Source organism: Lentzea waywayandensis (assembly GCF_900115955.1).
GTDB lineage: Bacteria > Actinomycetota > Actinomycetes > Mycobacteriales > Pseudonocardiaceae > Lentzea > Lentzea waywayandensis.
On record NZ_FOYL01000001.1, the window covers coordinates 856,246 to 971,588 of the forward strand.

The 115,343-nt window shown below is 69.7% G+C and carries 81 protein-coding genes (2 of these 81 only partly in view); 34 read left to right on the forward strand and 47 right to left on the reverse strand.

Annotation, left to right across the window (positions count from 1 at the left end; all coding sequences use genetic code 11):
- The 4 genes from BM417_RS48985 to ccrA all read right to left on the reverse strand — a co-directional run.
- A protein-coding gene (locus tag BM417_RS48985; protein WP_143138486.1) for a type I polyketide synthase crosses the window boundary here: on the reverse strand, positions 1-14,184 show its 5' portion. 5,640 nt of this gene lie to the left of the window's left edge; only the first 14,184 of its 19,824 coding nucleotides appear in the window; it begins with the start codon at positions 14,182-14,184; the stop codon falls past the left edge of the window.
- 135 nt (positions 14,185-14,319) lie between these two features.
- Positions 14,320-40,938: a type I polyketide synthase gene (locus BM417_RS03695; RefSeq protein WP_093588263.1), complete on the reverse strand. Its 26,619-nt coding sequence runs from the start codon at positions 40,936-40,938 to the stop codon at positions 14,320-14,322.
- A gap of 119 nt (positions 40,939-41,057) precedes the next feature.
- Positions 41,058-42,272, reverse strand: coding sequence for a cytochrome P450 (locus BM417_RS03700; protein WP_093588264.1), 1,215 nt, complete (start codon positions 42,270-42,272; stop codon positions 41,058-41,060).
- A 14-nt stretch (positions 42,273-42,286) separates the two neighbouring features.
- Positions 42,287-43,606 (reverse strand): crotonyl-CoA carboxylase/reductase, encoded by a 1,320-nt coding sequence (gene ccrA / locus BM417_RS03705; protein WP_093588265.1) that lies wholly within the window; start codon positions 43,604-43,606, stop codon positions 42,287-42,289.
- Positions 43,607-43,707: 101 nt separating this feature from the next.
- Here ccrA and BM417_RS03710 point away from each other — a divergent pair, with 101 nt between their 5' ends.
- Together BM417_RS03710 and BM417_RS03715 are read left to right on the forward strand one after the other, a co-directional pair.
- Positions 43,708-45,435: an ABC transporter ATP-binding protein gene (locus BM417_RS03710; protein WP_093588266.1), complete on the forward strand. Its 1,728-nt coding sequence runs from the start codon at positions 43,708-43,710 to the stop codon at positions 45,433-45,435.
- Positions 45,432-47,318: an ABC transporter ATP-binding protein gene (locus BM417_RS03715; protein ID WP_093588267.1), complete on the forward strand. Its 1,887-nt coding sequence runs from the start codon at positions 45,432-45,434 to the stop codon at positions 47,316-47,318. Before BM417_RS03710 ends, BM417_RS03715 begins: the two co-directional genes overlap by 4 nt.
- 210 nt (positions 47,319-47,528) lie before the next feature.
- On the opposite strand, the gene BM417_RS03720 is transcribed toward BM417_RS03715, so the two are convergent.
- Both BM417_RS03720 and BM417_RS03725 read right to left on the reverse strand, forming a co-directional pair.
- The gene (locus BM417_RS03720; protein WP_093588268.1) at positions 47,529-48,566 is read right to left on the reverse strand and encodes a GDP-mannose 4,6-dehydratase; all 1,038 of its coding nucleotides are present in this window, start codon (positions 48,564-48,566) and stop codon (positions 47,529-47,531) included.
- Positions 48,567-48,638: 72 nt separating this feature from the next.
- Positions 48,639-49,376 carry a thioesterase II family protein gene (locus tag BM417_RS03725; protein WP_093588269.1) on the reverse strand — a complete coding sequence of 246 codons (738 nt, stop codon included), beginning with the start codon at positions 49,374-49,376 and terminating at the stop codon, positions 48,639-48,641.
- Between the two features lie 52 nt (positions 49,377-49,428).
- On the opposite strand from BM417_RS03725, the gene ligD reads away from it, so the two are divergent.
- Positions 49,429-50,373 (forward strand): non-homologous end-joining DNA ligase, encoded by a 945-nt coding sequence (ligD, locus tag BM417_RS03730; protein WP_093588270.1) that lies wholly within the window; start codon positions 49,429-49,431, stop codon positions 50,371-50,373.
- Positions 50,363-51,292 carry a DNA polymerase domain-containing protein gene (locus BM417_RS03735; protein ID WP_093588271.1) on the forward strand — a complete coding sequence of 310 codons (930 nt, stop codon included), beginning with the start codon at positions 50,363-50,365 and terminating at the stop codon, positions 51,290-51,292. The genes ligD and BM417_RS03735 overlap by 11 nt, the downstream gene beginning before the upstream one ends.
- Here the strand turns inward: BM417_RS03735 and BM417_RS03740 are convergent.
- From BM417_RS03740 to BM417_RS03770, 7 genes are all read right to left on the reverse strand, one after another.
- Positions 51,271-53,766, reverse strand: a complete 2,496-nt coding sequence (locus BM417_RS03740) for a caspase family protein (RefSeq protein WP_093588272.1) — start codon at positions 53,764-53,766, stop codon at positions 51,271-51,273. The two genes, BM417_RS03735 and BM417_RS03740, sit on opposite strands and share 22 nt — an antisense overlap.
- A 43-nt stretch (positions 53,767-53,809) precedes the next feature.
- Positions 53,810-54,688 carry a hypothetical protein gene (locus BM417_RS03745; RefSeq protein ID WP_143138487.1) on the reverse strand — a complete coding sequence of 293 codons (879 nt, stop codon included), beginning with the start codon at positions 54,686-54,688 and terminating at the stop codon, positions 53,810-53,812.
- A gap of 71 nt (positions 54,689-54,759) precedes the next feature.
- Entirely contained in the window at positions 54,760-56,451 is a 1,692-nt protein-coding gene (locus BM417_RS03750) for an ABC transporter family substrate-binding protein (RefSeq protein ID WP_245821664.1), read from the reverse strand.
- Between the two features lie 86 nt (positions 56,452-56,537).
- Positions 56,538-58,661 (reverse strand): ABC transporter ATP-binding protein, encoded by a 2,124-nt coding sequence (locus BM417_RS03755; RefSeq protein WP_093588275.1) that lies wholly within the window; start codon positions 58,659-58,661, stop codon positions 56,538-56,540.
- Complete coding sequence (locus tag BM417_RS03760; RefSeq protein ID WP_218164309.1) at positions 58,661-59,638, reverse strand: ABC transporter permease; 978 nt, start codon at positions 59,636-59,638, stop codon at positions 58,661-58,663. Before BM417_RS03760 ends, BM417_RS03755 begins: the two co-directional genes overlap by 1 nt.
- 16 nt (positions 59,639-59,654) lie before the next feature.
- Positions 59,655-60,632: an ABC transporter permease gene (locus BM417_RS03765; RefSeq protein WP_093588276.1), complete on the reverse strand. Its 978-nt coding sequence runs from the start codon at positions 60,630-60,632 to the stop codon at positions 59,655-59,657.
- A 401-nt stretch (positions 60,633-61,033) separates the two neighbouring features.
- Positions 61,034-61,948 (reverse strand): cytochrome P450, encoded by a 915-nt coding sequence (locus tag BM417_RS03770; RefSeq protein ID WP_218164310.1) that lies wholly within the window; start codon positions 61,946-61,948, stop codon positions 61,034-61,036.
- Between the two features lie 280 nt (positions 61,949-62,228).
- On the opposite strand from BM417_RS03770, the gene BM417_RS03775 reads away from it, so the two are divergent.
- Entirely contained in the window at positions 62,229-62,672 is a 444-nt protein-coding gene (locus BM417_RS03775; protein ID WP_093588278.1) for a MarR family winged helix-turn-helix transcriptional regulator, read from the forward strand.
- On the opposite strand, the gene BM417_RS03780 is transcribed toward BM417_RS03775, so the two are convergent.
- Positions 62,665-63,687 carry a hypothetical protein gene (locus BM417_RS03780; RefSeq protein ID WP_093588279.1) on the reverse strand — a complete coding sequence of 341 codons (1,023 nt, stop codon included), beginning with the start codon at positions 63,685-63,687 and terminating at the stop codon, positions 62,665-62,667. The two genes, BM417_RS03775 and BM417_RS03780, sit on opposite strands and share 8 nt — an antisense overlap.
- Before the next feature lie 19 nt (positions 63,688-63,706).
- Between BM417_RS03780 and BM417_RS03785 the strand changes: the two genes are divergently transcribed.
- From BM417_RS03785 to BM417_RS03795, 3 genes are read left to right on the forward strand one after another with little or no spacing between them, the layout of a single operon-like run.
- Complete coding sequence (locus tag BM417_RS03785; RefSeq protein WP_093588592.1) at positions 63,707-64,192, forward strand: DUF6886 family protein; 486 nt, start codon at positions 63,707-63,709, stop codon at positions 64,190-64,192.
- Positions 64,193-64,201: 9 nt separating this feature from the next.
- Positions 64,202-64,852: a response regulator transcription factor gene (locus BM417_RS03790; protein ID WP_093588280.1), complete on the forward strand. Its 651-nt coding sequence runs from the start codon at positions 64,202-64,204 to the stop codon at positions 64,850-64,852.
- The gene (locus BM417_RS03795; protein WP_093588281.1) at positions 64,849-66,117 is read left to right on the forward strand and encodes a sensor histidine kinase; all 1,269 of its coding nucleotides are present in this window, start codon (positions 64,849-64,851) and stop codon (positions 66,115-66,117) included. The genes BM417_RS03790 and BM417_RS03795 overlap by 4 nt, the downstream gene beginning before the upstream one ends.
- On the opposite strand, the gene BM417_RS03800 is transcribed toward BM417_RS03795, so the two are convergent.
- The gene (locus BM417_RS03800) at positions 66,074-66,601 is read right to left on the reverse strand and encodes an SgcJ/EcaC family oxidoreductase (RefSeq protein WP_245821665.1); all 528 of its coding nucleotides are present in this window, start codon (positions 66,599-66,601) and stop codon (positions 66,074-66,076) included. The genes BM417_RS03795 and BM417_RS03800 overlap by 44 nt on opposite strands.
- 83 nt (positions 66,602-66,684) lie before the next feature.
- Here BM417_RS03800 and BM417_RS03805 point away from each other — a divergent pair, with 83 nt between their 5' ends.
- On the forward strand, positions 66,685-67,062 hold the full coding sequence (locus tag BM417_RS03805; RefSeq protein ID WP_093588282.1) for a PH domain-containing protein: 378 nt from the start codon (positions 66,685-66,687) through the stop codon (positions 67,060-67,062).
- A gap of 3 nt (positions 67,063-67,065) precedes the next feature.
- On the opposite strand, the gene BM417_RS03810 is transcribed toward BM417_RS03805, so the two are convergent.
- Together BM417_RS03810 and BM417_RS03815 are read right to left on the reverse strand one after the other, a co-directional pair.
- Complete coding sequence (locus BM417_RS03810; RefSeq protein ID WP_093588594.1) at positions 67,066-67,503, reverse strand: DoxX family membrane protein; 438 nt, start codon at positions 67,501-67,503, stop codon at positions 67,066-67,068.
- A 108-nt stretch (positions 67,504-67,611) separates the two neighbouring features.
- Positions 67,612-68,277 carry a winged helix-turn-helix transcriptional regulator gene (locus BM417_RS03815; RefSeq protein WP_218164311.1) on the reverse strand — a complete coding sequence of 222 codons (666 nt, stop codon included), beginning with the start codon at positions 68,275-68,277 and terminating at the stop codon, positions 67,612-67,614.
- A gap of 94 nt (positions 68,278-68,371) precedes the next feature.
- Between BM417_RS03815 and BM417_RS03820 the strand changes: the two genes are divergently transcribed.
- The 3 genes from BM417_RS03820 (at position 68,372) to BM417_RS03830 (ending at position 70,435) form a co-directional block, all read left to right on the forward strand.
- Positions 68,372-69,517, forward strand: a complete 1,146-nt coding sequence (locus BM417_RS03820; RefSeq protein WP_177320259.1) for an acyl-CoA dehydrogenase family protein — start codon at positions 68,372-68,374, stop codon at positions 69,515-69,517.
- 68 nt (positions 69,518-69,585) lie between these two features.
- Positions 69,586-69,993: a VOC family protein gene (locus tag BM417_RS03825; protein WP_093588285.1), complete on the forward strand. Its 408-nt coding sequence runs from the start codon at positions 69,586-69,588 to the stop codon at positions 69,991-69,993.
- Between the two features lie 61 nt (positions 69,994-70,054).
- The gene (locus tag BM417_RS03830) at positions 70,055-70,435 is read left to right on the forward strand and encodes a class I SAM-dependent methyltransferase (protein WP_177320260.1); all 381 of its coding nucleotides are present in this window, start codon (positions 70,055-70,057) and stop codon (positions 70,433-70,435) included.
- Here BM417_RS03830 and BM417_RS03835 read toward each other — a convergent pair.
- The 7 genes from BM417_RS03835 to BM417_RS03865 all read right to left on the reverse strand — a co-directional run bounded on the left by BM417_RS03835 (position 70,432) and on the right by BM417_RS03865 (position 77,697).
- Entirely contained in the window at positions 70,432-70,914 is a 483-nt protein-coding gene (locus tag BM417_RS03835; RefSeq protein ID WP_093588287.1) for a hypothetical protein, read from the reverse strand. The two genes, BM417_RS03830 and BM417_RS03835, sit on opposite strands and share 4 nt — an antisense overlap.
- A gap of 70 nt (positions 70,915-70,984) precedes the next feature.
- Complete coding sequence (locus BM417_RS03840; RefSeq protein WP_245821666.1) at positions 70,985-72,694, reverse strand: DUF2264 domain-containing protein; 1,710 nt, start codon at positions 72,692-72,694, stop codon at positions 70,985-70,987.
- The gene (locus tag BM417_RS03845; protein WP_245821668.1) at positions 72,691-73,641 is read right to left on the reverse strand and encodes a hydroxyacid dehydrogenase; all 951 of its coding nucleotides are present in this window, start codon (positions 73,639-73,641) and stop codon (positions 72,691-72,693) included. The genes BM417_RS03840 and BM417_RS03845 overlap by 4 nt, the downstream gene beginning before the upstream one ends.
- On the reverse strand, positions 73,638-74,465 hold the full coding sequence (locus tag BM417_RS03850; RefSeq protein ID WP_093588290.1) for a carbohydrate ABC transporter permease: 828 nt from the start codon (positions 74,463-74,465) through the stop codon (positions 73,638-73,640). The genes BM417_RS03845 and BM417_RS03850 overlap by 4 nt, the downstream gene beginning before the upstream one ends.
- Positions 74,465-75,340, reverse strand: coding sequence for a carbohydrate ABC transporter permease (locus tag BM417_RS03855; RefSeq protein WP_245821670.1), 876 nt, complete (start codon positions 75,338-75,340; stop codon positions 74,465-74,467). The genes BM417_RS03850 and BM417_RS03855 overlap by 1 nt, the downstream gene beginning before the upstream one ends.
- Positions 75,337-76,635 (reverse strand): ABC transporter substrate-binding protein, encoded by a 1,299-nt coding sequence (locus tag BM417_RS03860; protein ID WP_093588291.1) that lies wholly within the window; start codon positions 76,633-76,635, stop codon positions 75,337-75,339. The genes BM417_RS03855 and BM417_RS03860 overlap by 4 nt, the downstream gene beginning before the upstream one ends.
- A 33-nt stretch (positions 76,636-76,668) precedes the next feature.
- Positions 76,669-77,697 (reverse strand): substrate-binding domain-containing protein, encoded by a 1,029-nt coding sequence (locus BM417_RS03865; protein WP_093588292.1) that lies wholly within the window; start codon positions 77,695-77,697, stop codon positions 76,669-76,671.
- Between the two features lie 98 nt (positions 77,698-77,795).
- Between BM417_RS03865 and BM417_RS03870 the strand changes: the two genes are divergently transcribed.
- The 4 genes from BM417_RS03870 to BM417_RS03885 are packed head-to-tail and all read left to right on the forward strand — an operon-like array spanning position 77,796 to position 79,811.
- Positions 77,796-78,716: a TIGR01777 family oxidoreductase gene (locus BM417_RS03870; RefSeq protein WP_093588293.1), complete on the forward strand. Its 921-nt coding sequence runs from the start codon at positions 77,796-77,798 to the stop codon at positions 78,714-78,716.
- A gap of 1 nt (position 78,717) precedes the next feature.
- Positions 78,718-78,969, forward strand: coding sequence for an SH3-like domain-containing protein (locus tag BM417_RS50190; RefSeq protein ID WP_093588294.1), 252 nt, complete (start codon positions 78,718-78,720; stop codon positions 78,967-78,969).
- The gene (locus BM417_RS50195; RefSeq protein ID WP_093588295.1) at positions 78,962-79,228 is read left to right on the forward strand and encodes an SH3-like domain-containing protein; all 267 of its coding nucleotides are present in this window, start codon (positions 78,962-78,964) and stop codon (positions 79,226-79,228) included. The genes BM417_RS50190 and BM417_RS50195 overlap by 8 nt, the downstream gene beginning before the upstream one ends.
- A complete protein-coding gene (locus BM417_RS03885) occupies positions 79,221-79,811 on the forward strand; it encodes a nitrile hydratase subunit alpha (RefSeq protein WP_093588296.1) in 591 nt (196 codons plus the stop codon). The genes BM417_RS50195 and BM417_RS03885 overlap by 8 nt, the downstream gene beginning before the upstream one ends.
- Positions 79,812-79,831: 20 nt before the next feature.
- On the opposite strand, the gene BM417_RS03890 is transcribed toward BM417_RS03885, so the two are convergent.
- From BM417_RS03890 to BM417_RS03910, 5 genes are all read right to left on the reverse strand, one after another.
- The gene (locus BM417_RS03890) at positions 79,832-81,211 is read right to left on the reverse strand and encodes a serine hydrolase (protein WP_245821672.1); all 1,380 of its coding nucleotides are present in this window, start codon (positions 81,209-81,211) and stop codon (positions 79,832-79,834) included.
- A gap of 132 nt (positions 81,212-81,343) precedes the next feature.
- Positions 81,344-82,567, reverse strand: coding sequence for an MFS transporter (locus BM417_RS03895; protein WP_093588298.1), 1,224 nt, complete (start codon positions 82,565-82,567; stop codon positions 81,344-81,346).
- A gap of 56 nt (positions 82,568-82,623) precedes the next feature.
- On the reverse strand, positions 82,624-82,983 hold the full coding sequence (locus BM417_RS03900; protein ID WP_093588299.1) for a hypothetical protein: 360 nt from the start codon (positions 82,981-82,983) through the stop codon (positions 82,624-82,626).
- 160 nt (positions 82,984-83,143) lie between these two features.
- Entirely contained in the window at positions 83,144-84,817 is a 1,674-nt protein-coding gene (locus BM417_RS03905) for a peroxidase family protein (RefSeq protein WP_093588300.1), read from the reverse strand.
- A gap of 118 nt (positions 84,818-84,935) precedes the next feature.
- Positions 84,936-85,925, reverse strand: coding sequence for a glycosyltransferase (locus tag BM417_RS03910; RefSeq protein WP_093588301.1), 990 nt, complete (start codon positions 85,923-85,925; stop codon positions 84,936-84,938).
- On the opposite strand from BM417_RS03910, the gene BM417_RS47535 reads away from it, so the two are divergent.
- Entirely contained in the window at positions 85,924-86,292 is a 369-nt protein-coding gene (locus BM417_RS47535) for an STAS domain-containing protein (protein ID WP_177320261.1), read from the forward strand. The genes BM417_RS03910 and BM417_RS47535 overlap by 2 nt on opposite strands.
- A gap of 13 nt (positions 86,293-86,305) precedes the next feature.
- Here the strand turns inward: BM417_RS47535 and aroQ are convergent, their stop codons facing one another.
- On the reverse strand, positions 86,306-86,836 hold the full coding sequence (gene aroQ, locus BM417_RS03920) for a gamma subclass chorismate mutase AroQ (RefSeq protein ID WP_245821674.1): 531 nt from the start codon (positions 86,834-86,836) through the stop codon (positions 86,306-86,308).
- Positions 86,837-86,863: 27 nt separating this feature from the next.
- Between aroQ and BM417_RS03925 the strand changes: the two genes are divergently transcribed.
- Positions 86,864-87,220: an RNA-binding S4 domain-containing protein gene (locus BM417_RS03925; protein WP_093588304.1), complete on the forward strand. Its 357-nt coding sequence runs from the start codon at positions 86,864-86,866 to the stop codon at positions 87,218-87,220.
- Here the strand turns inward: BM417_RS03925 and BM417_RS03930 are convergent.
- The 5 genes from BM417_RS03930 to bla form a co-directional block, all read right to left on the reverse strand.
- Positions 87,209-88,609 carry a DUF4419 domain-containing protein gene (locus tag BM417_RS03930; protein WP_093588305.1) on the reverse strand — a complete coding sequence of 467 codons (1,401 nt, stop codon included), beginning with the start codon at positions 88,607-88,609 and terminating at the stop codon, positions 87,209-87,211. The two genes, BM417_RS03925 and BM417_RS03930, sit on opposite strands and share 12 nt — an antisense overlap.
- Before the next feature lie 64 nt (positions 88,610-88,673).
- On the reverse strand, positions 88,674-90,086 hold the full coding sequence (locus BM417_RS03935) for a DUF4419 domain-containing protein (protein WP_177320262.1): 1,413 nt from the start codon (positions 90,084-90,086) through the stop codon (positions 88,674-88,676).
- Positions 90,087-90,113: 27 nt separating this feature from the next.
- The gene (locus BM417_RS03940; RefSeq protein ID WP_093588307.1) at positions 90,114-90,983 is read right to left on the reverse strand and encodes an NAD-dependent protein deacetylase; all 870 of its coding nucleotides are present in this window, start codon (positions 90,981-90,983) and stop codon (positions 90,114-90,116) included.
- Position 90,984: 1 nt separating this feature from the next.
- Complete coding sequence (locus BM417_RS03945; RefSeq protein ID WP_093588596.1) at positions 90,985-92,682, reverse strand: cellulase family glycosylhydrolase; 1,698 nt, start codon at positions 92,680-92,682, stop codon at positions 90,985-90,987.
- Between the two features lie 166 nt (positions 92,683-92,848).
- Entirely contained in the window at positions 92,849-93,730 is an 882-nt protein-coding gene (gene bla / locus BM417_RS03950) for a class A beta-lactamase (protein ID WP_093588308.1), read from the reverse strand.
- A 158-nt stretch (positions 93,731-93,888) separates the two neighbouring features.
- Here bla and BM417_RS03955 point away from each other — a divergent pair, with 158 nt between their 5' ends.
- Positions 93,889-94,086 (forward strand): hypothetical protein, encoded by a 198-nt coding sequence (locus tag BM417_RS03955; protein ID WP_093588309.1) that lies wholly within the window; start codon positions 93,889-93,891, stop codon positions 94,084-94,086.
- On the opposite strand, the gene BM417_RS03960 is transcribed toward BM417_RS03955, so the two are convergent.
- Complete coding sequence (locus tag BM417_RS03960; RefSeq protein ID WP_093588310.1) at positions 94,059-94,730, reverse strand: TetR/AcrR family transcriptional regulator; 672 nt, start codon at positions 94,728-94,730, stop codon at positions 94,059-94,061. The two genes, BM417_RS03955 and BM417_RS03960, sit on opposite strands and share 28 nt — an antisense overlap.
- Positions 94,731-94,810: 80 nt before the next feature.
- On the opposite strand from BM417_RS03960, the gene BM417_RS03965 reads away from it, so the two are divergent.
- On the forward strand, positions 94,811-95,827 hold the full coding sequence (locus tag BM417_RS03965) for an MBL fold metallo-hydrolase (RefSeq protein WP_218164312.1): 1,017 nt from the start codon (positions 94,811-94,813) through the stop codon (positions 95,825-95,827).
- Positions 95,828-95,837: 10 nt separating this feature from the next.
- Complete coding sequence (locus BM417_RS03970) at positions 95,838-96,401, forward strand: ester cyclase (protein WP_093588312.1); 564 nt, start codon at positions 95,838-95,840, stop codon at positions 96,399-96,401.
- Here the strand turns inward: BM417_RS03970 and BM417_RS03975 are convergent.
- Positions 96,398-97,003, reverse strand: a complete 606-nt coding sequence (locus BM417_RS03975; protein WP_093588313.1) for a response regulator — start codon at positions 97,001-97,003, stop codon at positions 96,398-96,400. The genes BM417_RS03970 and BM417_RS03975 overlap by 4 nt on opposite strands.
- Entirely contained in the window at positions 97,000-97,962 is a 963-nt protein-coding gene (locus BM417_RS03980) for a sensor histidine kinase (RefSeq protein ID WP_245821675.1), read from the reverse strand. The genes BM417_RS03975 and BM417_RS03980 overlap by 4 nt, the downstream gene beginning before the upstream one ends.
- Before the next feature lie 111 nt (positions 97,963-98,073).
- Here BM417_RS03980 and BM417_RS03985 point away from each other — a divergent pair, with 111 nt between their 5' ends.
- The gene (locus tag BM417_RS03985; protein ID WP_093588314.1) at positions 98,074-98,562 is read left to right on the forward strand and encodes a GlcG/HbpS family heme-binding protein; all 489 of its coding nucleotides are present in this window, start codon (positions 98,074-98,076) and stop codon (positions 98,560-98,562) included.
- A 45-nt stretch (positions 98,563-98,607) separates the two neighbouring features.
- Here BM417_RS03985 and BM417_RS03990 read toward each other — a convergent pair whose 3' ends face one another.
- The 4 genes from BM417_RS03990 to BM417_RS04005 form a co-directional block, all read right to left on the reverse strand.
- Entirely contained in the window at positions 98,608-99,033 is a 426-nt protein-coding gene (locus tag BM417_RS03990; protein WP_093588315.1) for a hypothetical protein, read from the reverse strand.
- Between the two features lie 446 nt (positions 99,034-99,479).
- Positions 99,480-100,292 carry a helix-turn-helix domain-containing protein gene (locus tag BM417_RS03995; protein WP_093588316.1) on the reverse strand — a complete coding sequence of 271 codons (813 nt, stop codon included), beginning with the start codon at positions 100,290-100,292 and terminating at the stop codon, positions 99,480-99,482.
- Entirely contained in the window at positions 100,292-100,495 is a 204-nt protein-coding gene (locus BM417_RS04000; protein WP_093588317.1) for a hypothetical protein, read from the reverse strand. Before BM417_RS04000 ends, BM417_RS03995 begins: the two co-directional genes overlap by 1 nt.
- Before the next feature lie 396 nt (positions 100,496-100,891).
- On the reverse strand, positions 100,892-101,275 hold the full coding sequence (locus BM417_RS04005) for a hypothetical protein (protein WP_143138488.1): 384 nt from the start codon (positions 101,273-101,275) through the stop codon (positions 100,892-100,894).
- A gap of 97 nt (positions 101,276-101,372) precedes the next feature.
- Between BM417_RS04005 and BM417_RS04010 the strand changes: the two genes are divergently transcribed.
- Positions 101,373-102,197, forward strand: coding sequence for a class II glutamine amidotransferase (locus BM417_RS04010; RefSeq protein ID WP_093588319.1), 825 nt, complete (start codon positions 101,373-101,375; stop codon positions 102,195-102,197).
- A 95-nt stretch (positions 102,198-102,292) separates the two neighbouring features.
- Positions 102,293-102,874, forward strand: coding sequence for a DUF4360 domain-containing protein (locus BM417_RS04015; protein WP_093588320.1), 582 nt, complete (start codon positions 102,293-102,295; stop codon positions 102,872-102,874).
- Here BM417_RS04015 and BM417_RS04020 read toward each other — a convergent pair.
- Positions 102,819-104,102 (reverse strand): glycosyltransferase 87 family protein, encoded by a 1,284-nt coding sequence (locus BM417_RS04020; protein WP_245821714.1) that lies wholly within the window; start codon positions 104,100-104,102, stop codon positions 102,819-102,821. The two genes, BM417_RS04015 and BM417_RS04020, sit on opposite strands and share 56 nt — an antisense overlap.
- Positions 104,103-104,207: 105 nt before the next feature.
- Here BM417_RS04020 and BM417_RS04025 point away from each other — a divergent pair, with 105 nt between their 5' ends.
- From BM417_RS04025 to BM417_RS04035, 3 genes are read left to right on the forward strand one after another with little or no spacing between them, the layout of a single operon-like run.
- Positions 104,208-105,248, forward strand: a complete 1,041-nt coding sequence (locus tag BM417_RS04025; protein ID WP_093588322.1) for an acyltransferase family protein — start codon at positions 104,208-104,210, stop codon at positions 105,246-105,248.
- A gap of 50 nt (positions 105,249-105,298) precedes the next feature.
- Entirely contained in the window at positions 105,299-105,835 is a 537-nt protein-coding gene (locus BM417_RS04030) for an RNA polymerase sigma factor (RefSeq protein ID WP_177320263.1), read from the forward strand.
- Positions 105,828-106,856 carry a hypothetical protein gene (locus BM417_RS04035; protein WP_143138489.1) on the forward strand — a complete coding sequence of 343 codons (1,029 nt, stop codon included), beginning with the start codon at positions 105,828-105,830 and terminating at the stop codon, positions 106,854-106,856. Before BM417_RS04030 ends, BM417_RS04035 begins: the two co-directional genes overlap by 8 nt.
- A gap of 2 nt (positions 106,857-106,858) precedes the next feature.
- Here the strand turns inward: BM417_RS04035 and BM417_RS04040 are convergent, their stop codons facing one another.
- Complete coding sequence (locus BM417_RS04040; RefSeq protein WP_093588325.1) at positions 106,859-107,683, reverse strand: hypothetical protein; 825 nt, start codon at positions 107,681-107,683, stop codon at positions 106,859-106,861.
- Positions 107,684-107,748: 65 nt separating this feature from the next.
- Between BM417_RS04040 and BM417_RS04045 the strand changes: the two genes are divergently transcribed.
- Genes BM417_RS04045 through BM417_RS04055 form a run of 3 tightly spaced genes read left to right on the forward strand, consistent with a single transcriptional unit; the run spans position 107,749 to position 108,883 of the window.
- The gene (locus BM417_RS04045) at positions 107,749-108,123 is read left to right on the forward strand and encodes a cupin domain-containing protein (RefSeq protein ID WP_093588326.1); all 375 of its coding nucleotides are present in this window, start codon (positions 107,749-107,751) and stop codon (positions 108,121-108,123) included.
- Positions 108,120-108,554 (forward strand): cupin domain-containing protein, encoded by a 435-nt coding sequence (locus BM417_RS04050; RefSeq protein WP_093588327.1) that lies wholly within the window; start codon positions 108,120-108,122, stop codon positions 108,552-108,554. Before BM417_RS04045 ends, BM417_RS04050 begins: the two co-directional genes overlap by 4 nt.
- On the forward strand, positions 108,551-108,883 hold the full coding sequence (locus tag BM417_RS04055) for a cupin domain-containing protein (protein WP_093588328.1): 333 nt from the start codon (positions 108,551-108,553) through the stop codon (positions 108,881-108,883). Before BM417_RS04050 ends, BM417_RS04055 begins: the two co-directional genes overlap by 4 nt.
- Before the next feature lie 39 nt (positions 108,884-108,922).
- On the opposite strand, the gene BM417_RS04060 is transcribed toward BM417_RS04055, so the two are convergent.
- A complete protein-coding gene (locus tag BM417_RS04060; protein WP_093588329.1) occupies positions 108,923-110,647 on the reverse strand; it encodes an L-aspartate oxidase in 1,725 nt (574 codons plus the stop codon).
- A 111-nt stretch (positions 110,648-110,758) separates the two neighbouring features.
- Here BM417_RS04060 and BM417_RS04065 point away from each other — a divergent pair, with 111 nt between their 5' ends.
- The gene (locus tag BM417_RS04065; protein ID WP_093588330.1) at positions 110,759-111,355 is read left to right on the forward strand and encodes a phosphoribosylanthranilate isomerase; all 597 of its coding nucleotides are present in this window, start codon (positions 110,759-110,761) and stop codon (positions 111,353-111,355) included.
- An 85-nt stretch (positions 111,356-111,440) separates the two neighbouring features.
- Here BM417_RS04065 and BM417_RS04070 read toward each other — a convergent pair whose 3' ends face one another.
- Positions 111,441-111,803 (reverse strand): DUF4406 domain-containing protein, encoded by a 363-nt coding sequence (locus tag BM417_RS04070; protein WP_177320264.1) that lies wholly within the window; start codon positions 111,801-111,803, stop codon positions 111,441-111,443.
- Between the two features lie 49 nt (positions 111,804-111,852).
- Here BM417_RS04070 and BM417_RS04075 point away from each other — a divergent pair, with 49 nt between their 5' ends.
- Positions 111,853-112,593: a DeoR/GlpR family DNA-binding transcription regulator gene (locus BM417_RS04075; protein WP_093588331.1), complete on the forward strand. Its 741-nt coding sequence runs from the start codon at positions 111,853-111,855 to the stop codon at positions 112,591-112,593.
- Between the two features lie 2 nt (positions 112,594-112,595).
- Here BM417_RS04075 and BM417_RS04080 read toward each other — a convergent pair whose 3' ends face one another.
- Entirely contained in the window at positions 112,596-113,738 is a 1,143-nt protein-coding gene (locus tag BM417_RS04080) for a HEAT repeat domain-containing protein (protein WP_245821677.1), read from the reverse strand.
- 49 nt (positions 113,739-113,787) lie between these two features.
- Here BM417_RS04080 and BM417_RS04085 point away from each other — a divergent pair, with 49 nt between their 5' ends.
- Positions 113,788-115,140 (forward strand): cytochrome P450, encoded by a 1,353-nt coding sequence (locus BM417_RS04085; RefSeq protein WP_093588600.1) that lies wholly within the window; start codon positions 113,788-113,790, stop codon positions 115,138-115,140.
- 66 nt (positions 115,141-115,206) lie between these two features.
- Positions 115,207-115,343: the beginning of an SRPBCC family protein gene (locus tag BM417_RS04090; protein ID WP_093588332.1), read on the forward strand. The gene runs 211 nt beyond the window's last position; 137 of the gene's 348 nt are visible here — the first part of the coding sequence; the start codon lies at positions 115,207-115,209; the stop codon falls past the right edge of the window.

Below are 115,343 nucleotides of genomic sequence, written 5' to 3' on the forward strand. Positions count from 1 at the left end.
CTCCGGCGTCATCGACGCGATCACGCCGTCGTCCAGAACGCCGGCCGTGTGCACGACAGCGGTCACGTCGTGTCCACTGAGGACATCCGCGAGCGCGTCCCGGTCGGCCACGTCGCAAGCGGCGATCGTGATATCCGCGTCCAGCCCCAGCAGCTCCTCCGCGCCCGGTGAGTCGAGACCACGGCGACTGAGCAGCAACAGTTTCCTCGCGCCCTGTGCGACGAGGTGCCGGGCGAGCTCCGCGCCCAGGCCACCGGTACCGCCGGTGATCACGACGGTGCCGGACGGGTCCCAGCCCGCGGGCACGGTGATCACGATCTTGCCGATGTGCTGGGCACGGCTCATGAAACGGAACGCGTCACGCGCCCGCCGCACGTCCCAGGCCGCGATGGGAAGCGTGGTCAGCACGCCCCGCTCGAACAGTTCCATGAGTGCGACGAGCATGCGCTGAACGTGGTCCGGGTGCGCCTCGCCGAGGTCGAACGGCCGGTAGAAGATGCCCGGCACGTCCTCCCGCAGGTCGGTCTTGCCCATCTCCAGGAACCGCCCGCCCTCGCCGAGCAGCCGCAGCGAGGCGTCGATGAACTCGCCGGTCAACGCGTTCAGCACGACGTCGACCCGCGGGAACTTGCTCTCGAAACCGGTGTCGCGGGAGTTGCCGATGTGGTCGTCGTCGAGGCCGAGGCCGCGCAGCACGTCCTGCTTGCCCTCGCTGGCGGTGGCGAACACCTCCGCACCGAGGTGCCGGGCGACCTGGATCGCCGCCATGCCCACGCCACCGGCGCCGGCGTGGATGAGCACCTTCTCCCCCGGCCGCACGTTCCCGAGCTCGATCAACGCGTAGTAGGCGGTGAGGAACACCAGCGGCACCGACGCGCCCTGCTCGAACGTCCAGCCGTCCGGAAGCCTGATCAGGTAGGGCTCTTCGATGACGCCGACCGGTCCCATGCCGCCGAACAGCATGCCGAACACCGGGTCGCCGACCTTCAGGTCCTCGACGTCGGGCCCGATCTCCGCGACCACACCGGCGGCCTCGGCACCGAACGAGCCCGCCTCGCCCGGATACATGCCGAGCGCGTTCAGCACGTCGCGGAAGTTGAGCCCGGCCGCCCGGATCGCGACGCGAACCTGCTTGCCCTGCAACGGCTCCGGCGTCCACGGCGCCAGGACGAGGTTGTCCAGGCTGCCTTTCGCGGTCGTGTCGAGCCGCCACGGGGTTCCGGTCGGCGGCACCAGTGTCGGCCCGGTCTGCAGGCGCGCCAACCGTCCAGCGTGGACAGTGCCGCGACGCACGATCAGCTGCTGCTCTTCGGTGACGAGCATGCCGGGCGTCAGCTCGCTGTGCTCGTCCAGGTCGACGAGCAGGAACTGGCCGGGGTTCTCCGCCTGGGCGGACCTGACGAGTCCCCAGGCCGCCGCCGCACCGAGCTGGCTGATGGGTTCGTCGCCGATCGCCGCGGCGCCGCGCGTCACGAAGACGACGCGTTCTTCGGCGGTCTGCAGGATCTCCAGTGCGCGCTGGGTCGTCTCGTGCACAGTCGTCGCGTCGCCGCTGATCTCCACGACCCGCGCGTCTATCTCGGTCGCCTCGCCGACCGGCACGGGCACCCAGTCGACGCGGAACAGCGAGTCCTGCACGGGGTTGCTGGGCGCGTTGGCGGCAGGCGTCCTGACCACCAGGGACTTCACCGACAGCACCGGCGCGCCCTCGACGTCGACGGCGGTGACCTCGACCGCGTCGCCGCCCGTGTGCTTCAGCCGCACGCGCAGCCGCGACGGGCCGATGGCGTGCAGGGACACGCCGTTCCACTCGAACGGCAGCCCCTGACCGGCGTCCTCCACGAACGTGATGGCGTGCAGTGCGGAGTCGAGCAGCGCGGGGTGCACGCCGAACGTCGCCGCGTCGTCGACGCTGTCCGGCAGCGCGACCTCGACGAGCACCTCGTCGCCGTTGCGCCAGGCCTGTTGTGCGCCTTGGAAGATCGGACCGTAGCGGAGGCCGCCTTCCGCGAGCGTCTCGTAGAAGCTTTCGAGGTCAAGGCTTTCAGCGTTCTCCGGCGGCCACACGCTCGTGTCGAACTCGGCCTGATGCGGTCCCTCGGCGAGGGTGCCGCCGGCGTGCTGGATCCACTCGTCCGCGCCGGGATGCTGTGAGTGCACGCTGACGGGCCTTCGCCCGTGCTCGTCCGGCGCCCCGACCCGCACCTGGACCGCGACGGCCTCGCGTTCGGGCAGCACCAGCGGAACGACGATCGTGAGCCCGTCGACGCGGTCGCAGCCGACCATGTCGCCCGCGCGGATCGCGAAGTCGAGGAACCCGGTGCCGGGGAAGAGCACCGCTCCACCGACGACATGATCGGCGATCCACGGGTGCGTCGCGAGGCTGAGACGGCCGCTGAGCACGAGCTCGTCGGTGCCCGCGACGGAGATCGCCGCGCCGAGCAACGGGTGCCCGCCGGACCTGAGCCCGTACGCGGCAGGGTCGCCCGCGCGTCCGCCGACGGCGGCCTTGGGCCAGAACCGCTCGTGGTCGAACGGGTAGGTCGGCAGCGCGACGAGCCGGCCGCCTCGCAGCCACGGCGTCCAGTCGACGTCGACTCCGTCGACGTGCAGCTGGCCGAGCGCGGTGGCCAGCGCGGCCTGCTCGGTCCTGTTCTTCCTGAGCGTCGGGATCGCGCCGTCGACGAGCGCCGACAGCACTCCGTCCGGTCCGATCTCCAGGAACTTGGTCGCCGGGATCTTCGCGACGTTGCTGGTGAACCGGACCGCGTCGCGGACGTGGCTGACCCAGTACTCGGGGTCGGTGACGTCGCCGGACGCGCCGATCGGGATCTTCGGTGCGTGGAAGGTGATGGTGCTGATGGCGGCGCGGAAGTCGTCGAGCATCGGTTCCATCAGCGGCGAGTGGAACGCGTGGCTCACCTTGAGCCGCTTGGTCTTCTCGAACCGGCTCGCGATGGCCTCGACCTCGGCCTCGTCGCCCGCGATGACGACACTCGTCGGCCCGTTGACGGCCGCGATCGACACCTTGCTCGTGAGGTGCTTGCTCACCTCTTCCTCGGTCGCCTGCACGGCCACCATCGCGCCGTTGCGCGGCAACGCCTGCATGAGACTCGCGCGCGCACTGACCAGCTTCGCCGCGTCCTCCAGGCTGAGCACGCCCGCGACGTGTGCCGCCGCGATCTCGCCGATCGAGTGCCCGGCGAGGTGGGCGGGCTTGATCCCGAAGGCCTGCATCAGCCGGTAGAGCGCCGTGTGGAACGCGAACAACGCCGGCTGCGTGTAGCCGGTCTGGTCGAGCTTCTCCTCGTCGTCGCCCCAGATCACGTTCTTGAGCTTCGGATCGAGGTGTGCCAGCACGTCGTCGAACGCGTCCGCGAACTGCGGGAACCGCGCGTACAACTCGCGTCCCATACCGAGCCGCTGCGATCCCTGCCCGGAGAACAGCAGGGCCAGCGTGTGCTCCCCCGCCACCCCGCTCGCGATCTCGGCACCGTCCAGCAACACCGCGCGGTGCTCGAACAACGCCCGCGAGTTCACCAGCGAGTACGCGACATCGACCGGTGCCGCCTCGACCGCGCGGACCCGCTCGACCTGCGCCGCCAACGCCGCCGCGGACTTCGCCGACACCGCGAGCGGTACCACGCCGGCCTGCTGAATCGATCCCGGTTGGCTGGCCCCCAGGGGGCTGCGAGCCCCCATCTCAATCATCTCAGGCAGGTCTGACAGTTCTGGGGCGCTCGGCGCTTCCAAGATCACGTGGGCGTTCGTGCCGCTGATCCCGAACGACGACACGCCCGCGCGCCACGGCCGGTCGACCGAAGGCCAGGCGGTGTTCTCGGTCAGCAGTGAGACCGCGCCCGTCGACCAGTCGATGTGCGACGAGGGTGCGGTCACGTGCAGGGTCTGCGGCAGCAGGCCGCGCTGGAACGCCATCACCATCTTGATCACGCCCGCCGCGCCCGCCGCCGCCTGCGTGTGGCCGAGGTTCGACTTCACCGAACCCAGCCGCAGGGGCTCCGCGCGGTCCTGCCCGTACACGGTCAGCAGCGCCTGTGCCTCGATCGGGTCGCCCAGCACGGTTCCGGTGCCGTGCGCTTCTACGGCGTCCACATCGAACGGTGACAGTCCGCCGGACGCAAGCGCTTGCCGGATTACCCGTTGCTGTGATGGGCCGTTCGGCGCGGTCAGGCCGTTGGACGCGCCGTCCTGGTTGAACGCCGAGCCGCGCACGACCGCCAGTACCGGGTGCCCGGCGGCGACAGCGTCGGAGAGTCGTTCCACGACGAGGACGCCGACGCCCTCGGACCAGCCGGTGCCGTCCGCGGACTCGGAGAACGCCTTGCACAGACCGTCCGGCGCGAGCCCGCCCTGCCGGGAGAAGCCGGAGAACGACGTCGGCGTCGCCATCACCGTGACGCCACCGGCCAGCGCCAGCGAACACTCGCCGCCGCGCAACGCCTGTGCCGCGAGGTGCAGCGCCACCAGGGCCGACGAGCACGCCGTGTCGATCGTGACCGCGGGCCCTTCCAGTCCCAGCGCGTAGGAGATGCGGCCGGAGATCACCGATGCCGCGAGTCCGGTGCCGGCGTGGCCTTCGAGGTCTTCGTTGGAGGCCATGACGACGTGCTGGTAGTCCTGCCCGTTCGTGCCGACGAACACGCCGGTCCGCGAGCCGCGCAACGAGGCAGGATCGACGCCGGCGCGTTCGACGGCCTCCCAGGAGGTTTCCAGCAGCAGACGCTGCTGCGGGTCCATCGCCAACGCCTCGCGCGGCGAGATCCCGAAGAACGCCGGGTCGAAGTCCGCGACACCGCTCAGGAAGCCGCCGCGCAACGTCGAGCTCTGCAACGACGACAGGTCCCAGCCGCGGTCGGCCGGGAAGTCCGACATCGCGTCCTCGCCCGCGACCAGCAGCCGCCACAGGTCTTCCGGCGAGTCGATGTCACCGGGGAAGTGGCAGGCCATGCCGACGATCGCGATGTCGTCGGTGGTCTGCACGACCGACACGTCGTCGACGTCGGCACCCTCGCCGAGCAGCGACGCCAGCAGGTGTTCGGCCAGCACGCGCGGCGACGGGTAGTCGAACACCAGGCCGGCGGGCAGTGCGAGTCCGGTGATCTCGGTGAGCTGGTTGCGCAGTTCGACCGCGGTCAGCGAGTCGAAACCGATGTCGCGGAACGCCTTGTCGCTCGCCACCGCCTCCTTGCCGGAGTGGCCGAGGACCTGCGCGGCACGCACCCTGACGAGTTCCAGGACGGGCTCGATCCGTTCCGCGGCAGGCAGTTCACGCAGGCTGCGACGCAACTCAGCCGCAGCCGATTCGCTGTCGCGGCGCGCTGCCGCCAGCTCGTCCAGCACCTCGCGGGCGCCGGGCAGTTCAGCCAGCACGGGCGAGGGACGCAGGCTCAGCAACGCGCCGAGCAGCTGCGGGTGGTGGATGTCCGCGATCACGACGGTGGGCGCGGCCTCCGCCGCCACGCCTCGCATCGCCGCGACCGCGAGCGCCGGGTCCAAAGTGGACGCGCCGACGGACTTGATCGTCCGCACGACGCGTTCCTCGCCCGCCATGCCATCACCGGTCCAGGCGCCCCACGCGATCGACGTCGCTGGCAGACCCTGCTCACGGCGTTGCGTGGCGATGGCGTCGAGAACGGCGTTGGCGGCGGCGTAGTTGGCCTGGCCGGGGTTGCCGATCGCGCCCGCGACCGACGAGAACAGGATGAACGCGTCCATCTCTCGTTCGCGGGTCAGTTCGTCGAGCAGGAACGCCGAGGCGACCTTCGCCTGGAACACGTCGGTGAACCGCTCCGGTGTGAGCCCGTCGAGCACACCGTCGTCCAGCACTCCGGCCGCGTGCACAACGGCTTTGACGTCGTCCGTCAGCACCGCGGCCAGCTCGGCGCGGTTCGCGACGTCGCACTTCACGACCTCGACGCCCAGCTCGGCGACGATCTCCGCCGCGCCCGGAGCGTCCGGGCCGCGCCGGCTCAGCAGCACGACCTTCTCCGCGCCGCGCGCGACGAGGTCCCGTGCGACGTGCTTGCCGAGCGCGCCCGTGCCACCGGTGATCACGACAGTTCCGCGTGGTTGCCACTCGCCCGACGTCCGTGGTGCCACGAGGATCCGCCGGCCGAACACACCCGACGCCCGCACCGCGACCTGGTCCTCGTCGCTGCTCAGCACCGCCGCGACGCGCTGCGCCGCCCGCTCGTCCAGTTCGGCGGGCAGGTCGATCAGGCCGCCCCAGCGGTTCGGGTGCTCCAGCGCGGCGACCCGGCCGAGCCCCCACACACCGGCCTGCCAGGGTTCGGTGACGGCGTCCGCACGCCCGGTCGACACCGCGCCGCGCGTCAGAACCCACAGCGGCGCCATGACTCCGGCGTCGCCGAGCGCCTGGATCAGCGCGGTCGTGGTGATGATCGGTTCGGGTGCCGGCAGCGACACGACGCCGGCGAACGGGACCTGCGCGAACTCCGCCAGCCGCCCGGCCAGGTGCTCCCGGTCCTGCCCGGCGGCGAGCACCGTGACGTCCCCGAGCGCGTTCAGGAGCAGTTCGTCGGCCTCACCGACCACGAGCCATTTGCCCGGCTTCGCGGTGAGGCCGGAGATCGGCTGCCAGCTCTCCCTGTGCAGCCAGGAGTCCACAGTGGACTGCGCCTGGCGTTTGCCCCGCCACGCCGACAACGCCGGCAGCACGCCGGCGAGCGTCTCGGCGTCGAGGTCGAGCGTGGCGGCCAGCGAGGCGACGTCCTCCTGCTCGACGGCCGTCCAGAACGCCGCGTCGGCCGGATCCGAAGCCACTGCCGCGGTAGCCGCTTCGGGCCAGAACCGCTCGCGCTGGAACGGATACGTCGGCAGGCCGATCGCGCGCCCGCCCCGGTAGAAGCCGGACCAGTCGACGTCGGTGCCACTGACGTGCAGCCGCGCGAGTGCCGTCACGAACGCCTTGTGCTCGCCACGGTCCTTGCGCAGCACTGGAATCGCTCCGTCGACGAGCGCGGACAGCACGCCCTCCGGCCCGATCTCCAGGAACGCGCTCGCGCCCTGTTCCCTGAGCTTGCCGACGTTGTCGGCGAAACGAACCGTGTCGCGGACGTGGCCGACCCAGTACTCGGGGTCGGTGAGGTCGCCTGTGGACGCGATCGGGATGCTCGGCTGGTGGAACGTGAGTCCCTGGATCGACTGCCGGAACTCGGCGAGCATCGGTTCCATCAGCGGTGAGTGGAACGCGTGGCTGACTTTCAGCTGTTTGCTCTTGCGGCCCTCGAACCGGGCGACGACCGTGCGGGCTTCGTCCTCGGCTCCCGCGATGACGAGCGAGTCGGCCGCGTTGATCGCCGCGATGGACACACCCGAGGTCAGGTGCGGTGCCACTTCGGCCTCGGTCGCCTGTAGCGCGATCATCACGCCACCCTGCGGCAGCGCCTGCATGAGCCGTGCGCGTGCCCGGACGAGCTTCGCCGCGTCCCCGAGGCTGAACACGCCGGCGACGTGCGCGGCCGCGATCTCGCCGATCGAGTGCCCGGCCAGCAGGCGCGGGACGACTCCGAACGACTCCACCAACCGGTACAGCGCCACCTCGACCGCGAACAGCGCGGGCTGCGTGCTCCCGGTCTGGTTCAGCGCCTCGGCGTCGTCACCCCACATGACGTCGCGAACGTCGTCGAGGTGCTCCAGCACGGCGTCCAGCGCCTCGGCGAACACGGGGAACGCCTCGTACAGCTCACGCCCCATGCCGAGCCGCTGCGCGCCCTGCCCGGAGAACACCATGGCGAGCGTCTTCCCCGACGCCTCACCGCCGGCCAGCACCTCGCCGTCCAGCAGCACGGCCCGATGCTCGAACAACGCGCGCGTGACCGCCAACGAGTACGCGACGTCGACCGGCGCCGCTTGGACCGCGCGGATCCGCTCGACCTGCGCCGCCAACGCCGCCGCGGACTTCGCCGACACCGCGAGCGGCACCGCGCCGTGCTCGCGGTTCGGGATCGATTCGGATTGCCCGGCCCCCAGGGGGCTGCGAGCCCCCATCTCAATCATCTCAGGCAGGTCTGACAGTTCTGGGGCGCTCGGCGCTTCCAAGATCACGTGGGCGTTCGTGCCCGACAGGCCGAACGACGAGACGCCGGCGCGGGCCGGGCGGTCCACGGCGGGCCACGGGGTGTTCGACGTGAGCAGAGAGACGGCGCCCGCGGACCAGTCGACGTGCGAGGACGGCTCGGTGACGTGCAAGGTTCGCGGCAGCAGGCCGTGCTGGAAGGCGAGCACCATCTTGATCACGCCGGCGACGCCCGCGGCGGCCTGGGTGTGGCCGAGGTTCGACTTGATCGCGCCCAGGTGGAGTGGCGCTCCAGCGCGGTCGCGGCCGTAGGTGGCGAGCAGCGCCTGGGCTTCGATCGGGTCGCCCAGGCGTGTGCCGGTGCCGTGGGCCTCGACGGCGTCGACGTCCGCCGTGGACAGACCGGCGTTGGCGAGGGCCTGGCGGATCACACGTTGCTGGGCGGGGCCGTTCGGTGCCGTCAAGCCGTTCGAGGCGCCGTCCTGGTTGACCGCGGAGCCGCGGACCACGGACAGCACGGTGTGGCCGTTGCGCAGAGCGTCCGACTGGCGTTCGACCACCAGCACGCCGACGCCTTCGGCCCAGCCGGTGCCGTCGGCGTTGTCGGAGAAGGCCCGGCAGCGCGCGTCCGCCGCGAGGCCGCCCTGGGCGTTGAAGCCGGCGAAGTTCATCGGCGTGGACATCACCGTCACGCCGCCGACGAGTGCCAGCGACGACTCACCCGAGCGCAGTGACTGCGCGGCCAGGTGCAGTGCCACCAAAGAGGAAGAGCAGGCGGTGTCGATCGTGAGCGCGGGGCCCTCGAAGCCGAACGTGTAGGACAGGCGGCCGGAGATCACCGCGGCGGCGAGGCCGGTCGACGCGTGGCCCTCGATGTCGCCGCGGGCCCGCAGCACGAGGTTCGTGTAGTCCTGACCGTTCGTGCCGACGAAGACGCCGGTCTTCGAGCCGCGCAACGTGGACGCGTTGATGCCCGCGCGTTCGACGGCCTCCCAGGAGACCTCGAGAAGCTGACGTTGCTGCGGGTCCATCGCGAGTGCCTCGCGCGGCGAGATGCCGAAGAACGCCGGGTCGAACTCCGTTGCGCCGTAGAGGAAACCGCCCTCGACGGTGCCACCGGCGGCCAGCGCGTCCTGCTCCCAGCCGCGATCGGCCGGGAAGCTCGCGATCGCGTCGGTGCCGTCGGCCAGCAGCCGCCACAGGTCCTCGGGAGTCGAGACGCCGCCGGGGAACCGGCAGGCCATGCCGACGATCACGATCGGGTCGTCCGCGTCCGCGATCGCCTGCGCGGTGATGTCGAGGTCCGTGCCCTCGCCGGTCAGTTCGGCGAGCAGGTGCTCGGCCAGCACGAGCGGCGTCGGGTAGTCGAAGATCAACGTCGCGGGCAGCGTCAGGCCGGTGGCCGAGGCGAGGGCGTTGCGCAGTTCGATCGCGGTCAGCGAGTCGAACCCGAGCGCGCGGAACTCCTTCTCCGTTCCCACCGCGTCGGCGTTGGCGTAGCCGATGACCTTCGCGGCCTCGGTCCGCACGACGTCCGCGATGGTCCGCACACGCTCGAGACCAGTCAACCCGCCGAGTTTCGCGAGCAGTCCGCCGGCCACGATCTCGCGCGCGGCCGTGCGCCGGCCCGCTCGTACCAGGCCGCGCATGATCGCCGGAACGTCACCCTGCGCCGCGCCACCGGATGCCAGCGGCACGAGCAGCGACTCGCCGGAGGTGACGGCCGCGTCGAAGAGCGCGAGGCCCTGCTCCACCGAGAGCATCGGCATCCGGCGCAGGTCGCCTTCGTCCAAAGTGGACGTCATGCCGGTGTCCCAGGCGCCCCAGGCCAGCGACAGCGCGGGGAGGCCGAGTCCGTGGCGGTGGGCCGCGAGGGCGTCGAGGAACGCGTTGGCGGCGGCGTAGTTGCCTTGCCCTGCCGCGCCCATCACGCCGGACACCGACGAGTACAGGACGAGCCGCGCGTCGCCGGCGAGTTCGTGGAGGTGCCAGGCGGCGTCGACCTTCGGCCCCAGGACAGCGGAAAGCCGTTCGGGCGTCAGCGAACCGATCACGCCGTCGTCCAGCACACCCGCCGTGTGGATGACGGCGGTGAGCCGCTCGCCGTCCAGCAGGTCCGCGACGGCGGCGCGTTCCGTGACGTCGCAGGCCTTCACCTCGACTTCGACACCCAACGCGGTGAGTTCGGCGCGCAGATCGGCGGCGCCGGGGGCGTCCAGGCCGCGGCGGCTGACCAGCAGCAACCGGCGTTGGCCGCGCGTCGCGAGGTGGCGGGCGAGGACGGCGCCGAGGCCGCCCGTTCCGCCGGTGATCAGCACCGTACCGGCGGAATCCCATTCGCCCGCAACGATGTCGGTCGCGCGCGCGAGCCTTCCCGCGAACACCTCGCCGGCGCGGACGACGACCTGGGTCTCCCCCGCGTCGATCAGCCCGCCGAGGCCGGGCAGCAGCGCTTCGGACTCGGGCGCGTCGTCGAGGTCCACGAGCAGGAAGCGGCCGGGGTCCTCGGTCTGCGCGGACCGCACCAGACCCCAGACGGTCGCGGCCGCGACGTCGTCACCGGTCACGGCTCCGCGCGTGACGAAGACCAGCTTTCCGGTCGCCTGCTGAAGTGCGTCGAGCGCGGCCGCGGCCAGGGCGTGCGCGGACTCCGGCGTCTGCTCACCGGTGAAGTGCGCGACGGTGACGTCGGCGGGCGTGTAGGTGACGGGCACCCAGTCGAGGCGGAACAGCGAGTCCACGCCGGTTCGCGCGCTCAGTTCGCCCAACGGCTCGATGCTCACGACGTCCGCGGACAACACCGGGTCTCCGGCCACATCGACGGCGGCGAGCTTCAGACCACCGTCCACAGCGGACAGCTTTACCCGAACGACCTCCGCGCCGTTCGCGTAAAGGGATACGCCCTGCCAGTTCGCGGGAACGCCGTCGAGACCGAGGAACGTGGCGGCGTGCGTGGCGGCGTCGAGCAGCGCCGGATGGACACCGAAACCCTTTGCGTCAACAGGCAAAGCGACCTCGGCGAACACCCCCCGCCCCCGCCTCCAGGCCGCGCGCAGCCCCTGGAACGCTTCCCCGTAAGGCGTCTCGTCGTAGAAGCCGTCGAGGTCGACGACGGTCGCGCCCTTCGGCGGCCACTCGCCTTCCTTGGCCGGTGCCGGAACGCCCGCGCCGAGCAGGCCAGCGGCGTGCTCGACCCACTCCGCGTCGCCGCGCCTCGAATGGAACCGGAACGCGCCGTCGCGTCCGACCTGGAACTGCACCTGAACAGCGCCGTTGTCCGGCAGCACGAGCGGTGCGGCCCGCGTGAGCTGCTCGACGCGCTCGTAGCCCGCGAGGTCGGCGGCGCGGAACGCGAGTTCCAGCACGCCCGCGGTCGGGAACACGACGTGGTCGGCGAGCCAGCCCGTCCTGCTCAGCGTGCCGGTGAGGATCAGCTCGCCGGAGCCCGCGACGGTCATCGCGGCGCCGAGCAGCGGGTGGTCCGCCGGGGACAGGCCGAGTCCGGCGGCGTCGCCCGCGCTCACCGATACCGACGGCCAGTAGCGGTCGTGCTGGAACGCGTAGGTGGGGACGTCGACGCGCTTGCCGTTGGGGTAGAACGGTGTCCAGTCGACTCCGACGCCGGCGACGTGCAGCCGGGCGAGTGCGGTGATGAACGCGGTGCGCTCGTCGCGGTCCTTGCGCTGGGCGGGGATCGCCTCGACGAGCGCGGACAGCACGCCGTCCGGTCCGATCTCCAGCAGCGTCCGGTCGCCCAGGCCGGTCACGGCGTCGTGGAAGCGAACGGTGTCGCGGACGTGGCGGACCCAGTACTCGGGGCCGGCGACATCGCCGGTCATCGGGATCGCCGGGCTGCGGAACGTGATGCCGCCGATGGCTTCGCGGAAGGCGTTGAGCATCGGGTCCATCAGCGGCGAGTGGAACGCGTGGCTGACGGCGAGTTGCTTGCTCTTGCGGCCTTCGAACCGTGCGACGATCGCGCGAACTTCGCTCTCGACGCCCGCGATGACCAGGGAATCCGGTCCGTTGATCGCCGCGATGGAGACGCCGGGGGTGAGGGTGATCTCGTCCTCGGTGGCCTGGAGCGCGATCATCACGCCGCCGGGCGGCAGCTCCTGCATGAGGCTCGCGCGTGCCTGGACGAGGGTGGCGGCGTCTTCGAGGCTGAACACGCCGGCGATGTGCGCGGCGGCGATCTCGCCGATCGAGTGGCCGGTGACGTGCGCGGCGGTGACGCCGAACGACTCCAGCAGCCGGTAGAGGGCGACCTCGAACGCGAACAGCGCGGGCTGCGTGTTGCCTGTCTGGTTCAGCGCCTCCTCGTCGCCCCACATGACGTCGCGCAGCCCTGGGTCGAGGTGCCGCAGCACCTCGTCGAACGCCTCGCGGAAGACCGCGAACTCGGTGTACAGCTCCTTGCCCATGCCGACGCGCTGCGCACCCTGGCCGGAGAACAGGAGTGCCAGTTCGGTCCGCCGCGCCAGGCCGTGCGCGATCTCGGTTCCGTCCAGCAGCACGGCCCGGTGCTCGAACAACGCGCGCGTGGTCGCCAACGAGAACCCGACGTCCACTGGGTCGGCGTCGAGCGCGCGCACCCGTTCGATCTGCGCCGCGAGCGAGGCCTCCGACCTCGCCGACACGAGCCACGGCGGCGCGCTCTTCGGGATCGATTCGGATTGTTCGGCCCCCAGGGGGCTGCGAGCCCCCATCTCAATCATCTCAGGCAGGTCTGACAGTTCTGGAGCACTCGGAGCTTCCAAGATCACGTGGGCGTTGGTGCCGGATACGCCGAACGACGAGACGGCGGCGCGCGGGGCGCGACCGGTGGAAGGCCAGGCCACGGCCGAGGTGGCGAGTTCGACGGAGCCGGCGGTCCAGTCGACGTGCGTGGACGGGCGGGACACGTGCAGGGTGGCGGGCACGACGCCGTGCTGCATCGCTTGGACCATTTTGATGATGCCCGCGACGCCGGCGGCGGCCTGGGTGTGGCCGATGTTCGACTTCACCGAACCCAGCAGCAAAGGCGAAGGCCGATCCGCGCCGTACACCGCCAGCAGGCTGCGGGCCTCGATCGGGTCGCCCAGCGCGGTGCCGGTGCCGTGGGCCTCCACGACGTCCACATCGGACGGACCAAGACCGGCGCGGTCCAGGGCGGCGCGGATGACCCGTTGCTGGGCGCGGCCGTTCGGGGCGGTGAAGCCGTTGGAGGCGCCGTCGGAGTTGACGGCCGAGCCACGCACCACGGCGAGAACCGGGTAACCCAAAGCCTCTGCATCCGACAGGCGGGCCAGTGCCAGCACGCCGACGCCCTCGGACCAGCCCGTGCCGTCCGCGTCGTCGGAGAAGGCCTTGCATCGGCCGTTGGACGCGAGTCCGCCCTGACGCGAGAACTCGACCAACGAGCCTGGCGTGCACATGACGTTGACGCCACCCGCGAGAGCCAGTGAACACTCCCCCGCGCGTAGTGCGTGCACGGCCAGATGCAGTGCGACCAAAGAAGAGGAGCACGCCGTGTCGACGGTCAAAGTCGGGCCTTCGAGGCCCAGGGCGTAGGAGATGCGACCGGACTCGGCGGACGCCGCGATGCCGGTGCCGACGTCGCCGGTGGCGTCGTCGAGGCCGCGGATCAGCAGGTGCTCGTAGTCCTGTCCGTTGGTGCCGACGAAAACACCGGTGCGTGAGCCGCGCAGAGAAGAAGGGTCGATGCCGGAGCGTTCCAGCGCTTCCCAGGACGTCTCCAGCAACAGGCGCTGCTGGGGGTCCATCGTCACGGCCTCGCGCGGCGAGATGCCGAAGAACGCCGGGTCGAAATCCGCGATGCCCTGCAGGAAACCGCCCTGCACGGACACGCTGTGGCCGCGTTCGTCGACACCGCCGCCCAGCAGCGCGTCGATGTCCCAGCCGCGGTCGGCCGGGAAACCGGTGATCGCGTCACGACCGGACGACACCAGCTCCCACAGGTCCTCCGGCGAGCTGATGCCGCCGGGGAAGCGGCAGGCCATCCCGATGATCGCGATCGGTTCGGTGGCGGCGGCGACGAGCTGCCGGTTCTGCTTGCGCAGCCGCTCCGCCTCCTTCATCGCGGCGCGGAGGGCCTCGACCACCTTCTCGCTGGAGGTACTCATTCATCAGCTCCGTCAGTCCAGCCGGACACGGTCATCCCGCCAGCAATTGGAGCAGCAGAAGCGGTAGCGAATTCCTCAGAAAACCCAGCGGCCGGCCACCTCCGGGGAGGTGGCCGGCCACGAGGAAACCGACGATCAGTCGGTTTGGCCGTCCAAAGCGGCCTGAATGAGGTCGTCGACGCTCATCTCGTCGATGTCCTCGTCCGCCTGAGCCGCCGCTCCCTTGCCGATGAGGTGCATCAACGGCTCCAGCACGCCGATCTCACGCAGCTGGGCGAGCGGCACCCGTGCCAGCAGGCCGCGGATCTCCGACTCCTCCGTGTCGACCGCGGCAGCGTCCGGGATCAGCTCGGTCAGCACGTGCGTCGCGAGCTCCTCCGGTGACGGGTGGTCGAACACCAGCGTCGACGCCAGTGCCAGACCTGTGGCGGCGTTGAGCTGGTTGCGCAGCTCCACCACCGCGAGAGAGTCGAACCCGAGGTCGCGGAACGGCCGATCGGGGCGCACGGCATCGACATCGGCCTGTCCGAGCACCTCCGCCGCCCGTGTCCGCACCAGCTCCAGCACCTCGTCGAACCGCTTCGCCGCGGGCAGCGCCAGCAGCTTCTCCCGGAACGCGCCCTCCGCGACCGGAGCCTCGGCGGCGGTTTCGGTGGCGAGCTCGCGCAGCAGCGGGTTCGGACGGAAACCACCGGAGAACCTGCCCTTGTCGACCGCCGCCACGACCGCCGTCGCCAGTCCCTCGCCGACGAGTTGCCGCAGGGCGACACACGCCAGCACCGGGTCCATCGAGGCGATACCGGCACGTTTGGCGTTGGCCAGCGCGTCCTCGGTGTCGGCCATGCCGCCGCCACCCCACGCACCCCACGCGATCGACGTCGCCGCGAGACCCTGGCCCCGCCGGCGATCCGCCAGCGCGTCGAGCATCGCGTTGGCCGCCGCGTAGTTCGACTGGCCGGGGCTGCCGACCGACGACGACGCGGAGGAGAACAACACGAACGCGTCGAGGTTCTCGGTGAGCTCGTCCAGCAGCAGTGCCGAGGTGACCTTGCTGCGGAACACCGCCTCGAACCGTTCCGGCGTCATCTTGTCCAGCACGCCGTCGTCGATGACGCCGGCGGTGTGCACGACGCCCGTCAACGGCTGCGGGATCGCGGAAAGCAACGCCTGCAACGACTTCCGGTCGGCCACGTCGCACGCGGCGATCGTGACGTCGACGCCCAGGCCGACGAGTTCCGAGCGCAGCTCGTCGGCTCCTGGCGCGTTCAGCCCGCTGCGGCTGACCAGGACCAGGTGCTCGGCGCCGTTCTGGGCGAGCATCCGGGCGACGTGGCCGCCGAGCGCGCCGGTGCCGCCGGTGATCAGGACCGTGCCGCGCGGCCGCCACTCCTGTGCCGGCACGGGTGCCGGTGCGGCGACCAGTCGCCGGCCGAACAACCCGTTGGCCCGCACCGCGACCTGGTCCTCGCCGTCGAGTCCGGAAAGGACGGCCGTGAGCCCGTTCGCGACCCTGTCGTCGATGACGGAGGGCAGGTCGATCAGCCCGCCCCAGCGTTCGGGGTGTTCCAGCGTGACGACCCGGCCGAGGCCGTGGATCGCGGCCTGCGTCAGGTCCTCGAGAGCCGTTCCGTTGACGGCGGCTCCGTCCCGGGTCGCGCACCACAGCGGCGCGGTGATGCCCGCGTCGCCGAGCGCCTGGATCAGCGCGGCGGTCAGCAGCACACCGGCGGGCGCGCTGCCCTCACCGGCGTCCGCGCGGCCGAGCAGCGACAGCACTCCGGTGAACGACGTGCCCAGCGAGCGCAGTTCGTCCGCGATGGCCTCGCGGTCCGGGGCGGCGACGTCGATCCGGACCACGCTCACACCGAGCGAGTCGATGACCGCGTCACTCCAGTCGTCGGAACCCGTGGTCACCGCGAGCCACGTGCCGGTCAGCTCACCGGACCTGGTGGTGTCCAACGGCTTCCAGGTGATCCGGTGCCGCCAGCTGTCGACGAGCGCGTGGTCGGTGCGCTGCTTGCGCCAGTCGAGCAGCGCCGGCAGCACCTGCGACAGCGCGTCGGTGTCGACGCTCAGGACGTTCTGCAGCGACCCGAAGTCCTCGCCCTCGACCGCGGCCCAGAACGCCGTGTCGTCGCTGGCCGGTGCGGCGGGTTTCGCGGAGCTGACCATGGTCGACGGCCAGAACCGCTGGTGCTGGAACGCGTAGGTCGGCAGCGTGATCTTGCGGCCTTGGGTGCCGAAGAACCCGGTCCAGTCGACCTTCACGCCGCGGGTGTGCAGGCGGGCGAGCGCGCCGACGATCGACTGCTCTTCGTCGCGGTCCTTGCGCAGCAGCGGGATTCCTTCGACCAGACCGGACAACGTGGCGTCCGGGCCGAGCTCGACGAACGTGGTGACGCCGCGTCCGGTGAGCGTCCGCACGTTGTCCGCGAACCGCACCGCTTCCCGCACGTGCCGCACCCAGTACTCGGGGTCGGTCACATCGCCTTCCGCCACCACGGGGATCCGCGGCTGGTTGAAGGTCAGCGACTCCACAGTGGACCGGAACTCGTCCAGCATCGGGTCCATCAGCGGCGAGTGGAAGGCGTGCGAGACGAGCAACCGCTTGGCCTTCCAGCGTTCCGCGATCGCGACGGTGGCGGCTTCCGGTCCGGCGATCACGACCGACTCGGGGCCGTTGACCGCCGCGATGACCACACCGTCGGTGAGGTGCGGCAGGACGACGTCCTCGCCGGCCTGGACCGCGACCATCGCGCCGCCCTCGGGCAGCGCCTGCATCAGCGCCGACCGCACGGTCACGAGCTTCGCCGCGTCTTCGAGGCTGAGCACCCCGGCGACGTGGGCGGCCGCGATCTCGCCGATCGAGTGGCCCGCCAGGAAGTCCGGCTTGAGGCCCCACGACTCGGCGAGGCGGAACAGCGCGACCTCGACGGCGAACAGCGCGGGCTGCGTGGTGCCGGTGAGGTTGAGCGCGTCCTGGTCGTCGCCCCAGATGATGTCCTTGAGGCCGGGTGCGAGGTGGCTCAGGACCTCCTCGAACGCCGCCGCGAACACCGGGAACCTGGCGTGCAGCTCGCGGCCCATGCCGAGGCGCTGCGACCCCTGCCCGGCGAACAGGAACGCGAGTTTGCCGGAGCGCGCCACCTCGTCGCGGACGACCAGGGGGTTGCGGACGTCGGACGCCAGCGCGGCCAGCGCGCCGGTCAGCTCCTCGCGGCTGCCCGCCAGCACGACCGCGCGCTGGTCGAACGAGGCCCGCGTGGTGGCCGCCGAGCGGGCGATGTCGAGCAGGTCGGCGTCCACGTCGAGCAGGCGCGCGGCCTGGTCACGCAGGGCCGACGGTGTCCGCCCGGACACCAGCACCGGCAGCACGTCGAAGTTGTCCACAGATCGCCCAGCGGCCCCTTGACCAGCACTTTCATCCGGTACGCTGGAAATTGGGGGGATCCCCGGCGCTCCCGGCGCTTCCAAGATCACGTGCGCGTTGGTGCCGCTCGCCCCGAAGGAGGACACGGCAGCGCGCCGTGCGCGGTCGACGGCAGGCCACGCCGTGCGTTCCTGCAGCAGCCGCACCGCGCCGGCGGTCCAGTCGACGTGCGAGGACGGCGTCTCGGCATGCAGGGTGCGAGGCAACTCGCCCGCCCGCATCGCCATCACCATCTTGATCACGCCCGCCACACCGGACGCCGCCTGCGTGTGGCCGATGTTCGACTTGACCGCGCCCAGCAGCAGCGGCGCCGACCGGTCCTGCCCGTAGACGCTGAGCAACGCCTGCGCCTCGATCGGGTCGCCGAGCTTCGTGCCGGTGCCGTGCGCCTCGACCGCGTCCACATCGGACGGACGCAGCCCCGACGCGGCCAGCGCCTGCCGGATGACCCGCTGCTGGGCCGGTCCGGACGGGGCGGTCAGGCCGTTCGACGCGCCGTCGGAGTTGATCGCCGAGCCCCGCACGACCGCGAGCACCTCGTGGCCGTTGCGCTGGGCGTCCGACAGCCGTTCCAGCACCAGCATGCCGACGCCCTCGGCCCAGCCCGTGCCGTCGGCGTTGTCGGAGAACGCCTTGCAGCGGCCGTCCTCCGACAGCGCGCCCTGGGCGCTGAACTCGATGAATCCGACCGGCGTCGACATCACGCACACACCGCCGGCCAGTGCCATCTCGCACTCACCGGTGCGCAGCGCCTGGGCCGCGAGGTGCAGCGAGACCAGCGACGACGAGCACGCGGTGTCGACCGAGACCGTCGGGCCCTGCAGGCCGAACGTGTAGGCGAGGCGGCCGGACAGCAGCGACGCGGACTGCGCGGTCTGCCACTCCAGGCCGGTCTCCTCGGGCGACGGCCGGTACTCGCCGCTGCCGCCACCGACGAACACGCCGGTGACGCTGCCGCGGATCGTGGCCGGGTCGACGCCCGCTCGTTCCAGTGCCTCCCAGGCGGTCTCGAGCACGATGCGCTGCTGCGGGTCCATGACCATCGCTTCCCGCGGCGAGATCGAGAAGAAGTCCGGATCGAAGTTCGGCACGTCGTAGAGGAAACCGCCGCTGCGGGTGACGCTCTGTCCACTGTAGAGGGTGGCGAGGTCCCAGCCGCGGTCGGCGGGGAACTCCCCGATCGCGTCGACGCCGTCGAGCAGCAGCTTCCACAGGTCTTCCGGCGACCGCACGTCACCGGGGTAACGGCAGGCCATGCCGACGATGGCGATCGGGTCGTCGGTCAAGGTCCTGGTGACGAACTCGACTTCCTCCGCGCCGCCCAGGAGTTCGGTGAGCAGGTGCGCGGCGAGCTCGTCGGGTGTCGGGTAGTCGAACACCAGCGCGGCGCTGAGCTGCAGGCCCGACTCGGTCTGAATCTGGTTGCGCAGGTCGACGGCGGTGAGCGAGTCGAAACCGAGGTCGCGGAACGGCACGTCCGGCTCGATCGCGCCGGTTCCGTTGTGGCCGAGGACCAACGCAGCCTTCTCGCGGACGAGGGTCAGCAGCGTGCCGTGACGTTCGTACTCGGGCAGGCGTTCGATCACCTGCTTGAGAACCGGCTCGACGACCGCCTTCTCCTGCACGAACCCGCTGAACAGCCTGCTGGGCTGCTGGAACGTGCTCCAGTCGACGTTCGCGACGACGACGTTCGTCCGTCCACTCGCGACCGCGCTGTGCAGTGCCACGATGGCGTTCGGGGCGTCGAGGACCGGGATGCCGCTCATTCGCAGATGCGCGGTCATGCTCTGGTCGGTCGTGCCCTCCCACGGCGAGTACGCGATGGAAGTCGCCTTGAGGCCACGGGCTTTCCGCTGCCGCGCGAAGTCCTCGACGATCGCGCTGTGGGCGGCCTGCTGGGCCTGGCCGCGGAAACCCCAGGTCCCGGCGACGGAACCGAGGACCACGAACGCTTCCAGGTCACGGTCGCCCAGCTGCTCGTCGAGCTGCCGCAGAGAGTCGGCCCCGCCGAGGTGGATCACCGCGGTGACGTCGTCGGTCAGGGTGTCGGTGGTGTTCTCCAACGCCCTGAGCTGCTCGCCCATCGGACCTTCCGCGCCGACGAGCAGGATCTTGCCGGTCGGCGTCCACGGGGCGGTGGCCTCGATGCGACGCAGGCGTGGCACGAACGCGCCTTCGGCGTGGAACGCGACTTCCTGCTCCTGCACCGGAATCGCCCACGTGTCGGTGTCGACGCGGATCAGGCCACCCCAGCGTTCCGGCTGCTCCAGCGCGGCGACGCGACCTTCGCCCCAGACAGCGGGTTCGTCGCTGACGCACCACAGCGGGGCCGTGATGTCGTTCTCGGCCAGGATGTTCAGGATCTCGAACGGGCTGGTGCCGCCCGCCGCGATCACGCCGGCGTAGTCGCCGGGCACGAGGTCCGTGACGGTGTTGCCCGCGAATCCCGTGGTGTCACCGATCGCGAGCCAGGTGCCGTCGGTCGTGGTCCTGACCTGGTGCTGCTCCCACACGACCTCGTACAGCCAGTCGTCGGTGACGGACTTCGGCGTCGTGGTGGGCCAGAAGCGTTCGCGCTGGAACGCGTACGTGGGCAGCGGGATGCGCTTCGCTTTCGTGCCAGCGAAGTACTGTGACCAGTCGACTTCGGCGCCGCGGACGTGCAGCGTGCCGAGGGCGAGGGCGAACGCGCTGACCTCGTCGCGGTCCTTGCGTTGCGTGGCAACGGCTCCGTCGACCATCGCGGCGAGCACGCCGTCCGGGCCGATCTCGACGAACGTGTCGACGTTGTGGAGGCTCTGGACGTTGTCGTGGAAGCGGACGGTGTCGCGGACGTGGTTCACCCAGTAGTCGACGGTCGTGACGTCGCCGGTGGTGGCCATCGGGATGCGCGGCGGGGTCAGCGTGACGGTGGCGATCGCCGCGCGGAAGTCGTCCAGCATCGGGTCCATCAGCGGCGAGTGGAACGCGTGGCTGACGGTGAGCTGCTTGGTCTTCTCGAACTTCTTGGCGATCTTCTGGACCTGTGCCTTGTCGCCGGCGATGACGACGCTGTTCGGGCCGTTGACCGCGGCGATCGACACCTTCTTCGACTTGCCGAGTTGCTTGCGGACCTCGGCCTCGGTGGCGAGGACGGAGACCATCGCGCCGCCCGCGGGGAGTGCCTGCATGAGTGCGGCGCGGGCGGTGACGAGCTTCGCGGCGTCTTCGAGGGTCAGCACACCGGCGATGTGCGCGGCCGCGATCTCGCCGATCGAGTGGCCGGCGACGTGGTCGGGCAGGACGCCGAGGCTCTGCACGAGCCGGGCGAGAGCGACCTCGATCGCGAACAGCGCGGGCTGCGTGGCGCCGGTCTGGTTGAGCCGCTCCTCGTCCTCGCCCCAGATGACGTCCCTGAGGTTCGGGGCGAGGTGGGCGAGCACCTCGTCGAGGGCCTGCCGGAACGTGTCGAACCGCTCGTAGAGCTCACGCCCCATGCCGAGGCGCTGCGAGCCCTGGCCGGTGAACAGGAACGCCGTCGTGCCCGCCTTGCGCGCCACACCGCTCGTGACCTCGACACCGTCGATCAGCAACGCCCGGTGCGCGAACTGCGATCGCGTCGTCGCCGCCGAGAACGCCAGGTCGAGCTCATCGGCCTCGACCCCGCGCAACCGGTCGATCTGCGCGCGCAGCGCATCGGAGGACTTCGCCGAGACAACGACGGGGGCCCCCTTGGGGGGACGCGAAGTCCCCACTCCAATCATCTCACCGGGGTCTGACAGTTCTTGGGCGCCCGGTCCTGCCTCGATGATCACGTGCGCGTTGGTGCCGGACAGGCCGAACGCCGAGATTCCGGCGCGACGCGGACGGCTGCCGGAAGGCCAGGCCGTGTTCTCCGTGAGGAGCGAGACCGGGCCCGACGTCCAGTCGACGTGCGAGGTCGGCGCGTCGACGTGGAGCGTGCGGGGCAGTACGCCGTGGCGCATCGCCTCGACCATCTTGATGACGCCCGCGACGCCGGCCGCCGCCTGCGAGTGGCCGATGTTCGACTTCACCGAGCCCAGGTAGAGGGGTTCGGAGCGGTCGGCGAACGTCGCGAGGAGCGCCTGCGCCTCGATCGGGTCGCCCAGCGTTGTGCCGGTGCCGTGCGCTTCCACGGCGTCGATGTCGCCCACGGACAGACCAGCGTCCGCGAGTGCGTGGCGGATGACGCGCTGCTGCGAGGGGCCGTTCGGGGCGGTGAGGCCGTTGGAGGCGCCGTCGGAGTTGACGGCCGAGCCGCGCACGATGGCCAGGACCTCGTGACCGGCGGCGATGGCGTCGGACAGGCGTTCCAGCACGAGGATGCCCGCGCCCTCGGACCACGCCGTGCCGTCGGCGCCGTCGGCGAAGGCCTTGCAGCGGCCGTCCGGGGCGAGTCCGCCCTGGGTGGTGAACTCGACGAACGAGTCGGGGCTCGACATGACGCTGACGCCGCCGGCGAGCGCGAGAGAGCACTCACCGGAGCGGAGCGCGCGCATCGCCCAGTGCATGGCGACCAACGACGACGAGCAGGCCGTGTCGATGGTGACGGCCGGTCCTTCGAGTCCGAGGACGTAGGACAGGCGGCCGGACATCACCGACGCCGTGTTGCCGGTGGCGAGGTAGCCCTGGATGTCCGGGTCGACGCAGCGGCGCAGGACGTTCTCGTAGTCCTGGCCGTTCGTGCCGACGAACACGCCGGTCGCGCTGCCCTTCAGCGACAGCGGGTCGATGCCGGTGCGCTCCAGCGCTTCCCAGGCGGTTTCCAGCACCAGACGCTGCTGCGGGTCCATCGCAAGCGCTTCCCGCGGCGAGATGCCGAAGAAGTGCGCGTCGAAGTCCGCGACACCGCTCAGGAAACCGGCTTCCAGCGACGCCGACGCACCGGCGCCGAGTGCGGCCAGGTCCCAGCCGCGGTCGGCCGGGAACGAGCTGATGCCGTCTCCGCCGGAAGAGACCAGGTCCCAGAACGCTTCCGGTGACGTCACGCCGCCGGGGAAACGGCAGCCGATGCCGACGATCGCGATCGGGTCGTCGTCGACCCGCTGCGCGATCACCTCGGCGGGAACGTCGCCGACCTCGCCCAGCAGGAAGTCCGCCAGGTCGTAGGGGGTCGGGTAGTCGTAGAGCAGCGAGGCCGGCAGCGTCAGCTCGGTCGCGACCTGCAGGCGGTTGCGGAGCTCCAGGGTCGTGAGCGAGTCGAAACCGAGGTCGAGGAACGCGCGGTCCGGGTCGACGTCGGAGGCGTTGCCGTGGCCCAGAACCGCGGCGATCTGGCCGCGCACCAGGTCCAGCACGGCGCGGTTGCGCTCGGCCTTCGACAGGCCCGCGAGTGCCCTGCGGAACTGCGGCTGCTCGTTCTCGACGACCTTTTCCGTGGTGTGAAAGCGTTTGACCTCGGGCAGGTCACCAACCAGCGGTGCCGGACGCAGACCGGCGAGCGCGGGCAGGAACCGCTCCCAGTCGATCTCGGCGACGAGCACGGCCGCGTCGCCGTGTTCGATGGCCTGCTGGAGCGCCTGCAACGCGAGTGCGGGCTCCATCGGCGTGAAACCGCCGCGCTTCAGGCGTTCCGCGACGCCGCCCGCGACCGCCATGCCGTCCCCGCCCCACGGTCCCCACGCCACCGAGGTGGCCGGAAGTCCTTGCAGGCGGCGGTGTTCGGCGAAGGTGTCGAGGAAGGCGTTGGCCGCGGCGTAGTTGCCCTGGCCCGCGCCGCCGATGACGCCCGCGGTCGACGCGAAGAGCACGAACGCGTCGAGGTTCTCCGTGAGCTCGTGCAGGTTGCGGGTCGCGTGGACCTTGGCGCGCAGCAGGTTCGTGAACGACGTGGCGTCCATCGACTCGACGAGGCCGTCCTCGACGACTCCCGCCGCGTGGAAGACCGACGTGACCGGGTGTTCGGTGAGCAGTGCCGCCAGGGCGTCGCGGTCGGCGACGTCGCAGGCCTTGACGATCACGCGCGGGTCGTCGAAGTCCGCGGTTCCGGTGCGGCTGACGAGAACGACCTGTTCGGCGTCGCGGTCGAGCAACCACTGCGCTACCTGCTTGCCGATCGCACCCGTGCCACCGGTGACGAGGACGCGGCCCGGCCGGTAGTCGCGGTGCAGCGCGCTCGGGGTGCTGTGGATGAGGCGGCGGCCGTAGACGCCGGACGGCCGCACCGCGACCTGGTCCTCGCCTGTGCCGGCCAGCACGCCGGGGATGCGGCGCGCGGTGTTCCAGTCCAGCTGGGCGGGCAGGTCGATCAGGCCGCCCCAGCGCTTCGGGTGCTCCAGCGCGATGACGCGGCCGAGACCCCAGACCGTCGCGCTGTCCGGGTTCGCGATCTGCTCGCCGCCGCCGGCCGACACCGCACCGCGCGTCGCCACCCACAGCGGGGCGTCCTGTCCGGCGTCGCCGAGTGCCTGCACGACAACGGAAGTGCGGACGAGTGCGTCCTCGGCCTCGGCGTTGATCGCGAGCAGCGACAGCACACCGGTGTAGTCGCCGCGGACCTGCTCAGCGAGTTCGGCACGGGTGGTGGCGTTGACTGTAACGGTCTCGACGCCCAGCGCCTCGATCAGCTCGGACGCGTCGTGGTCGGTGATGACGAGCCACGGGCCGGTGAGGGTCGTCGACGTCGTGATCGGCTTCCAGGTGACCGCGTAGCGCCACGAGTCCACAGTGGATTGATGCTTGCGCGAACGCCACTGCGCCAGTGCGGTGAAGTCCTCGCGTTCGACGGCGGCCCAGAAGTCGTCGTCGACGAAGTCTCCGTCGGTGGCGGTCGCGGTGACGGGCTCCGGCCAGAAACGCTGGTGCTGGAACGGATACGTCGGCAGTTCGACCTCAGCCGTGGTGCCCGCGAAGTACGCGGACCAGTCGACGGTCGTACCGCGCACGTGCAGGCCCGCGAGTGCGGTCAGCAGCGTGACGACCTCGTCGCGGTCGCGGCGCAGCGCGGGGACGAGCACGGCCTCTTCGGTGAGCGACTCCTGCGCCATGCCGGTGAGCACACCGTCCGGGCCGAGCTCCAGGAACGCCCGCACACCCTTGCTTTCGAGCTGTGTGACGACGTCGGCGAACCGGACGGCGTCGCGGACGTGCCGGACCCAATAGTCGGATTGGTGAACAATCCCACCAGTCAACAACGGGATCGTCGGATTGTTGAACGAAAGTCCCTCGACGACGGCGCGGAACTCGTCGAGCATCGGCTCCATCAGCGGCGAGTGGAACGCGTGGCTGACCTTGAGCCGCTTGGTCTTCTCGAACCGGCCCGCGATCGCCTCGGCCTCGGCCTCGTCACCGGCGATCACGATGCTGGTCGGCCCGTTGACGGCGGCGATCGAGACGCGCTCGGTCAGCAGCGGCGTGATGTCACTTTCCGTCGCCTGGACGGCGATCATCGCGCCACCGGCCGGCAACGCCTGCATGAGACGGGCACGGGCCGAGATCAACGCGCACGCGTCGTCCAGGCTCAGGACGCCCGCCACGTGCGCGGCGGCGATCTCGCCGATGGAGTGGCCCGCCAGGTAGTCCGGGGTGACACCCCACGACTCCACGAGCCGGTAGAGGGCGACCTCGACCGCGAAGATCGCGGGCTGGGCGTAGCCGGTCAGGTTGAGCTCGGCTTCGTCCTCGCCCCACATCACGTCCCGCAGCGGACGGTCGAGGTCCGCGTCGAGGTAGGCGCAGACCGCGTCGAGGGCGTCGGCGAACACCGGGTAGCGCTCGTACAGCTCACGGCCCATGCCGAGGCGCTGCGAACCCTGACCGGTGAACAGGAACGCCGTGCGGCCGCGCGTGGTCTGCCCGCGCACGACGGCGCTGGACGGCTGGTCGTCGCGCAACGCCGTCAAGCCGCGCACCAGTTCGTCGCGATCGCTCGCGATGACGACGGCGCGCCGCTCGAACGTGGACCGCTTGGTGGCGAGCGACGCCGCCAGGTCGCCGAGGTCCTCGTCGACGTCGAGGAGGCGACCCGCAACCTGCTTGAGGGCCTCGTCCGCGCGTGCCGACAGCAGCACCGGCACAGGTCCGTTCGACGGAATCGACTCCGGCTCGGTCGACTGAGCTGGGGCTTCTTCGAGAACCACGTGGGCGTTCGTGCCGGAGAGGCCGAACGACGACACGCCGGCGCGGCGCGCGTGGCCGGTTTCGGGCCACTGCTCTTCCGCGGCGAGGAGCTTGATGGCGCCCGAGGACCAGTCGACCTTGGTCGAGGGCTGGTCGACGTGCAGGGTCCGGGGCAGCACACCCGCCCGCAGCGCGAGCACCATCTTGATGATGGACGCGACACCGGAAGCCATCTGGGTGTGGCCGATGTTCGACTTCATGGAGCCGAGCAGCAGCGGTTGCGCGCGGTTCTGGCCGTAGGTGGCGAGCAGCGCCTGGGCCTCGATCGGGTCACCCAGGGCCGTGCCGGTGCCGTGGCCGTCGACGGCGTCCACTTCGGACGGTTCGAGGCGCGCGTTGGCCAGGGCCTGGCGGATGACTCGTTGCTGCGACGGGCCGTTCGGGGCGGTGAGGCCGTTGGAGGCGCCGTCCTGGTTGACCGCGGATCCGCGCACCACCGCCAGGATGCGGTGGCCGTTGCGAACCGCGTCGGACACCCGCTCCAGCAGCACCAGGCCCACGCCCTCGGCGAGGGTCATGCCGTCGGCGGCGTCGGAGTAGGCCTTGCAACGGCCATCGCGAGCCAGCGCGCGCTGCCTGGAGAAGCCGACGAACGCGCCGGGCGTCGCCATGACCGAGACGCCGCCGGCCAGAGCCAAGGAGCTTTCGCCGTCACGCAGTGACTGGCAGGCCAGGTGCAGTGCCACCAAGGACGAGGAGCAGGCCGTGTCGAGGGTGACGGCGGGGCCTTCGAGGCCGAACAGGTAGGAGACGCGGCCGGACAGCACGCTGGAGAGCGTGCCGGTGATCATGTGGCCCTCGTCGCCGGGCTGGTCGGAGCCGCCCGCCGAGTAGTCCTGGTAGGAGGCGCCGATGAAGGCGCCGGTCAGGGTTCCCTTGAGCGACTGCGGGTCGATGCCGGCGCGTTCGATGGACTCCCAGGCGGTTTCGAGCAGGAGACGTTGCTGCGGGTCCATCGACAGGGCCTCGCGCGGGCTGATGCCGAAGAAGCCGGGGTCGAAGTTCGCGACGTCGTGCAGGAAGCCGCCCTGCACCGAGTAGGCGCCGCCGGGGGCGTCCGGGTCGGGGTTGTAGAGGGAGTCGCCGTCCCAGCCTCGGTCGGCGGGGAAGCCGGAGATCGCGTCGACTCCGTTCCTCACGACGTTCCACAGGTCTTCCGGTGTGGCTACGCCTCCGGGGTAGCGGCAGGCCATGCCGATGATCGCGATCGGCTCGTCGGACGCGGCGGAGGCGATCACCGGAGCGGTGGACGGGGTGTCGGCGCCGAGGAGTTCGCCGAGCAGGAACTCGGTGAGCGCGAGCGGGCTCGGGTGGTCGAACACCATCGTCGTCGGCAACGTCAGACCCGTTGCGGCGGCGAGCTTGTTGCGCAGGTCGACCGCGGTGATCGAGTCGAAGCCGACCTCGCGGAACGCCCGGTGCTCGGTCAGCGCGTCGGTCGAGGCCATGCCCAGCACGGACGCGGCTTCGGCGCGGACGAGCTCCAGCAGTTGCTGCTCGCGTTCGGCGGGCGGCAGGGTCCGCAGCTTGGCCGCCAGGTCGCTGTCGGAGGTCGTGGCCTGCTCGGCGGCGACGGCGAGAGCGCGCACCTCCGGCAGCTCCTCGAAGAGCGTGCTCGGCCGCATCGCGGTGAAGACCGGGTGGTAGCGGTCCCACGCGATGTTCGCGATGGCGATCTCGGTCTCGTCGTCCTCGATCGCGCGCTGAAGACCGGCCAGCGCCAGTCGTGCCTTCATGAACTCCAGGCCGCTGCGGCGGATCTGGTCGGTGTCGACGCGGCCGAGGCCGATGTCGTCGGACCAGATGCCCCACGACACCGAGGTGCACCTGAGTCCGCGGGCACGACGGTTGGCGGCCAACGAGTTCAGGTAGGCGTTACCGGCCACATAGGACGCGTGGTTGCCCGAACCCCACATGCCGGAGATGGACGAGAACAGCACGAACGCGTCGAGGTCCTCGGTCAGCAGCGCGTCCAGGTGGGCGGCGCCGTCGACCTTCGCGGCGAGGATCTCACTCAGACCCTCCACAGTGGACCCGTCGATCGAGTGCAGTCCGATCACCGCGGCGGTGTGGACGACCGAGCGGATCTCGCGGCCTTCCGCGCGCAGGTCGTTCAGCATGCGTTCGACGTCGTCGCGTTTCGCGATGTCGCAGGCGACGACCGTGGTGGGGGTGCCGAGTTCTTCCAGTTCCGCGACGAGCTCGCGGGCGCCGGGAGCGTCGAGGCCGCGGCGGCTGGTCAGCACCAGGTGCTCGGCGCCCTTGTGCGCGAAGAACCTCGCGACGTGCGGGCCGAGTGTTCCGGTGCCGCCGGTGATGATCGTGGTGCCGCGCGGGGTCCAGTCCGGGCCGGCGGGGTGTGCGGGAGCGCGGACGACGCGGCGGGCGAGCGTGCCGGACGCGCGGATCGCGAGCTGGTCCTCGTCGCCGGCGTTGACCAGCGCCGAGACGAACCGTTGCGCCGCGCGCTGGTCGAGCTGTTCGGGCAGGTCGACGGAACCGCCCCAGCGCTGCGGGTGCTCCAGCGCGGCGGTCCAGCCGATGCCGATCGCCTGCACCTGCGCCGGGTGGTCGACGGTGTCGGAGCGGCCGGTCGAGAGGGCGTTGCGGGAGATGTTCCAGACCGGGGCGTTGACGCCGGCGTCGCCGAGGGCGTTGATCAGGTGGACGGTCAGCAGCAGACCTGTTGGCAGGCCGAGGGTTCCGGGGCGTTCGTCGGTGGGCAGCAACGAGATGATGCGGTCGGTCTCGCTGAGCTTGGCCGCGATCGAGGCGCGGTCGTCGTCGGCGCCGAGGACGATGCGGTGCACGTCGCCGAGCGCGGCGACCACGTCGGTGTCGTCGATGGCGTCGGTGGTGATGACGGTCGTGGCGCCGGTGAGCTTGCCGTTGTCGAGGCCGCGCAACGGCTTCCACGTCGTGCGGTAGCGCCAGGAGTCCGTTGTGGACTGGTCGCGGCTGCTCTGGCGCCAGGTGTTCAGGGCGGGCAGGACGGCGGCGAGCGTGGCCTCGTCGAGGTGCAGGCTCTGGGTGAGGGTGGCGAGGTCGGACTGTTCGACGGCCTGCCAGAACGCGGTGTCCGCCGGGTCCGAGTCGGGTGCCGCGACAGGGTGCTGCGGCGGGCCGATCCAGAAGCGTTCGTGCTGGAACGGGTAGGTGGGCAGGTCGACGCGGGCGCCGTCGAGGTGCCACTTGACCGGGTAGCCGCGGACCCAGACCTCGGCCAGTGACTGCAGGACGCGCTGAAAGCCGCCGATGTCGCGGCGCAGCGTGCCGGTGACGACGCCGCGCCTGCCTTCGAGCGCGTCCTGGACTCCCGGCGTGAGGACCGGGTGCGAGCTGACCTCCACGAACACCTGGTGTCCTGTGCCGATCAACTGTTCGACGGCTTCGTTGAGGTGCACGGTCTGGCGGAGGTTCGTGAACCAGTACTCGGCGTCGGTGTTCGCGTCGTTCCACTCGCCGGTCACCGTGGAGAGGAACTTCGTGTGCGGGGTGAGCGGGGTGATGGTGGCGAGGTCGCGCAGGACGTCCTCGCGGATGTCCTCGACCTGGGCCGAGTGCGAGGCGTAGTCGACCTCGATGCGACGGACCCGCACGCCCTGCTCGACCAGCTTGCCGCAGAACGCGTCCAGCGCCTCCAGGTCTCCCGAGACGGCGACGCTGCGCGGGCCGTTGGTGGCGGCGAGGCTGAGGCGGTCGCCCCATTCGTCAAGGTGTGGCTGGACTTCTGCTGCCGAGAGGCCGATGGACACGATGCTGCCCCGGCCCGACATGACGCGGCCGATGGCCTGGCTGCGCAGGGCGACGACCTTGGCGGCGTCCTCAAGGCTGAGAGCACCGGAGACGGCCGCGGCGGCGATCTCGCCCTGGGAGTGGCCGATGACGGCGTCCGGGGTGACGCCGTGGTGCTTCCAGACCTCGGCGAGCGACACCATCATCGCCCAGCTCGCGGGCTGGACGACGTCGACGCGGTCGAGGCTGCCCTGGTTTCGGATGACGTCGAGGAGGTTCCAGTCGGTGTGGGGTTGCAGGGCGGCGCCGCACTCGGCCATGCGGGCGGCGAAGATCGGCGACTCGTCGAGCAGTTGCGCGCCCATGCCGACCCACTGCGAGCCCTGGCCGGGGAAGATGAACGCGACCTTGCGCTCCAGATCGGCGATACCCCTGGTGTCGGTGCCGTCGATCAGGGCGGCGCGGTGGTCGAAGCCGGGGCGGAGGGTGAGGCTGTAGGCGACGTCGGCCGGGTCGGCGTCGACGGCGCGGATGCCTTCGAGCTGGGCGCGCAGGGCGGAGTCCGACTTGGCGGACACGAGCCACGGCGTCGCTCCGTTCCGCCACGACGTTGCTCCATCCGGCGGAATCGATTCCGATTGGCCGGCCCCCTGGGGGGATCCACCCCCCATCCCCATCATCTCAGGCAGGTCTGACAATTCCTGCGGGCTCGGCGCTTCCAAGATCACGTGTGCGTTCGTGCCGCTGATGCCGAACGACGAGACGGCGCAACGGCGGGCACGGCCGGTTTCCGGCCACTGGGTGGTGTCCTGAAGCAGCGCGATGGTGCCGGGGCTCCAGTCGACGTGCGTGGACGGCTCGGCGGCGTGCAGCGTGCGAGGCAGGACGCCGTGGTGCAGCGCCATGACCATCTTGATGACGGACGCGACGCCCGCGGCGGACTGGGTGTGGCCGATGTTCGACTTCACCGAGCCCAGGAGCAGCGGGCGGTCGGCGTCGCGGTCGCGGCCGTAGGTGTTGAACAGGGCCTGGGCCTCGATCGGGTCGCCCAAAGACGTGCCGGTGCCGTGTGCGTCCAGGGCGTCGATGTCGGCTGTGGTCACGCCGGAGTTGGCGAGGGCCTGCATGATGACGCGCTGCTGCGACGGGCCGTTCGGGGCGGACAGGCCGTTGGAGGCGCCGTCCTGGTTCACGGCCGAGCCGCGGATCACGGCCAGGACGCGGTGTCCGGCGGCGAGAGCGTCGGACTGGCGCATCAGCAGGAGCATGCCGATGCCCTCGGACAGGGTCATGCCATCCGCGGTGTCGGAGAACGACTTGCAGCGGCCGTCCTTCGCGAGGGCGCGCTGGCGGGAGAACGCGATGAGCGGCTTCGGGTTCGGCATGATCGTCGCGCCACCGGCGACGGCGAACGCCGACTCCCCCGTGCGGAGTGACTGGCACGCCAGGTGCATTGCCACCAAAGAGGAAGAGCAGGCGGTGTCGACCGTGACGGCCGGGCCTTCGAAGCCGAACACGTAGGCGACGCGGCCCGACAGCACGGACGGAGAGGAGCCGGTGACCTGGTAGCCCTCGGAACCGCCGTCACCACCGCCGTACTCGATGTAGGAGGAGCCGATGAACGCGCCGACCTTCTTGCCGCGCAACGCCGCCGGGTCGATGCCCGCGCGTTCGACGGCCTCCCAGGTGGTTTCGAGGAGGAGTCGTTGCTGCGGGTCCATGCCGGTGGCCTCGCGGGGCGAGATGCCGAAGAACGACGGGTCGAAGTCGCCCGCGTCCGGCAGGTAGCCGCCGGCGGTGGTGTAGGTGGTGCCGGGGCGATCGGGGTCCGGGTCGTACATCTGCGCCATGTCGAAGCCGCGGTCCGCCGGGAACTCCGTGATCGCGTCGGTGCCGGCGAGCACCATCTCCCAGAACGCCTCCGGGGTGTTCGCGTCACCGGGGAAGCGGCAGCTCATGCCGACGATCGCGATCGGCTCGTCCGAGTCGGCGTTCGCCGTGTAGGTCAGCGCCTCCTCCGCCGAGCCGAGAAGTTCGGCCAGCAGGTGGTCGGCGAGCACGACCGGGGTCGGGTAGTCGAAGACCAGGGTCGCGGGCAACGGCAGACCGGTGGCGTCGGACAGCTTCTTGCGCAGCTCGACGGCGGTCAGCGAGTCGAACCCGATGTCGCGGAACGCCCGGTTCTCCCCCACCTCCTCGATCGAGCTGTGGCCGAGTGTCGCGGCGGCCTCGGCGCGCACGAGCTCGACGAGCTTGCGCTTCTGGTCCTCTTCGGACAGTGAACGGAGGCTCTTCGCGAACTCCGAGTCGTCGCGCTTGATCTCCTCGACGACCGCGAGGGCCTTGACCTCGGGCAGGTCCGACAGCAGCGGCGCCGGGCGGACCGAGGTGAACAGCGGGAAGTAGGTGTCCCAGTTGATGTCCACGACGGTCACGCAGGTGTCGTCGTGCATCACGGCGCGGTTCAGTTCCACGACGGCCTGGTCGGGCTTCAGGAACGTGAGGCCGCGGCGGGCCAGGTTGTCGGACATGGCCTCGTGCGTGGCCATGCCGACCTCGGCCCACGGGCCCCACGCGATCGACGTCGCGCGCAGACCACGGGCGCGGCGGGCTTCGGCGAGCGCGTCGCAGTAGGCGTTCGCGGCACCGTAGGCGGCCTGGCCGCCACTGCCCCACACGCCGGCGATCGAGCCGAACAGCACGAAGAAGTCGACGTCGCCGACCAGCGCGTCGAGGTTGGCGGCGCCGATCACCTTGGCGGACAGGACGTTCGCGAAGTCCGGCAGTTCGGTCAGTTCGAGAGGAGCGTGCTGCGCGGCGCCGGCGGTGTGCACGACACCGGACAGGTCCGCGATGTCGTTGATGACAGCGGCCAGGGCGTCGCGGTCGGCGACGTCACAGGCCACAATGGACACGCGCGGGCCGAGTTCCTCCAGTGCCGCCTTGAGTTCGGCGGCGCCGGGAGCGTCCATGCCACGACGGGACGTGAGCACGAGGTTCTGAACGCCGCGTTCCGCCAGCCACTTCGCGGTCGTGGCGCCCAGGCCACCGGTGCCGCCGGTGATCAGCACGGTGCCGTGCGCGGTGTAGTCGGACGGCAGCGCGTCGACCGGGCGGTGCGCGAGCCGGCGGCCGAGGACACCGGACGAGCGGACGGCCAGCTGGTCCTCGCCGTCGAGTCCGGCGACGCAGGACACGAAGCGGCGCAACGCGTTCTCGTCGGGCACCGCGGGCATGTCGATCAGACCGGCCCAGCGCTGCGGGAGTTCGAGGGCGGCGGCACGGCCGAAGCCCCAGACCGCGGCCTGCGCGGCGGACCGCACCTCGTCCGAGGTCTCGGCGGCGACCGCGCCGGACGTCACCGTCCAGACCGGCGTCCCGACGGACTTGACCAGCAGGATCGACTGCTCCAGACCGGTCGTGAGGACGTCCGAGGGCGACTCGTCCAGCGCCATCAGCGACACGATCAGGTCGCACTCGGGCACGTCGTCGATCGAAGTGACGACGGTGACCTCGGCGCCGTGTGCGGCGAGGACCGCGCGGTAGGGCTCGGCATCGACTGCCGGGGTCGTCAAAACGGCGATGTGGCCGGACAGGACCGGCGTACCCGTGACGCGGACCGGTGCCCACAGCACGCGGTAGCGCCACGAGTCGAGCAGCGACTTCTCCTGGTTGCCCGCGCGCCACGACGACAGCGCCGGGATCAGCGAGTCCAGCGACGCGCTCTGCTCCTCACCCAGCCGGAGCAGGGCCGCGAGCTCGCGGACGTCGCCGCGTTCGATGGCCGCCCACAGCTTGGCGTCGGCCGGATCGGCGTCCGTGTCCGTCACGGCCGGGGCGGTGGAGCCCAGCGGCCAGTAGTACTCGTGCTGGAACGCGTAGGTCGGCAGCGTCACGCGCTGCGCCGGGCCGAAGAAGGTCTTCCAGTCCACGGACACGCCCGACGCGTACAGGCGTCCCAGGGCCAGCGCGACCGACGCCTCTTCCGAACGGTCCTTGCGCAGCACCGGAATCGCCCCGTCGACCAGCGCCGACAGCGCACCCTCGGGGCCGATCTCCACGAACGTCGTCACGCCGGCGCCGCGGGCCGCCTCGACCGCGTCGTGGAACCGGACGGCCTCCCGGACGTGGCGCACCCAGTAGTCGGATTGTTGAACAATCTCCGCGTGGGATTGTTGAACGATCGCATCGTTGGATTGTTGAGCAATCCCACCAGTGAACAGGGGGATCGTCGGATTGTTGAACGAAAGGCCCTCGACGACGCCGCGGAACTCGTCGAGCATCGGCTCCATCAGCGGCGAGTGGAAGGCGTGCGAGACGTCGAGCTGCTTGGACTTGCGATCGTTGAATTGTTCAACGATCCTCCGAACCTCGTCGTCCGCGCCGGCGATCGTCACGGAGGCCGGGCCGTTGATCGCGGCGATCGAGACGCCGGACGTCAGCAGCGGCGTGATCTCGGCTTCCGTCGCCTGAAGGGCCACCATGGCGCCCCCGGTCGGCAGCGCCTGCATCAGGCGGGCGCGAGCCGACACGAGGGTGCAGGCGTCGTCCAGCGACAGCACACCGGCGACGTGCGCAGCGGCGACCTCACCGATCGAGTGCCCCACCACGGCGTTGACCTTCACGCCCCACGACCGCACGAGCCGGAACAACGCGACCTCGAAGGCGAACAGGGCGAGCTGGGCGTTGCCGGTCTGCCGCAGGTCCTCCTCGGAGGAACCCCACATCACGTCACGAACGGGGAGCCGGTCCAGCACCTCGTCCAGAGCGGCAGCGAACACCGGGTAGCGGGCGTACAGCTCGCGGCCCATGCCCAGGCGCTGCGATCCCTGTCCGGAGAACAGGAACGCAACCTTGCCCGGTACGACCTCGCCCTCCACCACGGCGGCGTCGGGGTTCTCCGTCGCCAGCGCGCCCAACGACCGCAGCAGCGACTCACGATCAGAAGCCACCACGGCGGCCCGCTGCTCGAACGCCGACCGCGTCGTCGCCAGCGAGAAAGCCAAGTCGTGCAACGAAACATCAGACGACTCGACATAGGAACGCAGGCGCGCGGCCTGTCCTCGCACGGCACGGCGCGTGCGGCCGGACAGCACCACCGGCACGACGACCGACGAAGACTCGGACGGCGCGACCTCAGCGATCGGCGGCTGCTCGATGATGATGTGCGCGTTGGTGCCCGAGATGCCGAACGACGAGACACCGGCACGGCGCGGGCGCTCGACGGAAGGCCACGAACGCGACGAGGTCAGCAGCTCGACGGCACCCTCGGTCCAGTCGACGTGCGAAGAGGCCTGAGTGACGTGAAGGGTCTGCGGCAGCACGCCGTGGCGCATCGCCTGCACCATCTTGATCACACCGGCCACGCCCGCGGCGGCCTGCGTGTGGCCCATGTTCGACTTCACCGAGCCGAGCAGCAGGGGTTCCGTGCGGTTCTGGCCGTAGGTGGCCAGCAGGGCCTGGGCCTCGATCGGGTCACCCAGGGTCGTACCGGTGCCGTGCGCCTCGACGACGTCCACATCGGACGTCGCCAGGCCGGCGTTCGCCAGAGCGGCGCGGATCACGCGCTGCTGAGCGGGCCCGTTCGGGGCCATGAGGCCGTTCGAGGCGCCGTCCTGGTTGACGGCGGAACCGCGGATCACGGCGAGCACGGGGTGTCCGTTGCGCACCGCGTCGGAAAGGCGTTCCAGCACCACGACACCGGCGCCTTCGGACCAGCCGACGCCGTCGGCCGAGTCGGAGAACGCCTTGCAGCGGCCGTCCGGCGACAGGCCGCGTTGCCGGGAGAACTCGACCAGCGCGGTCGGCGTCGACATGACCGTCACGCCACCGGCAAGAGCCAGCGAGCACTCCCCCGCCCGTAGCGCCTGCATCGCCCAGTGCATCGCGACCAGCGACGACGAGCACGCGGTGTCGACGGTGACCGCGGGGCCTTCCAGGCCGAGGGTGTAGGAGACGCGGCCGGACACAATGGACGGTGAGGTGCCGGATCCCTGGAAGCCCTCGAAGTCACCGCCGGCCAACCTAGCGCCGTAGTCGTTGTACATGACGCCCGCGAACACGCCGGTCTGGGTGCCGCGCAACGAGACCGGGTCGATCCCGGCGTGTTCGATCGCCTCCCACACGACCTCCAGCAGGATGCGCTGCTGCGAGTCCGTGCCGAGAGCCTCGCGCGGGGACATGCCGAAGAACCCGGCGTCGAACTCGCCCGCGTCGTGCAGGAAGCCACCGGAGCGCGAGTACGTCGTGCCGGGGTGGTCGGGGTCGGGGTGGTAGAGGTTCTCGAGGTCCCAGCCTCGGTTCGACGGCAGGCCCGACACGGCGTCGCCGCCCTCGGACACCATCCGCCACAGGTCGTCGGCCGAGCCGATGCCGTCCGGGTAGCGGCAGCCCATGCCGACGATCACGATCGGGTCGTCCGAGACGGCGGCACGAACCTCCGGCGGCACAACGACATCCGTGTCACCGTCGAACAGCTCGTCCAGCAGGTGCGCGGACAGCGCGTCGGGCGTCGGGTAGTCGAACACCATCGTCGCGGGCAGGCGCAGGCCCGTCACCGCGGTCAGCTGGTTGCGCAGCTCGACGGCGGTCAAAGAGTCGAAGCCCAGGTCCTGGAACTGGCGGGACGGCTCGATCTCGTCACCGGAGGCATGCCCGAGCACGGCCGCGACCTGGCCGCGAACGAGCTCCAGCACGGCGTCCGACCGTTCCTCCGCGCCCAGCACCGACAGGCGGCGGATCAACGTGTCCGCGGTCTCCGAACCCGAGGCCGCACGGCGCGTGCGCATCCTGATCAGGCCGCGCAGCAACGGCGGCACCTCGCCACGCTGCCGCAGCGTCGCCAGGTCCAGGCGTGCCGGCACCAACGCCGGCACGGAGGAGGCGACACCGCGGTCGAACAGGCCGAGACCCTGCTCCACGGTCAGCGGCGGCATTCCGGTGCGCGCCATGCGTTCGGAGTCCGCGTCGGACAGCATGCCCTCGACGGCCCAGGCGCCCCACGCCAGCGAGACGGTGTTCGGGCGGAACTCCGCGAGCGCGTCGAGGAAGTGGTTGCCGGCGGCGTAGTTCGCCTGGCCGGCCGTGCCCCAGGTGCCCGCGAGCGACGAGAACAGCACCAGCGGCACGTCCGGCAGCGTCTGCGCGAGGTTCCAGGCGGCGTCGACCTTGGGGCGCAGCACCGTGTGCAGGCGCTCCGGGGTCAGCGACGAGATCACGCCGTCGTCCAGCACACCGGCGCTGTGCACGACGGACGAGATCTCGTGCTCGGCAACGAGAGTGGCGAGTGCTTCGGCGTCCGCGACGTCGCAGGCGACGACGGAGACGGTGGCGCCCAAGGCTTCCAGTTCCGAAACGTCACCCGTGCCGCGACGGCTGACCAGCATGAGGTCGCGCACGCCGTGCTCGGCGACCAGGTGCCGCGCGATGACCTTGCCGAGGCCACCGGTACCGCCGGTGATCAGGACCTTCGGGCCCCAGTCGAGCGGGGTCTCCTCGATCTCGGCGCGGGCCAGGCGCGGCGCGTAGACCTCACCGGCGCGCAACGCCAGCTGCGGCTCCTCGGAACCGATCGCGGCGGCGAAAGCGCTGAGCGATTCGGGGGTGCCGTCCAGCTCGACCAACGCGAAACGGCCGGGCGACTCGGACTGCGCCGAACGCACCAGGCCCCACACCGCGGCCGACGCGAGGTCCGCGCTGCTCGTCACGAAGACGACGCGCTCGTCGCGTTCCTCCTGCAGCAGGCCGAGAACGCGCTCGGTCAGGTCGTGCACCGAGGTGACGACGTCCTCGTCGCCCAGCACCGGCACCACGACGACCGCTGCCTCCGAGGTGCCGCCCAGGCCGAAGACGTCCTCGCCCAGCACGGTGAACGCGGTGTCCGACGCGGGCACCGTCACCGGCACCCAGTCGACCTTGAACAACGAGTCGCGGTCCACAGTGGACTCCGCCGCGACCGGCCGCACCACCAGGGAGTCGACGGACGCGACCGGCGCACCGGCACCGTCGACGGCGGCGATGGCGTAGGCGCTGTCACCGGAACGGGTCAGGCGGACGCGCAGCGAGGAGGCGCCGGTCGCGTGCAGCGACACGCCCTCCCACGAGAACGGCAGTCCGGCCTCGCCCTCGCCGGAGATGATCGCGGCGTGCAGGGCGGCGTCCAGCAGCGCCGGGTGCAGGCCGAACCCGGCCGGGTCGACGCCTTCGGGCAGCGCGACCTCGGCGTAGACGACGCCGTCCTCGCCGCGCCACACCGCCTTCAGTCCCTGGAAGACGGGCCCGTACTCGAAGCCCATCGCGGCGAAGTTCTCGTAGCAGCCTTCGGTGTCGAGAGCGGTGGCGCCGGCGGGCGGCCACACCGTGGTGTCGAAGGAGAGTTCCCGTGCGGGCGCGCCGAGCACACCGATCGCGTGCTGCGTCCACGGTTCGTCGTCGGACCCCTCCGCGCGCGAGTAGATCTTGACGGTGCGGCGGCCGTTCGCGTCGGCGTTGCCGATCCACAGCTGCACCTGGACGCCGCCGCGTTCGGGGACGATCAGCGGCGCGGTCAGCGTCAGTTCCTCGACGCGGTCGCAGCCGACCTCGTCACCGGCGCGGATCGCCAGCTCCAGATACGCCGTGCCGGGCAGCAGGACCGCGCCGCGCACGGCGTGGTCGACGAGCCACGGGTGGGTCTGCCGGGTCAGGCGGCCGGTGAGCAGCGCGCCGTCCTGGTCGGCGAACGACACGGTGGCGGTGAGCAGAGGGTGTTGCGCGGCACCGAGTCCGGCGGCGCGCGGGTCGTGGAAACCGCCGCCGCCCTTGGGCCAGTAGCGCTTGGTCTGGAACGCGTAGGTCGGCAGGTCGACGCGCTTCGCGTTCGTCCGGGCGAAGTAGGCGTCCCAGTCGACCTTGGTGCCGCGGACGTGCAGACCCGCCAGCGCCGCGGTGACGGCCTCGACCTCGTCGCGGCCCTTGCGCAGCAACGGGATGGCGCCCTCTTCGACCAGCGCGGACAGGACGCCGTCCGGGCCGATCTCCAGGAACCGCGTGACGCCGTGGGCCGTGAGCCAGCTGATGCCGTCGGCGAACCGGACTGCCTCGCGGACGTGCGAGACCCAGTAGCCGGCCGTCGTGATCTGCTCGACGCGGGCCTGTTCGCCGGTGACGTTGGAGATCAGCGGGATGATCGGTGCTTCGAAGGTGATGTCCGCGATCGCCGCGCGGAACTCGTCGAGCATCGGCTCCATGAGCGGCGAGTGGAACGCGTGGGAGACCTTGAGCTGCTTGGTTTTGCGGTCTTCGAAGTGCTTGGCGACCTCGAGGGTCTCCGCTTCGGTGCCCGCGATGACGATGCTCGCCGGGCCGTTGATCGCGGCGATGGAGACGTTCGCGGTCAGGTGCGGGGTGACCTCGTCCTCGGTGGCCTGGACGGCGATCATGACGCCGCCTGCCGGGAGGTTCTGCATGAGCCGCGCGCGTGCCTGGACCAGCTTGGCAGCGTCTTCGAGGCTGAACACACCGGCGACGTGGGCGGCGGCGATCTCGCCGATGGAGTGGCCGGCGACGAAGTCCGGCTTCAGGCCCCAGGACTCGGCGAGGCGGTAGAGGGCGACCTCGGTGGCGAACAGCGCGGGCTGGGTGTGGCGGGTCTGGTCGAGGGCTTCCTCGTCGTCGCCCCAGATGACTGCTTTGAGGTCCGGGTCCAGGTGGCCGAGCACCGCGTCGAAGGCTTCGGCGAAGACCGGGAAGCGGGCGTGGAGGTCGCGGCCCATGCCGATGCGCTGGGCGCCCTGGCCGGTGAACAGGAACGCCTGTTTGGTTCGGGAGGCGGTGCCCTGGACGAGGCCGGGCGCGGGGGTGCCGCTGAGGAGGGCTTCCAGGCCGGCGCGGAGGTCGCCGACGATCGCGGCGCGGTGGTCGAACGACGCGCGGGTGGTGGCGAGGGAGTAGGCGAGGTCGAGCGGCTCGGCGTCGACGGCGGCGAGCAGGCGCTCGGCTTGGGCGCGCAACGCCTCACGGGAGCGGCCCGAGACCAGGAACGGCACAGCGCCCACGTTCGGAATCGATACGGATTCACCGGCCCCATGGGGGGATCCACCCCCCATCCCAATCATCTCAGGGAGGTCTGACAATTCCGGGGCGGGCGCTTCCTCGATGATCGTGTGCGCGTTGGTGCCGGACAGGCCGAACGACGACACGGCGGCACGGCGCGGCTGACCGGTGGAAGGCCACGGGGTGTTCGAGGTGACCAGCTGAACCGCGCCGGCCTCCCAGTCCACGTGGGTGGACGGCGCGTCGACACCCAGGGTCTGGGGCACGACGCCGGCGCGGATGGCCATGATCATCTTGATCACGCCGGCCACGCCCGCCGCGGCCTGGGTGTGGCTGATGTTCGACTTCACCGAGCCCAGCAGCAGGGGCTGCTCGGGAGAGCGGTCGCGGCCGTAGGTCGCCAACAGTGCCTGGGCCTCCACCGGGTCGCCCAGGACGGTGCCGGTGCCGTGCGCCTCGACCACGTCGATCTGGTCGCTGGTCAGGCGGGCGTTCACCAGCGCGGACTTGATGACTCGCTGCTGTGACGGGCCGTTCGGGGCGGTCAGGCCGTTGGAGGCGCCGTCCTGGTTGACCGCCGAACCGCGCAGGACGGCCAGCACCTCGTGGCCGTTCGCACGTGCGTCGGAGAGGCGCTCCAGCACGAGCATGCCGACGCCCTCGGACCAGCCCGTGCCGTCGGCCGCGTCGGCGAACGAGCGGCAGCGGCCGTCACTCGACAACCCGCCCTGGCGGGAGAACTCCACGAAGGTCGCGGGGTTCGCCATGACGGTGACACCGCCGGCCAACGCGAGAGACGACTCACCGGCGCGCAGGGACTGCATCGCCAGGTGCATTGCCACCAAAGAAGAAGAGCAGGCCGTGTCCAGGGTGACGGACGGGCCGACGAAGCCGAGGGTGTAGGAGATGCGGCCCGAGATGACCGAGTTCGAGGAGCCCAGCAGGACCATGCCCTCGCCGCCCTCGCCGGGGCCGAGCTGGTAGTCCTGGTTCATCGCGCCGGCGAACACCGCCGTGGACGTGCCCTTCAGGGCGTGCGGGTCGATGCCCGCGCGCTCCAGGGCCTCCCAGGTGACCTCCAGGAGCACGCGCTGCTGTGGGTTCATGCCCAGGGCCTCGCGGGGCGAGATGCCGAAGAAGTCGGCGTCGAACTCGCCCGCTCCCTCGAGGAAGCCGCCCTGGTCGCTCGACGACAGGGCGAGCATCTCGGGATCCCAGCCGCGGTCGTCGGGGAACGCACGGATGCCGTGTTCTCCGTTGACGACCATCCGCCACAGATCTTCGGGACCGCGCACCCCACCGGGGAAACGACAGCCGATGCCGACCACGGCGATCGGTTCCGCCGCGGCAGCCTCGATGTCCTGCAGGCGCCTCTTGGTGCGCTGAAGGTCCGTGCTTGCCCGGCGGAGGTAGTCCCGGAGCTTCTGTTCGTTGTCCATCCCTCAACCCATCTCGAGACGCGACCTGTCAGGAATCCTCGCGTCCGAGCGCCTGGCATACCCCTAGAAACGGACAGGGGCACCCCTACGGCGAGGGGTGCCCCTGAACGGAGAAGCGCTTACCAGGTAACGGGAAGCTCCCGCAGCGAGTAGACGATGGCGCCGTCGCGGAACCGGAGCTCCTCCGCCGGTTTGGCCAGCGCCAGGGTCGGGATGCGGGTGATCAGCGTCAGCAACGCGACCTGAAGTTCCACGCGGGACAGGAACTTCGCGATGCAGCTGTGGACGCCGTGCCCGAACGCCAGCGGCGTGGAGTCCTGGCGCGTGATGTCGAGCTTGTCGGCGTCCGAGTACACGCTCTCGTCGCGATCCGCGGACGAGAGCAGGGCGATGATCCCGTCGCCCGCCCTGATCTGCTGGCCGGCGATCTCCAGGTCCACTTTGGCCACCCGGCCGACGCCGCACTGCATCACGTTCTGGTGCCGCAGCAGTTCCTCGACGGCGCCGACGACGAGGTCCGGGTTCTCGCGCAGCTTCACGAGCTGTTCCGGGTGTTCCAGCAACGTCAGGATGCTCAGCGCGATCGACGACGCCGTCGTGTCGTAGCCGGCGGAGAGCAGCATCATGCCGATGACGACGGCCTCTTCGCGCTTCAGCTCGCCCGCGGCCATCTGGTTCACGACCAGACGTCCGAGCACGTCGTCGGTGGGTTCCTTCTCCTTCTGCGCCACCAGCTTCGTCAGGTAGCCGAACAGGGCGCCCGCCGCGGCGTTGCGGTGAGCCTGGGACGACGTCGTCTCGACCAGGGTGTTGATCCAGCGGCCGAACGCGAGGCGGTCCTTGTACGGGACGCCGAGCAGCTCGCACACGACGGTCAACGGGATCGGGCGCGCGAAGTGCGTGACCAGGTCGACCGGCTGCGGGCCCTTCAGCAGCGCGTCGATCCGCTCGTCCACCAGCTTCTGCACCGAGGGACGCACTTCCTCGGCCCGTTTCTTGGTGAACATCGACATGATCATCCGCCGGTACCGGGTGTGGTCCGGTGCGTCGACCGTGACGAACGCACCCGGCTGCGGGTCGACCGGGAACAGGTAGCGCGGGTAGCCGGGGTTCATCACCTCGGCCGAGAACCGTTCTGTGTCGGCGAGAAGGGCCCGCACGTCCGCGTACCTGGCCACGAGCCACGCCGTGTCCCCCGCCGGTGTCGTCACCTTCTGCACCGGCCGGTCGGCGCGCAACCGGCCGTACTCCGGTGGCAGGTCGAGCGGGTTCTGCGGATCACGGGCGAAGGGGAACGGGCACGCCGAGGCCGGCGCGATTACTTCTTCCGTCATAGCGGGAACCTTCACTAAGAGGAGCGGAATCGGTTGATCGCGTCGATGTTTCTGCCGCGCAGCTCATGGTCCAGCACGCCGAGACCCTCGGACGGCGCCAGGCACAGCACTCCGACCTTGCCCTGGTGGGCGTTGCGGTGAACGTCGTGCGCGGCCTGCCCGGTCTCGTCGAGCGAGTACACCCTGGACAGTGTCGGGTGGATCTTTCCCTTGGCCACCAACCGGTTCGCCTCCCAGGCCTCGCGGTAGTTCGCGAAGTGCGACGAGACGATGTGCTTGAGGTTCATCCACAGGTACCGGTTGTCGTACTGGTGCAGGTATCCCGACGTGGAGGCGCAGGTGACGATCTTGCCGCCCTTGCGCGCCACGAACACCGAGGCACCGAACGTCTCCCTGCCGGGGTGCTCGAACACGATGTCCGGGTCCTCGCCGCCGGTGAGCTCACGGATGCGCGCGCCGAACCGCTTCCACTCGCGCGGGTCCTGCTCGTGCTCGTTCTTCCAGAACCTGTACCCCTCGGCCGAACGATCGATGATCAGCTCCGCCCCCATGGATCGGCAGATCTCCGCCTTGTCCGGCGAGGACACGACACAGACAGGGGTCGCGCCGCCGTTCAACGCGAACTGCGTGGCGTAGGAACCGAGTCCGCCGGAAGCACCCCAGATCAGGACCGTGTCGCCCTGCTTCATGTTGCCGCCGTTGGTCGACACCAGCTGGCGGTACGCGGTGGAGTTCACCAGACCGGGCGAGGCGGCCTCCTCCCACGTGAGGTGCTCGGGCTTCGGCATCAGCTGGTTCGCCTTGACCAGCGCCAGATCGGCCAGGCCGCCGAAGTTCGTCTCGAAGCCCCAGATCCGCTGCTGCGGGTCCAGCATCGTGTCGTTGTGCCCGTCCGGGCGTTCCAACGGCACGTCCAGGCAGTGCGCAACCACCCGGTCGCCCGGCTTCCACACCGTCACGCCAGGGCCTACGCGCAGCACGACGCCGGCGAGGTCGGACCCCACGACGTGGTACGGCAGCTGATGTCTGCCCCCCAACCGGCGCAGGAACCCGAACGTCGACACCGGCTCGAAGATCGACGTCCACACGGTGTTGTAGTTGATCGCGGACGCCATCACGGCAACCAACGCCTCACCGGGCGCCAGCTCCGGTGTCGCGACCTCGCGGACCTTCAGCGACCGCCGCGGGTCCTTCTCCCAGGTCGGGAGGCCCGCGAACATGTCGGCGTCGCTCTCCTCGACCACCACGGCGCGATAGCTCTCCGGCACCGGTAGCGCCTCGAAGTCCCGCGCCACCGCGTCGTCAGATTCGATGGCGCTCAGGATTTCGCTCATGTACCTCAAGGTAGGAGGACCGGCCCTAGGGAATGCCCGAGAGAAACGAGCCCTGCAAGTCTAGGGATTGCCGGTACGGCCACTGAGGTGTGCTGGGGCGTGTGCTCGCCCGATTCCTGAACCACCACCTCCGGCCGTACCGGGGAACACTCGTGCTCCTGGTGGTGCTCCAGCTGGTCCAGACCGCCGCGACCCTGCTGCTGCCCACGCTCAACGCGCAGATCATCGACAACGGCGTGCTCCTCGGCGACGCCGGCTACATCTGGGGCACCGGCCTCACGATGCTCGGGGTCGCGGCCGTGCAGATCCTCACCGCGAGCGGCGCGATGCTGCTCAGCTCCCGCATGTCCGCGGGCCTCGGCCGGGACCTGCGCGAGAAGGTGTTCCGCAGGGTCATGACCCTGTCGGCACGGGAGGTCGACCAGATCGGCGCGCCGTCGCTGATCACCAGGACCGTCAACGACGTCGGGCAGGTCCAGAGCATCGTGCTCACGACCGCCGACGTCGCCGTGTCGGCGATCATCATGTGCGTCGGCGGCGTCGCCCTGGCTCTCGTGCAGGACGTTCCGGTGTCGATGATCCTGATCGCGCTGGTCGTCATCGTGATCGCCGGCCTGACGTTCATGCTCCAGCGCCTCTCGCCGTTCTACAAGGCCATGCAGAGCTATCTCGACCGCATCAACCACCTGCTGCGCGAGCAGATCATCGGTGTTCGGGTGATCCGCGCGTTCGTCCGTGACCAGCACGAACGTGGCCGGTTCGACGCCACCAACGGTGATCTGCACGCAACATCGCGGCGGGTCGGGCGGATCATGGCGACGATGCCTGTGATGGTCATGACCGTGATGAACGTGCTGACGATCGGCATCATCTGGTTCTCCGGTCATCGCATCGAGGACGGCACCATGCAGCTCGGTGCTCTGCTCGCGTTGCTGTCGTACGTCACGTTGATCATCGTCGCGATCATCATGGCGATGCTCGTGTTCACCGAGGCTCCCCGCGCCGCCGTGTCCGCGAACCGCGTGAACGAGGTCCTGCAAGCCGAGTCGAGCATCGCCAAGCCGCGAACACCCGTCACGAAGACGGCCCTGCGTGGGCATCTGGAACTGCGCGGCGCCACGTTCGGCTACCCCGGTGCGGAGAAACCGGTGCTGCGGGACGTCGGCCTCACCGCCCGGCCGGGCGAGACGGTCGCGATCCTCGGCAGCACCGGCAGCGGCAAGTCGACGCTGTTGTCGCTGGCACTGCGGCTCTACGACGTCACCGGCGGTCAGGTGCTGATCAACGACACCGACATCCGCGACCTCGACCCGCAGGCACTGCACCGGATCGTCGGCTACGTGCCGCAGAAGGCACACCTGTTCAGCGGCACGATCGCGTCGAACCTCCGCTACGGCAAGGAGGACGCGACCGACGACGAGCTGTGGCACGCGCTGGAGATCGCGCAGGCCGCCGAGTTCGTCCGGCCGCTCGGGCTCGACGCGCCGATCTCGCAGGGCGGGTCGACCGTCTCAGGTGGACAGAGGCAACGCCTCGCCATCGCACGGGCACTGGTCCGGCGGCCCGAGATCTACCTGCTGGACGACTGCTTCTCCGCGCTCGACCTCGGCACCGAAGCCAGGCTGCGCGCGGCGCTGGCCCGCGAGCTCCACGACGCGACGATCCTGCTGGTCACCCAGCGGATCAGCACCGTCGAGGCGGCGTCGCGCGTCGTCGTGCTGGAGGACGGCCAGGTCGTCGGCTCCGGTACGCACGCCGAGCTGATCGGCACCAACCAGACCTACCGGGAGATCGCCCTCTCCCAGCCAGTCGGAGGGACCGTCCGATGACCCTGCTCGCCGATCCCGAAGTCCGGTCCGAGGTCTCGGAACCGAAGAAACCCGCCACCACCAGGCGACTGTTCGGGCTGCTGGTGCCGTACCAGGGCAAGCTCGTGATCATCGGACTGCTCGCGGTCGTGACGATCGGGCTCAACCTGCTCGGCCCGATCCTGCTCGGCCGCGCCACCGACCTCATCTTCACCGGCCTCGTCAGCCGAGGCCTTCCCGCGGGCGCCACCGAGGAACAGGTCCTCGCCCAGCTGCGGGCGGAGGGCAAGGGCACCCTCGCGAACGTCATCAGCACCGTCGACTTCGTGCCCGGCCAGGGCGTCGACTTCGACACGCTCGGCAAGTTGCTGCTGCTGATCCTCGGCCTGTACGTCATCGGATCGGTGTCCATGCTGATGCAGGGCCGGGTCGTCAACAACATCGTGCAGCACGCCGTCTTCAAGCTGCGCGAGGAGATCGACGCGAAGCTCACCCGGCTTCCGCTGGCCTACTTCGACCGCAACCCGCGCGGCGAGATCCTCTCCCGAGTCTCCAACGACGTCGACAACCTGCAACGGACCGTGCAGCTGTCGATCGGTCAGATGCTCACGTCGGTGATCTCGGTGTTCGGCGTGCTGGCGATCATGCTGGTGATCTCCGTACATCTCGCCCTGCTGGTGCTGATCTGCGTGCCGATCGCACTCGTGCTGGCCGCATGGATCTCCAAGCGCGCCATGCCGAAGTTCGCCGAGCAGTGGCAGTCGACGGGCGCGTTGAACGCGCACGTCGAGGAGATGTACAGCGGCCACGCGCTGATCACCGCCTTTGGCCGGCAGGAACAGGCCTCGCGGGAGTTCGCCGGGCGCAACGAGACGATGTACCGATCATCGTTCAGCGCACAGGCCATCTCCGGCCTCATCGGACCGGCGACCCGGTTCATCACCGACCTCAACTACGTGATGGTCGCCGTCGTCGGCGCGCTGCGGGTCGCGTCGGGCTCGGTGTCGATCGGTGATGTGCAGGCGTTCATCCAGTACTCCGGCATGTTCTCGCGGCCGATCATCGACGTCGCGAACTTCTCCGGCCAGCTCCAGTCCGGCATCGCCTCGGCCGAGCGCGTGTTCGAGCTGCTGGACGAGCCGGAGCAGTCGCCGGCGCCCGCCAGGCCCGCGACCGTCTCGCCGGTGCGCGGACACGTCGAGTTCTCGCACGTCTCCTTCCGCTACACGCCCGGCAAGCCGCTCATCGACGACCTGTCGCTGTCCGCGGCACCCGGCCGGCTCGTGGCCATCGTCGGGCCGACCGGTGCCGGCAAGACGACGCTGGGCAACCTGCTGCTGCGGTTCTACGAGCTCGACGCCGGCCGGATCCTGCTGGACGGCACGGACATCACGTCGCTGACCCGCGAGGAGCTCCGCTCGGCCATCGGGCTGGTCTCGCAGGACACGTGGCTGTTCGAGGGCACGATCGCCGAGAACATCGCCTACGGACGGCCCGGTGCCACACGGGACGAGGTCGTCGAGGCCGCGAAGGCCATGTGCGTGGACCGGTTCGTGCGGTCGCTGCCCGACGGGTACGACACGGTCCTCGACGAGGAGCACGGCGGGTTGTCCGCGGGTGAGCGGCAGCTGATCACGCTGGCCCGCGCGTTCCTCGCCCAGCCCGCGATCCTGCTGCTGGACGAGGCCACGTCGTCCATCGACACCCGCACGGAGGTCCTCATCCAGCAGGCGATGACGTCGCTGCGGGCGGGCCGGACGAGCTTCGTGATCGCGCACCGGCTGTCCACGATCCGGGGCGCCGACCTGATCGTCGTGATGGACCAGGGTGCCGTGGTGGAACGCGGCACGCACGAGGAACTGATGGCCGCCCAGGGTTTCTACGCCAGGCTGTACTCGGCCTAGGACGAACGGGATCTCCAGCTCCGCTGGTTCGGCGCGCTCCGCTTCGGCCGGGGCGCGCCTTCCCGTTTCCCCACCGGCAGCACGTCGGTGTCGGAGAACGAGGCGGGTCCCGCACCGGGCGGCTTCCGCACCGCGCAGCTTCGTCCAGGAGAGAGCAAAAAAGATCCACAGCCGCAGACTTCAGCGGCTGTGGATCCCGGGAGGGTGGATCTACCAGCTGGCGGCGGCCAGCAGGTCGCCGTACTGGTGCTCGGTGGCGACGTGCTTGAGGTCGGCCTCCACCATCATCTTCATCAGCGCCGAGAAGTCGACCTCGGGCTTCCAGCCGAGCTCACCGCGCACGCGGCTGGTGTCGGCGCACAGGATCTCGACCTCGGCCGGGCGGACCAGCACCGGGTCGATGTAGACGTAGTCCTCCCAGTTGAGGCCCACGTGCTCGAACGCGAGGCGCACGGCGTCGCGCACCGAGTGCATCTCGCCGGTGCCGACGACGTAGTCCGTGGGCTCCTCCTGCTGGAGCATCAGGTGCATCGCGCGGACGTAGTCGCCGGCGAAACCCCAGTCGCGCAACGCGTCCAGGTTGCCCAGGGCCAGCTTGTCCTGCAGGCCCTGCTTGATCTTCGCGACACCGAGGGAGATCTTGCGCGTCACGAACTCCGCGCCGCGGCGCGGCGACTCGTGGTTGAACAGGATCCCGCCGACCGCGTACATGCCGAACGACTCGCGGTAGTTGCGCGTGATGAAGTGCCCGTAGGCCTTCGCCACGCCGTAGGGGCTGCGGGGGTGGAAGATCGTGGTCTCGCGCTGCGGCGTCTCGGCGGCCTTGCCGTACATCTCCGACGACGACGCCTGGTAGAAGCGGATGTTCTTGGCCGAGGCGCCGTTGTGGCGGCTGCTGGACAGGCCCGAGACGATGCGGATCGCCTCCAGCACGCGCAGCACGCCCATGGCGTTGACCTCGGTGACGAGCTCGGCCTGTTGCCAGGACATCGGCACGAACGAGATGGCGCCGAGGTTGTAGACCTCGTCCGGCTGCACCAGGTCCACAGCGGACACCAGCGAGGCCTGGTCCATCAGGTCACCGTCCACGAAGGACAGTTCCGACATGAGCCGCGACACCCGCATCTTGTGCGGGTTCGCCTGTCCCCTGACGAGTCCCCACACGTCGTAACCCTGCTTGAGCAGGTGTTCCGCGAGGTACGACCCGTCCTGGCCGGTGATCCCGGTGATCAGTGCCCGCTTGGTCATCCCGTTTCCTCTCATCGCCTTACCGCTCGGTCCGACACGGGACGGACCTGAATCCCTTGCAAAATTAGGGGTTCAGGCACTAGGGGATTCGCCGGAAACGACGTCCGCGACCGCGCTTCTGTTGTCGGACAGAAAGAAATGGCCGCCGGAGAACACCCTGAGCGTGAAATCGCCGGTGGTGCGCTCTCGCCACTGCCCCACCTCGTCCACCGACGCCTTGGGGTCGGCGTCTCCGGTCAGCGCGGTCAGCGGGCACCGCAGCGCCGGACCCGGCCGGTAGCGATAGGTCTCGGCGGCCCGGTAGTCCGCGCGGATCGCCGGCAGCACCATCCGCACCAGTTCCTCGTCGTCGAACACCCGTGCGTTCGTGCCCGCGAGCCTGCGGACCTCGGCGATCAGGCCGGCGTCGTCACGCTGGTGCACGCGGTCGTCGCGGACGAGCTGCGGTGCGCGGCGGCCGGAGACGAACAGATGGTCCGGTTCGTGCCGCAGTGCCACCTCGAACGCGATCATCGCGCCCATGCTGTGCCCGAACAGGTGCAGCGGCCGGTCGGGGGTCAGCAGGTCCGCGATCTGGTCGGCCAGCGCGCGGATGTCGTCGATCAACGGCTCTGACCTGCGGTCCTGCCGTCCCGGGTACTGGACCGCGACCAGTTCGGCCCGTCCTTCGAAGTGCCGGGCGAACGGCTGGTACCAGCTCGCCGCGCCGCCCGCGTGCGGGAAGCAGACCAGGCGAGGTGCCCCCGCGGGAGCCTCGGAGAGTCGCCGGAACCAGAGATCGGTGTCGAGTGTGGAGGCCACGCCTGGCATGCAAGCACCGTTTGCACTGAGGAAACGCCTCGGAACGGTTAGGTTGGACGGCATGGGCAAGTCCCCGGCTGTGGAGCTCGAGGTGGAGGACCGCGTCGTGCGGATCTCCAACCCCGACCGCGTCTACTTTCCCGCGCGCGGCGAGACGAAACTGGATCTCGCGAACTACTACCTGTCCGTCGGTGACGGAATCGTCCGCGCGCTGCGGGAACGGCCGTGCATGCTGCACCGCTTCCCCGAGGGCGTCACGGGCGAGAAAGTGCACCAGAAAAGGCTTCCGAACGGCGCGCCACCGTGGGTGCGGACCGTGCGGGTGCACTTTCCGCGCTACAACCGCCACGCCGACGAACTGTGCGTCACGCACCTCGCGGACGTGATCTGGGCGGTGCAGATGTCCACTGTGGAGTTCCACCCGTGGAACTCGCGCGCCGCCGACACCGAGAAGCCCGACGAGTGGCGCATCGACCTCGACCCCGGCCCCACGTGCACGTTCGACCGCGTGCGACGGGTGGCGCTGGTGGTGCAGGAGGTCCTGGCCGAGCTGGGCGCGACGGGGTTCCCGAAGACGTCCGGGTCGAAAGGCCTGCACATCTACGTGCGGATCAAGCCCGACTTCGGCTTCCAGGACGTGCGGAAGGCGGCGCTGGCGTTCGCGCACGAGGTCGAACGGCGGGCGCCCGACGACGTCGAGACCACGTGGTGGCGCAAGGACCGCGACCCGTCGCTGGTGTTCGTGGACTACAACCAGAACACGCGCGACCGCACGATCGCCAGCGCCTACTCGGTGCGCGGCTATCCCGAGGCGACGGTGTCCACGCCGATCCGCTGGGACGAGATCCCGGACGTCGACCCGCACGACTTCACCATCGCCACCGTGCCGAAGCGCTATGCCGAACTGGGCGACCTGCACGCCGGGATCGACGACGCGGTGTGGTCGATCGAACCGCTGCTGGAGTGGGCCGCCAGAGACGAACTCGAGGTTCCCGATGAGCAGTGAGCTGAAGTTCTCGTCGCTCGACCAACCCCTGTTCGGCGGGCTGCTCAAGGGCGACCTGGTGGAGTACCTGCGGTTCGTCGCCGACAGGTTCGTGCCGGTGCTGGCCGGGCGGCAGCTGTCGGTGTGGCGGATCCTGCGCGGCCAGGACCCGTTCATGCAGAAGAACGTCCCCAAGTACACGCCGTCGTACGTGAAGACCGTCGAGGTCTGGGCCGAGGCGTCGCACCGCAAGATCAAGTACGCGATCTGCGACGACGTGCAGACGCTGATGTGGTTCGCGAACCAGCGCGCGGTCGAGTACCACGTGCCGCTGTACCTCGGTGATCACTTCGGCGAGGACCACCACCAGACCCACATGGTGCTCGACATCGACCCGCCGGAGGGTGCCGGATTCGACGTCGTGGTGGGCTCGGCGTTGCTGATCCGCGAGGCACTGGTGGACGCCGGCCTGGAAAGCGTCGTGAAGACGAGCGGCGCCAAGGGTGTGCACATCTTCGTGCCGCTGGAGGAGCACTCCCCCGACGACGTGGCCGCGGCGACGCGCGCGGTGGCGGTGCGGGCGGAGAAGCTCGACCCCGCGCTCGCGACCACCGCGTACATCCGGGCCGAGCGGGGCGGGAAGGTGTTCCTGGACTCGACACGCGCCTGGGGTGCGACCGTCGTCGCCGCCTACAGCCCCCGGTTGCGTGAGGGCCTGCCGATCTCGTTCCCCGTGCCGTGGGAGTCGTTGGGTGATGTCACGCCCGCCGACTTCACGATCAAGACCCGGTTCGACGGCGACCCGTGGGCGTCACTGATGCCGAAGCCGCAACGCCTGCCCGACGACCTGATCGCCGAAGGGCACACCATCCCGGTCGCCCGCGTGGTCGCGATGCACGAGGGCAAGCGGCGGAAGGCTCAGCGGGAGCGCGAGAAGTAGGCCACGATCGCGGCCGCAAGTGGCAGCGTCACGTGGGCGACGCTGGTGAACGTCGGCTCGCTCGCGGACACGTAGTCGCCGGCGCGCACCAGGATTCCGGCCGCGAGGGCGGTGCAGGCGGCGAACCTGGCGGTGCCGGTGGTCAGGACGACGATCAGGGGGATCACGACCAGGCCCGCCAAGCTCACGTGGGTGACGTACAGCGGGACCTCGGCCGTCAGGGTGATGACCACCTCCAGCAGCAACAACGCCGGTGCGATCGCGCCGAACCACCGCCGGTCGCGCCAGATGCGATAGGCCGCGAGGCAGGTGAGGGCGGCCGCCGTGATGAACAGCGTGATTTCCTCGCCGTCGCCGTTGAACGGTGTCAGGTCCTGCGCCGCGTACGCGACCACGTACACACCCAGCGCGCCCAGCCCGCCTCCGGCCAGCGCCAGCCACCACGGGGTCGCCGCGGCGGCGACGGCCAGGACGGTGGCCGCCAGCGCGTACGGGATCCACGGGTAGGTCTCACCACCGCTGAGCAGGCCTGTCGTGGCGGCCAGAAGGCCCAGCGCGGCGCCGGGAACCCACGGGTGGTCGCGGCAGGTGAGCACGAAGAGTGCCGCGACCAGCGCCCATGGCCAGACCGCGGCGAACACGAACGTGTGGGGGCTGGAGTCGCCGAGGACTCTGAGGATGCCGCCGGGGATCGTCATCAGGCCCAGGACGAGAAGGATGAGGGCCAGGCCTGCGGCCAGACGCGGCAGCGCGGTCGCCGCGGTCGTCAGGGAGGGGACGGGCGTGGGCTCTTCTGCCGTGCGCGGTGCATGGCCGTCGTCCGGCGGCCGAGCGGCAGGCGTGTCCTGTGCTTGCCTGGCTGCGGTGCCCGGCGGGCTCGCGGCAGGGGTGCGCATTGCCTGCCGGGCCGCGGTGCCTGGCGGCCGCGCAGCGGGAGTGTCCGGCGCTTGCCCGCCCGGCGGCCGCTTGGCGGGCGTGCCCGACGTGGCCGTTCCGGAGCCGGACGCGCTGAGCAGAGTGCGCCTGGGCGTCGGCGGAATCGATTCCGCCTCGTCGGCCCCCAGGGGGCTCGAAGCCCCCACTCCCATCGTCTCAGGCGGCACCGACAGTTTTCGCGCCTCGGCGTGGTCCCTGGCCGGGAGCTTCGAGGTCGGCGCGGGCACGGCCTTCTCCCCCAGCGCGTCGCGGGCCGCGGCCGCCACCATGCGGCTGTCGTCGTCGGACAGCTTCCGCAACGCCAGCCGCGCCGCCAGCACCCGCCCCTCGTGCGCGATCGACAGCATCCGGCGCAGTTCCGGGATCGCGCCCGCCCGCACGCCCGGCAGCGAGTGGTCGATCGCGTCCTGAAGTTCCGCGGGAAGGGCCGCGGGCACCGAGACCGGGCGGGCGCGGCGGGCTATGCGCAGGTCGCCGCGCACGTCGAGCATCCACTTGCCCGGGGTCTGGTGCGGGGTCACGCGGCGGACGCGGTCGTAGACGTACTCGTAGAGCTCGTCCAGGCCCACGTGGCCGTCCTGGTCGCGGTCGGCGTCGCCCGATTCGAGGCCCTCCACCAGCGCCGAGGTGAAGACCGACGGTTCGCCCTCGGACGAGTCGGCCACGGCCGCGCCCTCGAAGGCGTACTCCATGGCCGACGAGGCGGTGATGACGGCCCGGCCGCTGCCGCCGAACTGTTCCTCCAGGCCGATGAGGCCGCCCGCGCGGGCGACCATGCCGCGGCCGAACGCGCCGGAGTAGCAGCAGTCCAGCAGCAGGACGATGCGGCGGGAGCGGGAGCGGTTCATGCGGCGGGCCACGAAGTCCGCGGAGACGGCGGTGCCGGCCAGGCGGGAGAGTTTGGTGCTGGAGGTGGCGAAGTGGAGCTCGCCGGCCTCGTCCTTCACGCCGTGGCCGGAGAAGTGCAGGACCAGGAGGTCGTCGGAGGCGCGGTCGGCGAAGAAGTCCTCGACGGCCTCGTTCACCTCGGCGGCCGGGGAGTTGATCATCGTTCGGACGTGGAAGCCACCGATGCGCGGGTCCGCGAGCACCTCGCCCAGGCGGGCGGCGTCGTGGGCGGGGGCGCGCAACGACGACAGTCCGGGATCAGCGAACTCGTGGCTCGCGATGATCAGCGCGTAGCGGTGGAGGTGGCGGCCCAGCCACGCGGACCGCTCCGCCAGCTCCGCCTCGGTCGGAGCGCCGGTGAGTTCCAGGCTCTCGCCGTCCGCCTCGACCGTCACGGAACGACCGCGGCGCTGGCCCAGCCACGTCGACACGGCGTTGATCAGTGCGGCGAGCACGGTGGACTGGGAGATCGTGGTCAGCAGGGTGCCCAGTTCGGCCGGGTCGACGGTCTTGGCGCCCGCGGGGGCCTCGCCGGAAGTGGAAGAGACGGCGACGAGTTCCCGCAGTTCCGTCCGCAGGAACGCGGTGAGCTGCTCGATGCGCTCGTCGTCTGCCCCGTCTTCGCGCACGCGCAGTGTGACGTCGGTCATAGCGGCCTCCTATGGAAGGAGGTCGCTCACCGGACGCGAAGCATTACGACGGGTCGGAACCCCGGAAAGCCGCCCACCACAGGCCCAGCACCCCGGCGATCACGGTGGCCGTGATCCAGCCGGTGAACCCGCTGCGGTCCAGGTAGGCCCAGAACAGGCCGACCACCGGCGCGGGCACCATGAACACCGCGTCCACCCGCAGCTGGGCGGCCAGGCCACGCGGCGCGCGCGTGTCCGGATCGGGTCGCACCGGGTTGTCGAGACGACGGCCGCGCGGGTGCTTGGTCACCGGGCGGCCGGACGGGTAGACGGTCACACCGTCGATCAGAGCGACACGGCCGCCGCGCAGCTCCACGGACGACGGCGACGGCAGCGTCACGAGCACCGGGTCGTAGTAGACGGGCAGCCAGCGCTCGACCGGTCCCTCGATCTCCAGCCACGACCGCACCATCAGCCCGGACTGCAACCGGATCCGCCGCACGGAGACGGTGACAGCGGCGGCACGCGCCGACCGCACCGCCAGCAGCACCCGCACCACCCCGGCGAGGACGACCAGCAACGCCACCGCGACGGAGAACGTCACGCCGCCCAACGCCCGGTCGAGCTCCAGGAACAGGTCCGAGCCCGGGATCACGGCACGCGACGGGTCGGCGGGGTCGAACGCGACCTGCGTCTGCTTTCCGACGATCCGCGCCCCGTTCTCGTACGCGACGCGGGCGGTCCCGGACGGCCAGCGCACCTCGACCGCGCCGTCCGAAAAGGACACGACCTCGCCCATGTCGCGAGACGTCAGCGACACCAGTGCCGCGCGATCGTCCGAATAGGACAGCCAGGAGAACGACGCGACGACGAAGCACACGACCAGCACGACCGCCGTGGCGAGAAGACCATGGCGCAGCGCGCGAACCCGGGAACGCAGCAAGACCAGCTCCAAACAGAAAGAAACGGCCCGGCGGAAGGACCCGCCGGGCCGTTCGACAGCTGACTACCTCATCACTCGGTGAAGCCCATGTGGATGTAGTCGTACGGACGGTTCGCGTACGCGACGGCACCGAAGTTGGCGACGTTGCTCTTCACCGCGACCGCGCCGGGCAGCTGGTACAGCGGCAGCTGGGCGCCCAGCTCCCAGATCTTCTTGTCGGCCTCGTTCGCGATCTCCAGGCGCTTGGTGTCGTCGAGCTCACCGTTGGCCTGCTCCAGCAGCTTGTTGACCTCTTCGGAGCCGATCCGGCCGTAGTTCTGGTTGGTGCTGGCCGGGTCGAGCGTGTAGATGCCCTTGCTGTCCGAGATCGGCGTGGCCGAGGCCAGCCAGCGGAAGCCGGTCATGTCGAAGTTGCCGACGTTCACGAACTGCTTGAAGAAGTCGGTCGACGGCACGGCCTGGATGTCGACCTTGGCGCCGACCTCCTTCAGCTGCGTCTGCACGAGCTTCGCGATGCTGTCCGAGACGGGGTTCGGCGTCGGGATGACGTACCGGATGACCAGTTCCTTGCCATCCTTCTTGCGCGTCTCACCCTCGAGCTTCCAGCCCAGCTCGTCGAGCTGCTTCTTCGCGGCTTCCTTGTCGAACGACGCGACGGCCGAGTTGTCCTTGTAGCCGGCGGAGCCGAGCAGGAAGAAGTGGTTACCGGTGACCTGCGCGTCACCCTTCAGCATCTGACCGAGCAGAGCCGTGGTGATGACCTTGGTGTCGATACCGCGCATCAGGGCGACGCGGAGCTTCGCGTCCTTCAGGATCGACGAGTCGGCGCCGTTGAAGGTGATGTGCGAGTAGTCCGGCGTGATCGCCTGGCGGATGGTGACGCCCTGGATCGTCTTCGCCTTGGCGAAGTTGTCGATGCTGGAGCCGATGTCGAAGAAGTCGATCTGGCCGTTGGAGAGCGCGTCCGCGAGCGCGGGGCGGTCGACCTGACGGAACGTGATCTTCTCGAGCTTGGGCTTGTCGCCCCACCAGTTGCTGTCGCGCACGACCGTGACGGTCTTGGCGGTGCGGTCGATCGTGCCGATCTTGAACGGACCGGCGGTGATCTTCGGCGCGTCGGCCCAGCCCTTGTTGAACTCCTCGGCCGAGGAGGACATGGACTTCGGGAAGAGCGGCGAGAACAGGCCACCCTTCCACTCGGCGAACTTCTTCTTGAACGTCACCTTGACGTCGAGGTCGGTCGCGCCCTTCTCGACCTTCTCGACGTCCTCGTAGCCGGTGGTGCCGGCGACCTCGTAGGCCTTGTCGGTCCCGTTGAGGGACTTCCACTGCGCCTCGAAGTCCTGCCAGGACAGCGGGTTGCCGTCCGACCACTTGGCCTTCGAGCTGATCTTGAACTCGAGGACCTGCGGGTCGGAGGAGGCGAGCTTCGCGTCGTCGAGGTAGTCCTTGTTGACCTCGATCGTCGAGTCGGCCTTCTGCTTGAACAGGTTCGGCATGACCGTGTCGATCATGCGACGACCGTCGGCGTTGGTGCCGTCGAGCTGGTTGTAGTTCCAGTTGTCCGGCAACTGGTCGACCGGCCAGCGGAACTCGCCGCCGTCCTTGACCTTGGACGCGTCCTGCGGGTTGATGTCCGCTTGGCCGATCGCGTTGTCCGCGCCCTTGAGCCCGGAGTCGGTCTTGCTGGGCCCCCCACACGCGGTAAGCGTGAGGGCGACGACGGCCAGCGCGGTCACACCCACCTTGGTACGTCGACTCACTGTCGTGAACCTCCCTCGTGCCCGGACACCAGTTGCCGGGGACACTGTTCCTTCGTGCTCGCAGGGCTTCTGAGGCGACGGATGCATCAGAGCACCTGACGGATCTGGGCGAAGTGGCAGGCGGCCTCGTGGTCGGGGGCCTGGACTTCGCGCGGCGGTTCGACATCGATGCACTTGCGCTGCTGCTCGGGCGGCAGCGAGGCGTGCAGGAAGCACCGCGTGCGGAACCGGCAGCCGGACGGCGGGTTCGCCGGGCTCGGCAGGTCGCCGGTGAGGATGATCCTCTCCCGCTGACGTTCCTTGACGGGGTCGGGAATCGGGATCGCGGACAGCAGTGCCTGCGTGTACGGGTGGCGCGGCGCGTCGAACACCGAGTCCACCTCGCCGATCTCGATGATCTTCCCGAGGTACATGACGGCCACCCGGTCCGCGATGTGGCGCACCACCGACAGGTCGTGTGCCACGAACAGGTAGGCCAGGCCCAGCTTGGACTTGAGCTCCTCCAGCAGGTTGATGACACCCGCCTGGATGGAGACGTCCAGCGCCGACACCGGCTCGTCGAGCACGACGAGCTTCGGTTCGAGCGCGAGCGCCCGCGCGATGCCGATGCGCTGACGCTGACCGCCGGAGAACTCACCGGGGTAGCGCGACAGCTGCTCGGGACGCAGGCCGACGAGCCGCATGAGGTCCGGTACGCGCCGGTTGATCTCGTCCTTGCTGTAGCCGTGGACCTGCATCGGCTCGGCGATGCAGTCGTGGATCGTGATGCGCGGGTCGAGCGACGCCATCGGGTCCTGGAAGACCACCGACATGTCGCGGCGGATCGCGAAGCGGCGCTTGCTGTCCACTTCGGACGACTTCGTGCCGAGCACGGAGATCTCGCCGCCCATGGGCTTCTGGAGGTTGAGGATCTCCATCAGCGTCGTGGTCTTGCCGCAGCCCGACTCGCCGACGAGGCCCAGGGTCTCGCCCTCGCGGACGTCGAACGTGATGCCCGCGACCGCGTGGACGGTGCCGACGCGGCGCTTGAACACCACGCCCTTGTTGACCGGGTACTCCTTGACGAGGTTGTCGAGGCCCAGCACGACGTCGCGCTGCTCGCGCGGGATCTTCGCGACCTCGGGCTCACCGGCCACCTCGGCACCGAAGATCTCGACGGCGGCCTCGGCGCCCTCGGCGTCGGCCGCGGCGATCTCGTTGGTGCGGATGCACGCGGCGCTGTGCTCGGCCGAACCGTCGACGTCCACCAGCGGCGGTTCGGCGGTGTGGCAGGCGTCGACGACCATCGGGCAGCGCGGCGCGAACGGGCAGCCGTCGGGCAGGTCCGTGAGCGACGGCGGCTGGCCCTTGATCGGCACGAGCGCCTGCTTCTCGCTGACGTCGAGGCGCGGGATCGAGCCGAGCAGGCCGAGCGTGTAGGGCATGCGCGGCCGCTGGTAGATCTCGTCGACGTTGCCCTTTTCGACAGCGCGGCCCGCGTACATGACCATCAGCCGGTCCGCGAACCCGGCGACGACGCCGAGGTCGTGGGTGATGATCACGATGCCCGCGCCGGTGACCTCCTGCGCGGTCTCGAGCAGTTGCAGCACCTGCGCCTGCACCGTCACGTCGAGCGCGGTGGTCGGCTCGTCGGCGATGATCAGGTCGGGGTCGTTGGCGATCGCCATCGCGATCACCGCGCGCTGCCGCATGCCACCGGAGAACTCGTGCGGGAACGCCTTGGCGCGCTCGACGGCGTTCGGGATGCCGACGAGGTCGAGCAGCTCGACCGCGCGCTTGGCCGCGGCGGCCTTGGACACCTTGCGGTGCACCAGGATCGCCTCGGCGATCTGGTCGCCGACGGTGTAGACGGGCGTCAGCGCGGACAGCGGGTCCTGGAACACCATCGAGATGCGGCGGCCGCGGATCTTCGACAGTTCGGCGTCGTTCTGGCCGATGAGCTCACGGCCCTGGAACTTGATGGAACCGCTGATGCGCGCCGAGGACGGCAGCAGGCCCATGACCGCGAGCGACGACACGGACTTGCCGGAGCCGGACTCGCCGACGATGCCGAGGACCTCGCCGGGTGAGACGTGGTAGCTCAGGCCGCGCACGGCCCGCACCCGGCCGGACTCGCTCGGGAAGGACACGTGAAGGTCCTCGACCTGCAGAACCGGGCCGTCGAGGACCGGGTCGGCCGGAGTGTCGAACTGGATCTCCGAGGTGGTCATCAGGCGGCCTTCTCCTTGGTGTCCTTCTTCTCCTTGCGGCGCACGCGCGTGGAGGTGGGGTCGAGCGCGTCGCGAAGCCCGTCGCCGACCCAGTTCACCGCCAGCACGAACACGACGAGGAAGCCCGCCGGGAACAGGAACAGCCAGGGGAAGGTCGTCGCGGACTCGGCGTTGAGTCCGATCAGGGTGCCGAGCGAGACGTCGGGCGACTGGACGCCGAACCCGAAGAAGCTCAGGCCCGTCTCGGCGAGCACCGCCGAACCGACGTTGATGGTCGCGTCGATGATGAGCAGCGATGCCATGTTCGGCACGATGTGCTTGGCGATGATCTTGCGGGCCGGCTGGCCCATGAACTTGGCCGCCTTCACGAACTCGCGTTCCTTCAGCGTCAGTGTCATGCCGCGCACGATGCGGGCGGTGATCATCCATTGGAACGCCGCGAGCATCACCACCAGCAGGAACCACGACTTGCCGCGGAACCACGGGCTCAGGATCGCGATGATCAGGAACGACGGCAGCACCAGCAGCAGGTCGACGACCCACATGAGCGCCTTGTCGGCGGCACCGAGGAAGTAGCCGGCGGCCGCGCCGACGATCGCGGCGATGGTGGTCGAGATCAGCGCGACGAGCAGGCCGATGATCAACGACTTCTGCAGTCCGCGCATGGTGAGCACGAACATGTCGGTACCGATCTTGTCGGTGCCGAAGATGTGCTCGGAGTAGGGCGGTTCCAGGAACGCCGAGTAGTCCTGGGTGTCGTAGGTCCACTTCGACAGCAGCGGGCCCACGAACGCCATCAGGTACATCCCGACGATGACCACCAGGCCGACCAGCGCCAGTTTGTTGCGCATGAAGCGGATGAGCACGAGCCTGCCGCGCGTCATCGCCTTGTCCGGTTCGGGCGCGGCGTCGACTGGGCTGCCTGAGGCTGCACCGGTGGTTCCGGCGGCGTCGCCCTCGTTGAGGATCACGGTCACGTCGTCGTCACCTTGCCTAGTTCACACGGATTCGGGGGTCGAGCGCGGCGTACAGCACGTCGGCGAGCCAGCCGGAGAACAGCACGCAGACGGCGACGAAGAGCGTCACCGTGGCAGTGATGTTCGCGTCCTGCGACCCGATGCCGACGACCAGCCAGTCACCCATGCCGTACCAGGTGAAGATCTTCTCCGTGAACGTGCCACCGACGACGAGCAGGCCGAACCCGAACGCGAACAGGGTCGCCATCGGGATCAGCGCGGTGCGCAGGCCGTGCTTGAACAGCGCCTTGCGGCGGGTCAGCCCCTTGGCCTGGGCGGTGCGCAGGAAGTCGCTGCCGAGCACGTCGAGCATCGACGAACGCTGATAGCGGCTGTAGAAGGCGATCTGGCCGAGCGCGATCGCGAGCGTCGGCAGGATCAGGTGCTGCAGCCGGTCGCCGAGCTGCTCGAACCAGTTGCCCTGGAAGCCCGGAGTCGTCTCACCGACGAAGATCAGCACGTTGGTGCCGATCGCGTCGTTGAGGCCCTGAGCTCCCAGTTTGAGCAGCGGGCCCAGCACCAGGACCGGCATGGACAGCAATATGAAGCTGAACAGGGTCGCGAAGTAGTCGCTGAACTTGTACTGCCGGATCGCGCTCACCACACCGAGCAGCACTCCGAACAGGATGCCGATCGTGATGCCCAGCAGGAACAGCCTCAAGCTCACGCCGATGCGCCTGCCGAGCTCGTCGGTGATCGGCCGGTCGGCGACGGTACGACCGAAATCGCCCTTCACCACCCCGCCCATCCACGTGACGAACCGCTGCGGGATCGGCTGGTCGAGGTGCAGGTCTCGTTTCTTCGCCTCGATCGACGCCGCCGGTGGCGGTGGGTTGCGTTGTTGCAGCACCCCGATCGGGTCAAAGGTGGCGGAGGCCAACGTGAACGCGAGGAACGTCGCCACTAGGGCGAGCACCACGTAGTTGACCAACCGCCGCAACAGAAATCCGGCCACCCGTGTTCAGTCCTCTCCCCGGTGGTTGCGACATCGGCACACTGGATTGCAGTGGACGAGTTGCAAGAGATTAACCGCCGATCTGGCGGACCGCTGCCCACCCCCACGATTACGCGGGGGCCCACTGACCGGGCCATAGTCACCCATGCGTGGAGGAAAGGTCGGCCGAACTGCCACATCAACAGTTGACGCTCGCCAATTGTGTGCCGAAGCGTGACCATTGTGCGGCCGTATCGCCGTATTCACCGTGAAGTTCTGTCTCACCACGGATGGATGTGACGCATCCGGGTGAATGGAATCACCGGAAGACGTGGGACAAGCAGCGCAATGTGATCATAAACCGGGCATCACGCTGCGGAGCGCCCCGCATCTGCACGGTTACTGCATCGATGCGGAGCAGGTCAGGCCTCCGTCCAGCGGACCGGGAGCTGGACCACCCCGCCCACCAGCTGTTCCGTCCTCCTGCTCAGCGCGGCGAGGTCCACGGCTAGGCCGAACGTCGTGAAGCGCGTCACAAGGGCTGCGAGCGTCTCGGTCAGTTCGACCCTGGCGAGCGGCGCGCCGACGCAGAACCGGAAGCCGTGCCCGAACGACAGGTGCGGGTTGGGGACGCGCCGCGTGAAGGCCGCGGGGTCGGGGAAGCGGTCCTCGTCCCGGTTGGCCTGCTCGATGCCGAGCAGCACCAGGTCGCCCGCGGGGATGACGGTCCCCTCGACCTCGATGTCGGCCATCGCGTACCGGGGCAGGCCGGAGTCGCCGGAGCGCGCCGACACGGGTGAGCGGTGGCGCAGGACCTCCTCGACGGTGGCGGCGACGGCTCCCGGACGTTCCAGCGCGTGCCACTGGTCCGGGTTGAGGCTGAGCAGCATCACCGCGCGGTCGATCGCGGAGACCGTCGTCTCGTGACCCGCGAACAGCAGGCCCGCGCCGAGCTGCGCGATCTCCTGCTCACGGGCGTCCGGGTTCTGCCCGATCAGACGGCTGATGACGTCGTCCGCCGGGTTTTTCTTCTTCTTCGCGACCAGTTCGCCCATGTACGCCCAAAGGTTTGTGAAACCTCGCATCGATTTCTGCTCGTCGTTGAGCGTGCTCGTGGCCTCTGACCAGGATCGGAACTCTTCGCGGTCTTCCGCCGGGACACCCAGCAGTTCGCAGATCACCAGCACCGGAAGCGGGAACGACACCGCTTCGTGAAAGTCCGCGGGCTGATCCTGTTTCACCAGGTCATCCAGCAAGTCGTTCAGCAGATGACGCACGCGTGGGCGCATCGCCTCCATGTTCTTCGCGGAGAACGCCGGGGCGAGCATCCTGCGCATCCACGTGTGCTTCTCGTTCTCCTGCTCCGCGGTGGCTTTGTGCGGTTTGCCGAGGATGACCGACGTCGAGAACCTCGGAGCGTTGTCCGGGTCGGCGTGGCCGCGGCCGAGCCTGCGGTCGGCCAGCAGGGCCTTGACCTGGTCGTAGCCGGTGACCAGCCAGGCCTCGTCGCCGGCCGGTGTGGGTACGCGCTTAATGGCTATCGGACTCTCCCTGCCTGTACTGGTTACTTGTGTCGTATACGACGCGTCGTATGCAACGTACCCCTAGACTGCCGCCATGGCCGAGGTTTTCGAGGACGCGGAGTCGGTGATGGCGCACTTGCGCGCCCTGCGACAGGAGCTGCTGACGACGTCGATCGAACCCTCCGGCGACCAGGCCCGCAGCGGGCTGACCGCGCCCCAGGTCGGCCTGATCAGGTCGCTGGTGGTGGAGGGGTCGGCAACGGTCACCGAACTGGCGCGACGGCTGAGCCTGTCGCATTCCACGACGTCCGGGATCGTGGACCGGCTGCAGGCACGCGGGCTCGTGACGCGGGAGCCCGATCCGCACGATCGCCGGTACACGCGGATCGAGGTGACCGCACCGGTGCAGGGCTACACGCGCGAGATCTCCGAGGGCCCGTACGGACGGCTCACCCGCGCGCTGGACGCGGCCTCCGCCGCCGAACGCAAGGCCGTGCTGGAGGGACTGGAGACGTTGCGGGCCCTGCTTTCTAGGTGAGGCGCCACAACCGGCCACCGGCGATCACGAACACCTGGTCGCCGACCTTCTCCGCCGCCACGACCTTGCCGGACGGGCCCTTCGCAGGCCGTTCGTCCTTTTCGGACACCAGCTTGACCCCGTCGTGGTCCACGAACAGCGTCGGCGTGCCGTTGACGGAGACGGGCGCGGCGAGCGTGTCGTCGTCGCCGACCGGGACGTCCGGCGTGGTCAGCTTCTTCCAGTCCGGGCCCGACCACCAGGCGAGCCTGCCCTTGCTGCGGCCCACGACGTGGCAGGTGCCGTCCCAGCAGCGGGCGGCCAGCGCGGCGTCGCCGTCCGGGAGGGTGGCGGTGGTCCAGGTGGTGCCGTCGAACCGCCAGACCGCGGCGCTCACCACGCCTTTCGCGATCTGCCAGCCGACGACGAGGGCGCCGTCGCCGTCCGGGGTGACGGCCAGGGGGAACCGGAGGAGTTCCTGCGAGCTCTCCAGCGCTGTGCCGGCGGACGGCTGACGGGTCCAGGTGTCGTCGGCGAAGGTCCAGGCCGCGAGGTCGAGGCCGGCCTTGGCGCTCTGCCAGGTGCCGATGATCAGCGGGCCCTTCGCGGTGCGCACCGGGGCGATCAGCTCGCCCGCGCCGTAGCCGCCGAACGTGCTGAAGGCCTGCGGTTTCTCGTTGATCGCACGGGTGTCGCCGGTCCAGGCGCTCCAGCGGACGTTGCCGTGCGCGCCACCGCGTTCGCCACCGACGCCGGTGATCGTGGTGCCGTCGGAGGTGATGCCGTACCAGTGCGCTTCCTTGCCGTACGGGGTCGCCGGGGTCAGCCTGGAGTTGCTGAGCCTGCCGTCCTTCGTGCGCGTGACGAGTTCCGGATGGTCGGACGGGCGGGTGCCGATGACCAGCATGTCCCCGTGCGTCGCCAACGCTTCGGGCGTGGCCGTGAGATCGACGGCGGTGAAGCCGACCGTGTTGTCCGCACCGCCTGAAGAGCAGCCGGCGAGGACCAGCAAAACCGCGAGCGTCAACCTCCGCATGCGGGCCAGTATCGACCACATGCGCCCCGAACCAGGTCAGGTCCTGCACTTCTCCGAAGATCCGTCGATCACCCGGTTCGTCCCGCACCGGGCGGCGACCGCGCGGCAGGCCGAGAAGTACGTGTGGGCCGTGGATGCTCGACGCTCCCCCGGCTACTGGTTTCCCCGGCAGTGCCCGCGGGTGATGACGATCGGCGGCACGACCAGGGTGCACGCGATCGAGTACGGATGGCTGGAACGGATGCGGACCGTCGAGCTGTACGCGTACCGGTTCGACGTCAAGCAGTTCCAGCCGTTCGAAGATCACGCTCACGTCGCCACGGAGCCGGTGGTGCCGCTCGGACCCGCCGAACGCGTCGGCGACCTGTTCGCGCTGCACGAGGAGGCGGGGATCGAACTGCGCGTGCTGGCCAGCCTCTGGCCGTTCTGGGACGAGGTCACGGCAGGCACGCGGGAGTTCAGCGGCATCCGGCTGCGCAACGCCCTGCCGCGTCCAATGGAATGATCAGCGCCCATGCGGGTGCTGCTGGTGGAGGACGACGAGCCGATCGCGGAATCGCTCACGCGAGGACTGTCCCGCTACGGGTTCGAGGTCCGGTGGGTGCGCACGGGTGCGGAAGCGCTGACGGCCGGAGACTTCGGCCTGGTGCTCGTCGATCTCGGGCTGCCCGACATGGACGGTCTCGACGTCTGCCGTGAGCTTCGGGCGCGCGGGGACGTGCCGATCATCGTCATCAGCGCGCGGTCCGACGAGGTCGACCGGGTGGTGGGGCTGGAGATCGGCGCCGACGACTACGTCACCAAACCGTTCGGGGTGCGGGAGGTCGTCGCACGGATGCGTGCTGTTCTCCGGCGCGTGCAGCCTGCTCAACGCGAACCCGAGACGCACGGGCGGGTGCGCATCGACCGGCGCGGGCGGCGGGTGCACCTCGACGGCGGCGAGGTCGAGCTGACGCCGAAGGAGTTCGACCTGCTGGCGTTCCTGGCCGAGGAACCCGGCGCGGTGTTCACCCGCGAGCAGATCATGGAGGCGGTGTGGGACGAGAACTGGTTCGGCCCCACGAAGACGCTCGACGTGCACGTCGGGGTGTTGCGCCGCAAGCTCGGTGACGCGGCCTCGCTGGAGACCGTGCGGGGCGTGGGATTCCGGCTGGTGCTCACGTGATCCGCCAGCTCGCCTGGAGCTACGTGCTCCTGGTGGCGGTGGCGATCGCCGCGTTCACGGTGCCGGTGGCGTTCACGCTCAACCAGCAGATCTACGGCGACGCGGAGAACACCGCGCGCCGCGAGGCCGAGACCGCCGCCTTGCTGCTCGCCTCGGGCGACACCAGGTCGTTGAACGCCCTGGTGGACGCCTACGAACGGCAGACGCCCGGCCAGATCGACGTCCTCGAACCCCAGGCGGAGTCGACGGTCTGGGACGACGAGGGACTGAAGCTCACGGTCCCGGCCACGACCCCCGACGGCACCGTCGCCGGCGCGATCCGGCTGTCCTATCCGGACGGTCCGATCACGCAACGGCTGTGGCAGATCTGGGGTTTCCGCGCCGCACTCGCCGTGGGCGTGCTGATCCTGGCGGCGTTCCTGGGACTGTGGCTGGCGCGCAGGGTCACCCGGCCGTTGCGCGAGCTGAACGCGATGGCGGGCCGGCTGCGCGACGGCGACCTGTCCGCGCGGGCCGAGGAGACGGGACCACCGGAAACCCGCACGCTCGCCAGGACGCTGAACACCGCCACCGAGACGATCGGCACGCTGGTCGGCTCGCAGCGGGCGTTCATCGGCGACGCCTCGCACCAGCTCCGCACCCCGCTGACCGCTCTGCGGCTCTCGCTCGACAACGTGGCCGACGGTGTCGACGACCCGGTGGTCCGCGAGGACGTCGAGATGGCGACGGCCGAGGTCGTGCGGATGTCGCGGCTGGTCAACGGCCTGCTGGCGCTGGCACGCGCCGAGGCGGACGTGCCGCACCCCGAACCGGTGCAGGTGCTCGACGTCGTCGCGGAACGGTTCACCGCGTGGCGCGCCGCCGCCGACGAACGCTCGATCTCCCTGGTCAGCGAAGGCTTCGACATCCGCGTCCTCGCGACGCCGGGCCACCTCGAGCAGGTGCTCGACAACGTGCTGTCCAACGCGCTGGAGGTGTCCCCGGACGGCGCCACGATCCTCGTCCGCACCACCCGGCCGGGCCTGCTGGAGATCGTCGACGCCGGCCCCGGCCTGCCGGAGGCCGACCGGGCGCGGGCGTTCGACAGGTTCTGGCGTGGCCAGGGCCTCACCGGCAAGGGCGGCTCCGGCCTGGGCCTCGCGATCGTCAAGCAGCTCGTCACCGACGACGGCGGCGCGGTGTCGCTGGAGGAAGCCTCCAGCGGCGGGTTGTGCGTGCGGATCAGGCTTTCTCCGGCATCGCCGACGAGTGGTGGTTCACGATGAGCCACTTCCCGCCGATCTTCTCGTAGACGAACGTGTAGCGGGCGTCCACGGTCGACGGCTTGCCTTCCTGAGTGAGCGAGAACCGGTAGGTGCCCGCGTCGATCGCGTCGTCGGCGTCCAGGACGGCGACGTGCGAGTCGAGGATCTCGCCGCTCGGCTTGTTCAGCAGGAAGTGCTCGAAGTAGTCGACGATCTCGGCCCGCGTGGACCGCACCTGGTTCGACACCGTGGGCAGCAGAACCGCGTTCGGAGCGTAGCGATCGGCCACCTTCTGGGCGTCCCCCGTGGCGAGGGCGTTGTTCCAATCGGCGAACAACGCCTTGACCTGCTCGGGCGTCGGCGCCACGTCCGTGCCGGCGGCGGTTTGCGCTGGGGCGCTGGAACATCCGACGAGCAGGGTGGCGGCCCCGGCCAGTCCGGCGGCTCCGATGAAGTGCTTGCGCATCGTGTCGTTCTCCCCGATCGAGTGGCTGTTGAGATCCACTTTCGAGGTAGGACGGGAAGCGCTCGGACAGCAGAAGCCCAGTACCGGGACAAGGTTTCGGAAAGCCTGGTAAACGTGGACGTATGGGACTTCTCAGCGGAATGATGGGGAACGCGTCGAAGCTCGACCCGCGGGACGCCGCGAAGGAGTTCGGGCGGCTGCTGGCGCAGGGGGAACAGATCCACGCGGCGTACCAGCTGGTGCGCGACTCGTTCCTGTTCACCGACCGGAGGCTGATCCTGGTCGACAAGCAGGGCATGACGGGCAAGAAGGTCGAGTACCACTCGGTGCCGTACAAGGCGATCACGCAGTTCTCGGTCGAGACCGCCGGCCACTTCGACATGGACGCTGAGCTGAAGATCTGGGTCTCCAGCGCCGACGCCCCGATCTCCAAGCAGTTCGGCAAGGGCGTCGACGTCTACGAGGTACAGGCGCTGCTGGCCACGTTCACGGCCCGGTAGGGGCTAGCGGGCCTGGAGCATCGGGCGGAACTTGTCGCGGTACGCCCACGCGAGACCGATCTCGGCCAGCACCACCAGGATCGCGATGCCGAGACCGGACGGCTCCAGGAAGACGTGGATCAGGAAGATGTTCACGACCATCGGAGCCAGGATCGCGAGCGCCAGCGGGACGAACCGGCCGATCAGCAGCAGGACACCGGCGACGACCTGCACGCCCGAGGCCAGCTGCAGCATGTAGCCGGTGGCGTACAAGGCGGTCGTGAACGCGACCCCGGCGGGCGCCATCGTGCTCGGATCCGGTGCGGGCATGAAGTTCAGGAACCCGTTCAGACCGGTCACGGTGAACAGCAGACCGGTCAGCACGCGGGTCACGAGCGTCGCGTGACGTGCGGCGGCGGACTTGCGAACAACGGCGGCGGGGGTGGTGATCGTGGCGGTCATGTCGAGTTCCTCCTGGGCTGTCGTGTCCTTCCACTGATGCGTCGAACGGGCACCACCCCGGATCGACACGACCACCCAGAAAATCTTCGAAAATCTCGTCGTCGCTGGTCAGGCGTCTGCCTTGGCGGCGCGCACGTGCTCGGCGACCGGGCTGAGCTTCAGCCACTCCGGCAGGCCGCGCACCACCCAGCGCGTCCCGGTCAGCTCGATCGTGCCCGCGCGCACCGCGTCGAGCAGGCCGACCTCGCCCTCCCACATCCGGTAGAGCGTCGCGATGTCGGACGCCAGCACGGCGTCGACCTCCAGGCCGGGGTCGGTGTAGCAGATCGAGGCGTCACCGGGTTCGACGACGAGCCAGAACGTGCGGCGCCGGTCGTTGATGCGGACCTCGATGTTCGCGCGCTTGCTCAGCGTGCCGGTGTCGACGCGGCCGTGCATCCACCACATCAGCACCTCGGGGTCGAGCTCGTCGGCGCGCGGATCGCCGAACGCGTACCGGGCACCCCAGTCGGCGAGGCCGAACACCAAGGGGCGCAACGCCTCTCCGGGCGGCGTCAGCGTGTAGCCGTCACCGGTGCGCTGCACCAGACCGGCGTTCGCGAGCTGCCGCAGCCGCCGTGACAGCAGGGCCCGCGAGAGCCCCGGCAGGCCGCGGGCGAGCTCGTTGAAGCGCGAGGCACCGGTGAGCATGTCCCGCACGATCAGCAACGTCCACCGGTCGCCCAGCACCTCGACGGCGCGGACGATCGGGCAGTACTGCGCATACGTCCTCACAGGGAGAGTCTCCGTCTCCGCGGAGGTTTCGTTACCGCCGTCCGGTTCACTTTCAGAACTACCCGCGGGGCTCGCGCGTTCTTACGTTTGTCGCATGACGACACTTGAGACACCGCGGGTGACCAGCACGTTCCCCACCGTGACCAGAGACGACGACGCCAAGTTCGTGGAGATGGCCGCCCGCATCGGCGCCATCGCGGCGGCCCACGCGTCCGAGCACGACCGCGACGCCACGTTCGTGAGCGAGGCGTACGAGGCGATGCGCGAGGAGGGCTACCTGGCGTTGGCCGTACCCGAGGAACTGGGCGGGCTCGGCGCCACGATGCGCCAGGTCTGTTACGCCCAGGCCGAGCTCGCCCGGCACGACGGCGCCACCGCGCTGGCCGTCACCATGCACCTGTACCTGACGCTGATGCAGGGATATCGCAGACGCAAGGGCGCTCCGGACGCGGAAGGCGTGCTGCGGCGCGTGGCCGCGGAAGGCCTGGTCATCGCGACCAGTGGCGGCTCGGACTGGCTGTGGCCCACGACGACGGCGACGCCCGTGGACGACGGTTTCCTGGTGAACGGCCGCAAGGCGTTCTGCAGCCAGTCTCCGCGCGCGAACGTCGTGGCCACGTCCGCTGTTCTCGGCGACGAGGTGCTGCACTTCAGCGCGCCGCTCAACGCCGACGGCGTGCGCATCGAGGAAACGTGGGACACGCTCGGCATGCGCGGCACGGCCAGCCACGACGTGGTGCTGGAGGACGTGTTCATCCCGGCGGAGAAGATCGCGGCCCGCCGGCCGTACGGCGAGTTCGGCGCGCCCCTGTTCGCCGCGGTCGTCCACTTCGCCCCGGTGTGCGGGGCGACGTACTTCGGCATCGCGGCGGGTGCGCGGGACGTGGCCGTGCGGACGACGTCGAAGAACGCCACCAGGCAGATCGGGCTGATGGACTACAGGCTGCGCACCGCGTGGTGGTCGCTGATGGGCTCGATCGAGGAGCTCGGCGACGACTACACCGCCAACGCCGAGTCGACGATCACCGTGATGCTGGCCAAGCGGCAGGCCGTCGTGGAGGCGATCGAGGTCGTCGACATCGCGATGGAGGTCCTGGGTGGACGGTCGTTCTTCAAGCGTTCACCGCTGGAACGCGCTTACCGCGACGTGCGCGCCGGAACGTTCCACCCGCTCACACCCGAGGCCACACTCATGTACGCGGGCAAGGTCGCTCAGGGTGACTCCGGTGTCACTGAGTAGGTTCAAGTTGTAGGTGTGCCAAGGGTTTGCGAGGATGCGGGTCCGTCTCATCTGAAGGAGCGATTCCGGTGGCCACTCGCCTCAACCCGTACATCAGCTTCGACGGTCAGGCCCGCCAGGCGATGGAGTTCTACCAGTCGGTCTTCGGCGGCGAACTGAAGATGAACACCTTCGGCGAGTTCGGCATGCAGGACACGCCGCAGGCCGACCAGATCATGCACGCGCAGCTGGAGACGGACGCCGGCTACACGATCATGGCCGCCGACACGCCTCCCGGCATGGAGTACAAGTCGGGCTCCAGCATCACGGTGTCGCTGTCGGGCGACGAAGAGGTGCTGCGCGACTACTTCAACGCCCTCGCCGACGGCGGCAAGGTCGGCACGCCGCTGGAGAAGCAGATGTGGGGCGACGAGTACGGCGACCTCGTCGACAAGTTCGGCGTCAACTGGATGGTCAACCTGGGCGGCCTGGGCTGATCTTCGTGAGGCGGGGCTGCGGGAGTAGCCCCGCCCGCCGCGCTGACGCATGATGTGGACCATGAGCGAGCGTCTGCGGGGTGTGGTCGGCCAACTCGCCATCCGGCCCGGTGACCGGGTGCTGGAGATCGGCTGCGGTCAGGGCGTGGCGGCCACCCTGGTGTGCGAACTGCTGTCCACCGGCACGCTCACCGCGATCGACCGCTCCACCAAGATGATCGAGGCCGCGACCCGCCGCAACGCGCCGTACGTGGCGTCGGGCAAGGCCGAGTTCCTCATCGCGTCGCTGGAGGACATGAACCTCGGCGACCGGCGGTTCGACCTGGTGTTCGCGGTGCGGGTCGGGCTGTTCCACCGCGATCCCGGCCGCGCGAACGCCCTGCTGGAACCGTGGCTGGCACCCGGAGCACGCGTGCTCTCGTTCTTCGACGTACCCGTTTAGATGCGGCCGAACAGGTCGGTGATCAGCTTCTTCGACGGCTCGACGCCCGCCGGCGACATCACCTCGATCTGGGTCTTTCCCTTGCGCGCGGCCACCGTGTGCTGGGCGGTCTCGGCCCCGCCGGCCGTGGCCTCGTAGGCCTCGTCGAACAGGCCCTCGAGCGCCTTGGCCTTCTCCGGCTTGCCCTTGGCGAACGTCGCGGCGGTCGCGTTCGCGGTGAACCTCACCTCGACCGGCATGCCCGCGCCCACGTAACGGCAGGTCGTGACCGCCTTGTCGACGGTCTCCTGCTGGCCCTGCAGCCGCAGCCCGAGCGCCTTGCCCACGACGGAGGAGTTGGCGTTCGCGCAGTTGGGGCCTTTGCCCGCGGGTTGCTCGACGGTGGTCGGGGCCTGCGGCACCTGCGACGGCGCTGCCTCCGGCGTGGAGGTGCAGGCGGCGAGCAGGAACGCGGCGGCGGCGAGAAGGGTGATGCGCACATCCCTTCATCGGGCCTGCCGCCGCCGCGTTACCCCGTTCAGGCGTCCAGGGTCCGCCGTCGTGCCCCGTTCAGGCGCCGCCGGGCCTCGCCGTCGTGTCGCGGTCGGGGTCGTCGAGGGTGAGCAGGAGGATCTCGTCCACGCGGGCGTCCCAGTCCGCCTCCGCGACCGTGCCGTCGAGCACCGAGACCGCCGCCAGCGTCACCGTTCCCTCGACATCGGCGGTCAGCACCGGAACCTTCGTCGTGGTGGTGAACGCCGTGCCCTGCGGCGCGGTCCGCGACTCCTCGCCCGTCCAGCCCCGCACGCCGACCAGTGGTGACGGCAGGTCCGTGGCCCAGCCGGTGAGCTCTGCCCTCGTGCCGGGCGGTGCGCCGATCACGCGGTGGATGCGCAGCTCCTGGTCGCCCCAGACCGCGGTGACGCTCTCGATCCGCAGGCCCGGCACCATGGGCTGGTTCGCGTCGAACACCGGGCGATGCCAGGACGCGGCCCAGTTGTCCGCCGCGCCCAGCGGGTGGATCCGCCGGCGCACGCTGCGGTCGCCCCGGACGACGAGGCTGATGTGGTTGTCGGCGACGTTGTGCTTCGACGTCGGGCCGCTGGTCGTCGAGTAGGCGAAGCGGCTGTAGAGAGGATCGTCCTCGGTCGCGTACTCGCCCTCGAACGGCCGGACGTGGTCGCTGCCGTGGTTGTGCAGCCGCGTCACGCCGTTGTGCCGCCGGATCAGGAAGCCCGGTCCTGGCAGCGCGAGCGTCTGGTCCTCGTCCGGGCTCTCCTCCCGCGCTGTCCACAGTGGATGATCGGGACCGGCGAGCAGGCAGACGAACGCCTTCGACGCCCAGTACGGCGAGGCCGGTCCGGAGTAGGGCTGGAGGCCGGCCTCGTGCGGGCCGTGCCAGCCGAGGCTGAGCAGGCCGTCGGACAGCGATCCCCGGTCGAGGAAGTACTGGAGGGTCTTGCCGATGAGGTGCCGTGAGTGGCCGGGGCTCAGCGGCGTCTCGCCGGTGACCGCGCCCAGTGCCACGGCCGACGCGGCGGCGAAGCGGTAGGTGAGCGACCGTCCGAAGTAGAGCGGGGCTCCGTCCGCGCCGAACAGCAGGTGGAAGCTCTTCAGGTGCTCGCGCAGGTGGGTGGTGATCGGCCGGCCGTTCAGGTGCGCGTCCAGCGCCGGGTAGAGGTGCAGCGCCCAGCCGTTGTAGTGGTCGAACGCGCGGCCGTCGCCGTCGGAGTACCAGCCGTCGCCGACGTACCAGCCTTCCAGCAGTTCCATGGCTCGGTCCTGAGCCCGGCGGGTCTCGTCGTCACCGCGTCCGGCCGCCTCCAGGAACGACGCCACGGTGTACGGGAAGAAGTACCAGTTGTTGGCGGCCGGAACGTGCCGCAGCGCCTCCCGCAGCCAGGCCTCGGCGCGATCCTGCACCGCCTCCGGGAGCTTGTCCCAGAGCCACGGCTTGGTCAGGCGCAGACCCAGCGCCACCGACGCCGACTCGACCATGGGCTGGCCGACGTCGAAGATCGCGGGCCACTCCCCCGCCGTCCCGGCCGCCAGCCCCGCGGCGTAACGCTCCAGCCAGTTGTGCGGGTCCTCGCCGTGCGCGGTGCGAAAGGCGGCGGCGAGGAACGTGCGGGCGTACCCCTCCAGACCGTCCGACCGGACACCGCTGCGGGACGGCCTGCCCGGCAGGTCGAGAAACGCCTGGTCCGGGGACCCGTACCGCCAAGCGGCGCCCAGCAGCGCGTCCGCCGTCCCCACCCACTGTTCGCGGCTGTGGCTCACGCGATGTGCTCCCTTCGTTCCGCGGGTACCGGAGTCTCGAACGGCTCGCCCGCCGCCCATCTGCGGACCTCTCCCAGCGCGTGCAGGCCGAGGCGGTCCCACTCGTTGCCCTGCGACCCGGCAAGGTGGGGCGTGATGAGCACGTTGTCGTTGCGCCACAACGGGTGGTCCGCCGGCAGCACCTCGGGATCGGTCACGTCGAGCACCGCCCGAATCCGGCCGGCCTGCACCGCCAGCGCGTCCTGGTCGACGACGGCGCCGCGGGCGGTGTTGATCAGCACGGCGTCGTCGCGCAGCAGGCCGAGCAGCTCACCGCTCACCAGTCCCCTGGTCTGCGGCAGCAACGGCGTGTGCACGCTGACCACGTCACTGCGTTCGAACAACTCGGTGAGGCTCACGGACTCGGCACCGTCCACTTCGGTCACGAACGGATCGTGCACCAGCACCTGGAAATCGTAGGGCGCCAGCAGCTCGATCACCCGGCGGCCGATCATCGACGCGGACAGGATGCCGACCGTGGCGCCGAAGTTGCCGACGGACGGCGAGACCCCGTACACCGACATCCGCTTGGTCTCGCGGTACTCGCGGGCACGTTCGAGCACCCGCTTGCCGCTCAGCAGGATCATCGCGACGGTGTACTCGGCGACCGGCAGCGCGTTGGCCTGGGCGGCCGACGACACCGCGATGCCACGATCCCAGCAGGCGTCGGTGACGAAGCCCTTGACCGACCCGGCCGTGTGCACGATCGCCTTGAGACTGGGCAGCCGAGCGAGCACCTCGGCGGTGATCGGCGGGCACCCCCAGCCCGTCACGAGCAGGTCGACGTCGGGCACACCGGCGAAGTCCTCGCTGACGCCCTCGAAGTCGCACAACGCCTTCAGGTCGTGGAGCACGGGCGCGAGGACGACGGCGGCGGCCTCCTCCGACATCACGCCCGCGGCCCTCACTTGACGGCTCCCGCGGTCATGCCGGCCTTCCAGAACCGTTGCAGCAACATGAACGCGAGAATCAGCGGCAGCACCGCGAAGAGAGATCCCATGATCACCACCGGGTAGTACTCGGGAGACACCGTGGCCGAACTGTTCCACTGGTAGAGGCCAAGGCTGACGGGGTAGAGCTTCTGGTCGGACAGCATCACCATGGGCAGGAAGAAGTTGTTCCAGATCGTGGTGAGCTGGAACAGGAACAGCGTCACCATGCCCGGCCCGAGCATCCGCAACGCGACCTTGAAGTACGTGGCGAGATCGCCCGCGCCGTCGATGCGGGCGGCCTCCAGCACCTCGTCGGGCACGTAGCCCTGCGCGAAGATCCGGCCGAGGTAGACGCCGAACGGGTTGAACAGCGCCGGGATGAACACCGCCCAGAACGTGTTCACCAGGCCCGCCTCGGACGCCATCAGGTACAGCGGCAGCGCGAGCACGGTCTGCGGCACCATGACCGCCGCGAGCACGAGCCCGAAGAGCTTCTCCTTGTGGCGGAAGGAGTACTTGTCGAACGCGTACCCGGAGGCGATCGAGATGAACGCGCTGACCGCGGCGCCGATCACCGCGTACAGCAGACTGTTGAGGTACCAGCGCCCGTACAGGCCCTTGTCCATCGCGAAGAGGTTCCTGACGTTCTCCCCCAGCGAGAAGCCGCCGAACAGGTCGCTGTTGAACAGGGCGTCGACGTTCTTCGTGGCGGCGAGCACCAGCCACATCACCGGCAGCAGGGTGTAGAGCACCGAGACGCCGATGACCACGTTGACCGTGGTCCGGCCGAGAAGGGTCATCAGGCGGCCTTCCTGTTCGTCCAGCGGGTGACGCCGAAGGACAGCGCGACCGTGAAGGCCAGCAGGATCACGGACGCGGCCGCGGCGAGGCCGTAGTTGTTGCGGGTGAAGGCGGCGTCGTAGATGTACATGCTCGGCGAGAACCGGGCGCTGATCATCGGGGTGGACTGGCTGAGCAGCACGGGTTCGGTGAACAGCTGCAGCGCCCAGATGAGCGTGAAGATGCCGACCGTGACGATCGCGCCGCGCACCAGCGGTGTCTTGATCCGCAGCGCCTGCTTGACCGGGCCGGCGCCGTCCACGACGGACGCTTCCAGGACCTCGCGCGGCACGGCCTGCAACGCCGCGTAGAAGATCACCATGTTGTAGCCGAGGTTGCTCCACAGGGCGATGTTCACGATCGACGGCAGCACGGTGTTGATGCCGAGGAAGTTGATCTGGATGTCGGCCTTGGCGAACAGGTCGATGATCGGGCTCAGTCCCGGTGTGTAGAGGTAGAGCCAGATCAGGGCCGCGATGATGCCCGGCACGGCGTGCGGCAGGTAGAGGCCCATCTGCATCCAGCTGCGCAGCTTCGCCACCCCGGAGTCCAGCAGCAGCGCGAGGGTGAGCGCACCGACGACCATCAGCGGGATGTAGAGCAGGCAGTACAGGACCACGGTCAGCAGGCCGTTGAGGAACGTCGGGTCGCTGAGCACGGCGACGTAGCTGCGCAGGCCGACGAACACCGTGCTCTCCGGGCCGAAGCCCAGTCCCGGCTGGTCGGCGGCGAAGAAGCTGAGCCAGATCGCCGTTCCGGTCGGAATCAGGAACACGGTGACCAGCAGTAGGAAGAACGGCGCCATCAGGACGGCGCAGGCGAGTTTGCTCTTCACCGCGCACCCTCCTCAGTGGACAGACCGAGGGCCTTCAGATCGGGCATCGTGCCGCTCTGGGCCGTCCGCACCGCGTCGATCAGCGTGCCCTCACCGGCGCCCGCCTTCGCGAACCCGTCCTGCATCACCTTCAGGGTGGCGGTCATCCGCGGTCCCCACACCCAGCCGTCGCGGACCTTGTTCGCCTCCTGCTCGAAGAGCCGGTAGATGTCCTGGCCGCCGTAGTACTCGCCGGGGAACGCCTTGGCGCCTGCCGCGACCAGGCCGGGCGCGACCGGGTACTGGCTGCTGGTGCCGCTCTTGAGGCGAGCGGTGAGCGCGTCCGGGTGGGTGGTCTGCCACTCGATGAACTCCATGGCCGCTTCGGGTTCCCAGGAGTCCTTGGTGATCGCGAAGGTGGAACCACCGTGCGTGCCGACCACCTGGTCGTCCCAGACCGGCATCGGGGCGATGCGCCACTTGCCCTTCTGGCCGGGCCTCGCCCGCATCTGCGCGCCCGCGTCCCACGCGCCGCTCAGCCTGGTGAGCACGCGGTCCTGGCCGATCTGGGCGTCGTGCTGCTTGCTGTCGCCCGCGTTGCGGAACACCACGTCCTCGTCGATGAGCTTCTGCCAGTAGGCCGCGACCTTCTGGGTGGGCCCGTCGGCGAGGGACACGCGCCACTTGCCGCCACTGGTGTCGAACCACTGCCCGCCGGCCTGCCAGGCGAAGCACGCGAACTGCGTGCCGCCGTCCGTGGGGAACAGCGTGAGCTTCTTGTCCGGGAACCTGTTCTTGACCGCGCGGGCCAGGTCAGCGAACTCGTCCCAGGTCGCCGGGATCTCGAAACCGTTGGCCTGGAACAGGTCCGCGCGGTAGTGCAGGACCATCGGCTCGATGTCGAGTGGAACGCTGAACACGCGGTTGTCGAACGTCGTGAGCTTGAGCGCCTGCGGCAGCAGCTTCTGCTTCACGCGATCGGTCACGAGGTCGGTGATGTCACGGGCCACGCCGTCGATCGCGTACCCCGGCACCTGCGGGTACTCGATCGTGGCTATGTCCGGTGCGTTGCCCGCACGAGCCGCGTTGCTGAGCTTGGCGTACCCGCCCTGCCCACCCGAGGGGATCTGCTGGAAGACCACCCTGATGCGGTTCTGCGAGGAGTTGAACGCGTCGACGACCTGCTGACTACCTCGCAGGGCCGACCAGAACGTGATCTCTACCGGACCTCCGGCACCGCGGCGTTGCGGAGTGGAGCAGGCCGCCAATGGTGCCGTGAGACCCGCCGCGAGAAGTGTGCGACGACTCAGGCGCATGGATCGCATCCTGATCGCCTGATCGGTTTGGCGTCAAGAAACGGTCAAACGCTCAGTCGATGAGCGGATCTTCAACGCGGGCAGCAGCTCGATCCGTTCAGGGGCCGTGACCTCGCCTTTCAGCTTCCGCAGCAGCAGCTCGGCGGCGACCCGGCCGACCTCGGTCTTCGGCGGCGCGACGGCCGTGAGCGGGATGCTGCCGAGCGACGCGACCACATCGTCGTACGACACGACCGAGCACATCCGGGGCACCTCCATCCCGGCGTGCATCATCTGCTGGACCAGCATCAACGCGTCCTCGTCGCCGTGCAGCACCGCCGCCGTCGCCCGATGTGCGCGCAGTACGTCCACAAGCCCGGTGTCCGGTGAGCTCCGCACGGTGACGGCGTCCTCCAGGTCCGCCGAGATCTCGTGGAACGCTCTGCGCAGCACGCGCGCCGTCGGGCTGTCGTCGCGTGCGGCCAGCACGATCCTGCGGTGCCCGAGGTCGGTCAGGTGCTTCACGGCCAGGTGCATGCCGTACCAGTGGTCCGAGCACACGGAGTTCATCGCCCGCAGGCCTCCGCTCGGGCGGCGTTCCATCAGGACGGTCGGCACGCCGGTGTCCGCGAGCCAGTCGTCCTGCGCCTCCTCCTCGAACGTGCGCCAGCGCGGCGCCATCAGCAGCCCCTGCACGGACTCGGTCAGCGCCTTCTCGACGATGGGCCGTTCAGCACCCCTGACCTGCGGCGCGATGTGCAGGACCACCCGCATGCCGGCCTCTTCGAGCGTCTTGCGGGCGCCGTTCATCGTCTCGTACAGGTACGTGTGGCGCTCCGGCACGACCAGCGCGATCGCCCCGTTCGTCGCCTGCCTCGGCTCCGGCTGCTCGACCGGCGTGAGCGACCGAGCGACGCCGTGTCCGCGGCGCAGTTTGCCGAGCCTGGCGAGCTCCTCGACGTCACGCCGGATCGTGACGATCGAAACGTCCAGTTCCTCGGCCAGATCGCTCACCTTGACCGTGCCCCGCGACGCTGTGACGGCCAGAATCCGCTGCCGCCGCGCCTCGCTGGACTCCCGCATGACCGACCGCCTGTTCGTTTGAGCGTTTTGCCGGAGCATAGCTGAAACACCTCTCAGCGACCGGGGGCTAGCGTCGGCGCCGAGGGGGACGACCAGACATGAAGATCGTGATTCCAGGCGGTACCGGGCAGGTCGGCGGCGTGCTGACCCGCGCGCTCAAGGCGGCGGGCCACGAGGTGGTGATCATCAGCCGCAACGCCGGCGTGCGGTGGGACGGCCACACGCTGGGCAGGTGGGCGCAGGAGATCGACGGCGCCGACGTCGTGATCAACCTGGCCGGACGGAGCGTGAGCTGCCGCTACACCGCGGAGAACCTCCAGCAGATGATGCGGTCGCGGGTGGACTCCGCGCGGGTCGTCGGCGAGGCCATCGCGAAGGCGGACGACCCGCCCGCGGTCTGGCTGCAGATGAGCACCGCGACGATCTACGCGCACCGGTTCGACGCCGCCAACAACGAGGAGACCGGGGTCATCGGCGGGCGCGAGCCGGACGTGCCGGGCTACTGGGCGTACAGCGTCGAGATCGCCAAGCGCTGGGAGGCCGAGCTGAACGAGGCCGACACGCCGAGCACCCGCAAGATCGCGCTGCGGTCCGCGATGGTGATGAGCCCGGACCGGGGCGGCGTGTTCGACTACCTGTCGTGGCTGGCGCGGCTCGGGCTGGGCGGCCCGGTGGCGGGCGGGCGCCAGTACGTCTCGTGGATCCACGACGACGACTTCGTGCGGGCGGTCGCGCTGCTGATCAGGGAACCGATCGCGGGAGCGGTCAACCTGGCGGCGCCGAACCCGCTGCCGCAGCGGGAGTTCATGCGCGACCTCCGCCAGGCCTGGAACGTGCCCGTGGGACTGCCCGCGACGCGCTGGATGGCCGGGATCGGGGCGTTCGCCCTGCGCACCGACACCGAGCTGCTGCTCAAGAGCCGCCGGGTCGTGCCGGGCAGGCTGGAGCAGGCCGGATTCGAGTTCCACTTCCCGAACTGGCGGGAGGCGGCGCAGAATCTGGCTGAGCGCCGGAGGTGAGATGCCGAGGATCAACGACGTCGGCGGGCTGGACGGATTCGGTCCGATCGACGAGGAACTGGACGAGCCGCCGTTCCACGCGGACTGGGAAGCGCACGTCTTCGCCATGAACCGGGCACTGATCGGTCGCGGGATCTACAACCTCGACGAGTTCCGGGACGCCGTCGAACGCACGATGTCGCACGAGTCCGGCTACTACGAGAACTGGTTCCGGGCGATCCAGACGCTGGTGCGGGAGAAGGGCCATGTCTGAGCGGTACCGGACGGGCGACCGCGTGCGGACGTCCACTGTGGACCCCGAGCACCACACCCGCCTGCCGCACTACGCGCGCGGGAAGTCCGGCACGGTGGCGGGCTTCGACGGCGTGCATCCCCTCGCGGACCTGCGGGCACGCGGAATCGTGCAGCCACAACAGGTCTACCTGGTGGAGTTCACCGCGCGGGAACTGTTCGGGCAGGGCGATCACAAGGTGACCCTGTCCCTCTGGGAGGAGTACCTGAGCGATGAGTGACGACCACGACGACTCCCCGATCGCCGCGCAGGTCCGCGAGTTCGAGGCGGTTCTGGAGGCCAGGGGCCTGGTCGACGCGTCCGAACTGGACAGAGCCCTGGAGGCGTTCACGCACAGGGCCACACCCGCCAACGGCTTCCGGGTCGTGGCACGCGCGTGGGTCGACGCGGAGTTCCGGGCGAGGCTGCTCGACGACGCGAACTCGACACTGCCGGAGGTCGGGCTGTCGATGGGCGGCGGGTTGCAACCGCAGGTGCTGCACGTCGTGGAGAACACGGCCGACGTGCACAACGTCGTCGTGTGCACGCTCTGCAGCTGCTATCCGATCGCGCTGCTGGGCCCATCGCCGACCTGGTACAAGAGCACGGCCTACCGCTCGAAGGTGGTCAGCCACCCGCGCGAGGTGCTGGAGCAGTTCGGGCTCACGTTGCCGGACGACACCGAGATCCGGGTGTGGGACGCGAACGCCGAGTCGCGGTACATGGTGCTGCCGCGCCGGCCCTCGGGCACGGACGACCTCACCGAGGCCGAGCTGGCGGAACGGGTGACGCGCAACGGGCTGATCGGCACCGCGGCCGTGTGACCGCGGTGCCGCACCGCTGACTACAGGTTCTTCATGATGGTGTCGATCGCCTTGCCGAGCTGCGCGTACTTCTGCGTGTACAGAACGGGGTACACGCCGGGCGGGTCGGCCGGACGGTCCGCGTCCACGTAGTCGGTGCCCAGGTTGCAGAACACGACCACGATGTAGTTGCGGTTGTCCTTGCCGCGCAACGACTTCACGATGCCCGCGTCGGAACCGGTCGTGTCGACCCAGCCCGTCTTGTGCGCGAACGTCACCTCGGCGGCGTCGTTGCACGGGCGGACGTCACGGTCGTAGACCGCGTCGCCGACGGTCACGGTGCCGTCCGGCTTGATCCAGCGCGACGGCACCTGCTGCGGGATGCCCTGCGTCGGGTAGTCGCGGCCGCACCAGTTCGGCGTGGACAGCATCTCGTTGTGGCCCTGGCCCGCCAGGGTCTCCTGGAAGAACTTCCGCGACGAGTAGGAGAGCTCGTTGCGGGTGACGGGCTTGCCCTTGTCGGTCGTCCACAGCACGCCCGCGCCGCCGTTGACCAGCAGCAGGAGCTTCGCGGTGTCGAGGCCGCTCATGTTGGAGCCGATCCAGCGGCCGCCGTTGCCGGGAAGGGTGCCGGTGACCATCAGGGTCGGCATGCCGAGGTCCACGAACGTCTGGTTGACCGCGTCCCAGGCGTTGTGGTCGTGGATCAGCTTGATCAGCGAGCAGGTGGACTCGTTCTGCGACTTCGTGATCATCTCGTCGAAGTGCTGCCGGATCTTCTTCACCGACGGTCCGCCGCACGCGGGGCGCACCGGGTCCGGGGCGTAGACGTAGTCGGCGTCGAGGTCGATCTTGCCCTGGTCGGCCAGGCGCAGGACGCCGAAGCCCACCATCAGCTTCAGCACCGACGCCGGGTACGGCGAGGAGAAGTCGATCGCCGCGTTCTCCCGGCCGGGCAGCACGTCCACGGTGCCCTTGCCGCCGTTGACGTCCCACTCGGTGTCGTCCCACCAGCGGTAGCGCACCTGGTCGGTGGACAGCCCCTGGTGCGTGACCGGCACGACCACGCCGTTCGGGTACTGCGGGCTGAGCAGCACGTTCGCCACGGACTTCGGGCGCCCGAACGGGTCGAGCTCGATGATCGCCGCGTCCATGTTCGGCGTCTGGTGCAACGGCTTGCCCGCCGCGGCCGCCATCCGCGCCTGTGCCTTGTTCATCAGCTCGGCGGGTGAGGCGTCGTACTTCTCCCGCTTGCCCGCCGACCGCGCGACGAGCTCCGGCGGGGTCAGGTCGATGACGTCCTTGAAGTTCTGCGCGACGATCGCCTCACGCAGCCGGTCGGCCAGCGGGCGGTGGTACTCGTCGGCCGACGCCGCCGGCGCGAGGGTCGCACCGGCCAGCGCGACAACCGTGCCCAGCACGGCAAAACGCTTGAGTTTCATTCACTTCCCCAGTTTTGAAGTGGATCTAGCGCGGTCGAACTGTATCGAGGCCTGATGATCACCACGCATCCGTCCACATACACGCGCCGGACGCCTGTCCCGTTGCACGGATCAGCGAACCGGTTCGGGGACGTTCTCGAGCGACCGCACGGACCTGGACGCGAGCATCCCCGCGGTCGCGAGCAGGTAGATCGCGGCACACCCGAGCAGAGCCGCCGACGTGCCGAACGCGTGCGACACCGGCCCGATCGCGAGCTGGGCCAGCGGAATCGCCACGAACGACCCGAGCATGTCGTAGGAGTAGACGCGCGCGAGCCGGTCGGGCGGCACGTGGTGCTGCAACGCCACTTCCCACGCCACCCCGAACTGCTCCAGGCCGAGCCCGGACGCGAACGAGGTGAGGAGCAGCAGCCACGGCGCCGGGTGCACGACCATGGCCACCGGCAGCAACGCGAAGCCCGCCACGCACGCGACTCCGAGCAGCAGCGGGCGCCGTACTTTGATCCGCATCACGACGAACGCGCCGGCGACCATGCCCGCGGTCTGCGCGGCGAGGATCAGGCCCCACATCTCGCGCCCGAACGTCGTGTCCGCCAGCACCGGGCCGAGGACCATCACGCCGCCGACGAGGGCCGCGTTGACGAACGTGAAGGCCACGACCACGACCCAGACCCATTGCCGTGACACGAACTCCGTCCAGCCGACCTTCAGCTCGGCCAGCACGGACGGCTTGTGCTCGGCGGCGGCACGGGCGGCGGGTACGCGCACGAACGCGAAGAACACGCCCGCCAGCGCGAACGAGAGCGCGTCCACGGCGAGACCCCAGCCGGGGCCGGTGAAGGCGATCAGCAGTCCGCCCAGCGCCGCACCGCCGATGCGCGCCGAGTTCAGCCCCAGGCGCAGCAACGCGTTCGCTTGCACGCGCAGGCCGACCGGCACGGTCTGCGGCACCAGCGCGGCGGAGGCCGGGAGGGAGAAGGCGCTCGACATCCCGTTGACCGCCGACAGCACGACGAACCACGTCACCGACGCCGTCCCGGTCAGCACCAGCCCGGCGATCAGGGCCTGGCTCGCGAAGCTGACCGCGCACGATCCGGCGAGCACGAGCTGGCGGGGAAGCCGGTCCGCGACCACACCGCCCCACAGCAGGAACACCACGTTGGTCAGCGACCGCGCGGCGACGACGATGCCCAGCGACGTGATCGACGAGGTGAGGTCGAGAACGGCGAACGCCAGCGCGATCGGCGCCATGGCGTTGCCGGCGATGGTCGTGAAGCGGCCCGCGAGAAGCCAGCGGAAAGCCGGATGCGCCAACGGCGCCAGTGATGCCCCCATAAGGGAAACCTATAACGGCGGGAGCCGCCCGATCACGAGGATCGAGCGACTCCCGGTCATCGCACCCTCGGATGCGATGAGGCGATGACCACCGCGGCGGCGACGGTCACCAGGTTCTTCAGGATGTACTGGGCTTCGAACGACGCCCGCAGCGGACCGGACCACATCTCGGCGGGGAACAACACCAGCGGTGTCGACACCAGCACGACGTGACCGACGAGCAGGACCGCGCACAATCGCGGTGCGCGGAAGCTCAGCAGAACCAGTGCGATCCCGATCTCGGTGATCGCGGCACTCACTCGGGCCAAATCCCCGTGGACGATCCCGAACGTCAGCGCGGAGACCGTGCGTTCGACGAGATCCTGGGCAGGGCTGCCACCGGGAAAGAGCTTCAGCACGCCGAACCAGAGGTACACGACCCCCAGCCCAATGCGCAGCAGAGGAATTCCGGACTCTCGCGCAAAACGAGTCAGGCGTTCTTCCGTGCTTTCGCGGCGTGTGGTTTCCGGACTCGACATCGATCTCCCTCTCCTGTCTGACTGCCACCACCCAGCCAGACAGGACACGCGAGGAAGATCAGCTGACCGGATCCCCCAGCGGGTTCAGCAGGTCGGCCTTGCCCTCGAACGCGAACAGCAGCAGGTCGACCATCCGGAACGTGCTGGAGTCCGGGCCGAGGGTCGGCCGCCAGTACGGCGAGCGCACGATCGAGATCCGGCTGCCCTCCATCGCGCGGTGGAACACCTCCGCGGTGATCCGGCCGCCGACCGGGCCCATCAGCCCGTTGCCGACCTCGGCCTCGCGCAGGATGTAGAACCACAGCGGAGTGGCTTCGGCCAGCCGCGCCTTCTGCTCCTCGGACAGGCCGTCGACGACCGCGCCGCCGTTGCCCACCAGGATCTGCTCGGCGGTGAGCGGTTCGACCTCGAACAGCTCGGCGATCTGCTGACCGGTGGCGAGCTCCATCATCGAGGCCCTGGTCAGGTTCCGGAACGCGAGGTTGCGCTCGATCTCCCGGAACTGCGTCCCGCGGCCGCCGAACGTTCCGGCCGGCAGCTGCGTCAGCGGGTCGACCAGCAGCGTGTCGATCCGCTTGGTGACGTTGCCGCCGTCGAACTCCGCCGGCGCGGCCAGGTCGTCGCGACCGGCCTCGGTGAAGTCGTAGAGCCTGCGGAAGTCCGCGATCCAGTTGCTGGGCAACGTGAAGAAGTCGCCCCTGGTCACGTCGTCCAGGTCGGCCGGAAGGGCCGACGACGGATCGAAGTTGCCGCTCACCCCGGTGAAGGTGAAGAGCTGGAACAACGACGCCGGCGCTCCCACCGGGCCGCCGCTGCGGAACACGCGGTTCCACTGGTACGCGCCGCGGACCTGGCTGTGCCCGAAGCGGTACGAGGCGACCGAGAACTCGACCGGCATGGTCGGCGAGTCGTGCCGGCTGCGGCCGGACACCTCGAAGAACCTGCGGCCGTTGGTGAAGACGTCGTCCACGATCGCCGGGTCGATGATCCGCGGCAGGTGGTCGGTCTTGAGCATCCACTGGTAGTGCCGCACCACGAGCTCCTTGGCGGCGCGGAACAGCCGCTCGCCCGTGAGGCCGGTGAGCGCGAGCTCGTCGACCACGCGGTTGTGGAAGCGGATGAACGCGAGGTGCGTCTGTGCCACCACGAGGTTCTCGTCGTTGCGGGCGTCCGGGATCAGCGGTAGCCGCCGATCCGCCGCCGTGCCGCCCGTCCCACCGCGGCGCGGCAGGTCGAAGCCCTCGAACGGGACGTTGGTGCCCTCGTCCGGGAACGGCACCGGCGTCGTGGTGCCGACCTTGAGTTTCACGCCGTCCTGGGCGTAGAAGACCTGGTCGTCCTTGTCGCGCGGGCCGCGGCCGTAGACCGAGTCGAGGTCCAGCGCCGGCGAGCGGCCCTGCATCAGCTCGTCGAGGTTGACGTCCTGCCCGAGCTGCGACTCGGTGCGGTCCATGGTCAGGTCGTGGTCGACGAACTGGCCGAGGTAGGTGAACCCCGCCGGTACGGCCGGGTCGGCCGAGTCCGGCTGCGGCACGGTCGCGGTGATCGCGGTCGCGAGGGCTGTCCGCGTCTCCTCGTCCGTTCGCGGCCCTTTCGGACCCAGTCGCGAGAACCGGAACCGGCGCAGCTCCTCCGCCGTGGAGGGCTGACGCGTGGTGGTCTCACCTTTGCCGTCGAATTCCAGCACACCTTCGCCCACGACGAAGAAACTGTCGCGCACGTGCCTCTTCATATTTCCCCCTGTTTTCCTCGTTCAGGCGACCTGTTCTCCCCAACAAGCACCTGCCCCACCACCAGTCTCCATACGGCCTAAATTACCGTCGAAGCTTTTGGTCAAAACCAAAATGTGGTCACACAGCGGATACGAGGTGGTCCGGAATATTCGTGAAATCCTCAAGATCGGCGATCTGCGCGGCCAGGTTCTCAGCGACGACGTGATAAGTGCTCGTGTTCAGCACGTGCTGGATCCGTTCGGCCAGGGCGGTGGCGGTCAGCCCTTTCACGTCCACGCGCACGCCGGCAATCAGATCCTGAATTCGTTCGGCGTTGCGCGGCTGGTCGGCGAACAACGGCACCGCGACCATCGGCACGCCCGCGGTCAGCGCCTCCCGGACCCCGCTGCTACCCGCGTGCGTCACGAACACCTTCGCCGTGCCGAGCAGCCGTTGCTGCGGGATCTTGGGTTCGAGGCGGACGTTCGACGGGCGCGGACCCGTCCAGCCGCCATGCCCGATCGCGATGACGGACCGCGCGCCGACCTGGCCGAGTGCCTCCACCACGATGTGCCGCAGCTGCGAACCGGCCGTCAGCTGAGCGCCGAACGACGCGACGATCTCCGCCTGGCCGCCGCCGTCCCGGTCGATCGGCACGTGGAAGTGGTGCTGGGCCGGGTGCCAGAACGCCGGCGTCAGGCCCGCGGTCAGCGCCGGCTCGGTCGCGCCCACCCCGAACCTGGCGCGGACCTTGTCCACGAGCTCGTCGAGGAGCGGGATCTCCAACGGCGCGAACGGGGCGATGTCGAGCAGCGCGTGCGGGATGCCGAGCACCTCGGCCGCGATCTGGCCGCCGTAGTCGCTGGTCTCGCGCAGGATGACGTCAGGACGCCAGGTGCGGGCGAAGTCGAGGACGTTCGCGGCCGAGGCGACGACCAGTTCGCCGGACCACGGCGGTACCTTCAGCACGCCATCGCGTTCGGGGATCCACGACGGCGGTGGCCCCAGGCCGGACGGCGCGGTCGCGATGACCGCCTCGTGCCCCTTCTCCCGGAACGCCGTCGCGAGCGGAACCATCACCGGTTCCACGTGGGAGCGAATGGGCAACGAGGTCAGCAGAACACGCATGCGAACCAGTTTCGCGGCGGCCACCACCGGGTACAGCTGCGAAATGCTCGAAGTCACGGTGACCGAGTCGTCGCCTGCCTCCACCCTCGTCGCGGTCTCCGGTGAACTCGCCGGTTCTGGCTCGAAGCGACTGCTCGCGAAGCTCGACCGCCTCCTCGACCAGGGCCACCGCTACGTGGTGCTGGACCTGACAGCCGTCACGTTCTGCGACTCCAGCGGGATCAGCGCACTGGTTCGCGGACATGCCCGCGCGTCGGCCGCGGCGGGTGGGTTGAAGCTCTCCGCCTCGTCCGACCAGGTGACACGGGTGCTCGAACTGTCAGGCCTCGCACGGATGCTCGGCCTTCCGTCCACAGCGGACATCTAGTGGCGTGTCGCTGCTAGGAGCAGACGGGCCGCATCGCCTCGGCCAGCGCGTTCTCGTGCAACCGGTCGAGGCGGTGCACCACCGCCGACCGTTCCGCGATGGTCGCGTGGATCTCGCACCTCAGCGTCGGGTGACGGAGCTGTTCGGTGTCCTTGAGCTCGGCCAGGATCTCGGTCGTCAGCCGGTCGAGGATCGGGCGGACCTCGGTGCCCAGATCGGGCCGGCGGTGCGGAACCTCCTCCGGGTGCTCGGTCCAGCGCGTGTAGAGGCCGCGCTGCACGAGCTTGTTCGCCTCGATCTGGGCGCGGAAGAACCGGGCCGCGCTCTCCGGATCGAGCCGCAGTTCCACGGCCTTCGCGCGCACGCCGTCAAGCACCTGCTGTTCGCGCACGGGGTCGTCGATCGGCTGCGTCGTACCGAACTTGGCCGCGGCCACCAGGTCGGCGACCTGCACGCGCTGAACGGCGAGTCCCGTGAGCTCACCGAGCGGGCCGGCGGGGGTGAGTGACGCGGCGAGGGTCAGTGCGACCGCCAGAAGCCTCATGATCTCCGAGAGTGCCATGATGGCGGGGTGGAGTCCACGCGCATCGACCGCTGGCTGTGGGCGGTCCGGCTGACGAAGACCCGCCCGGACGCCGCCCAGGCGTGCAAGGGCGGCCACGTGCGCATCAACGACAAGCCCGCGAAGGCCTCGGCGACCGTGGTTCCCGGCGACCAGGTCCGCGCCCGCGTGAACGACAAGACCTGGACCGTCGTGGTCGTGCGCGTGATCCAGAAACGGGTCGGCGCGGCGGACGCGGCCACCTGCTTCCTCGACCGCACTCCGCCGCCACCGGTGGAGGCCCCGATCGCGCGGCGCGACCGGGGTGCCGGGCGACCGACGAAGCGCGAGCGACGCGTGCTGGACCAGTTCCGGTCACAGCACTAGGTCGGCGAGCTTCCCTGCTTCGAGGTGCGCGATGTCGCCGTCCGCGTCCATGGCCGCGTCCAGCAGGTGAGCGAGCGAGGTGCCGAGCAACGGCACCTCCGCCGGGTCGTCGCCGTCGCGCAGCACCGCCCACCGCGGTTCGGTGCCACTCCTCGCCACCTCGCCGACGTACCGTCCGTCCGCGAGCGCTAGACAACAGCAGATCGTGTGCGGGCCGGAGTTCAGGAAGACCGTGTCCGCGTACGGGAGCAGTCGCCAGGTGCCGCCGAACAACGACGCCGACGCGATCCGGTTGTACAGCGCGATCACCTCGGCGCCGCCGAACAGATCTCGGGCGGCCGTCTCCGGCGGCGTCGTCTCGTGTTCCGCGATCAACCGGTCGACCACCGTCTCGATGTCCAGGGACGCGTCGACGAGCGCCCAGCCCGCGACCGGCCGGAGGGCGCCGTCCGGATCCTGCACGACGCCGGCCAGACCCGCGTCGAGCGCCACGACACGAGTGGTGCCGAGCTCGCTGACGTTGATCGTCGCGCGGCACAGCGTGGCGGGCACGGTGTCCGTGCCGATGCCCGGTCCTCGTTCGCCGCGTGGTTCGCCGACGCGCAGGTCGAGCATGGGGTTCGGCGCACCGTTCGTGCCCGGCAGCGCGAGATACGGGTAGAACCGCGAGATCCACCCGGTGACCACCTCGCCGCCGTACGCGTCGGCCGGGTTGTAGATGCGCCGCCAGAACTCGGTCCGCGCTTCGCCCGACGCTGCCCGCACGAACTCGTCCATGATCGGCGCGAGCGACCGCACCCACCTGCCGAGCCCGAGCACGCTCAGGTCGTCGACACGGGCGCGGATCCTGCGCCAGTCGCCGACCGTGCCGGTGAGCGTGATCGAAGGGATTCCGCAGACGCACACCGCCTCGTAGGCGTAGTACGGCGAGTAGGCGTCCATCAGCGCGACGCGGCCCGCCAGCCGTTCGATCTCCGTGCTGGTGCTGAAGTCGCACTCGAACGTCGTGTCGCCGATCTGCTTGCTGAACAGTTCCACGACGTGCGACCACGACTCGGCGTCCACGGGCATCGGACCGTCGATCAGCACCGTCAGGCGCTTCTTGCCGTCGTGGCTGACCAGCAGCGGCCGCAGTTCCTCCGCGTGCAGCTTGACGTGCTGGGCGATTCCGCGGGCGATCGTCAGCCACACCGCGTCCGGGGTGAGGACGAGCGGCCGGTGCTGCGCGAACGCCCTCGCCACCGCGCTCAGCAGCGGGTGCACACCGTCCGGTTCGAGCACGGCCTGGTCGCCGCCGACGACCAGCGCGTCCGGGAACTGCTCGGCGAAGGGACGGGTGGGCAGCGCGTCGGTCACCGGCGTGACGTCGTCGACCGGGAAGGTCACCATTTCCGGACTCTAGAACGACGTCGGCAGGCTCGGTGATCGATTTTCCGAGTTCCGGTCTCCAGAACTACTCCTCGTAGCTCATCTCCAGCTCGGCCAGCCTCATCGTCTCCAGGTGCGCGACGTCGCCGTGGTCGAGCACCGATTCGAGCAGCATCGCGAGCGAGGTGCCGAGCACCGGGACGTCCTCCGGGAGGTCACCGGGGCGGAAGATCACCCAGTGAGTCCGACCGTTGCGGTAGTCGACTACCTCACCGACGAGCCGCCCGTCCGCCACGTCCAGCACCGGATCGACTCGATGGCGCCCGAGCCGTTCGGCCCCTCCCGCGCCGTAGGCACGCACCCGCCAGGTGCCGCCGCGTAGCGACGCGGTCCCGACACGGTGGTACAGCGCGATCAGCTCGCCGCTGCCCTGCACCTCGTGCCGCACGGTGATCTCGACTCCGCCTGCCGTCGTCCGCTCCTCCCGAGGCCCAGGAGGCTCCCACTCGTTCTCGGCGACGACGCGGTCCAGCACCGCCTCGATGCGCGGTGGTGCCGCCACCACAGCCCAGCCCGCCACCGGTTCCAGAGCGCCGTCCTCGTGCTGGGTGACGCCGACCAGGCCCGCGTCCAGTGCGACCGCGCTGATGTCGCTCCGGTCGTTGACGTTGATCACCGCGCGGCAGAGCGTGGCGGGCACGGTGTCCGTGGTGATGCCCTGATCGGTGTTGTCCCGTGGTTCGCCGACCGGGAGGTCCAGCATGGGGTTCGGCACAGGAGCTCCCCTGAGGAAGTCCAGGTACGGGTAGAAACGCGTGATCCAGCCGGTGACGACATCGCCGCCGTACGCGTCGACCGGGTTGTAGATCCGCTGCCAGAATGCGGTGTCCGGGGCTCCTTCCGCTGCCCGCACGAACTCGTCGGTGATCGGCACCAGCGATCGGCACCAGTGCTCCAGCCCGAACCGCGGCAGGTCGTCGACGCGGGCGCGGATCCGGCGCCAGTCGTCCGGCGTCCCGGTCAGCGTGATCGACGGGATGCCGCAGATGCCGATCATCCAGTACCCGAAGTATGGCGAGTAGGCGTCGAGCATCGCGACACGGCCCGCCAGGCGTTCGACCTCGGTGCTCGTGCTGAAGTCGCACTCGAAGATCGCGTCGCCGACCTGTTTCGCGAGTCGCTCCACGATCTGTTCCCAGGTGTCGCCAGGGCCGTACGACACGGCCAGGACCGCTTTGCCCTCGTGACCCACCAGGACCGGCCGCAGTTCCTCGGCGTTCAGCTTCACGTGGTCGGAGATGCCTCGCGCGATGGTCAGCCACACCGCGTCCGGGGAGAGGACCAGCGGCCGGTGTTCCGCGAACGCCTTGCCGACCGCGTGCAGCAGCGGGTGGACACCGTTCGGCTTCAGCACCCGCGCGTCCCCTCCCACGGCGAGCGCCGCGGGGAACAGTTCAGCGATCGAACGGGTGGGCAGTGCGTCGGTAACCGGCGTCACGTCATCGACCGAAAAGGTCTGCATTCCTTACCCTACAACGACTTCAGCCAGCTCCGTCAGCGATTTTCCGAGTGGCAGATCCACCCGCAGCGAGGCATGGGGATCGCCGCGCGTCTCACCCCGGTTGATGATCACGACAGGGATGCCGGAGGTCGCGGCGCGGCGCACGAACCTGAGCCCGGACATGACCGTCAGCGAGGAGCCGAGGACGAGCAACGACCGTGCGTTGTCCACGAGTTCGTAGCACTGTTCGACGCGTGGGCGGGGCACGTTCTCGCCGAAGAACACGACGTCCGGCTTGAGCATGCCACCGCACTCCGCGCACGGGACGACCACGAAGTCCTTCACGGTCTCCTCGGGCAGGAAGACGTCGCCGTCCGGGTTGATCTCGGTGGTGGTGGCGGCGAAGTCCGGGTTCGCCTCGCGCAGGCGGCGGTCGAGGTCGATGCGCGGCGAGAGCAGCTTGCAGTCAAGGCAGATCACGCGGTCGAGGCCGCCGTGCAGTTCCACGACGTCCGGTGAGCCCGCGGCCTGGTGCAGGCCGTCGACGTTCTGGGTGATGACGCCGGACAGCTTGCCCGCGAGCCTGGTGACGGCGTGGTGGCCCGCGTTCGGGTGCGCGCGGGCGATGGTGCGCCAGCCGACGTGGCTGCGTGCCCAGTAGCGCTGCCGGCCGGCCTGGCTGGTGGTGAACTCGTCGTAGGTCATCGGGGTGTGCTTGCGCAGCGACCCGCCCTCGCCGCGGTAGTCGGGGATGCCGGACTCCGTGGAGAGGCCCGCACCGCTGAGCACCAGCACCCCACCCTCAGCGACGATCGGCACGACGTCGGTGAGGGTGGAGGCGCGCGGCAGTGACGGGCCCGGGTTCGACCAGCTCAGAGTGGGCCTAGTTCGCACTTCACCAGCTTACGTACCACTGGCGAATCTCGGCCTCCGCCGCGGCGACGTTGCCACCGGACGGGGCCGTGACCAGCGCGAACTGCCGTCCCTGGCCAGCTCGCAGCAGCAGCTTGTCGCCGTCGACCGTGGAGGACGCCGAGCTGATCACCAACGGCGAGCGCAGCGACTCCGGGAGGTGGAGTTCGGTCGGCGCGCTGCCACCGGTGGAGTCCCAGACGATCACGGCGAACGGGGCCGAGCCGACCAGCGTGCGGACGTTGGTCAGCGGGATCTGCTGCCAGGTCTGGTAGGCGCGGTCCTCGTAGGTGAACGCGAGCGTGGTGCCCGCGACGGCCTGCGGGTAGACGCGGTCGACGATGGCGCGGTCGACGGTGAGGGCGGGGTTGCCGTTCGCGTCCAGTTTGACCGCCGAGAAGTGCTCGTCGTTCATGGCGTCGCCGTCGGTCTTGACCTTGTCCGGGTTGTCGTTCATCAGCTCGCGGTGGCGGCCGTAGTTGGTGTCCCAGTGCCACTGGCTGCCCGAGATCACGCTCCCGCGCGGCGCCGACCACCAGCGCGCGCCCGGCGCGGTCGAGTCGAGGCCCTGGTAGATCGCCTTGAGCACGGACGGCGTCTTGTCGGAGGTGAAGCCCGAGACGGGGTGGCCGAACTCGGAGACGATCGCGGTGGTGCCGAGTGCCTTGGCGCGCTCGCGGATCGTGCCGAACGCCTGGGTGTACTGGCCGTCGGCCGCCTTGCCCGGCATCAGGACTCCGGACTGCGCCTTGCCGTCGTAGAAGTGCGCGTTGAACACGAACCGGTCGCCGAGGCCGGGCACGAGCGTGAGGCCGCCCGGTTCGGCGAAGAAGTCCACGTTCTGGTTCCAGAACACCAGCGGCTCCACGAACGCGGGCTTGGTCGTCCAGCCCGCCTCGTCCATCTCGGCGCGGAAGCGCTGGTAGAACGGCATCAGGAGGTCGCGCTCCCACGTCTGCGAGGTCTGGCCGGTGTCGTACTTGCCGGCGTACGGCTCGTTCAGCGGGTCGACGCCGACGACGAGCTTGAACTCGTTGGCGGGCAAGGCTTCCCTGACGTGCTTGAGCGCTTCGCCTGCCGCGTTGACGAACGAGTCCTGCACACCGTCGCGGTTGTGCCAGAAGTCGTAGGTGGCGGCGGTGACGGCGTTGTTGTTCTTCATGTTCTGCCCCCAGTGGAAGCAGAGTCCGCACGACTCCTTGGGGTACCCGCTCGCCGCCCACGCCGGCGCGCCGTCGCCGGTGTACCAGCTGTCCTTGTTGAACAGGTGGCGCGAGTACAGGTCCTGGTGGAAGTCGAGGTAGACGCGGAGGCCGAGGTCGGTGAAGGCGCGGAGCTGCGCGGTCACGCCGTCGAGGTAGGTGTGGTCGATCTGGCCGCGCTGCGGTTCGATCCACGCCCACGTGAGCAGGAACCGCACGGCATTCGCGCCGGTCAGCTGCTTCATCGCCTGCGCGGACCTCCGCGCGTCGGCGGTGTTCGCGAACGGAAGCCCGCGGTACTCGGCGAGTTTCGCCGTGCCGGAGACGTTGAAGCCGCGCAACACCACCTCACGGCCGTGCTCGTCGCGGAAGACCCCGCCGGACACCCGCAGCTCGGAGCCGTCGAACGACTCCGCGTGCACGGGTGTGACCACCAGGGAGAAGAGGAACAGGACCACCAGCAGAACCGCTCGCCGCATCGCCGCCGCCTTTGGGAACGTGAACGAGATTCGCATTGAACGGTAGCCGGTCGTTCCGCGTTCGACTAGCGTTTCGACAATCGGCCCGCGCCGTTCGACGAGATCAGAACGGCCCGGAACAGCCCGCGGGACCACTCCAGGCCGTTCATCGAACTCTGGGTGCCGGTCAGCTGAACTGCGCCGCCACCAGTTCGGCGGTCCTGGCCACCAGCGGTTCGTCGGCCCCGCCCTCCGGGGTGTCCTTCTTCGTCGACAGCACGGCGATCACGATCGGCGCGCGGCCAGGCGGGAACGCGATGCCGACGTCGTTGGTGGTGCTGTACTTGCCGGTGCCCGTCTTGTCGCCCCAGCCCCACGCGGCCGGAAGGCCCGCGCGGACGCGGTTGCCGCCGGTCGTGTTGGCCAGCAACCACTTCACGAGCTGGTCGGAGTCGTTCGAGTTGAGGGCGTGGCCCAGCGTCAGGCGCGCGTAGCTCTGGCCGATGGCGCGCGGTGACGTCGTGTCGGTGACGCGACCGGGCTCCGCCGAGTTCAGCTCGGGTTCCCAGCGGTCGAGGCGCGTGACCGGGTCGCCGATCGAGCGGCTGAAGCGGCTGATGGCCGTGGGGCCGCCGAGTTCCTTGAGCAGCAGGTTGGCCGCGCAGTTGTCGCTGTAGGTGATGGTCGCCTCGCACAGGGCCGAGACCGTCATGCCGTTCGCGAGGTTCTCCGGCCTGCCGGTGATCGGCCCGTAGCCGGACTTGTCCACATCGGACTTCGTGTAGGTGATCACCTTGTTCAGCAACGTTCCGTCGCGGTCCTTGCGCAGGATCGCCGCCGCCGCGATGGTCTTGAAGGTCGAACACATCGGGAAGAGCTCGTCCGCCCGGTGCAGCACCGTGCGACCGGAGCCGGTGTCCGTCGCGAACACGCCGAGGCGCGCGTTGTGCTGCTTCTCGAGCTCACGCAGCTTGCCGGTGACCGTCGAGGCCTGTGCTGTGGCGGGCACGGCCACGGCCAGCGCCGCTCCAGCACCCAATGCCAGCACGGCACGTCGGTTAACGTTCAACGTTCTGTCCCCTTCTTCGGAAACCTCTCCACAGGACAGGACGCACGAAAGATCAACTGGTTGTCACGCGATTCGGCGCCGGCACGCGAGGTACGTGAGCGCGGCGATCAGCGACCCGTCCGACACGACGCGGTCCTGCGTAGGGCTCGAGGGATCCCTTGCGCTGCAACCACCACGCCGCCAGCGCCGCGATGCCGTCGGCCGCGAGCGTGTCGCTCAGACTGTTCGCCGCCCTGCACTTCCTCGACGACCCCGGTCCCGGCGATCCCGGCTGGGCCTCGGTCGAGACGTCCGGCGGCGAGCCGACCGGGCGGCGGGTGCGGGGCCTCTACGAGGACCTCGGCCCCGACCGCTGACGTTCGATCCGGTCCAGCACGGCGGTGATCGCGAGGTCCACCGTGTACTCGAACTCGGCCGCGCGGTCGAACTCCGCGATGTACGGCGCCGTCCGCACCACCGCGGACAACCCCGACGCTTGCAGCGCTTCGCGGCGCGCCCTCTCGTCGCCGCCGAACGCAGGCGCCGCCGACACCTCGCGCAGCAACGTGCCGATCAACGTGGCGAGCAGCATCCGCAGCAGGTGCACGGACTCCTGCGCCGAGGCACCCGCGGCCAGCAGCACGGCGAGCACCGCGTCCACCGGCGCGAGGCCTTCCAGCGACGACAGCTGCCGGGTGAGCACGAGCGGCGCGGCGGCGGGGTGGGTCAGGGCGCGCGAGCGGAACGCGTCGGCGATGGCGTGCAGGTCGCGGCGCGCGTCACCGGTCGGTTCCGGTAGTACCAGGCCGCCCAGCAACTGCTCGGCGACGGCGTCGAGCAGCCCGTCCTTGCCGTCGACGTGGTTGTAGAGGCTCTTCGCGTCGACTCCGAGTGCCCGCGCGACCGAGCGCATGCCCACGGCGCCCACGCCTTCCACGTCGATGACCTGCAGCGTCGCCGCGACGATCGACTCGCGGGACAGCAGCGGCGTGCGCGGGCGGCCTCGGCGCGGTTCAGTCACCCGACCATTGTGCCTTGCGGATATCCACGCCGTGGGTTTAACCTCCGAATTAACCCACACTGTGGGTATTGGAGGGGATGATGAGCTTCACCAGGATCGACACGCTCGACAAGATGGACGTCGAGGGCGGGCCGGGCGCGCGGCTGCGGGTCGTGCGCGAACGCGGCGCGGCGTTCCGGCGGGAGTTCGCCACGACCGGCACACCGGACCGCATCGTCACGCGCGACCTGGTGACGCTGCCGTATCCGACGCGGTTCGGGCTGTTCAGGGCGTCGCGGGCGATCGCGCCGTTCCTGTCGATCACGAACCGGATGCTGGTGATCCGCTGGCACGACGACGGCCGCGAGCGGATCCTGCTGTTCGAGCCGAGCGACCACGAGTACGGCCGGTACACGCCGTACTTCGAGGACCTGTCCGGGCGGACGCCGGACGTGATCGAACGGCGCATGGTCAAGGTCCACGGCACCGTGCCCGGCCATCTCGAACGGCTCGGCATCGCGCCCGAGGACGTCGACTATCTGATGTTCGACCACCTGCACACCCAGGACCTGCGGCGCTGGATCGGTGCAACGCCGTACTTCCCGAACGCCAAGGTGATCGTGCAACGCGACGAACTGGCCGCCCTGACCGAACTGCACCCGCTGCAGAAGCCCTGGTACCAGCCGGACACCTACCGCGACCTGCCGCCGGAGGCGTTCCTGCCGATCGACGGCTCGGTCGTGCTGGGTCCGGGCGTCGCGGTGATCAAGACCCCGGGCCACGTGTTCGGCAACCAGAGCCTCGTCGTCAACACCTCGACCGGCATCTGGGTGAGCAGCGAGAACGTGATCGCCGCCGAGGCACTGACGCCCGAGCACTCGAAGCTGCCCGGCCTCGCGTCGTGGACGCGCCGGTGGCAGCAGGAGGTCGTGCTCAACGCGAACACCGTCGAGACCACCGCCGACCAGTACAACTCGATCATCCTGGAGAAGACGCTCGCCGACCGCAGCCAGGCCGACCCGCGGTTCGTGCAGTTCTTCCCGTCCAGCGAACTCACCGGCGCCTGGACGAACCCCGGCACCAGGCCCACGTTCAGCCACCGCCAGATCGTCCACTGAGGAGCTTCCGATGCCCGACCGCTTCACCCTGCCGTCCAAGGAAGTCCTGCAAGCCCGCGAAAAGCTCGTGCTGGACCACTTCCGCGACGAGGTCGCACACGACTGGGACGCCACGCTCTCGACGTTCCCGCACCCCCACTACGAGATCATCGCGCAGATGGTCGTCCACGACGGCGACGACGCGGTGCGGCAGTACTACACCGACACGCGCGTGGCGTTCCCCGACCAGCACCACGAGCTGATCTCGTTCCGGCACAGCGTCGACGCCGTGATCGTCGAGTTCTGGCTGCTCGGCACGCACCTCGGCCCGTTGGGCAAGATCCCGGCGACCGGCGGCAAGCACCGCACGCGCATGAACGCGTACTTCATCTTCGACGCCGACGAGAACCTCGTCACCGAACGCATCTACTTCGATCAGCTGTCGGTGCTGAAGCAGGTGATCGGCGGGATCGACCGGAAGAAGCCGAGCGGGCTGCGGAAGTTGCTGCAGGTGCTGCGCGGGATGCTCGCGATGTCGGGCAGCCGGCCGGACGCACGCCTGACCGACACGACGCCTCCGGACATGGCCGGCTAGAGCCGGATCAGCTTGCGTTCCACGGCGGTCGTCACGGCCGCCGTCCTGGTCTCCACGCCGAGCTTCGCGAAGATCCGCACCAGATGGGTCTTCACGGTGGCCTCGCTGATGAACAACGCCTTCGCGATCTCCCGGTTCGACAGGCCCTTCGCGAGGTTCTCCAGGATCTGCACCTCACGCTTGCTCAGCTTCGGTGCCGGGCCGCGGACCTGTCGCAGCAGCCGTTGCGCGATGTCCGGGGAGAGCACGGTCTGACCGGTCGACGCCGTGCGCACGGCCTTGGCGAGGTCCTCGGGCGCGCAGTCCTTGAGCAGGTAGCCGATCGCGCCTGCCTCGACCGCGCGCACGATGTCGGCGTCCGAGTCGTAGGTCGTCAGCACCACGACCTGAGGCGGGTTCTCCAGCGCACGGATGCGCCGGGTGGCTTCCACGCCGTCGATTCCCTTGCCCAGCTGGAGATCCATCAGCACGACGTCCACAGTGGACGCCTGTTGCACGGACTCCTCGCCGGTCGCGGCCTCGATCACCTCGAAGTCGCGCGACAGCAGCCCGACAAGTCCGAACCGGACCACCGGGTGGTCGTCGACCACCAGCACCCTCATGGCGTCGGCACCGTCACGGCCACCGCGGTTCCCTCCCCCGGCGCGCTCTCCACGGACACCGTGCCGCCGAGTTCGGCGATCCGGCCGCGGATGGAGGCCAGGCCATAGCCGCGGCCGTCCTCCGCTCGAACGGCCGACGGGTCGAAGCCGCGGCCGTCGTCCACGACGTCGAGTGTCACCGCGTCTCCCAGGTACGACAACGTGATCGCGACCCGCGAGGCGGCGGCGTGCTCGGAGACGTTGGCCACCGCGCCCTGCGCGACCCGGAGCAGCGCCACCTCGGTCTGCACGCTCAGCGGATACGGGTCGCCGTCCACCTCCACGTGCCGGCACAGCCGGTGCAGCGCGTCGACCAGAGTGCCCTGGATCGGCGACAGGTCGCGGACGAACCGGCGTGCCTCGCCCAGGTTCTCGCGCGCGACCTCGGCGGCCTTGTCCGTCTCCCCCAGCGACAGCAACAGGTTGATGCTGGAGAAGCCCTGGGCGAGGGTGTCGTGGATCTCGCGGGCGAGGCGTTGGCGTTCCTCCAGCACCCCGGCCTCGTGCAGGAGCCGGGCGCGGTCGAAGAACACCGCCGCCGTCAGCACCGCGACACCGACCGGGCCGAGCACCAGCGACCAGTCGAACGTCGCCGCCAGCCTGATCTGGGCCAGCACCACGGCCGCCGTCAGCACGGCCGCGATCGGCAGCGCCACGCGCGGCCTGAGCTGGCGCAGGCACTGGAAGAACAACGGGATCGCGCACCAGCCGAAGCTCGGCGCCAGCCACACGAGCACCAGCCACACGGCGAGAACGACCGGCAACGCCCGCGTCCACCGCACGCTCGCGGGATAGCCGAGCCCCAGTGCGAGCGCGAGGCCGAGCACGACGAGATCGGCGCCGTGGTACGCGACGTACCGCGCCGCCGACGCCGTCAGCAGCACGTAGAAGCCCGCGTGCATCGCCCTGTGCAGCCACACGTCGGCGACCTTAGGCGACCGCGCCCACCCGGCGGGTCAACCGATGGGTTGAACCGAGGTTCAACCGTCACCACCACGGAAAGCCACGCTGATCAGCGAATCGTAGGAGCCATGGACCTCAAGAAGATCGCAGTCGCCACCCTCGTCGTGCTGAGCATCGGCGGCGGCTACGCGGCGGCCGACCAGCACACCACCACCCGCTCGGAGAAGGTGCTGACCATCGACGCGGCGGTCAAGGCCGCTCAGGCCACCCTCGACGCGGCGGAGAAGGAGAACCAGCGCGTCACGGTGGCGGTGGTCGACCGCAGCGGCGACCTGGTGGTGCTGCTCGCCGGTGACGGCGCGGGCCCGCAGACCGAGGAGTCGGCGCGGCGCAAGGCGTTCACGGCGGTGTCGTTCAACGCGCCGACCTCGGAGCTCGCCGGCCGTGTCACGGGCCAGGGCGCGACACTGCGGGACATCCCCGGCACGCTGTTCCTGGCCGGCGGCGTGCCGGTGGCGGTCGACGGGACGTCCGTCGCGGGCATCGGTGTCGGCGGCGCGCCCAGCGGTGACCTGGACGAGAAGTTCGCGAAGGCCGGGCTCGCAACCCTCAAGTGACGCGGTGGAGGCCGTCCGTGCGAGGAACGGACGGCCTCCACTTGCTCACGTCAGCAAAGCGAACACCACGCCACCGAAGGCCGTTCCCGCGAGGAACATGCCCGCGAGCCACGTCAGGGACGGACGGGCGCGCACCGGCCGGTCGAAGTCGGCGAAGTCCTGCACGTAGTCGCCGACCTCACCGATCGGCATCGGCTCCGCCGCGGCCTCCGGTGCCTCGCGCAGCCGCAGGTAGGCCTGCCGCCACGCCGGGATCCGGTCGGCGGGCTCGCCGCAGACCAGCAGGAAGTGCTCGACACGCCCGAACGTGGACGGCAGCCTCCCGTGTTCCTCCTGGCACATCTTGTGCAGGGTGCTGCGGGACTGCGGGTACCCGAGCTCCTTGCTGCGCCCGGCCATCTCGGTGAACGTCATGCCGGACCGCGTTCGCACCGTTCTGAGGCCGTTGAGGAACGCCGTGGTGGTCCGCATGCCGGCCGGGTCCGGCCCAATCTCGGGGTGCCCTTCAGCACCCCTCGAATTCCTAGCCATGAAGAATTGCTCCACATTCTGCAAAGGATCCGAACGCGACCTCTCGCTTGCGTGGAAGCAGTACGGGAATACCGCTGGACCACGAGAGAGGATCGTGACCTTACACGCGCAACTGCAACCAATGAAATCGCCACGCCAACCAAACGATCATCACTCGATCCGGTACGGAATGAGGCGAGATTCCGCAGGTAGAGCAGCAAGCGTGTAACGTCCGGACAGCACTGAGCGAATTCGTTCACGGCCCCACGAATCTCCCGGCCAGGCCTGCATCTTCTGCAAAGGATCCGGACGCGGCACGGGACATCGGGAGCAGACCCTGCGGGAACAGGGTCTGCTCCCATCACGCGAAGACAATTTGATGCACGCGGCAACAAATGGTGATTCGATCACCCGAACCGCGCCGCCGCCAAAGGCCACAGCGCGGTGATCAGAAACAGCATCGTCACCAGCGCCGCACGACTCGCACGAGCGGCTGTCACCGTGCACGCCCGCCCGCGCCTGGGCGTCGTGATCGTGACGGTGAACAGCACGCGGTCACGCCGGCGCCGCCGGGTCCGGACGGCCTGGGGCGCGGCACCGGTCAGCCGGACGCGCGCCTCCTGCCACGCCGCCACCCACTCGTCCTGCGCGGCGTCGCCGACGCCACAGGCCTGGACGAACGCGCGGACCTGCTCCTCGCGGGCCGGTAATCGCTCGTGGTTGACCAGGTGGTGCGCGGTGCTGCGCGGCAGGCTGTCGCTGCGGCGGCCGATGTCGGTGAACGACGTGCCGGTCTGGATCATCAGCCGCCGCAGCTGGTGGTTGAACTGCTGCGCGGAGTTCACCCGCCTGGCCTGCACGAGCGGATCCGGTCCCTGCAACGGGGTCGCGGGCTTCGTGGAGGGTTTGGCCCGCATCGGCCGCAGCGACGGCTGGGTGGGCGGTCCGCTGACCTCCCGCACCCACCGCCACACCGCCGCCTTGAACTTCTGGTCGTGCTCGCCGGGAGCGGGCAGGGCGTCGTTCATCGCCAGCCACTGAAGGTGCGGATTGAGCCCCTGCCGTCCGTCCAGGAAGTCCCTGAACAGCGCTTCCGCCCGCCCACTGGTGGCGGCGAGGTCGTCGGGAGCGGGTCTGCCCGCGAGGTTCCAGCGGCGGATCACGTCGGCCCGCAGAGCCGCCGCCAGACCGGCGGCGGCCTCGGGTGTCTCGGCGGACATCAGCGCGCGGGCCCGCCGAACTGGGACAGCACGCCCAGGCCGACCACGATCGCGTTGACGATGACGACGGTGTCCAGCACGAGGCCCGCGTCGTACCCGCGTTCGGTCATCGCCCAGATCAGGGCGATGTTGCCGAGCAACGGGTTCGTGTGCGGCGTCGCGGTCAGCTTGCGCAAGAAGGGCAGGTCGAACTCGAACTGCATGGGACGTCCGATCTTCTGGTGACTCCGGAGCTTCGCCCCAGCCCCGTCACCGGCGGTGCCAGCCGCCTCGTGGTGATCGGGTTCTGCGGAGCGTGCCCGCCCATGCTGCACCGCGAAAACTCAGGCGTGCCAGCCCGGACGGGCGTGTCGCGGCGAGTGGGGACGGCCGTCGGACAGGCGCGGAACGTTCGCCGGCGTCCAGGCCCGTCCACGGACGTCCACGCGGTTGTCATGGACGCCGTGGACGCGCAGGTCAGCCGCGTCCAATTGGCTCGGCTTCACGGGACGAATAGTGTTGGCAGCGGTGCGAAAGCGCCGTGCCTGCTCGAACCGCGGACTGGTGACTCCGGACGTGCGCCGGGAGGTACTGCGGTGGCCGGGGGTGCCAGCCTCCGGTCACCGGCGCCGGCCGGGCGTGCTCCAGCCGGGATTGATCCGCTCGGTCGCCTCGAGGTCGATGGCGTGCCGGGCCACGTGCTTGCCGGGCTTCGGCTTCTTGCTCATCAGCATGAGCGCCACAGCCACGACCAGCCCGATGGTGGCGAGTCCGGTGGCGACGGCGCGGGCAGCCGGGTGTTCGAGGACCAGCGTGCTGATCGTCAGGGCGAGCACGAGTGCGGCGATCGGGCCGATGACGGCGATGTCCGAGCGGTCCTCGGCCTCCTGCGAGGGCTCGGCCGGGGGCGTCACCTGCACTACAGGCGCGTACACCTCGATCGTCTCGAAGTTCCCGCGCGGCTGCTCGTAGGGCGGGGGCCGTAAGCCGGGAGGGACCGTCACCCCCGCCATGCTGCCCGAGAAAGGCGCGCCGCCGCAAACCTCGCATTTCACATGAGGTACGTGTTCCCATGTATCGCTGGTCAAAGGGAGGTCCGTCATGTGCCGGTGGCTCGCGTATTCCGGTTCTCCGGTCTTGCTGGAGGAACTGCTCTACGCGCCCGAGAACTCGCTCGTCATGCAGTCCAAGCACGCCCGGCTGGGCGCCACGGCGGTGAACGGTGACGGGTTCGGCATCGGCTGGTACGGCAACACGAGCGCTCCCGGCCTCTTCCTGAGCACCGAACCGGCGTGGAACGACCGCAACCTGCGGGAACTGTCCGCGCAGATCACCGTCGACCGGGTGTTCGCGCACGTGCGGGCCTCCACGGGCGGCGCCGTGCAGCGGTCCAACTGCCACCCGTTCCGCCACCAGAACTGGTTGTGGATGCACAACGGGCTCATCGCCAAGTTCCCGCTGGTGCGGCGCGAGCTGATGCTGGCGATCGACCCCGTGCTGTTCCCGCTGATCGAGGGGTCGACGGACTCGGAGATCATGTTCTACCTGGCGATCAGCTTCGGCATGGAGCAGGATCCGCCGGCGGGGGTGGCGCGCATGGTCGAGTTCGTCGAGGACGTCGGCAGGCGCGCGGGCGTCGAGTACCCGATCCAGATGACGGTCGCGGTCACGGACGGCTCGACGACCTGGGCGTTCCGCTACTCGAGCCGCGGCAAGTCGCGGAGCCTGTTCCACAGCACCGACGTGTCGACGTTGCGCCGCCAGTACCCGGACAACCCGGCGCTGCACCACCTCGCCGACGACTCGCGGCTCATCGTGTCCGAACCGCTGGCCGACCTGGTGGGCGCCTGGCAGGAGGTGCCGGAGTCGACGTGCGTGGTGGTCAGGCCCGGCGTCGAAGAGGAACTCATGCCGTTCAAGCCGTGAAACCGGGAATCGTCAGGTGACCGTCAGTTGACGAACCGCGATTCGTCATAGCGTCTGGTGCTGCCGCCGCCACGGACCCCTCGGAGAGGTTCCTCATGCTCACCACGGCAGCGGCAGCACTCATCGCCCTATCCTCCCTCGCCCCCGTCGAAGAAGCCCCGGCACCCGTTCTGGAGGTCGTGACCGTCAACGGATCGGGATGCCCGGCGGGCGACGCCGACGTCAAGACCGACGGCCGGACGTTCACGATCGGCTACCACACCTTCCTGGCACGGGCGGGCAGCGGCTCGTCACCGCTCGACATGCGCAAGAACTGCCAGGTCAACCTGCGGGTGAACGTGCCGGAGGGCTTCACCTACGGTCTGGCGAGAACCACCTACGAGGGCTACGCGCACCTCCAGGACGGCGCGAGCGGCCTGAACCGGGTCAGCACCTATCTGCAGGGCACCTCGCCCACCGCGACGGTGAACCAGGCGTTCAGCGGGCCGTTCAGCGACAGCTGGCAGACCCACTACCGCCCGGGCTCGAACGAGATCCAGTGGTCGCCGTGCGGTGAACGGCGCAACATCAACATCAACGCCGAGGTCCGCGTCACGCTCGGCTCCGCGGACCCCGACCGCCTCAACTTCGCGATCGTGGAGTCCAGCCGCGGCGCGGTGCGCGTGAAGCGCTGCTGAGCTCCCGCCTGGTGGCGGTGAACGCCGCCGCCACCAGGCCGATGATCGCGACCCACGTGTACGCGTCGCCGTAGACGTGCTGCTGCCAGGACCACAGCATCTCCTTGTCGCCGGTGCTCGGCAGCCAGGTGAAGGGCTGCACCAGGAAGATCACCAGCAGCGCGCCGAGCGTCGGCCACGCCCAGTTCCTCCGCGCGAAACCCAGGGCCAGGAACGCCGGAACGCACCAGACCCAGTGGTGCGACCAGGAGACCGGCGAGACGAGCAGGCCCGCCGTCGCGATCGCGGTCAGCGCCACGACCTCGTTGCGAGCGCCATGCGCCGCCACGACCGCGAGCGTCACGACGATCAGCGACAACCCCATCCACAGCAACGACTCCGCGTGCTCGCCGGGGTTGATCCGGTGCAGCACGCCGCGCAACGACTGGTTCGTCATGTACGCGAGGCCACCTGCCCGGCTCGGGTCGAGCAGGGCGTGGAACCAGAACTCGGCGGAGTCCTTGGCGGCGAACAGGAATCCCAGCACCGCCATCCCGGCGAACGCCATCATCGACAGCGCGGCCGCCCGCCATTCCCTGCGCACCAGGAAGTACAGCAGGAAGATCAGCGGAGTCAGCTTGATCGCGGCGGCCACCCCGACCAGCAGGCCGCGGAACCGCGGATCGCGCACAGCCAGGCAGTCCACCACCACGAGCGCCATCAGCAGCAGGTTGATCTGTCCGAAGAGGAACGTCGAGATCACCGGTTCCAGTGCCACGGCGAGGATCGCGACCGCGGGTCCGACGGTCCACACGACGTTCGAGCGCTGGGTGAGCCGCGCGGTGACGAGGACGCTCACCGCGGACAGGCACAGGAAGTTCACCACGACCACGAGCGAGTTCGCCGCCCACACCGGCAGGAACGTCAGGCCGCTGAAGAGCACCGCGGCGATCGGCGGGTAGGTGAACGGCAGGCGCGGGCCGTCCAGCGAGCCCGGGAAGTCGACGTAGAGCGCGTGCCCCTGCAGCCACGCCTCACCGCCCGTGCGGTAGACCTGAAGGTCCAGGAAGTAGAAACCCAGGCCGACCAACGAGATCGGCAGCGCGGCCAGTGCCACGAACCACAGCACGCGGACGAACCTGCGTGCGGCCACCCAGCGGTGCCGGGTCAGCAGTCGTCTCCTGCCGGACTCGAACGCGCCGGCGGACATCGGCGGGACCTCGTCGGCGAGCCCTCTGATCAACAGCATCTCGTTCACGACTACTTCTTGGCCGGATCGCGGATCTGCGTTTCGGCAAAGGGAATGTGACAGTCCTCATGGGAACGCTCGGAGGCTCATCGGCCAAGAAGGAACATGACCCACGAGCAGTTCCTTGCGCTGAAGCGCTTTCCCGCGCTGGACGGCGTGCGTGCCATCGCCGCGCTGATGGTCGTGTTCTTCCACTACGGCGGGCCAGGCTTCCTGCAGGGATGGCTCGGGGTCCAGATCTTCTTCGTGCTGTCCGGGTTCCTGATCACCACGTTGCTGCTGCGCGAACACGCCCGCAACGGTCGCATCGATCTCAAGGAGTTCTACCGCCGCAGGGCGTTCCGCATCCTGCCGGTCTACTTCGTGGTCCTGCTCGTCACGGCGGCGGGCCTGCTGGTCGCCGGACAGTTCTGGCAGAACCCGCTCGGCCGTGACTTCCCGCTGTACCTGACGTTCCTCAACGAGTTCGGGCACGGCGGCGCCTACGGGCAGTCGTGGTCCCTTGGCGTGGAACAGAAGTTCTACCTCGTGTGGCCGTTGCTGGCGTTCGCGCTGCTGCCCCGGTGGCGTCCGGCGGTGACCATCGGGTTGATGGCGCTCGCGTTGGCCGTGGTGCCGTTCACCGTGTCATCGGACCCCAAGGGCTGGTCGGTGCACTACTTCACGGTGCTGGTCGGCTGTGCGCTGGCGTTGCTGATGAACGACAAACGGGGGTTCGCGGTGATCAGGCCGTTCATGACGCCCTGGGTGATCTTGCTGTTCCTCGGCGTGCACCTGTCGGTTCCGCTCATCTCCGGCGCGCTGGACGGCGCGATCCCCGGTTTCGTGTCGGTGGTGCCGATCTACGCGGTCGCCGTGGGGCTGACGCTGCCCGCGCTGCTGGCACCGGGACGGGTGCGACGGCTGCTGTCGGCTCGCCCGATGGTGTGGCTCGGCGAGCGGTCGTACTCGATCTACCTGGTGCAGTCGATCGCACACTCGATCGTGCTGCTCACGGGCGCATCAGGCCTGGTCGTGGCAGTGTCGACGTCGTTGGTGGCGATCGGGATCGCCGATCTGACCTACCGGTTCGTCGAGCTGCCGATGATCAGGCGAGGCAGGTCACACCGTCCGGCCGGGAATGCGCCGGCACCCATCGGCCAATAGTTTCCGTGAGCACCGAGACTGCGCCGCCGGCGCGAACAGGAGGGCCGGGGGTGACGAAGCCTCTGGACAGGGACGCCTGGGTCGAGCTGTACGACCGGCACGCCCGCGATCTGCACCGCTATCTGGCGCTGCGGGTGGACGCCACGATCGCGGACGACCTGGTGTCCGAGGCGTTCCTCATCGCCTGGGAACGCCGTGCGAGCTTCGACCCGGCCCGCGCGAGCGTCAAGGCGTGGCTGTTCGGGATCGGGACGAACCTGCTGCGCCAGCACGTGCGCTCCGAGGGCAGGCGCCTGCGGGCCTGGGCGCGCGACCACGGCAGGCGCGCGGTGGCCGACCACGTCGACGACCGCACGGCGTCGGCGGTGGACGCCAAGTCGCTGATGAGCGACCTGGGCGAGACGCTCGCGGACCTGCGGCCGGAGGAACGGGACGTGCTGCTGATGGTGGCGTGGGCCGATCTGAGCGCGGCCGAGGTCGCCGAGGTGACCGAGACGCCGGTGGCGACGGTGCGGACCCGGTTGTTCCGGGCGCGGGCCAAGCTGCGGGCGAAGATCAACGGACAGGAGGGTGACGACGATGCGTGACGTGACTCGTCAGGTCGAGGACGAGACGGTCAAGTGGGCGATGTCGGACGTCGCCCCGATGAGCGACGAGGCGTTCGACCGCGGCCGTGCCGCCCTGCTGGCGCGCATCGACGCCGAGGAGTCCGGCAAGGTCGTCGCACTGGCACCTCGGCGCCGGCGCCGCATCCCGGTGGTGGCCGCGGCCGCCGCGATGGTCGTGATCGCGGGCGCCGCCCTGGTCGCCCCGTCGCTGATGTCGCGCGACACGGGCCCGAGCGTGGGCAGCGCCGCCGCGGCCGAACTGCTCCACCAGGCCGCGACGCACACCGGTGACGCGAAGCTCCAGCCGGGCCAGGCCCTCCAGGTGCTGGAGTACGCCCGCTGGTCGGTGTCCGACGCCGGGCACAGGTGGATGTACCTGCAGGACCAGACGTTGCAGACGTGGATCCCGGCCGACCGCACGGGCACATGGCTCTACCGGCAGAACAAGACCGGTGAGAGGCAGTGGCTGATCGGGTCGGAGAAGGACAACGCGCGGGACGTGCCCGAGAACCTGCACACCGACGGCGAGTACACCTCCGTCGGCGGGCCCGCGTTGCACGACAAGATCAAGTCCAGCTTCCGCGACCCGTCGCCCGAGTACCTCGCCTCTCTTCCCCTCGACCCGCGTGAGCTGTACGGAAAGCTCCGCGACGAGGTGGCGGGCGACGAAGGCCTGACCTTCCTGCAGATGATCAACGACGGCCTGGACACCGGTGTGTACCCGGCACAGGTGCGGGCTTCGGTCTACAAGGCTCTGACCTACCTGCCGAAGCTGGAGATCGTCGAGGAGGCGGCCGTGATCGACAGTCGCAGCGGCACCGCGCTCGGCGTCACCGAGAACGAGACGACCGAGCAGATCGTCATCGACCAGGCGACCGGCGAGTACCTCGGGTCCCGCACGGTGCTGGCGAAGGACGCGTGGGGCCTGAAGCAGGGCCAGGTCATCGGCACCACCTCGGTGAGGACGAAGGTGGTGGCGGGCCTGGGGCTCGCTTCCTGACCTCAGCGCGCGAACGCCCGGTGCAGGACCACCCAGACCTCACCGGGCCGCTCCATCGTGCCGGGGAACCACCCCGGCGCGATGGCCTCGGTCAGTTCCTCCGCCCGTTCGATCAGGGTGCTCACCGCGGGCTCGCCGACGACGACCACGGCGGACCAGTCCACGCACGCGAGCAGGTAGTCCTCGCCGACCCCGAACCGCTGCTCCAGCACCGTCAGGAGCTCGTGGCCGGTGTCCGGGCCCGCGTCGACCCGGCTGACGTCCGGCACCTCGGCGTCCTCGACATCCTCAGTGGACTCGACGGGATCGCTGTCCCCGGCGGGGTCGTCGTCCTCGTCGGCGTGGTACTCCGACCAGACGTGCTTGCTGATCGAGTGGATGCTGGAGATCAGGCCGTCCGTCTGCTGCTCGGTCATGATCAGCGTGATCGAGCGCCCGTCGGTCAGCGTGAAGGTCAGCTCGGCCTCCGGGACGTCGCCGGAGCCGGGGATCGCCTCGGCGTGACCGGCCACCTCGCTCGCGGGCAGAGGATCGGCGGGACTCTGCCGGCCCATCCGCAACGACGGCAGGTTGGCGGCCATGTCGACGACGAGCCGGGCGGCGGTGAAGAACGCGTCCTTGTCGCGGAACTCCTTGCGGCTGCTCGCGATCGTGCGGCCGATGCCGGTGGGGTCCACCCGCGCCTCGACGACGCCGCTGCGCCGCTCACCGTCCCACGTCGCGAAGACCGTGAGGCCGTTGGCCATGCGCTTGCGGTAGTTCTCCTCGCGGCCGTGCCGGTACAGCTCCCAGCCGGCGACCGACTCCGGCCAGTTCTCGACGGACAACGATCTTCCTCTCGACGGGAATCCGACGTTGTCACAAATCGGCGTGCTGCGTGGTCTTTTCTGACATGGACCACCATCCGCAGGTAGAGATCCTCGCCGAGACACCCGCCACCGCGCCTGTGCCGCCAGGCCTCGTGGGACGCACGATCCTGGTCACCCTCCCGCCCGGCAGCCCCGGTGCGCCGCCACACCGGCATCCAGGCCCCATCTACGGCTACGTCGTGAAGGGCGCCATCTCGTTCGAGCTGGAAGGCGTGCCGGAGCGGGTGATCAAGGCCGGCGAGGCGTTCTTCGAGCCCGGTGGCGACGTCATCCACCTCAAGGGCGCGAACCTGCTGGCCGACGAGGAGTCGGCACTGATCGCGACCATGATCTGCGAACCGGGCGCGCCGGTGCTGACGTTCGTGAACGCCGAGGAACTGAAGGAGCGCAAGGCATGAGCCACGAGCACACGCACCAGCTGGACAACCCCGACAAGAGCGGCCCGCCGCCGAAGATCGAGGTCATCGGCACCGTGCCGGGAGCGCCCCAGATCCCGGACGGAGCCGAGGCCATGACGATCCTCGTGACGCTGCCGCCGTCGAGTCCGGGAGCGCCACCGCACCGCCATTCCGGCCCCGCGTACGGCTACGTGATCAAGGGCGCCATCACGTTCGAGCTCGAAGGCGAGCCGGAACGGGTCGTCCGCGCGGGCGGGACGTTCTGGGAGCCCGGCGGCGACGTCATCCACTACCAGGACGGCAACCACCTGGCCGACGAGGAGTCCGCTTTCGTCGTCACGATGTTCTGCGCGCCCGGCCAGCCGATGCTGACCGTCGTGGAGGCGGACGAACTCGAGGCGCGCAGGCACCTCAGGGCGCCGCGGCCGTGAAGACGTCACTGGGCACGTTGGCGCGCAACCATCTTGAGCTGGCACGCGAGGCGTCGAGCGGCCGGAGTGCCGCGACTGTCCACGGTGGACACGAGCGGGCGCTGCGGCAGACCGTGATGGCGTTGCGCGCGGGTGAGCACATGCACGAGCACGAACATCCCGGCGAGGTGACCGTGCAGGTGCTGCTCGGCCGCGTGCGCCTGGTGGCCGGGCCGCGGTCGTGGGAGGCGTTGCCGGGCGATCTGCTGACGATGCCGGAGAGGCGGCATCGGGTGGAAGCTCTGGAGGACAGCGTCTTCCTTTTCACCACGGCGTTGCGGCTGCCGTGACGAGCGCGAGGGGCGGGGATCGCTCCCCGCCCCTCGTTCTCACTCGACCAGCTTGCCCGCGGTGTCGACGTCCCTCATGAGCGACGTGATCTCGTCCGGCACCGGAGGGATCTCCTCGCGATCGACCCGGCCGGGGCCCGCCCAGACGAGGTTCACCTGCTGCGCGGGGTCGGTCTCCGGGAAGTCCGAGCGATTGTGGCACCCGCGGGTCTCCCGGCGTTCGAGAGCGCACTCCAGGGTCGCGCGGGCCGAGAGTGCCGACGCCTTCAGGTCGAAGGCGTGCGCGAGGTCCTGGAAGCCGGCGAGGTCGGGGTGCACGCCGACGTCGCGGATGCGTTCCTCCAGCTGGTCCAGTTCCGCGAGTCCCTTGCGCAGTCCGGCTTCGTCGCGGACGACGCCCGCGTGCTCGGTCATCGTGTTGCGCAGCGCTCGTTGCAGGGCGCGGACGTTCTCCGGCCCGTCGGCGGCGAGCAGTCCGTCCACTTCGGACCGTGCTTCGCCGAGCGCGGTGTGCGAACGCTGTTGTGCGCTCAGGGAAGCCGAGTACTCGGCCGCCGCCTCGCCGACGATCCTGCCGTACACCAGGAGCTCGATCAGCGAGTTGCCGCCGAGCCGGTTCGCGCCGTGCAGACCGCTGGACGCCTCCCCGATCGCGTACAGGCCGTCGACCCCTGTCGAGTGGTCCGCGGGTGACACCCACACGCCGCCCATCGAGTAGTGCGCGGTCGGGGCGATCTCCACGGCCTCCTGCGTGATGTCCTTCATCTGCAGTTCCAGCAGCGTCTGGTACACCCTGGGCAGCCGTTGCATGATCTGCTCGCGCGGCAGGTGCGACACGTCCAGCCACACGCCGCCGTTCGGGGTGCCGCGGCCTTCCTTGATCTCGGTGTACGCGGCGAGCGCCACCCTGTCGCGGGTGGACAGTTCCATGCGCCGCGGGTCGTAGCGGGCCATGAAGCGTTCGCCCGAGGCGTTCGTCAGGATGCCGCCCTCACCGCGGGCCGCCTCCGACACCAGCGTGCCGGCGGCGTTCTCCGGTTCGAGCAGGCCGGACGGGTGGAACTGCACCAGTTCGGGGTCGCGGATCCGGCCACCCGCGAGCACGGCCAGGCGGAACGAGTCGCCGGTGTTCTCGTCGCGGCGGCTCGACGTGCGGCGCCAGATCCGGGTGTGGCCGCCCGCCGCGAGGATGACGACGTCCGCGTGGAACACGTACCGCCTGCCGGTGTTCAGGTCGAACCCGTACGCGCCGAACACCACGTTGTCTCGCACCAGGATCCGCGTGATGTAACAGGAGTCGTGGATCGGGACGTTGAGCTGCGTGGCCCGGTTCACGAGCGTGCGCTGGATCTCCAGCCCGGTGTAGTCGCCGGCGAACGACGTGCGGCGGAACGTGTGCGCGCCGAAGAACCGTTGCGAGATGCGCCCGTCGGTCTCCCGCGCGAACGGCATGCCCCAGCGTTCGAGGTCCGCGATGCCGCGCGAGGCCTGCTCGGCCACGACCCGCACGATCTCCGGGTTGGCCAGGAGGTAGCTCTCCTTGATGGTGTCCGCCGCGTGCTGCTGCCAGGTGTCGGCGGGGTCCATCGTCGCCAGCGCCGCGTTGATGCCGCCGGCGGCGAGGGCGGTGTGCGCGTCCGCTTTGGGGCGCTTGCCGACGACCAGTACGTCGACTCCGCGTTCGGCCAGTTCGATGGCGGCGCGCAGTCCCGCGCCCCCGCTTCCGATCACCAGCACTGACGTTGCGACCTGCTGTTCAGTCATCGCGGCCTCCGTTGCCCGTCTCTTCCATTAAGTAGGACCGGGCAGCGCTTCTGCTTGTGACTGTTAGCTGCGTGACAGTGCGTCCGTGGACACATCTTTAGGATCAGTGGTGTGTTCGTGAAGCTTTGTGGTCTGCGCACCGAGTCCGATGTCGCCGTGGCGGTCGAGGCCGGGGCTGACGCCGTCGGTTTCGTGCTGACGAGCAGTCCCCGCCAGATCGACGTCGACCTGGCGTCCCGGCTCGTGGCGGAGGTGCCCACTGGGGTCCTGACCGTCGCTGTGGTGCGCGGGATCGGCGCTGCCGAAGCCGGTGAGCTGGCGCTGAAGACGGGCGTGCGCGCGTTGCAGCTGCACGGCGACTACCCGCGTGAGGCCTTCGACGAGTTGGCGGACCTGCCGTTCGGACTGGTCCGGGCGACGGCGCTCGGACCGGACACCGACGTGCGCACCGGCGCGTTCGGCGAAGAACTGCTGCTCATCGACTCCCCCGTCGCCGGATCTGGCGAGCAGTGGGACATCACGCGGCTCGCCGACAACCCGCCGACCGGACAGTGGCTGCTGGCGGGCGGGTTGTCGCCGGAGACGGTCGCGGGGGCGATCAGCGTCGCGCGGCCGTGGGGTGTCGACGTGTCCAGCGGCATCGAGTCGAGCCGTGGCGTCAAGGACCACGGCCGGATGCGCGAGTTCGTCGCCGCCGCGCGCGGTTAGACCACGCACGTCGGGCAACGCGCTGAGGTCCCGCAACGGATCGCCTGCCACGGCGAGCAGATCGGCGTCGCGGCCGGGATCCGGGCTAGGCCGCGCGGTAGCCCGGGATGTCCTCGACCCGGTGGTAGACCGGCAGTCCACGCTCGCGTGCGATCCGCACGTCCTCGTCCGCGCCGGTCGACTCGCCGGGCAGCCGCAGCACCGCCTCGCAGCGTTCCAGCAGGCGTTGCGCGGTCGGGTACATGATCTCCGAGGCGATCGGGTCGGTCGGCGAGCTTCCCCCGGCGCCGCGCAGCACGGGCAGCGCGACCCACTCGCCGATCATCGGCACGTGCCCGCTGCGGAAGATCGGCCACGCCGCCTCCTCCAGCCGTTCGAGGTTGCGCGCCATGAGCGCGGGGTCGTCCCCGGTGCCCGATCGGTAGGGCCCTGCGATCAGAATCAGCATGCGACCGACCATAATGTGCAAGACTCGGCAAAAACAAGGAGAAACGTGCATGTTGGCTGCCCAACGCCGTGACCTGCTGCTCGAACGACTGCGCACCGACGGCCGGATCGTCGCCAAGGACCTCGCCGCCGAAGTCGGCATCTCCGAGGACACGATCCGCCGCGACCTGCGCGACATGGCGGCGGCGGGGCTCTGCCAACGTGTGTACGGCGGCGCACTGCCCGTATCCCCCGCCATCGCGGACTACGCCACACGTCAGGGCGTGCAGGTCGATGGCAAGCAACGGGTCGCACGGGCGGCAGCCGCGTTGATCGAACCCGGCAGCACCGTGATCCTCGACGGCGGCACGACCACCCTCGCCGTCGTGCGCGCGCTACCGCTCGATCTGCACGCCACGGTCGTCACGCACAGTCCGACGATCGCGAGCGCGTTGGAAGAGCACCAGGACGTGGAGGTCTACGTCATCGGCGGAAGGCTCTTCAAGCACTCGATGGTCGCGTGCGGTGCCGCGGCCGTGGAGGCCGCACGGAACGTGCACGCGGATCTCTTCTTCCTCGGCGTCACGGGCGTACATCCCGAAACGGGCCTCACGACTGGTGACGCGGACGAGGCCGCGATGAAGCGCGCGCTCGCCCATCAGGCCGCGGACACCTACGTGCTGGCCAGTTCGGAGAAGATCGGCACGGCGTCGCGGTTCTCCGTGCTGCCGTTCGCCGAGGTCGCCGGCGTGATCACGGACGCGGACAACGAGACCGTGCGCGCGTTGGAGGTGCCCGTCATCCAGGCCTGACTTCAGCTGACGACCCTCAGGTAGCCCTTGGGAGAGCCGTGGGTGCGGCCGCACTCGGTCAGCGCGAGCACCCCGTACCCCTCGACGTCGCCCTCGAAGTAGCGCGGGTTGACCGACAGCTCCTCGGCGACGTCGGTGGCCCAGATGTCCTCGAGGTCGTCGTTCTCGTCGCTGGTGTCGTGCGGCAGGCCCCAGCCGTCCTCGACGTCGAGCTCACCGATCTGGTCCTCCGCCTTGAACGCGTCGTAGTAGCGGACGATCTCGCCCTGCTCCGCGACGCACCACGCCGTCCAGCCGTCGCCGCAACTCATGCCGTAGTAGTGCGCCTCGCCGAACACCCCGCTCAGCACCGCGCAGATCTCCGTCACCGGACGGGTCGCGTGCTCGAACGGCTCGCCGAACACCAGCGTCCAGCCGTCCCACGAGCCCGTGACGTACACCCTGGCGCACCGGACGTGCTCGTCGTCCTTGGACCACGCGTGGTGGTCGTTGTTCCAGGCCTCGGCGCCCAGCACCTTGGTCACCGGCACCGGATCCCGCAGCCCGCAGACCTCGAGAACGGCCGCCTGGTTCTCGGTCTTGATCGCGTACCAGCCGCCGCAGAGGTGCATCTCGTCGATGCTGTACATGTCGTCTTCGAGCTTGAACTGGACGAACCGGTCGACCACCTCGCGGTCCTCCGGCGTGAACGCGTCGGGTCCGCCGACCTCCGCGATGCCGATCAACGCGCCCCTGCGCAACGCACCCTTGGCCGTGCGGCGGGTCTCTTGCAGCAACGGCAACACGTCCGGCCCCATGGTCCCGAACGCCCACAACGCTTCCCGTTGCACGTAGTAGTCCTCGTCCGCGAGCACGGGCAGCAGTCGCGCGGCGTGCTGGAGCGCCGTCTCGCCGCGGAACATGCTCGCGGCCGCCCGGCGGATCCCGTGGTGCGGGTGCCGCAGCAGGCCGAGGTAGATCTCGTCTCCTGCCTTCACCAGCGAGAACACCCGGTAGCCCTGCCGCACGACCTGACCGTCCTGGGAGGTGGTGATCAGCTCGATGAGCCCGTCGAACGTCGTGATCCCCTGCTCGCGCACGAAGTCCTCGGCCTCGCTCTTGAAGCGGTCGTCGTCCATGCGGTCGAGCAGCGCCCGGATCTCCATGGCGCGGCACCCTAGCGCGTCGTCCCAAGTGGACTTCCGGTTCCGCCGGATGGCCGAGACCTTGACTCGCAGCGGCGTACTGGGCACGCTGCGAACCGTGACGAGCCTGGCTGAGGAGCACGTCAAGCCGGCGGTGCGCTGGAGCATCGGCCACGCCCTGCCTCGTGCCGTGCTGCGCCTGGCCGCCCGCCGCGGCGACCTCCAGGGCCGCATCACCGTCGAGGCCTCCACCGGCGCCGACCTGACGGACCTGTTCGACGAGATCCGCGCCCAAGGCCCGCTCGCCGCCACCAAGATCGGCCACACGACCACACGGCACGAGGTCGTCAAGGCGATCCTGTCCGACGACGCGTTCGTGACGGCCCGCCCGCGCTTCGGCGCCGGCATCCTCGGCAAGCTCGCCGCGTGGTCCGCCACCGACGTGATGCACCCCGTCCAACCGCCGTCGCTGCTGGCCGTCGAACCGCCCGCGCACACCCGGTACCGCAAGCTCGTCACCCGCGTCTTCACCGCCCGCGCCGTCGAACAGCTGCGCGTCCGCACCCAGCAGATCGCCGACGACCTGCTCGACGACCTCGACCCGGCCAACCCGGTCGACCTGATCGAGACCTACTGCGGCCTGCTGCCGGTCACCGTGATCAGCGAGATCCTCGGCGTGCCACCACAGGAACGCGCGACCGTCCTCGCGTTGGGCGCGGCCGCCGCGCCGAGTCTGGACCTCGGCCTGTCGTGGCGCGTGTTCCGCGACGTCGAGACCGGCCTGAACACGTTCGACGCCTGGCTCTCCCGCCACCTCGACGCCCTGCGCGCCGACCCCGGCGACAACCTGCTCAGCCGCCTGATCACCGCCCGCGAGGACGGTGTGGGCCTCACCGAACGCGAACTGAAGGCCACCGCGGGCCTCGTGCTGGCCGCCGGTTTCGAGACCACCGTGAACCTCCTCGGCAACGGGATCTCGTTGCTCTGCCGGCATCCGGCGCAGCTCGAAACCCTTCGCGCACACCCGGAACTGTGGGGCAACGCCGTCGACGAGGTGTTGCGCCACGACCCGCCGGTGCTGCTGACCGGCCGCATGTGCGCCCGCGACACGACGGTCGCCGGCATCCCCGTGCGACGAGGCCAGATCATCACGACCGTGCTCGCCGGAGCCAACCGCGACCCGTCCGTCTTCGAGAACCCGGCGGCGTTCGACGTCAGCCGCCCGAACGCCCGCGACCACGTGTCGTTCGGCGCCGGCCGCCACTACTGCCTCGGCGCCCAGCTCGCGCGCATGGAGGGCGAGATCGGCCTGCGCACGATCTTCGACCGCTTCCCCGGTCTCGCCCCGCTGCCGGGCGCACGCCGCCGGCCGACCCGCATCCTGCGCGGCTTCGAACGCCTGCCCACCGCCCTCAAGGCCTGAACCAAAGCCTCCAAGCAGGCGAACAGCGCGTACGACGTCTCCGGCGCGACGGTCAACCAGCACGCCGTGTGGTGGCTGTGGCCCAACACGTGCCTGCTGCGCTACCCCGGCAGGTCCAACTTCATGGTGCTGCACATCCTTCCGGACGGCCCGGAACGCACGCGCGAGACGTGGGACTTCTACTTCGAGACCACCGACCTGAC

Excerpts from the sequence above, each read along its gene's own strand:
- BM417_RS03695 (WP_093588263.1), bottom strand. The coding sequence starts at position 40,938 with ATGGACAACGAACAGAAGCTCCGGGACTACCTCCGCCGGGCAAGCACG.
- BM417_RS03700 (WP_093588264.1), bottom strand. The coding sequence starts at position 42,272 with ATGACGGAAGAAGTAATCGCGCCGGCCTCGGCGTGCCCGTTCCCCTTC.
- ccrA (WP_093588265.1), bottom strand. The coding sequence starts at position 43,606 with ATGAGCGAAATCCTGAGCGCCATCGAATCTGACGACGCGGTGGCGCGG.
- BM417_RS03715 (WP_093588267.1), top strand. The coding sequence starts at position 45,432 with ATGACCCTGCTCGCCGATCCCGAAGTCCGGTCCGAGGTCTCGGAACCG.
- BM417_RS03720 (WP_093588268.1), bottom strand. The coding sequence starts at position 48,566 with ATGACCAAGCGGGCACTGATCACCGGGATCACCGGCCAGGACGGGTCG.
- BM417_RS03725 (WP_093588269.1), bottom strand. The coding sequence starts at position 49,376 with ATGCCAGGCGTGGCCTCCACACTCGACACCGATCTCTGGTTCCGGCGA.
- ligD (WP_093588270.1), top strand. The coding sequence starts at position 49,429 with ATGGGCAAGTCCCCGGCTGTGGAGCTCGAGGTGGAGGACCGCGTCGTG.
- BM417_RS03735 (WP_093588271.1), top strand. The coding sequence starts at position 50,363 with ATGAGCAGTGAGCTGAAGTTCTCGTCGCTCGACCAACCCCTGTTCGGC.
- BM417_RS03740 (WP_093588272.1), bottom strand. The coding sequence starts at position 53,766 with ATGACCGACGTCACACTGCGCGTGCGCGAAGACGGGGCAGACGACGAG.
- BM417_RS03755 (WP_093588275.1), bottom strand. The coding sequence starts at position 58,661 with ATGACCACCTCGGAGATCCAGTTCGACACTCCGGCCGACCCGGTCCTC.
- BM417_RS03770 (WP_218164310.1), bottom strand. The coding sequence starts at position 61,948 with ATGCGCAGGATGCTCGCCCCGGCGTTCTCCGCGAAGAACATGGAGGCG.
- BM417_RS03775 (WP_093588278.1), top strand. The coding sequence starts at position 62,229 with ATGGCCGAGGTTTTCGAGGACGCGGAGTCGGTGATGGCGCACTTGCGC.
- BM417_RS03780 (WP_093588279.1), bottom strand. The coding sequence starts at position 63,687 with ATGCGGAGGTTGACGCTCGCGGTTTTGCTGGTCCTCGCCGGCTGCTCT.
- BM417_RS03785 (WP_093588592.1), top strand. The coding sequence starts at position 63,707 with ATGCGCCCCGAACCAGGTCAGGTCCTGCACTTCTCCGAAGATCCGTCG.
- BM417_RS03790 (WP_093588280.1), top strand. The coding sequence starts at position 64,202 with ATGCGGGTGCTGCTGGTGGAGGACGACGAGCCGATCGCGGAATCGCTC.
- BM417_RS03805 (WP_093588282.1), top strand. The coding sequence starts at position 66,685 with ATGGGACTTCTCAGCGGAATGATGGGGAACGCGTCGAAGCTCGACCCG.
- BM417_RS03810 (WP_093588594.1), bottom strand. The coding sequence starts at position 67,503 with ATGACCGCCACGATCACCACCCCCGCCGCCGTTGTTCGCAAGTCCGCC.
- BM417_RS03820 (WP_177320259.1), top strand. The coding sequence starts at position 68,372 with ATGACGACACTTGAGACACCGCGGGTGACCAGCACGTTCCCCACCGTG.
- BM417_RS03830 (WP_177320260.1), top strand. The coding sequence starts at position 70,055 with ATGAGCGAGCGTCTGCGGGGTGTGGTCGGCCAACTCGCCATCCGGCCC.
- BM417_RS03850 (WP_093588290.1), bottom strand. The coding sequence starts at position 74,465 with ATGACCCTTCTCGGCCGGACCACGGTCAACGTGGTCATCGGCGTCTCG.
- BM417_RS03860 (WP_093588291.1), bottom strand. The coding sequence starts at position 76,635 with ATGCGCCTGAGTCGTCGCACACTTCTCGCGGCGGGTCTCACGGCACCA.
- BM417_RS03865 (WP_093588292.1), bottom strand. The coding sequence starts at position 77,697 with ATGCGGGAGTCCAGCGAGGCGCGGCGGCAGCGGATTCTGGCCGTCACA.
- BM417_RS03870 (WP_093588293.1), top strand. The coding sequence starts at position 77,796 with ATGAAGATCGTGATTCCAGGCGGTACCGGGCAGGTCGGCGGCGTGCTG.
- BM417_RS50190 (WP_093588294.1), top strand. The coding sequence starts at position 78,718 with ATGCCGAGGATCAACGACGTCGGCGGGCTGGACGGATTCGGTCCGATC.
- BM417_RS50195 (WP_093588295.1), top strand. The coding sequence starts at position 78,962 with ATGTCTGAGCGGTACCGGACGGGCGACCGCGTGCGGACGTCCACTGTG.
- BM417_RS03885 (WP_093588296.1), top strand. The coding sequence starts at position 79,221 with ATGAGTGACGACCACGACGACTCCCCGATCGCCGCGCAGGTCCGCGAG.
- BM417_RS03895 (WP_093588298.1), bottom strand. The coding sequence starts at position 82,567 with ATGGGGGCATCACTGGCGCCGTTGGCGCATCCGGCTTTCCGCTGGCTT.
- BM417_RS03905 (WP_093588300.1), bottom strand. The coding sequence starts at position 84,817 with ATGAAGAGGCACGTGCGCGACAGTTTCTTCGTCGTGGGCGAAGGTGTG.
- BM417_RS47535 (WP_177320261.1), top strand. The coding sequence starts at position 85,924 with ATGCGAACCAGTTTCGCGGCGGCCACCACCGGGTACAGCTGCGAAATG.
- BM417_RS03910 (WP_093588301.1), bottom strand. The coding sequence starts at position 85,925 with ATGCGTGTTCTGCTGACCTCGTTGCCCATTCGCTCCCACGTGGAACCG.
- aroQ (WP_245821674.1), bottom strand. The coding sequence starts at position 86,836 with ATGAGGCTTCTGGCGGTCGCACTGACCCTCGCCGCGTCACTCACCCCC.
- BM417_RS03930 (WP_093588305.1), bottom strand. The coding sequence starts at position 88,609 with ATGGTGACCTTCCCGGTCGACGACGTCACGCCGGTGACCGACGCGCTG.
- BM417_RS03945 (WP_093588596.1), bottom strand. The coding sequence starts at position 92,682 with ATGCGGCGAGCGGTTCTGCTGGTGGTCCTGTTCCTCTTCTCCCTGGTG.
- BM417_RS03965 (WP_218164312.1), top strand. The coding sequence starts at position 94,811 with ATGAGCTTCACCAGGATCGACACGCTCGACAAGATGGACGTCGAGGGC.
- BM417_RS03970 (WP_093588312.1), top strand. The coding sequence starts at position 95,838 with ATGCCCGACCGCTTCACCCTGCCGTCCAAGGAAGTCCTGCAAGCCCGC.
- BM417_RS03975 (WP_093588313.1), bottom strand. The coding sequence starts at position 97,003 with ATGAGGGTGCTGGTGGTCGACGACCACCCGGTGGTCCGGTTCGGACTT.
- BM417_RS03985 (WP_093588314.1), top strand. The coding sequence starts at position 98,074 with ATGGACCTCAAGAAGATCGCAGTCGCCACCCTCGTCGTGCTGAGCATC.
- BM417_RS03990 (WP_093588315.1), bottom strand. The coding sequence starts at position 99,033 with ATGCGGACCACCACGGCGTTCCTCAACGGCCTCAGAACGGTGCGAACG.
- BM417_RS03995 (WP_093588316.1), bottom strand. The coding sequence starts at position 100,292 with ATGTCCGCCGAGACACCCGAGGCCGCCGCCGGTCTGGCGGCGGCTCTG.
- BM417_RS04000 (WP_093588317.1), bottom strand. The coding sequence starts at position 100,495 with ATGCAGTTCGAGTTCGACCTGCCCTTCTTGCGCAAGCTGACCGCGACG.
- BM417_RS04010 (WP_093588319.1), top strand. The coding sequence starts at position 101,373 with ATGTGCCGGTGGCTCGCGTATTCCGGTTCTCCGGTCTTGCTGGAGGAA.
- BM417_RS04015 (WP_093588320.1), top strand. The coding sequence starts at position 102,293 with ATGCTCACCACGGCAGCGGCAGCACTCATCGCCCTATCCTCCCTCGCC.
- BM417_RS04020 (WP_245821714.1), bottom strand. The coding sequence starts at position 104,102 with ATGCTGTTGATCAGAGGGCTCGCCGACGAGGTCCCGCCGATGTCCGCC.
- BM417_RS04025 (WP_093588322.1), top strand. The coding sequence starts at position 104,208 with ATGACCCACGAGCAGTTCCTTGCGCTGAAGCGCTTTCCCGCGCTGGAC.
- BM417_RS04035 (WP_143138489.1), top strand. The coding sequence starts at position 105,828 with ATGCGTGACGTGACTCGTCAGGTCGAGGACGAGACGGTCAAGTGGGCG.
- BM417_RS04045 (WP_093588326.1), top strand. The coding sequence starts at position 107,749 with ATGGACCACCATCCGCAGGTAGAGATCCTCGCCGAGACACCCGCCACC.
- BM417_RS04050 (WP_093588327.1), top strand. The coding sequence starts at position 108,120 with ATGAGCCACGAGCACACGCACCAGCTGGACAACCCCGACAAGAGCGGC.
- BM417_RS04060 (WP_093588329.1), bottom strand. The coding sequence starts at position 110,647 with ATGACTGAACAGCAGGTCGCAACGTCAGTGCTGGTGATCGGAAGCGGG.
- BM417_RS04070 (WP_177320264.1), bottom strand. The coding sequence starts at position 111,803 with ATGCTGATTCTGATCGCAGGGCCCTACCGATCGGGCACCGGGGACGAC.
- BM417_RS04075 (WP_093588331.1), top strand. The coding sequence starts at position 111,853 with ATGTTGGCTGCCCAACGCCGTGACCTGCTGCTCGAACGACTGCGCACC.
- BM417_RS04080 (WP_245821677.1), bottom strand. The coding sequence starts at position 113,738 with ATGGAGATCCGGGCGCTGCTCGACCGCATGGACGACGACCGCTTCAAG.
- BM417_RS04085 (WP_093588600.1), top strand. The coding sequence starts at position 113,788 with ATGGCCGAGACCTTGACTCGCAGCGGCGTACTGGGCACGCTGCGAACC.